The sequence below is a fragment of the Hyphomicrobium sp. LHD-15 genome (genome assembly GCF_031157355.1).
GTDB lineage: Bacteria > Pseudomonadota > Alphaproteobacteria > Rhizobiales > Hyphomicrobiaceae > Hyphomicrobium_C.
In genome coordinates, this window is sequence record NZ_JAVIFT010000006.1 from 1 (window position 1) to 113,523 (window position 113,523).

Annotated in this window: 107 protein-coding genes and 1 tRNA gene; 60 read left to right on the plus strand and 48 right to left on the minus strand. The window is 64.0% G+C overall.

What is annotated here, in order from left to right:
* The 3 genes from RCO24_RS16165 to RCO24_RS16175 all read left to right on the plus strand — a co-directional run.
* The coding region (locus RCO24_RS16165; RefSeq protein ID WP_308963567.1) for an autotransporter domain-containing protein at nt 1–2,256 on the plus strand (2,256 nt) is incomplete at its 5' end.
* 509 nt (nt 2,257–2,765) lie between these two features.
* Nucleotides 2,766–9,101: a S8 family serine peptidase gene (locus tag RCO24_RS16170; protein ID WP_308963568.1), complete on the plus strand. Its 6,336-nt coding sequence runs from the start codon at nt 2,766–2,768 to the stop codon at nt 9,099–9,101.
* A gap of 80 nt (nt 9,102–9,181) precedes the next feature.
* A complete protein-coding gene (locus RCO24_RS16175; protein ID WP_308963569.1) occupies nt 9,182–9,802 on the plus strand; it encodes a toxin-activating lysine-acyltransferase in 621 nt (206 codons plus the stop codon).
* A gap of 367 nt (nt 9,803–10,169) precedes the next feature.
* Here RCO24_RS16175 and RCO24_RS16180 read toward each other — a convergent pair.
* Nucleotides 10,170–10,245, minus strand: a tRNA-Ile gene (locus RCO24_RS16180).
* A 237-nt stretch (nt 10,246–10,482) separates the two neighbouring features.
* Here RCO24_RS16180 and RCO24_RS16185 point away from each other — a divergent pair.
* Together RCO24_RS16185 and RCO24_RS16190 are read left to right on the plus strand one after the other, a co-directional pair.
* Nucleotides 10,483–11,199 (plus strand): SIMPL domain-containing protein, encoded by a 717-nt coding sequence (locus tag RCO24_RS16185; protein WP_308963570.1) that lies wholly within the window; start codon nt 10,483–10,485, stop codon nt 11,197–11,199.
* Nucleotides 11,200–11,396: 197 nt separating this feature from the next.
* Entirely contained in the window at nt 11,397–12,191 is a 795-nt protein-coding gene (locus tag RCO24_RS16190) for a GGDEF domain-containing protein (protein ID WP_308963572.1), read from the plus strand.
* A gap of 30 nt (nt 12,192–12,221) precedes the next feature.
* Here the strand turns inward: RCO24_RS16190 and RCO24_RS16195 are convergent, their stop codons facing one another.
* The 5 genes from RCO24_RS16195 to RCO24_RS16215 all read right to left on the minus strand — a co-directional run bounded on the left by RCO24_RS16195 (nt 12,222) and on the right by RCO24_RS16215 (nt 15,228).
* Nucleotides 12,222–13,130 (minus strand): carbon-nitrogen hydrolase family protein, encoded by a 909-nt coding sequence (locus RCO24_RS16195; protein WP_308963574.1) that lies wholly within the window; start codon nt 13,128–13,130, stop codon nt 12,222–12,224.
* Nucleotides 13,130–13,720 carry a GNAT family N-acetyltransferase gene (locus RCO24_RS16200; RefSeq protein ID WP_308963575.1) on the minus strand — a complete coding sequence of 197 codons (591 nt, stop codon included), beginning with the start codon at nt 13,718–13,720 and terminating at the stop codon, nt 13,130–13,132. Before RCO24_RS16200 ends, RCO24_RS16195 begins: the two co-directional genes overlap by 1 nt.
* A 152-nt stretch (nt 13,721–13,872) precedes the next feature.
* Complete coding sequence (locus RCO24_RS16205) at nt 13,873–14,298, minus strand: ketosteroid isomerase-related protein (protein WP_308963576.1); 426 nt, start codon at nt 14,296–14,298, stop codon at nt 13,873–13,875.
* Between the two features lie 160 nt (nt 14,299–14,458).
* Entirely contained in the window at nt 14,459–14,758 is a 300-nt protein-coding gene (locus tag RCO24_RS16210) for a hypothetical protein (RefSeq protein WP_308963578.1), read from the minus strand.
* A gap of 50 nt (nt 14,759–14,808) precedes the next feature.
* Nucleotides 14,809–15,228 (minus strand): secondary thiamine-phosphate synthase enzyme YjbQ, encoded by a 420-nt coding sequence (locus RCO24_RS16215; protein WP_308963580.1) that lies wholly within the window; start codon nt 15,226–15,228, stop codon nt 14,809–14,811.
* 50 nt (nt 15,229–15,278) lie between these two features.
* Here RCO24_RS16215 and greA (RCO24_RS16220) point away from each other — a divergent pair, with 50 nt between their 5' ends.
* From greA (RCO24_RS16220) to RCO24_RS16235, 4 genes are all read left to right on the plus strand, one after another.
* Complete coding sequence (gene greA, locus RCO24_RS16220; protein ID WP_308963581.1) at nt 15,279–15,746, plus strand: transcription elongation factor GreA; 468 nt, start codon at nt 15,279–15,281, stop codon at nt 15,744–15,746.
* 136 nt (nt 15,747–15,882) lie between these two features.
* Complete coding sequence (locus tag RCO24_RS16225) at nt 15,883–16,188, plus strand: hypothetical protein (RefSeq protein WP_308963583.1); 306 nt, start codon at nt 15,883–15,885, stop codon at nt 16,186–16,188.
* A gap of 185 nt (nt 16,189–16,373) precedes the next feature.
* On the plus strand, nt 16,374–16,853 hold the full coding sequence (locus tag RCO24_RS16230) for a hypothetical protein (RefSeq protein ID WP_308963585.1): 480 nt from the start codon (nt 16,374–16,376) through the stop codon (nt 16,851–16,853).
* 150 nt (nt 16,854–17,003) lie between these two features.
* On the plus strand, nt 17,004–17,555 hold the full coding sequence (locus RCO24_RS16235; RefSeq protein WP_308963587.1) for a YSC84-related protein: 552 nt from the start codon (nt 17,004–17,006) through the stop codon (nt 17,553–17,555).
* 42 nt (nt 17,556–17,597) lie between these two features.
* Here the strand turns inward: RCO24_RS16235 and RCO24_RS16240 are convergent, their stop codons facing one another.
* Nucleotides 17,598–19,142 (minus strand): diguanylate cyclase domain-containing protein, encoded by a 1,545-nt coding sequence (locus tag RCO24_RS16240; RefSeq protein ID WP_308963588.1) that lies wholly within the window; start codon nt 19,140–19,142, stop codon nt 17,598–17,600.
* A gap of 196 nt (nt 19,143–19,338) precedes the next feature.
* Nucleotides 19,339–19,815 carry a YbhB/YbcL family Raf kinase inhibitor-like protein gene (locus RCO24_RS16245; RefSeq protein WP_308963589.1) on the minus strand — a complete coding sequence of 159 codons (477 nt, stop codon included), beginning with the start codon at nt 19,813–19,815 and terminating at the stop codon, nt 19,339–19,341.
* 185 nt (nt 19,816–20,000) lie between these two features.
* Here RCO24_RS16245 and RCO24_RS16250 point away from each other — a divergent pair, with 185 nt between their 5' ends.
* Complete coding sequence (locus tag RCO24_RS16250) at nt 20,001–20,984, plus strand: zinc-dependent alcohol dehydrogenase family protein (RefSeq protein WP_308963874.1); 984 nt, start codon at nt 20,001–20,003, stop codon at nt 20,982–20,984.
* Nucleotides 20,985–21,005: 21 nt separating this feature from the next.
* On the opposite strand, the gene RCO24_RS16255 is transcribed toward RCO24_RS16250, so the two are convergent.
* Nucleotides 21,006–21,605, minus strand: a complete 600-nt coding sequence (locus RCO24_RS16255) for a nucleoside 2-deoxyribosyltransferase (protein ID WP_308963591.1) — start codon at nt 21,603–21,605, stop codon at nt 21,006–21,008.
* Nucleotides 21,606–21,608: 3 nt separating this feature from the next.
* Nucleotides 21,609–22,031 (minus strand): hypothetical protein, encoded by a 423-nt coding sequence (locus tag RCO24_RS16260; RefSeq protein WP_308963592.1) that lies wholly within the window; start codon nt 22,029–22,031, stop codon nt 21,609–21,611.
* 134 nt (nt 22,032–22,165) lie between these two features.
* Between RCO24_RS16260 and RCO24_RS16265 the strand changes: the two genes are divergently transcribed.
* Both RCO24_RS16265 and RCO24_RS16270 read left to right on the plus strand, forming a co-directional pair.
* On the plus strand, nt 22,166–22,429 hold the full coding sequence (locus tag RCO24_RS16265) for a hypothetical protein (protein ID WP_308963594.1): 264 nt from the start codon (nt 22,166–22,168) through the stop codon (nt 22,427–22,429).
* Nucleotides 22,430–22,569: 140 nt separating this feature from the next.
* A complete protein-coding gene (locus RCO24_RS16270) occupies nt 22,570–22,764 on the plus strand; it encodes a hypothetical protein (protein ID WP_308963596.1) in 195 nt (64 codons plus the stop codon).
* A gap of 84 nt (nt 22,765–22,848) precedes the next feature.
* Here the strand turns inward: RCO24_RS16270 and RCO24_RS16275 are convergent, their stop codons facing one another.
* From RCO24_RS16275 to RCO24_RS16290, 4 genes are all read right to left on the minus strand, one after another.
* On the minus strand, nt 22,849–23,730 hold the full coding sequence (locus tag RCO24_RS16275) for an aldose 1-epimerase family protein (RefSeq protein ID WP_308963597.1): 882 nt from the start codon (nt 23,728–23,730) through the stop codon (nt 22,849–22,851).
* A 312-nt stretch (nt 23,731–24,042) separates the two neighbouring features.
* Nucleotides 24,043–26,025 (minus strand): RNA polymerase sigma factor RpoD, encoded by a 1,983-nt coding sequence (gene rpoD, locus RCO24_RS16280; protein ID WP_308963598.1) that lies wholly within the window; start codon nt 26,023–26,025, stop codon nt 24,043–24,045.
* Between the two features lie 271 nt (nt 26,026–26,296).
* Complete coding sequence (dnaG, locus tag RCO24_RS16285; protein WP_308963599.1) at nt 26,297–28,312, minus strand: DNA primase; 2,016 nt, start codon at nt 28,310–28,312, stop codon at nt 26,297–26,299.
* A 212-nt stretch (nt 28,313–28,524) separates the two neighbouring features.
* Nucleotides 28,525–28,974, minus strand: a complete 450-nt coding sequence (locus RCO24_RS16290) for a GatB/YqeY domain-containing protein (RefSeq protein WP_308963600.1) — start codon at nt 28,972–28,974, stop codon at nt 28,525–28,527.
* A gap of 268 nt (nt 28,975–29,242) precedes the next feature.
* Here RCO24_RS16290 and carA point away from each other — a divergent pair, with 268 nt between their 5' ends.
* The 6 genes from carA (at nt 29,243) to RCO24_RS16320 (ending at nt 37,428) form a co-directional block, all read left to right on the plus strand.
* Complete coding sequence (gene carA / locus RCO24_RS16295; protein WP_308963602.1) at nt 29,243–30,445, plus strand: glutamine-hydrolyzing carbamoyl-phosphate synthase small subunit; 1,203 nt, start codon at nt 29,243–29,245, stop codon at nt 30,443–30,445.
* Between the two features lie 167 nt (nt 30,446–30,612).
* On the plus strand, nt 30,613–31,239 hold the full coding sequence (locus tag RCO24_RS16300; RefSeq protein ID WP_308963603.1) for a hypothetical protein: 627 nt from the start codon (nt 30,613–30,615) through the stop codon (nt 31,237–31,239).
* A gap of 105 nt (nt 31,240–31,344) precedes the next feature.
* Nucleotides 31,345–31,995: a hypothetical protein gene (locus tag RCO24_RS16305; RefSeq protein ID WP_308963605.1), complete on the plus strand. Its 651-nt coding sequence runs from the start codon at nt 31,345–31,347 to the stop codon at nt 31,993–31,995.
* Between the two features lie 167 nt (nt 31,996–32,162).
* Nucleotides 32,163–35,516 carry a carbamoyl-phosphate synthase large subunit gene (gene carB / locus RCO24_RS16310; protein WP_308963606.1) on the plus strand — a complete coding sequence of 1,118 codons (3,354 nt, stop codon included), beginning with the start codon at nt 32,163–32,165 and terminating at the stop codon, nt 35,514–35,516.
* Nucleotides 35,517–35,633: 117 nt separating this feature from the next.
* A complete protein-coding gene (gene greA / locus RCO24_RS16315) occupies nt 35,634–36,107 on the plus strand; it encodes a transcription elongation factor GreA (RefSeq protein ID WP_308963877.1) in 474 nt (157 codons plus the stop codon).
* Nucleotides 36,108–36,174: 67 nt separating this feature from the next.
* The gene (locus RCO24_RS16320) at nt 36,175–37,428 is read left to right on the plus strand and encodes an MFS transporter (RefSeq protein ID WP_308963607.1); all 1,254 of its coding nucleotides are present in this window, start codon (nt 36,175–36,177) and stop codon (nt 37,426–37,428) included.
* A 37-nt stretch (nt 37,429–37,465) separates the two neighbouring features.
* Here RCO24_RS16320 and RCO24_RS16325 read toward each other — a convergent pair whose 3' ends face one another.
* Complete coding sequence (locus RCO24_RS16325; RefSeq protein ID WP_308963608.1) at nt 37,466–37,948, minus strand: Lrp/AsnC family transcriptional regulator; 483 nt, start codon at nt 37,946–37,948, stop codon at nt 37,466–37,468.
* 139 nt (nt 37,949–38,087) lie between these two features.
* On the opposite strand from RCO24_RS16325, the gene RCO24_RS16330 reads away from it, so the two are divergent.
* Both RCO24_RS16330 and RCO24_RS16335 read left to right on the plus strand, forming a co-directional pair.
* Nucleotides 38,088–39,128: a mitochondrial fission ELM1 family protein gene (locus RCO24_RS16330; RefSeq protein WP_308963609.1), complete on the plus strand. Its 1,041-nt coding sequence runs from the start codon at nt 38,088–38,090 to the stop codon at nt 39,126–39,128.
* Between the two features lie 13 nt (nt 39,129–39,141).
* A complete protein-coding gene (locus tag RCO24_RS16335) occupies nt 39,142–39,906 on the plus strand; it encodes a CPBP family intramembrane glutamic endopeptidase (protein WP_308963610.1) in 765 nt (254 codons plus the stop codon).
* A gap of 12 nt (nt 39,907–39,918) precedes the next feature.
* On the opposite strand, the gene RCO24_RS16340 is transcribed toward RCO24_RS16335, so the two are convergent.
* On the minus strand, nt 39,919–40,629 hold the full coding sequence (locus RCO24_RS16340; RefSeq protein WP_308963611.1) for a DUF1003 domain-containing protein: 711 nt from the start codon (nt 40,627–40,629) through the stop codon (nt 39,919–39,921).
* Nucleotides 40,630–40,801: 172 nt separating this feature from the next.
* On the opposite strand from RCO24_RS16340, the gene ettA reads away from it, so the two are divergent.
* The 3 genes from ettA to RCO24_RS16355 all read left to right on the plus strand — a co-directional run bounded on the left by ettA (nt 40,802) and on the right by RCO24_RS16355 (nt 43,228).
* A complete protein-coding gene (gene ettA / locus RCO24_RS16345; RefSeq protein ID WP_308963613.1) occupies nt 40,802–42,463 on the plus strand; it encodes an energy-dependent translational throttle protein EttA in 1,662 nt (553 codons plus the stop codon).
* Nucleotides 42,464–42,484: 21 nt separating this feature from the next.
* A complete protein-coding gene (locus RCO24_RS16350) occupies nt 42,485–42,874 on the plus strand; it encodes a hypothetical protein (protein ID WP_308963614.1) in 390 nt (129 codons plus the stop codon).
* A 105-nt stretch (nt 42,875–42,979) separates the two neighbouring features.
* On the plus strand, nt 42,980–43,228 hold the full coding sequence (locus RCO24_RS16355; protein WP_308963616.1) for a hypothetical protein: 249 nt from the start codon (nt 42,980–42,982) through the stop codon (nt 43,226–43,228).
* Nucleotides 43,229–43,246: 18 nt separating this feature from the next.
* Here RCO24_RS16355 and RCO24_RS16360 read toward each other — a convergent pair whose 3' ends face one another.
* Both RCO24_RS16360 and RCO24_RS16365 read right to left on the minus strand, forming a co-directional pair.
* Nucleotides 43,247–43,780, minus strand: a complete 534-nt coding sequence (locus RCO24_RS16360) for a hypothetical protein (protein ID WP_308963617.1) — start codon at nt 43,778–43,780, stop codon at nt 43,247–43,249.
* 308 nt (nt 43,781–44,088) lie between these two features.
* The gene (locus tag RCO24_RS16365) at nt 44,089–44,898 is read right to left on the minus strand and encodes a pentapeptide repeat-containing protein (RefSeq protein WP_308963619.1); all 810 of its coding nucleotides are present in this window, start codon (nt 44,896–44,898) and stop codon (nt 44,089–44,091) included.
* Nucleotides 44,899–45,019: 121 nt separating this feature from the next.
* On the opposite strand from RCO24_RS16365, the gene RCO24_RS16370 reads away from it, so the two are divergent.
* Nucleotides 45,020–45,679: a glutathione S-transferase family protein gene (locus tag RCO24_RS16370; protein ID WP_308963620.1), complete on the plus strand. Its 660-nt coding sequence runs from the start codon at nt 45,020–45,022 to the stop codon at nt 45,677–45,679.
* A 13-nt stretch (nt 45,680–45,692) separates the two neighbouring features.
* On the opposite strand, the gene RCO24_RS16375 is transcribed toward RCO24_RS16370, so the two are convergent.
* Nucleotides 45,693–46,205, minus strand: a complete 513-nt coding sequence (locus tag RCO24_RS16375; RefSeq protein ID WP_308963621.1) for a DUF1801 domain-containing protein — start codon at nt 46,203–46,205, stop codon at nt 45,693–45,695.
* A 22-nt stretch (nt 46,206–46,227) separates the two neighbouring features.
* Nucleotides 46,228–46,770 (minus strand): DUF1801 domain-containing protein, encoded by a 543-nt coding sequence (locus tag RCO24_RS16380; RefSeq protein ID WP_308963622.1) that lies wholly within the window; start codon nt 46,768–46,770, stop codon nt 46,228–46,230.
* A gap of 237 nt (nt 46,771–47,007) precedes the next feature.
* Between RCO24_RS16380 and RCO24_RS16385 the strand changes: the two genes are divergently transcribed.
* Nucleotides 47,008–47,436, plus strand: a complete 429-nt coding sequence (locus RCO24_RS16385; RefSeq protein WP_308963623.1) for a hypothetical protein — start codon at nt 47,008–47,010, stop codon at nt 47,434–47,436.
* Nucleotides 47,437–47,473: 37 nt separating this feature from the next.
* On the opposite strand, the gene RCO24_RS16390 is transcribed toward RCO24_RS16385, so the two are convergent.
* From RCO24_RS16390 to RCO24_RS16400, 3 genes are all read right to left on the minus strand, one after another.
* Nucleotides 47,474–48,292: a pentapeptide repeat-containing protein gene (locus RCO24_RS16390; RefSeq protein WP_308963625.1), complete on the minus strand. Its 819-nt coding sequence runs from the start codon at nt 48,290–48,292 to the stop codon at nt 47,474–47,476.
* 107 nt (nt 48,293–48,399) lie between these two features.
* Nucleotides 48,400–49,845: a hypothetical protein gene (locus RCO24_RS16395; protein ID WP_308963626.1), complete on the minus strand. Its 1,446-nt coding sequence runs from the start codon at nt 49,843–49,845 to the stop codon at nt 48,400–48,402.
* Nucleotides 49,846–50,031: 186 nt separating this feature from the next.
* Nucleotides 50,032–50,790 carry a Crp/Fnr family transcriptional regulator gene (locus RCO24_RS16400; RefSeq protein WP_308963627.1) on the minus strand — a complete coding sequence of 253 codons (759 nt, stop codon included), beginning with the start codon at nt 50,788–50,790 and terminating at the stop codon, nt 50,032–50,034.
* 195 nt (nt 50,791–50,985) lie between these two features.
* Between RCO24_RS16400 and RCO24_RS16405 the strand changes: the two genes are divergently transcribed.
* From RCO24_RS16405 to RCO24_RS16415, 3 genes are all read left to right on the plus strand, one after another.
* Nucleotides 50,986–51,432, plus strand: a complete 447-nt coding sequence (locus RCO24_RS16405; protein ID WP_308963628.1) for a response regulator — start codon at nt 50,986–50,988, stop codon at nt 51,430–51,432.
* A gap of 110 nt (nt 51,433–51,542) precedes the next feature.
* Nucleotides 51,543–53,300 carry a glucan ABC transporter ATP-binding protein/ permease gene (locus tag RCO24_RS16410; RefSeq protein WP_308963630.1) on the plus strand — a complete coding sequence of 586 codons (1,758 nt, stop codon included), beginning with the start codon at nt 51,543–51,545 and terminating at the stop codon, nt 53,298–53,300.
* A 75-nt stretch (nt 53,301–53,375) separates the two neighbouring features.
* Nucleotides 53,376–53,834 carry a DUF6790 family protein gene (locus RCO24_RS16415; RefSeq protein WP_308963632.1) on the plus strand — a complete coding sequence of 153 codons (459 nt, stop codon included), beginning with the start codon at nt 53,376–53,378 and terminating at the stop codon, nt 53,832–53,834.
* 13 nt (nt 53,835–53,847) lie between these two features.
* On the opposite strand, the gene RCO24_RS16420 is transcribed toward RCO24_RS16415, so the two are convergent.
* Together RCO24_RS16420 and RCO24_RS16425 are read right to left on the minus strand one after the other, a co-directional pair.
* Nucleotides 53,848–54,765, minus strand: a complete 918-nt coding sequence (locus tag RCO24_RS16420; protein WP_308963633.1) for an EamA family transporter — start codon at nt 54,763–54,765, stop codon at nt 53,848–53,850.
* Between the two features lie 51 nt (nt 54,766–54,816).
* On the minus strand, nt 54,817–55,224 hold the full coding sequence (locus RCO24_RS16425) for a DUF983 domain-containing protein (RefSeq protein WP_308963635.1): 408 nt from the start codon (nt 55,222–55,224) through the stop codon (nt 54,817–54,819).
* Nucleotides 55,225–55,318: 94 nt separating this feature from the next.
* Between RCO24_RS16425 and RCO24_RS16430 the strand changes: the two genes are divergently transcribed.
* Nucleotides 55,319–56,689 (plus strand): PLP-dependent aminotransferase family protein, encoded by a 1,371-nt coding sequence (locus tag RCO24_RS16430; RefSeq protein WP_308963636.1) that lies wholly within the window; start codon nt 55,319–55,321, stop codon nt 56,687–56,689.
* An 89-nt stretch (nt 56,690–56,778) separates the two neighbouring features.
* On the opposite strand, the gene RCO24_RS16435 is transcribed toward RCO24_RS16430, so the two are convergent.
* A complete protein-coding gene (locus RCO24_RS16435) occupies nt 56,779–58,719 on the minus strand; it encodes a malonate decarboxylase subunit alpha (RefSeq protein ID WP_308963637.1) in 1,941 nt (646 codons plus the stop codon).
* Between the two features lie 374 nt (nt 58,720–59,093).
* Here RCO24_RS16435 and RCO24_RS16440 point away from each other — a divergent pair, with 374 nt between their 5' ends.
* From RCO24_RS16440 to RCO24_RS16470, 7 genes are all read left to right on the plus strand, one after another.
* On the plus strand, nt 59,094–59,786 hold the full coding sequence (locus RCO24_RS16440) for a hypothetical protein (RefSeq protein WP_308963638.1): 693 nt from the start codon (nt 59,094–59,096) through the stop codon (nt 59,784–59,786).
* 73 nt (nt 59,787–59,859) lie between these two features.
* Nucleotides 59,860–61,056 (plus strand): D-alanyl-D-alanine carboxypeptidase family protein, encoded by a 1,197-nt coding sequence (locus RCO24_RS16445; protein ID WP_308963640.1) that lies wholly within the window; start codon nt 59,860–59,862, stop codon nt 61,054–61,056.
* 69 nt (nt 61,057–61,125) lie between these two features.
* Nucleotides 61,126–61,752, plus strand: a complete 627-nt coding sequence (gene tmk / locus RCO24_RS16450) for a dTMP kinase (protein WP_308963642.1) — start codon at nt 61,126–61,128, stop codon at nt 61,750–61,752.
* 2 nt (nt 61,753–61,754) lie between these two features.
* The gene (locus tag RCO24_RS16455; RefSeq protein WP_308963643.1) at nt 61,755–62,882 is read left to right on the plus strand and encodes a DNA polymerase III subunit delta'; all 1,128 of its coding nucleotides are present in this window, start codon (nt 61,755–61,757) and stop codon (nt 62,880–62,882) included.
* A gap of 169 nt (nt 62,883–63,051) precedes the next feature.
* Nucleotides 63,052–64,671, plus strand: a complete 1,620-nt coding sequence (gene metG, locus RCO24_RS16460) for a methionine--tRNA ligase (protein WP_308963645.1) — start codon at nt 63,052–63,054, stop codon at nt 64,669–64,671.
* Between the two features lie 139 nt (nt 64,672–64,810).
* Nucleotides 64,811–65,614 carry a TatD family hydrolase gene (locus tag RCO24_RS16465; RefSeq protein ID WP_308963647.1) on the plus strand — a complete coding sequence of 268 codons (804 nt, stop codon included), beginning with the start codon at nt 64,811–64,813 and terminating at the stop codon, nt 65,612–65,614.
* Entirely contained in the window at nt 65,611–66,411 is an 801-nt protein-coding gene (locus tag RCO24_RS16470) for an MBL fold metallo-hydrolase (RefSeq protein ID WP_308963648.1), read from the plus strand. Before RCO24_RS16465 ends, RCO24_RS16470 begins: the two co-directional genes overlap by 4 nt.
* An 81-nt stretch (nt 66,412–66,492) precedes the next feature.
* Here RCO24_RS16470 and RCO24_RS16475 read toward each other — a convergent pair whose 3' ends face one another.
* From RCO24_RS16475 to RCO24_RS16525, 11 genes are all read right to left on the minus strand, one after another.
* A complete protein-coding gene (locus RCO24_RS16475) occupies nt 66,493–67,251 on the minus strand; it encodes an SDR family NAD(P)-dependent oxidoreductase (protein ID WP_308963649.1) in 759 nt (252 codons plus the stop codon).
* Between the two features lie 268 nt (nt 67,252–67,519).
* Entirely contained in the window at nt 67,520–68,956 is a 1,437-nt protein-coding gene (gene purF, locus RCO24_RS16480) for an amidophosphoribosyltransferase (RefSeq protein WP_308963879.1), read from the minus strand.
* Between the two features lie 274 nt (nt 68,957–69,230).
* Nucleotides 69,231–69,782 carry a CvpA family protein gene (locus tag RCO24_RS16485; protein WP_308963650.1) on the minus strand — a complete coding sequence of 184 codons (552 nt, stop codon included), beginning with the start codon at nt 69,780–69,782 and terminating at the stop codon, nt 69,231–69,233.
* Between the two features lie 62 nt (nt 69,783–69,844).
* Nucleotides 69,845–71,221, minus strand: coding sequence for a DNA repair protein RadA (gene radA / locus RCO24_RS16490; RefSeq protein WP_308963651.1), 1,377 nt, complete (start codon nt 71,219–71,221; stop codon nt 69,845–69,847).
* Nucleotides 71,222–71,224: 3 nt separating this feature from the next.
* A complete protein-coding gene (gene alr, locus RCO24_RS16495) occupies nt 71,225–72,352 on the minus strand; it encodes an alanine racemase (RefSeq protein WP_308963653.1) in 1,128 nt (375 codons plus the stop codon).
* A gap of 124 nt (nt 72,353–72,476) precedes the next feature.
* On the minus strand, nt 72,477–73,991 hold the full coding sequence (locus RCO24_RS16500; RefSeq protein ID WP_308963655.1) for a replicative DNA helicase: 1,515 nt from the start codon (nt 73,989–73,991) through the stop codon (nt 72,477–72,479).
* Between the two features lie 335 nt (nt 73,992–74,326).
* Complete coding sequence (rplI, locus tag RCO24_RS16505) at nt 74,327–74,908, minus strand: 50S ribosomal protein L9 (RefSeq protein ID WP_308963656.1); 582 nt, start codon at nt 74,906–74,908, stop codon at nt 74,327–74,329.
* Between the two features lie 23 nt (nt 74,909–74,931).
* A complete protein-coding gene (locus RCO24_RS16510) occupies nt 74,932–75,975 on the minus strand; it encodes a DUF2232 domain-containing protein (protein WP_308963657.1) in 1,044 nt (347 codons plus the stop codon).
* A 115-nt stretch (nt 75,976–76,090) separates the two neighbouring features.
* Nucleotides 76,091–76,339 carry a 30S ribosomal protein S18 gene (gene rpsR, locus RCO24_RS16515; protein WP_020086627.1) on the minus strand — a complete coding sequence of 83 codons (249 nt, stop codon included), beginning with the start codon at nt 76,337–76,339 and terminating at the stop codon, nt 76,091–76,093.
* Nucleotides 76,340–76,341: 2 nt separating this feature from the next.
* Nucleotides 76,342–76,956, minus strand: a complete 615-nt coding sequence (rpsF, locus tag RCO24_RS16520; protein WP_308963659.1) for a 30S ribosomal protein S6 — start codon at nt 76,954–76,956, stop codon at nt 76,342–76,344.
* A gap of 285 nt (nt 76,957–77,241) precedes the next feature.
* Nucleotides 77,242–77,541, minus strand: coding sequence for a hypothetical protein (locus RCO24_RS16525; protein ID WP_308963661.1), 300 nt, complete (start codon nt 77,539–77,541; stop codon nt 77,242–77,244).
* A 190-nt stretch (nt 77,542–77,731) separates the two neighbouring features.
* Here RCO24_RS16525 and fabD point away from each other — a divergent pair, with 190 nt between their 5' ends.
* The 8 genes from fabD (at nt 77,732) to RCO24_RS16565 (ending at nt 85,356) form a co-directional block, all read left to right on the plus strand.
* Nucleotides 77,732–78,679, plus strand: coding sequence for an ACP S-malonyltransferase (fabD, locus tag RCO24_RS16530; RefSeq protein ID WP_308963663.1), 948 nt, complete (start codon nt 77,732–77,734; stop codon nt 78,677–78,679).
* A 24-nt stretch (nt 78,680–78,703) separates the two neighbouring features.
* Nucleotides 78,704–79,447: a 3-oxoacyl-[acyl-carrier-protein] reductase gene (gene fabG, locus RCO24_RS16535; protein WP_308963665.1), complete on the plus strand. Its 744-nt coding sequence runs from the start codon at nt 78,704–78,706 to the stop codon at nt 79,445–79,447.
* Between the two features lie 334 nt (nt 79,448–79,781).
* Nucleotides 79,782–80,024 (plus strand): acyl carrier protein, encoded by a 243-nt coding sequence (locus RCO24_RS16540; RefSeq protein WP_020086632.1) that lies wholly within the window; start codon nt 79,782–79,784, stop codon nt 80,022–80,024.
* A 298-nt stretch (nt 80,025–80,322) separates the two neighbouring features.
* Nucleotides 80,323–81,585, plus strand: a complete 1,263-nt coding sequence (gene fabF / locus RCO24_RS16545; RefSeq protein WP_308963881.1) for a beta-ketoacyl-ACP synthase II — start codon at nt 80,323–80,325, stop codon at nt 81,583–81,585.
* Between the two features lie 185 nt (nt 81,586–81,770).
* Complete coding sequence (gene mltG / locus RCO24_RS16550) at nt 81,771–83,120, plus strand: endolytic transglycosylase MltG (protein WP_308963668.1); 1,350 nt, start codon at nt 81,771–81,773, stop codon at nt 83,118–83,120.
* Nucleotides 83,121–83,235: 115 nt separating this feature from the next.
* Entirely contained in the window at nt 83,236–84,123 is an 888-nt protein-coding gene (locus tag RCO24_RS16555) for a YicC/YloC family endoribonuclease (protein WP_308963670.1), read from the plus strand.
* 89 nt (nt 84,124–84,212) lie between these two features.
* Nucleotides 84,213–84,860: a guanylate kinase gene (gene gmk, locus RCO24_RS16560; protein ID WP_308963671.1), complete on the plus strand. Its 648-nt coding sequence runs from the start codon at nt 84,213–84,215 to the stop codon at nt 84,858–84,860.
* 7 nt (nt 84,861–84,867) lie between these two features.
* Entirely contained in the window at nt 84,868–85,356 is a 489-nt protein-coding gene (locus RCO24_RS16565; protein WP_308963673.1) for an N-acetyltransferase, read from the plus strand.
* Between the two features lie 291 nt (nt 85,357–85,647).
* Here RCO24_RS16565 and RCO24_RS16570 read toward each other — a convergent pair whose 3' ends face one another.
* A complete protein-coding gene (locus RCO24_RS16570) occupies nt 85,648–86,409 on the minus strand; it encodes a helix-turn-helix domain-containing protein (RefSeq protein ID WP_374990974.1) in 762 nt (253 codons plus the stop codon).
* Nucleotides 86,410–87,101: 692 nt separating this feature from the next.
* Here RCO24_RS16570 and RCO24_RS16575 point away from each other — a divergent pair.
* From RCO24_RS16575 to lpxB, 12 genes are all read left to right on the plus strand, one after another.
* Nucleotides 87,102–87,395 (plus strand): hypothetical protein, encoded by a 294-nt coding sequence (locus RCO24_RS16575; protein ID WP_308963675.1) that lies wholly within the window; start codon nt 87,102–87,104, stop codon nt 87,393–87,395.
* Nucleotides 87,396–87,408: 13 nt separating this feature from the next.
* Entirely contained in the window at nt 87,409–87,819 is a 411-nt protein-coding gene (locus RCO24_RS16580; RefSeq protein WP_308963677.1) for a hypothetical protein, read from the plus strand.
* 13 nt (nt 87,820–87,832) lie between these two features.
* Nucleotides 87,833–88,018 (plus strand): hypothetical protein, encoded by a 186-nt coding sequence (locus RCO24_RS16585; protein WP_308963679.1) that lies wholly within the window; start codon nt 87,833–87,835, stop codon nt 88,016–88,018.
* Nucleotides 88,015–89,400 (plus strand): amino acid permease, encoded by a 1,386-nt coding sequence (locus RCO24_RS16590; RefSeq protein ID WP_308963681.1) that lies wholly within the window; start codon nt 88,015–88,017, stop codon nt 89,398–89,400. Before RCO24_RS16585 ends, RCO24_RS16590 begins: the two co-directional genes overlap by 4 nt.
* Before the next feature lie 130 nt (nt 89,401–89,530).
* Nucleotides 89,531–90,214 carry a hypothetical protein gene (locus RCO24_RS16595; protein ID WP_308963683.1) on the plus strand — a complete coding sequence of 228 codons (684 nt, stop codon included), beginning with the start codon at nt 89,531–89,533 and terminating at the stop codon, nt 90,212–90,214.
* The gene (locus RCO24_RS16600) at nt 90,211–90,510 is read left to right on the plus strand and encodes a hypothetical protein (protein WP_308963684.1); all 300 of its coding nucleotides are present in this window, start codon (nt 90,211–90,213) and stop codon (nt 90,508–90,510) included. Before RCO24_RS16595 ends, RCO24_RS16600 begins: the two co-directional genes overlap by 4 nt.
* A gap of 76 nt (nt 90,511–90,586) precedes the next feature.
* Nucleotides 90,587–91,483: a glutamine amidotransferase family protein gene (locus RCO24_RS16605; RefSeq protein ID WP_308963686.1), complete on the plus strand. Its 897-nt coding sequence runs from the start codon at nt 90,587–90,589 to the stop codon at nt 91,481–91,483.
* Between the two features lie 4 nt (nt 91,484–91,487).
* Entirely contained in the window at nt 91,488–92,174 is a 687-nt protein-coding gene (locus tag RCO24_RS16610) for a GXGXG domain-containing protein (protein ID WP_308963687.1), read from the plus strand.
* Nucleotides 92,174–93,502, plus strand: a complete 1,329-nt coding sequence (locus tag RCO24_RS16615) for an FMN-binding glutamate synthase family protein (protein ID WP_308963688.1) — start codon at nt 92,174–92,176, stop codon at nt 93,500–93,502. The genes RCO24_RS16610 and RCO24_RS16615 overlap by 1 nt, the downstream gene beginning before the upstream one ends.
* A 123-nt stretch (nt 93,503–93,625) precedes the next feature.
* Entirely contained in the window at nt 93,626–94,936 is a 1,311-nt protein-coding gene (gene glnT / locus RCO24_RS16620) for a type III glutamate--ammonia ligase (protein ID WP_308963690.1), read from the plus strand.
* Between the two features lie 140 nt (nt 94,937–95,076).
* A complete protein-coding gene (locus RCO24_RS16625; RefSeq protein WP_308963692.1) occupies nt 95,077–96,366 on the plus strand; it encodes a UDP-2,3-diacylglucosamine diphosphatase LpxI domain-containing protein in 1,290 nt (429 codons plus the stop codon).
* Complete coding sequence (lpxB, locus tag RCO24_RS16630) at nt 96,363–97,607, plus strand: lipid-A-disaccharide synthase (protein ID WP_308963694.1); 1,245 nt, start codon at nt 96,363–96,365, stop codon at nt 97,605–97,607. Before RCO24_RS16625 ends, lpxB begins: the two co-directional genes overlap by 4 nt.
* Here lpxB and gltA read toward each other — a convergent pair.
* Both gltA and gltX read right to left on the minus strand, forming a co-directional pair.
* Nucleotides 97,565–98,884, minus strand: a complete 1,320-nt coding sequence (gltA, locus tag RCO24_RS16635) for a citrate synthase (protein WP_308963696.1) — start codon at nt 98,882–98,884, stop codon at nt 97,565–97,567. The two genes, lpxB and gltA, sit on opposite strands and share 43 nt — an antisense overlap.
* Before the next feature lie 165 nt (nt 98,885–99,049).
* Nucleotides 99,050–100,591 (minus strand): glutamate--tRNA ligase, encoded by a 1,542-nt coding sequence (gene gltX, locus RCO24_RS16640; protein ID WP_308963698.1) that lies wholly within the window; start codon nt 100,589–100,591, stop codon nt 99,050–99,052.
* Between the two features lie 139 nt (nt 100,592–100,730).
* Between gltX and RCO24_RS16645 the strand changes: the two genes are divergently transcribed.
* Nucleotides 100,731–103,097, plus strand: coding sequence for a ComEC/Rec2 family competence protein (locus RCO24_RS16645; RefSeq protein WP_308963700.1), 2,367 nt, complete (start codon nt 100,731–100,733; stop codon nt 103,095–103,097).
* Here the strand turns inward: RCO24_RS16645 and lexA are convergent.
* A complete protein-coding gene (gene lexA / locus RCO24_RS16650; protein WP_308963701.1) occupies nt 103,091–103,813 on the minus strand; it encodes a transcriptional repressor LexA in 723 nt (240 codons plus the stop codon). The two genes, RCO24_RS16645 and lexA, sit on opposite strands and share 7 nt — an antisense overlap.
* A 462-nt stretch (nt 103,814–104,275) precedes the next feature.
* Here lexA and RCO24_RS16655 point away from each other — a divergent pair, with 462 nt between their 5' ends.
* Nucleotides 104,276–104,494 carry a hypothetical protein gene (locus tag RCO24_RS16655; RefSeq protein WP_308963703.1) on the plus strand — a complete coding sequence of 73 codons (219 nt, stop codon included), beginning with the start codon at nt 104,276–104,278 and terminating at the stop codon, nt 104,492–104,494.
* A gap of 30 nt (nt 104,495–104,524) precedes the next feature.
* On the opposite strand, the gene glp is transcribed toward RCO24_RS16655, so the two are convergent.
* The 5 genes from glp to RCO24_RS16680 all read right to left on the minus strand — a co-directional run bounded on the left by glp (nt 104,525) and on the right by RCO24_RS16680 (nt 108,840).
* Nucleotides 104,525–105,733: a gephyrin-like molybdotransferase Glp gene (gene glp / locus RCO24_RS16660; RefSeq protein WP_308963704.1), complete on the minus strand. Its 1,209-nt coding sequence runs from the start codon at nt 105,731–105,733 to the stop codon at nt 104,525–104,527.
* Between the two features lie 4 nt (nt 105,734–105,737).
* Nucleotides 105,738–106,235 (minus strand): cyclic pyranopterin monophosphate synthase MoaC, encoded by a 498-nt coding sequence (gene moaC, locus RCO24_RS16665; RefSeq protein ID WP_308963705.1) that lies wholly within the window; start codon nt 106,233–106,235, stop codon nt 105,738–105,740.
* A complete protein-coding gene (gene trpC, locus RCO24_RS16670; RefSeq protein WP_308963707.1) occupies nt 106,235–107,035 on the minus strand; it encodes an indole-3-glycerol phosphate synthase TrpC in 801 nt (266 codons plus the stop codon). The genes moaC and trpC overlap by 1 nt, the downstream gene beginning before the upstream one ends.
* A gap of 162 nt (nt 107,036–107,197) precedes the next feature.
* Nucleotides 107,198–108,220, minus strand: a complete 1,023-nt coding sequence (gene trpD / locus RCO24_RS16675; protein WP_308963708.1) for an anthranilate phosphoribosyltransferase — start codon at nt 108,218–108,220, stop codon at nt 107,198–107,200.
* A 5-nt stretch (nt 108,221–108,225) separates the two neighbouring features.
* Nucleotides 108,226–108,840, minus strand: a complete 615-nt coding sequence (locus RCO24_RS16680) for an aminodeoxychorismate/anthranilate synthase component II (protein WP_308963709.1) — start codon at nt 108,838–108,840, stop codon at nt 108,226–108,228.
* Between the two features lie 406 nt (nt 108,841–109,246).
* Between RCO24_RS16680 and kdsA the strand changes: the two genes are divergently transcribed.
* Nucleotides 109,247–110,104: a 3-deoxy-8-phosphooctulonate synthase gene (gene kdsA / locus RCO24_RS16685; protein ID WP_308963710.1), complete on the plus strand. Its 858-nt coding sequence runs from the start codon at nt 109,247–109,249 to the stop codon at nt 110,102–110,104.
* Between the two features lie 3 nt (nt 110,105–110,107).
* Here kdsA and RCO24_RS16690 read toward each other — a convergent pair whose 3' ends face one another.
* The gene (locus tag RCO24_RS16690; RefSeq protein WP_308963712.1) at nt 110,108–110,782 is read right to left on the minus strand and encodes a ChrR family anti-sigma-E factor; all 675 of its coding nucleotides are present in this window, start codon (nt 110,780–110,782) and stop codon (nt 110,108–110,110) included.
* Entirely contained in the window at nt 110,783–111,316 is a 534-nt protein-coding gene (locus RCO24_RS16695; RefSeq protein WP_308963714.1) for a sigma-70 family RNA polymerase sigma factor, read from the minus strand.
* A 241-nt stretch (nt 111,317–111,557) separates the two neighbouring features.
* Between RCO24_RS16695 and RCO24_RS16700 the strand changes: the two genes are divergently transcribed.
* Entirely contained in the window at nt 111,558–113,444 is a 1,887-nt protein-coding gene (locus RCO24_RS16700; protein ID WP_308963715.1) for a monovalent cation:proton antiporter-2 (CPA2) family protein, read from the plus strand.
* Nucleotides 113,445–113,523 lie beyond the last annotated feature (79 nt).

Here is a 113,523-nt window from a genome sequence, read left to right on the forward strand (position 1 = left end):
GATGGCGGCGCAGGGATCGTTGCCGGAGCGGGCGGCTTCGGCGGCGGCGGCGGCGGCGCTGGCGGCGGCAGGACAGGAGGCGCGGGCGGCTTCGGCGGTGGCGGCGGCTACGGTGGAAACAGCGGTGGAAACGGCGGCTTCGGCGGTGGCGGTGGCGCTGGCGGCAGCGGCGGATTTGGCGGCGGTGACGGCGGTGGCCCAGCTTCTATACGCGCGGGCGGCGGCGGCGGCATGGGCGGCGCCATCTTCGTGGTGGAAGGCGGCAACCTCATCCTGGAAGGCAACCTAACCCTTAACGGCGGCAGCGTGGCGGGCGGCGACGGCCTCAACGTAGGTTCCGCTTTCGGGTCGGGCATGTTCCTTCAAGGTGACGGTACGCTCAGCTTCGCGCCGGGCCTGGGTTCAGAGCAGGTCATTTCCGACGCCATCGCCGACCAGACCGGCTCCGGCGGCAGCGGCACCTACGCCAGCGGCGGTCCGAACTGCACGCCTGGCGCGGGTTGCGCCGGTTATTCCGGTACCGGCTCCTGGAGCCTGGAGAAGAACGGCGCTGGCACCACCATCCTCAGCGGCACCAACACTTTCACCGGCACGACGATGGTCAACGACGGCGTGCTGGCGGTCAACGGCTCGATCGCGACGTCGAGCCTGACCACCGTGGGCAACGGAGGCACGCTGAAGGGCACCGGCATGCTCGGCGCCGTCACCGTCAATGCCGGCGGCATACACGCGCCCGGCAACTCCATCGGCGCGCAGACGGTCAACGGCAATTACGCGCTCCTGCCGGGCGCCGTCCTCGAGATCGAGACAAACGCCGCCGGACAGAGCGACCTCATCGTGGTCGCCGGAACCGTGGGCCTGACCAACGCCATCCTCAATGTGATCGCCGACCCCGGCGCCTATGCGGCGATCACGAGCTATCTCATCATCAACAACGACGGAGCTGACGCGGTGGTCGGTGAGTTCGCCGGCGTAACGAGCAATCTCGCCTTCCTGACGCCGATCGTGAGCTACACCGCCGGCACCGGCAACGACGTGGCGCTGACGCTCATCCGCAACGACATAGCGTTGATCGATGTGGCCGTGACGCCCAACCAGCAAGCGGTGGCGGCGGCCCTCAACCAACTCCCGTTGTCCGATCCCCTGTTCCTCGCCGTGCTCGGCCAGAACGCGGCGGGCGCGCAGCAGGCCTTCGATGCACTGTCCGGCGAAATCCATGCTTCCGTCGCCGGGCTGCTTATCGACCAGAGTCGGCTCACGCGCGATGCCATCCTCGCCCGCCTGCTGCAGGCCTCCCACGGCGACGGGGGCGTCGGCACCGTTGCCGCGCTTGCCTCGGGTGGGCCAACCACGGTGGCCGCCGGTTCGGGCGATGCACCGATGATGGGCCTCGGCATGGCCTCAGAACACACAGCGGCACCGCTAGCCTCCGGCCTCGCCTTCTGGACGCAAGGCTTCGGCTCGTGGGGCAACTTCGACGGCGACGGCAAGGCCGCCAGCGCCGACCGCACGCTGAGCGGCTTCGTGTCCGGCGTCGATGCGGCCATCGGCGGCGGCTGGCGCACGGGCTTTGCGCTCGGCTACTCGCAGGCGAGCATCGGCGTTGATGGGCGCCTCTCGTCGGCCGAGGTCGATAGCTATCACCTGGGCGGCTACGCTGGCGGGCGCCTCGGCGCCCTGGCCGTGCGCGCCGGCGGTGTGTGGACGTGGCACGACATCGATACTGCCCGTACAGTGCTGTTCCCCGGCTTCCTCGACCGCACCAAGGCTTCGTACGACGGCGACACAGGGCAGATCTTCGGTGAGATCGCGCTCCCGATCATCGGCGGTAAATCGGCAATCGAGCCGTTCGCCGGCCTCGCTTATGTGCGTGTCGATACCGGCGGGTTCACCGAGAAGGGCGGCCTTGCTGCGCTAACCTCGGGAGGTAGCGACGCCAATACGAGCTACTCCACGCTCGGCGTGCGCGCGGCCACCGAAGTGCTGATCGGCGGGGTCGTCGTGATCCCACATGCCTCGGCGGCCTGGCAGCATGCCTTCGACGACGTGACGGCGGATGCAGCGCTGGCGTTCAACACCGGCAGCGCCGGCTTCACCGTCTCCGGCGTGCCCATCGCGCGCGATGCCGCGCTCATCGAAGCGGGTCTCTCGCTCAAAGTCGACGGCGACATGACGCTCGGGCTCTCGTATCAGGGCAAGATCGCCGACGACATTGGTGACCACGGGCTCAGTGGCCGCGTCGACTGGCGATTCTAGCCGCCGCGAACCTCGAAGGCACATCAGACTTTTGTGGTTCCGCCGAAGCGCGCGCTGAGCGCCAACAGCTCAGTTTCGGGTTGTGGACCGCCGCTGAAGTCGTCTTTGACAGGTTCGTCCCATTTGCGGACGTAACCTGTGATCGTGCTTGTGCTACTGCCCGTCCCGCGACGCATATCTGCTTTGGGCGAAAAAGCAGACTGACATTTCCGCAGTTTTCAAATGCGGAGGCTCGGGCAACTGGTTGCTTCATCACGGCGACGTCAGTTTCACCGGTGGTTTGATCATGCCAGGAAGATCTCACGGCATGTTTTTGAATTATTTCCTAAGTAATCTTGGGAAAAATCCCCGCTTCCCGAATGCTCCGGGAAAAAATCTTCATTGTGTGTGCAATCGCTGATTGTCTACTAATTGATTAGTGTCCTGCGGTAGGGAAAAACACCTGCGGCTGCTTAGCGGCCCGCAAGAGGCTGGACCAGCGAACGTTTTTTGTCCTGGGGAGGATCCTTATGAGTTCTGTTACGGCCAACAGCGCTTCGGCGCTGAACGATGACGCTTGGGCGATTACCAACCATATTGGCCCACTGTATCGGACGCTTCCAGATCCGCTTACCGGTCTTCTTCCCGATCCCAACTCCAGTTCGACCTACTTCCCGGGTGACCCGCTGTTTGCTGACCAATGGCACTTCGAGTGGCTCGGCGACATTCAAACAATCTGGGACGAGTACTCGGGCGCAGGGGTGAACGTCGGCATCTATGACAATGGCACCCAGGCAAACCACCCCGACTTGATCGACAATTACGATGCGAGCCTCGAGGTCGAGGTCGACGGCGTCACAATTCCGCAGGTGGCTGGTGATCACGGTACCGCGGTCGCAGGCCTCATCGCTGCGGCCAATAACGGCATTGGTACAACCGGCGTGGCCTGGAGCGCATCCATCACCGGCGTTGAAATGCTCAACTACGGACCCGCGGATATAAATATACACTTCGAAGGATTTCTTCAGGCCGTCCACCAGACCAAAAACTTCGACATCACGTCTAACAGCTGGGGCAAGTTCCCGAGCTATTCGCAAGCCTCTCAATCAGACGATAACGCGATCCTCGATGCCTATTTCGAAGCGGTGGTTGAGGGTCGCGATGGCCTGGGAACGATCATCGTCAAGGCCGCAGGCAACGACAACCGCGATTCGAATGGCGACATGCTCGATGTCACCCGCGCGACGATCATAGTCGGTGCCTACGCCGACGACGGTAACGCTTCATGGTATTCGAGCTGGGGCGCGAACTTGCTTGTTTCCGCGCCGTCGAGTGGGACGACTGGAGTCAATGCCCGTCTCGTCACGACCGATGTTACCGGTGGCTTCGGCTATGGCAGTGGTGACTACACCAGCATTGGTTCAGACGGTTTCGGCGGCACATCGGGCGCAACGCCGATCGTATCTGGCGTTGTAGCCTTGATGCTGAGCGCAAATCCCAACCTCGGCTGGCGGGACGTGCAAAACGTTCTTGCCTATTCAGCACGCGAGGTCGGGAGCGGGGTTGGCGGCGTCCCGACGGCGAACGAGGAACACGCCTGGTTCTACAATGGCGCTGACAACTGGAATGGCGGCGGCCTGCACTTTTCCGTCGACTACGGCTTCGGGTCCGTGGATGCATACAACGCGGTGCGCATGGCCGAGGTCTGGCACCTCTTCGACGGTCCGAAGGCCAGCGCAAACGAAACGACCCTGGAGCAATCGACCGGCGCAGCGATCGCGCTCGCAGACAAGAAGGTGACCGAGGTTAAGTTCGACTTCTCGAACACCGACTTCCTCGTCGAGTTTGTCGAACTCAAACTCAATCTGACCCATTCCTCACTTTATGACCTCGTAATCGAATTGGTTTCCCCCGACGGAACCGTGGTCTCCGCGCTTGATGTTCCGCCGGAGGTTTCCACGACGGCGGCGAACGGCGTGGAGTGGATCGCTCGGTTCGGCGCAAACGCCTTCCGCGGCGAGAATGGCGCGGGGAATTGGACCCTGCGCATTACTGACAACTGGGCTGAAGACAGCGGCACGCTGAACTCGGCAACCCTGTCGCTCAATGGCACGGATGGCGCGAGCGCTGACCTGACGCGTGACGTCTATCACTACACCAACGAAATATTCACGACGCTCGCGCGCGATTCCTCTCGCCTGACACTCTCCGACGCCGATGGGGGTACCGATTGGCTCGACATGTCGGCCATGACGGGGAACCTGAATGTGAAGCTCGCGGCTGGGGCAACTTCGACGACGGGAGGTGCTGCGTTCCTGAAGATCGCCACAGGCACCGACATTGAGAACGTCGTCACGGGCGACGGGGACGACCGCATCACCGGCAACGCACTCGACAACCGCCTTTACGGCATGCGCGGCAACGACATCATCGACGGTGGGGTCGGGGCAGACGTCCTTTCCGGCGGCGCAGGGAATGACAGGCTGACCGGCGGAACGGGTGCGGATGCATTCTTGTTTGATCGCGCACTCAATGCGCTGACAAACGTCGATATCATCGCCGACTTCTCCCACATCGACGATACGATCTGGCTCGACAGCTCGATCTTTTCGACGCTGTCCCTCGGCCCGCTCTCTGCGGACCTGTTTTATGTCATCGGCACCGGATCCGAGACCGCTCTCAGCCGCATCGTTTATGACGCCGAATCCGGTGCGTTGTTCTACGACATCGACGGCGGCGGATTGGGAGCAGCGATCCAGTTTGCGACGCTATCGAATCGCCCCGCGGACCTTTCGTATAACGACTTCCTAATTGTCGACACCTCCAATAGCGCTGTTACCAGCGTTACCGATCGCACCATTTCGCCGGCCATCGCGGTTGACACGCACGATCCGTCTGTCGTTTACGGCGACGGCCTCGTACCAATCTATGGGACGGAAAGAGACGATGCGATTGCCGGTAAGAGCTCGAATGACACCATTTTTGGTCGGGGCGGCAACGACCTGATCCGCGGCGGCGCCGGTAACGATTTTATCGACGGTGGCGCAGGGTTCGACAAGATCTGGGGCGGCACCGGTAATGATGAGATCTGGGGCGGAGGCTCGCCGTCACTGCTCGGCGACGAGATCCGCGGCGAGAATGGCGACGACATCCTCCACGGCAGCGATCAGGCCAACGGCGTGGCGTGGGTCATTCTGGGCGCTTTGGGGGATATTATTTCGGGCGGCAACGGTAACGACGTCATCTACGGCTACGGCGGCGACGATTTCCTGTACGGCGATAACAACAGCGATCAGCTGTTCGGCGGCGACGGCAACGACGAGCTCTATGGCGGGACAGGCAACGACAGGCTCGATGGCGGCCTGGGACACAACCTTATCGTCGGCAACGCCGGATATGACGTGGCGGCGTTCGCAGGCAATTTCAACGATTACCGCATAACCGGGTTCGCTGACGGCGATCGCGACAGCATTCTGATTGAGCGAATTTCAGGCTTGGCATCCGGCGAGTTCGAAACTCACGTCGTTCGTGCCGACATCGAGGTCTTGGAGTTCCAGGATCAGATCATTGAGCTGGATGTAAATCCGCTAGTGCTCGTCATCGAGAATGATTGGTTGATCAAAGATCCGGTAACGGTCGACATCAACGGCTACGAAATCGGCGTGGTGATCAATTCTGCGTCCGACGTGACCATAACGGATCACGGTTATGAATCTGCCACCGAAGATCGGCTCCAGTTTGTGTCGCTGGATGGCGTGACCGGCAATGTCCTGATCCAATCCGATGCGCTAACGAACATCGAGCTGGCCAACATGGTCAAGCGTCCGGATGATGAGATGCAATCGTTCGTCGGATCTGTGGCGATCGACGCCGCAGTCGGTGAACGCACTCTGCGCATCGACACTCTTGGCATCGAACTGGGCGAAGGTCAGCGCATCACCGACAATACCGCGACAAGCATCGTTCTCAGTCTTGGCGACCGAGACCATATGAACGGCGCGGCAGTGAATGATTACAATCTGTCGTTTGAATCAGCGACAAGCGTCCGCATCGTGCGCAGCTATGCGGCAGAGATAAAGTGGTTCATTCCGAACGTCACGACGATCGATGCCTCGGCGGTACTGGATGAGAACGGCGTCGTCATCAATGACGGCAACTGGGGTACCCTGTACCTCGACACTCCCTTGGACGATTCCGTCCTTGCGCCGGCGGGCGGCAGCGAAGAATTCCGCTTCATCGGCGGAGGAAAGGAAATCGTCAGTTTTGGAAATCTCGGCGCCGTCAATGCGTCGAATGATGGAACTGAGGGCTATGATCAGTTCCTCAATGCCGGCAGAGGACTGAAGGGCGTACTGACCCTGAACGACGGCGACGACGAGGTCCGCATTCTCGGAACGGATGCCTTCCAAGGGGGGACCGTCGATGCCGGCGAAACGCTCGGTTTTGAGAACGACCTCGACGTCATTCGGATGTCCTTCGGCGTGGCTGCGGCGATCGGTGACATCAGCGCGTACATCAGTCAGTTCGAGACCATCCAGCTCGACATGCCGGTACTTACTGGGCAGACGGTCGATGTTGCCCGCTTCGACAACATTCAGAGGGTCGTTGTTACCGGCGCTGATGCGGCAACAGGGGACAATACCATCATCGGCTTGGAAGATGGCGCCGAGGTCATCTTGCGGAGCATTAGCCTTGCCACGCCCACCAGCTACGAAGGGAATTTTTATTCTCTGTTCAGCAGCTTTGGTAACAACTTTGGCACGGTGCACCTCGACGTTGCGGAAGGAAGCACGCTTAAGCTCGGCTTTGTAGGCATTTACTCCGACGGCTCCGATGCCGGGACGATTCATGTCCGTGGAGCGACCTCGGTCAATATCGGCACTGACGCAATTGATCAGGAACTAATTACGCCGGATGGTTCATTCCCAGCGTCCGAGCCGACCGATCCCTTCAACCAGGTGCTCGTCTTCGACGACGCTACGACAATTACGCTTTCGGGTGACACCGGTTGGGATTTCACGATTGTCGGCACGGACATTGGCAACGTCGTGACGCTCGACGCTTCAGGCGTAACGACGACGGGCGCGGTCGGCGCGGTGAAGGCGTCGGCGCAGACGACGTCGGCCGTGACGTTCACCGGTGGCATGGGTGATGATGCACTCACTGGCAATGTCGGAGATGACACGCTCGCGGGCGGAGCCGGCGGCAATGATCTGCTCGACGGCGGCGGCGGGAGGGACACTGCCATCTTCTCGGGCCTTTCGAGCGATTACGCCATTAGCGACAACGGAGATGGGAGCTACACGGTCGCGGGTCCAGACGGGTCATCGGATACGCTTCGCAATATTGAGCTCCTGCGTTTCGATAACGGCCTCTACAACATCGACTTCGAACTTCTGGAAGCGCCGACCGATATCTTGCCGGATGATGCGTCGATTGCCGAGAACAGCGCTGCCGGCACATTGGTGGCGGAGCTATCGGCTGTCGATCCCAACAGCGGCGATACCTTCACGTTCGCGCTGCTTGACGATGCTGGCGGCCGGTTCGAGATCGTCGACGGTAACAAGCTGGTCGTGAAGGATCCGACAGGCCTCGATTACGAAGCCGCAACATCGCACACGGTTACGGTGCAGGTGACGGATAGCTCGGGTCTGTCGCTCGACCAGGTGCTGTCGATCGCCGTCACCGATTTCGATGAGAACACCGCGCCGACGGTGTCGCTCGCCAACACGCTCCTGTCAATTGCGGAGAACACCTCGACCGCCTCGCGCGTCAAGGTGGCGGACATCGTGCTGACCGACGACGGGTTGGGAACCAACCGCCTGTCGCTCGTCGGACGCGACCGGGCTCTCTTCGAGATCGTCGGGCTCGCTCTGTTCCTCAAGGCGGGCGCTGCGCTCAACGCGGCGCAGGCCGCAAGTCTCGAGGTGGCGGTCGCGGTGGATGACGACGCGCTGCCGGGCTCGCCCGACGCAACCAGCGCCACCTTTCGGCTCGCGGTTGCCGACGTGCAGGGTTTGAAGATGATCCACGGTACGGAGGCGAGCCAAACGCTCTCAGGCACGTCCGGCAACGACTGGATCGACGGCCACGGCGGCGCCGATACCATGAGGGGCGGCAAGGGCAACGACATCTACGTCGTCGACAGCATCGACGACAAGGTGATCGAATCCCGCAGCCAGGGCACGGACAAGGTGCTGAGCTCGGTCAACTACAGCCTTGGCAGCAACGTGGAGAATCTCACGTTGACGGGTGATGGCGCCATTAACGGCACCGGCAACTCCTACAACAACGTGATCAACGGCAACAATGCCGCCAACGTGCTCAAGGGCGGATCGGGCAATGACAAGCTCTACGGCCACGGTGGCAACGATACGCTCCTTGGCGAGAGCGGCAACGACACGCTCTATGGCGGCGACGGACTGGATTTCCTGTTCGGCGGCACCGGGAACGACACGCTCTATGGCGAGGTCGGCAACGACACCCTCTACGGCGACAGTGGCAACGACGTCCTGGCTGGCGGTCTCGGTACGGACCACCTCTACGGTGGTGCAGGCCGCGATCGCTTCGACTTCAACGACGCACTGGAATCGGCTGTCGGGTCGGCGCGGGACATCATCTTCGATTTCGTGCGCGGACAGGACAAGATCGACGTCGCATCGTTCGACACCAATCCGGCGAAGAAGGGCGATCAGGCCTTCAAGTGGATCGGGACCCAGGACTTCCACGGCGCGAGCGGAGAGCTGCGGTTCTCCGATCTCGGATCCGAGGTGATCGTGCAGGGTGACGTCAACGGCGACAAGCACGCCGATTTCGAGATCCTCGTCAAAGTCGGAACGCTGAGCTCGAGCGACTTCTATCTCTGAGACAAACCTACGCCGGCCGCGCAAAACGTGGCCGGCGTTTCTCCCCTTCAAAAAAACAAAGCTCTCAGGAGACGCCCCGCATGTTCTTCAAGAAGTCCCAGGACGAAGCAGAGAGCAAGCAGACGGAAACCGCCGTGCACAAGAACGGAGCAGCAGGCGCCGTCGAGATTTCGGCGCGAGACAAGACACCGGATAATGAGGATCTGGCCGCGCCCGTGACGCTCGACGCGGACGAAGCCAAAAAGCGCGCAGCCGCGTCGAAGCGGATGGCGGCATCGTTCGGCGAGATCGTGCTGCTGATGAGCCAGTCACCGGCTGAACAGCATTACGCGCTGCGCGATCTCGACTGGCTGGTCGCACCGGCCGTCCGGCTGGGTCAATTCGCACTCGCCGAGGCGCAGTCGAAAACCAACGGGCAGGTGCTTCCTGTTGGCGCCATCTTGTGGGCTGTGGTCTCGTCAGAGATCGATCAGCGCCTGTCGGGCCAGGAGACGGGACCGATCCGGCTTGCTCCCGGCGAATGGCGCTCGGGCGATATCCCGTGGATCATCCACACCGTGGGCGAGCCGAAGATCCTCGGCGGCCTCATGGAACAGCTGACCAAGACCGTGTTCAAGGAACGTGCGCCGAAGATGCGGGTTCGCGGTCAGGACGGCAAAGCCAAGGTCGGCGAGATTCACGTCAAGGAAAAGGCCGCGTGAGCGCGGTCGAGCTTAAAGTCGACCCTTCCAGAACAGGCGCGCGCGACCGGAGCGCGCGTCTGATGTCGGAGCTCCGCTCTCGAATTTGAAGCAGACGGCATTGGTCGAGCAAACTTGATCTTCTGGAGCCGTTCGGCCGACTTCCGCTTTCTCGGCATCGCGTCGATGGGTGGGACACTGGGAGTGTGGTAATGCTCTGCGCCCGAGGAGGAGCAAATGGCGGCAGATTGGAAGAGCTCGATGACGGCACTTCTCCCGCTAGCAGCTCCGCTCTGGCCATCGCCCAAAATTTGCCCGTATGAACGCAAATTGGGGACCACCAATGGACCGCCGACGCGGTCGGAAAAACACAAGTCATTGAAAACATTGGTGGGCCCGCCAGGACTCGAACCTGGAACCAGGCGGTTATGAGCCGCCAGCTCTAACCATTGAGCTACGGGCCCCGGGGCGGGCTCGTTGCGCACAAATCCTTCCCAAGGATCGAACCCGAGGAGGGGAGCGCACGGCATCACCCGGAGTTGAGGCGCAGCCAGCCGCCGGCAAGCGGGGAGCACCTCCGCAGCTCTATAGCAGAGTTCGCGGCCCGCACCAGCCGAATGAGGCGCCGCGATCTTGGCCTGCGCAAGCCTTCTTTCCTCCCCGAACGTGCACTATCTCAAGGCGCCTAACAGGAGGAATTTATGCGACCAATGACGATCATTCAGCCCGCGGCTGCCCTTCTCGCCGCTTCATTTCTTGTAGCAATTGCCGCCCCGCTCCGCGCCGAGGAAAAGCCGATGGACCGCCTGATCACCGTCTCCGCCACGGGCTACGCCTATGCCGAGCCCGATCAGGCGCGCCTGTCGTCCGGCGTGACCGCTGAGGCCGAGACCGCTCAGGCCGCGCTTGCTGCCAACACCGAGAAGATGAAGGCGGTCGTCGCCGGATTGAAGGAAAGCGGCATCGACGCCAAGGACATCCAGACCAGCAATTTCAACGTCAGCCCGCGCTATACGTCCCCGAAGGATGGCACGGCGCCCGTCATCGATGGCTATAGCGTGTCGAACCAGGTCGAGGTCCTGGTGCGCGATCTGAAGGCGCTTGGTGGGCTGCTCGACAAGCTTGTCAGCCTTGGTGCCAACCAAATCAACGGCCTGAGCTTCGTGGTCAGCAAGGCCGAGACGCTGAAGGACGACGCCCGCAAGGACGCCGTCGCCAACGCCCGCCGCCGCGCCGAGCTGCTGGCGACTGCCGCCGGCGCCGAGGTGGGTGACGTCGTCCAGATCTCCGAAGAGACAGGATACGGTGGCCCGCGTCCGATGATGGCGGCCCGCGCGGAAAAGGCCGATTTCGCGCCGGTCGAAGCGGGCACCGAAACGCTCGAAGCCCGCGTATCCGTTACCTGGAAGCTGAAATAGCCACGGATTGAAGCACGGGGAGAGGCCACGAGCCTCTCCCTATTCTTGAACAGAGTTCGAAAGATTTTTGCCCCGCCCCGAGCGCATTCCCTAGGGATTTGAAGGGGTAGTGCGCAATCAGTTGTCAAAACAATCTTATCTTTTCTCCGATAGATCTCCCATCTTGCGGCTCGGCTGCGGAGATGAGGATGAACACGATGGGTTCGCTAGCCTCGGCGGTCCGACAGAACCCTTGGACCAGCGCATTCGACGCGACGCTCCTCGGCATTGCGATGGTGGTCAGCCTTTTGCTGGCCCTCGAATATGAAATCGTCGTCTTCTGGGATCAGCTCACGGAGCGTCAGCGCCGCATCCGCATAGAGGAGATCTTTCTCCTGTCGGTGTTGCTTGCGATCGGTCTCGGGGTATTTGCGTCCCGTCGCATGAAGGAGGCGCAGAGCGACCGGGAGCGTGAGATGCGAGCGGCGTACGAGGCGGAAGCCGCCCGCGCACTCGCGATGCAAGATGCATTGACGGGCCTACCCAATCGGCGCGCACTCGAAGCTGCCGTCGAGCGGGCAATCGTTCAGCCGCCGGTAGAGGGCCGCATGCACGCCTTCTATCTTCTGGATCTCAACGGCTTCAAGCGTGTGAACGACGAACACGGACATGCCGTCGGCGACGCGGTTCTCCAGGGTGTCGCAAAGCGCTTTCGCGCCGCCGCGCGCCAGGAGGATCTGGTGGCGCGGCTCGGCGGGGACGAATTCGCGGTTCTCGCCTGCGATCTCGGCGATCGGGCGAGCGCTCTCGCGATAGGCGAGCGTTTCGTGTCCGCGCTCGGCAATGAAATCGCCGCCGGCGGGCGCACGCATCCGGTCGGCGTTTCGGTGGGCGTCGCCCTTTACCCGCAGGATGGCGGCACGGCCGAGGCGGTCATGCATCAGGCCGACCTCGCCATGTACAAGGTCAAGGCCGGGAAGCGGTCAGGCGTGCAGCTGTCCGAAGCCGCCTGAACGGCCCATTCGCAAGCGAACTGCTGCGCCTCAGATAAGCTTCACGCTCTCGACCGTATGCTTCAGCGGCTCGGCGCCGGGCTGGGCTGGCCAGTCGCCGAAGTTGCGCATCTCGCCACTGGTCCGCAGGCGGCGCAAGGCCGCGAGATCGACGGCCGCATAAACCCACATCGGATGATTGAGCGTGCCTTCCGCGATAACGCCGGTGTCGCTGACACCTTGTTCTGGCGGCACGTAGATGCCGGCCGCGCCGACGTTGAAATCGACGGCCGGAGACCACGGCGCATCGCCGACGGTCGGGCTTTGCACGGTGACGATGGTGTTTTCGAGCGCGCGCGCTTGCGAGCCGGTCCGCACGCGATGATAGCCCGAGACGCGCTCGGTGCACGACGGCACCAGGATCGCGTCGGCGCCAGCTTCGACGGCAGCGCGGGCAAGCAGCGGAAACTCGCTGTCGTAGCAGATCAGGATCGCAATTTTGCCGAGCGCGGTCTCGAACACGCGCAGCGGACTGCCGGCGGTCACGCCCCAGCCGTGCTCGAACGGCGTCATGATCAGCTTTTCCTGCACGCCGACGAGCCCCGAGGGCGTGACGAGCTGCGTCGCGTTGACGAAGCGGCCGTCCGCGTGCTTCGCGGGGCCGGAGCCGACAAGAATATGCACGCCATGCTTTTTCGCGAGCGCGGCATGGTGCGCGACGCGCGACGGCGCAAGCTCCGCGACGCGCTCGAGCGTCGTCGTGAGATCGTTGTAGACTTCGGGCCCAAAGCAGGCCGCTTGCTCGATCGCGGCGTATTCCGGAAACACCAGCAGCTCGGCGCCCGTTGCAGCGCCCTCGGCCACCCAGGACGCGATCTTGGCTTCCCACTCGGCGAGCGAGGCGGGCTGCCCGATCGGATACTGGGCCGAAGCGACTTTGAGAACCTGCGGAAGCGCCATCAGAGTGCTTTCATCCAGAACTGCATGGTGTGGGTGGTTTCGTCCGGCTGGTCGACATCCTTCCAGTCGTAGGTGGCGGTGAGGCCGGGCACAGGCGCATAGCCGCGCTTGGTCCAGAACGCATCAAGCGGGATGTAGTCGGCCGGTTTGAGCGGATGATTATCCGGGCGCACCACGCGACAGAACGTCGAATGCGTGAACCCGCCGAGCGCGTGTGCCTGCGCCTCTCGAAGCTCGAAGAACGTGTGCCCGAGCCGATGCCCGCGATGGCTTTTGAGCAGTACGCTCTCGCCGCAGTAGAAGATCTTCGAGAGATCGTAGCCGGCGTTGCGAAACGGTTCGCCGAACTCGTCCGCGTGCTCGACCATCGGCGCGCCGGTGGAGGCGCCGACCACGAGATCGCCGTCGCGCGCGACGACGCACACCGCGCCTTTCGCAGCCGCGAACTTGGCGAGGTACTCCTCCTCGTATTCGAGCGTGCCGTCATAGAGGTACGGCCAGTCGCGGAACACGGTGATGCGAAGCCGCGCGAGATCCGCCAGCACGGCCTTGATGTCGTCGCCGGTGAGGGCGCGCACGTCGATGCTCATCCCGAAGTCCTTTTTCTCAGCGAATTTGCCTCGCAGGGGCCGGGAGCGTCTTGGCGGAGCCAAGCTTCGCTTGGACGCGACCCGCGACTTGTGTCGCGCCCTCGCGGAGGCTGCCCGTTCGCGAAGCGAACGGAACAGCAGCCGTGAGCGGCTTATGCCACCTGCGCGATCCAGTCGGTGAGGTTGTAGTAGGTGGTGACGCGCGCGATCTTGCCGTCGCGGATGGCGAAGAAGGTGCCGGCGGGCAGCACGTAGGTCTGGCCCTTGGCAGCCGGCAGGTCGGAGTCGGAGTTGAGGTAGGTGCCGTTGACGTTGAATTCGGCAGCCGCGCGCGTGCCATCCTTGGAGACGAGCACGACGATCTCGGTCAGAAGCTCCTTGTAGTGGTGGGTCATACGCGCGTTGAAGGCGCGGAACTTCTCGATGCCGACGCGACGCTCGCCCTGGTTGACGTCGTGGATCACGTCGTCGGTGAGGAAGCCCAGCATGGCGTCGGTTTTGCCGGCGTTGAATGCTTCGTAATAGCTGCGGATCAGTTGGGCGGTTTCGATGCGCTTCTGGCTTTCGGCGTCGCTCATGAGAGCCTCCATGATGTGAATTTGGAGGCCCTATTAGCAGGTTGCGCCCGCCTACTCAAAGGGGCGGCGGAAAATCGCTGCGCGACAAAGAGCATCGCGAAGGATTATCCGCCGGCCTGCTGGTCTAATCGAGAAAAACGTTAACGATGCGGGCGCGTTATCAGCGCTTCTTGGCCGCCGTCTTGGCAGGCGCCTTCCGGACCACCCGCTTCACGACCTTCTTGGCGGGCTTCTTTGCGACGGCTTTTTTCGCCGCGGTCTTCTTGGCCGCAGGCTTAACGGCTGCCTTGACCTTCTTGCGCACGCCCTTGAACGGCTTCTTGTCGGCCTTCACGTCCAGGAACTTGCCGCTCTTGTCGTCCCGCTTCGTCCAGGTTCCCGTCAGCTTGTTTTTGATCTGCGAGCGCTTCTTCACCGCACCAACGCGGCGATCGTCGCCCGCTTCCTTGTTCTTCGCCATAAAGACCTCCTGTCGAAAAGCGAACACGAAATGAGAGATGAGTGCGAGCGTCACGCGCCAATCACATGCAACACGATCTTGCGTGCATGCGGTTGGTTGCGATGCTCGAAGAGATAGAGCCCCTGCCACGTCCCAAGTGCAAGTTTTTCTTCCATGATTGGAATCGTGATCGAGGTTTGCGTCAGCGCGCTTTTGACGTGTGCGGGCATGTCGTCGTCGCCTTCGAGCGTATGCACGAACAGCGGATCGCCATCGGGAACCAGGCGCTGGAAGAACGCGATGAGATCGCGCCGGACGTCCGGATCTGCATTTTCCTGAATGACGAGCGAAGCCGACGTGTGTCGGCAATAGGCCGTGAGCTGGCCCGTTCTGATGCCGGCATCCTTGGCAAAACGGCGGACCTCTTCGCTGATTTCGTAGAGACCTTGCCCGTCGGTCGTAACGATGATCTCCTTCTGAGCTTGCTGCATCCTCGAGCGCTCCCCATGTTTTTTATCGATACACGGACTATATTAGGCCCATGAGCAGAGCATTCGTCAAAGAACCTGATGGCCTCGAAGCTTTCGATGAGCTTCCCGAGCGCCTCGTGTCGGATCATCCGAACCTCGTGACCGAGCAGGGGCTCGCTCACATCGAGGCCGAGGTTTCGCGCCTGCAGCAGGCTTATGCGGAAGCGCAGAGCGCGGGTGATCGCGCTGCGCTGAACCATGCCGCGCGAGATCTACGGTATTGGTCCCAGCGGCGCGCGACCGCCGAGCTCGTCGAAATACCTAAGGATGGCGGCGAAGTCCGTTTTGGATCGCGCGTGACGCTGCTGCGCGCCGACGGGCGCCGCCAGACCTATCGCATCGTCGGCGAGGACGAGGCCGATCCGTCGAAAGGCACGGTTTCGTACGTGTCGCCGCTGGCACGTGCGCTGCTCGGAAAATCGCTCGGCGACACTGCGGTGGCCGGCGCTGGCGAGGTCGAAATCCTCGAAATCGTGTAAGCGCGGGGCGCGCAGCCTGTTCCCTGGGAAACAGCTCGTTTCGATCCTGAGCGGCATACACGCCCTCGCTCGGCGCCGCTAACGCGCGGGCAAACGGTTCGAAGTTTCGAGTTCAAAGTCCAGGAGATCCCCCCAAATGAGCAGCACGTTCCGCGCCGGCCTTGCCGCGCTTGCAGTCACCGGCCTCGCCCTCACGGTCGCCACGTCGGCTTTCGCCGGCCACCGCGCAGACCGCGAAGGCGGAGAAGCTGAAGTTGCGGGCATCGGCCCCGTGGCGCGCGATGCCGCCGTTTCGGCCGCGATTGCGGATTGGAAGCGCGAAGTGCGCGAAGAGACCGGACGCACGCCGCTGTGGCGCACCGCGACCGAGAAGCGGATCGCGTGCGAGACCGAGCGCGGCCGCAAGACCGAGTGCGAGGTTGAGGCCCGTCCCAACTTCTGAGATTCGAGCGTCCAATCCCGGCCCGATGCCGGTCAGGGTCGGCCCTCCACTCCGGAGGCCGGCCTTTTTTATGCTTGGATATCAATCCATTTTGCCCGCGCTGAGTGGCCGCGCGAGAGGCTTGCGAAATCGTCGCGCCCGGTCATAGTCTTCTGGCGAAAACGGACGAGGGTGTGGGAACGAGCATGCTGGGTCTCGGACAGGCGGGGATGAAGCGCGCGACGCTGGGGTTCGTCGTTGCGGCGCTGGTGGCGGCAGTCGGCCTGACACGTACGGCCGAAAGCGGCGAAGCGGGTCTCGTCGAGGTGAAGCTCGGCCTGAACAGCATCAGCAAGACCGAGCGCGAGACGCTTTGGCGCCGCGTCGACGAATACGCGACCGTCGATGCGCTGCTCGATTTCTGCGGCAAGAAGCTCAATCTTCAGAGACGCACGTGGGTCGCGGTGGCGCCGTGCGTCGAGGTTTCGTCGCTGCGCAAGGTCGCGGCGGTCTTCCGCGCGAAAAAATCGACCTACGTCAAAGCCTGGGAGGAGGCCTTCGCCGATCCCGAGAAGAAGAAGACGTTGTGCGAAGCGCAAAAGCCGAAACTCGCGGAATATACGCGGATTCTCGATGCCCATATCTCGGAAGCCGCCACCATGTGCAGCGCCTGCCTGTTCTGCTGAGCAGGCCCTGGGGAACGGACGGGTTTGCCAAAGCGCCACGCTGAGGTGCTGACGCCACATTCGCTCCATGGTTTTCGATGCATGGTTGCAGTAGATGATGCAGCTCCGATGAGTCGCGTCGCAACCTGCTGTCCTTGGGGGAATTTTCCGATGTCGCCGAAAGCAACCATCCTCAACGTGCTGCTCGCGATCGCCTTGCTGTTCGGCGCGGCGCGCGGCGCCAACGCCGCGTCTGCCTATGAAATCGACGCCGATGTCGACAACGCGCTGGGGCATTTCTATCGCACCGTGGGCGGCGCGCGCGAACTCGTGCGCGATGCCGCGGCTGTGCTGGTGTTTCCTTCCGTCGTGAAGGCCGGAATGGGCATCGGTGGCGAGTATGGCGAGGGCGCTCTGCGCCGGCGTGGCCATACCGAAGGCTATTACAATACCGTCTCGGCTTCGTTCGGCTTTCAGCTCGGCGTTCAGGCGCGCACGGTCATCATTCTATTCATGACCGAAGAGGCGCTGGGAAGCTTCCGCCGCAAGCACGGCTGGAAGGTCGGCGTCGATGGATCGGTTGCGCTCGTCACGGTCGGCGTGGGCGGTTCGGTCGACACCAATCAGATCAAAAAGCCGGTGATCGGCTTCATCCTCGACCAGAAAGGCCTGATGTACAACCTGACGCTCGAGGGCTCCAAGATCACCCGCATCGATCGCTGATCGATCCGGCGCGGGGCGAGCGAAGGCGCGCGCGGCCGAATGTTAGGCCGCGCGGTCCGTGACGTTGTCGGCCTTGAGTGCCGGAGTTGCGATATCGAGCAGGAGCTGGCGGATGTCGGGAAGCTCGGACAGCTGGCCGGTGTCGAGCGAGGCATCGTAGACGCGTGAGCAGCCGCGCCCGTCGCGCTTGGCTCGGTAAAGCGCCATGTCGGCCTTGGCGAGCCAAGCGTCGATCGACAGCGTGGAGGGCGTCTCGAACACCGCCGCGCCGATGCTGACGCTGACGTCGAGTTCGTGGCCCTGGAACATAACCGGCTGCATCAGCGTATTTTGCAGCAGGTTTGCGGCCTCCGCGGCTTCGGTCCGCGAGGCCAGCGGCGCGGTAACGGCCGCGAACTCGTCGCCACCGAGCCGCGCGGCGATGGTGAGACGGCCATCCAGTCCCTTGAGCCGCTGTGAGATCGCCCGCAGGATCGCATCGCCCGCGGCATGGCCAAGCGTGTCGTTGACGGTCTTGAAGAAATCGCAGTCGATCAGCAGCACCGCGAAGGTGCCGCCTTGCTTGCCCGTGCGCGCCAGAATTCCTTCAAACACGTGCATGAACCAGCCTCGGTTGGCGAGACCGGTTGCCGCGTCGTGGCGCGAGGCGTGAATGGCGGCCTGCTCGCTTTCGGCGAGCCGCCGCGTGAGGCGCCGCACGGTGATCGCCGCAACCAGCGTCATCAGCGCGATGAGGCCAAGCGAGACCGCGATGGCGGGCAGCGCTGCTCTCAGGATCGCGAGGCCCGGCGACGAGAAATCCCACGTGACGTAAGTCACGATGTTGCCCTGCGTGTCCCGGATCGGGTGCGAGTGCTCGCCGGTTACGGTGGTGTGGCTCGCGGCGACGTGCTCGAGACCGTCGATATGCGAAAGCGACTCGAGCTTGTCGAGCAGCGTCTCCGTCATCACCTGCACGCCGAGCAGCAAAGTCGGCTCTTGCGGTGTCTCATGATCCTCGACGTCGGGCGTGAACGGCGAGACCGTGACCATCGCCGATTGGCCGCCGATCTTGATGATGTCGTTGACGTAGATGCCATCGCTCATGGCGCCGGGTAGCCGCTCGTCGAAGCCGTCGCCGGAAGCGCGCGCGGTGCGGTAGAGCGCGCGGGCTCTGTCCATCGGACGCTGTGCCGCCGCCAGAATAGGTGCGACCGTCTCCGGCGGCGGAGCAGCTTCGATCTCGCTCGAGAATATCGCCTTGCCGCGTCCGTCGATGATGAAGAGCTGCTGCACGCCCTCCGAAGAGAGCGCCTGCTTTCCGAAGTTCTCGCGAATCCAGTCTTGCCGTTTCGACAGCACGACATTGCGGAACGCCGTATCCCACATCGTCTGGGACAAAACCTCGGAGGCGTGCAGGTCGCCGAGCATCCTGATGCCGCGTTCGAGCGCCGCCGTTTCGCGCTGTAACGCGCTCTCGTTGATCTTGTCGACCACCATCAAGGTGTCTTTGCCGAGCAGGATCACTGCGATGAAAGCAGGAAGGCCGATCGCCAGCCCGACCCATCGGACGAGCGCCGTACCATTCGCTGCTTGATTGTGAGACATGCCGGATCCCCCCGTCGTCCTGATCAAGACAACCAAACTACTGACGACGTCTTGAGGGAGGTACAACGCAAACCGTAAAACACGGTGCTTTCGGGAAAGCTTTCGTTGACCAAGTCTAGCCGGGTGACGTCGGAAACGCCGCAAATCCGCTCCTTACGGAAGCGGCCGACGGTGCATTGCGAGCCCCTGGCGTGCGTCAACTTTTAAGATACGTGCCGATCAGCGTCGCCTGGGCCAGAACGTGCCCGGCCATGGCCGCCTCGACCGCCTGCTTCGTCGGCGGTGCCTCGAAACCCGCGAGCCGGATGTCGAGCGCATAGAGCTTATGGAAATAGCGATGCCGGCCGATCGGCGGGCAGGCGCCGCCGAAATCGGCCCGCCCCCAGTCGTTGAGGCCCACCTGCGTTCCTGGCGGCAGCCGGTTGGGCGGCACGGCCTCCGCGAGAGCCGAGGCGTCCGGCGGCAGATTGTAGAGCACCCAATGCACCCAGGTTCGCTGCGGCTTGGCCGGGTCCGGCGCATCCGGATCGTCGACGATCAGCACCAGGCTCTGCGTGCCCGGGGGAACGCCGCTCCAGCCGAGCGGCGGCGAGACGTCCTCGCCCTGGCAGGTATAGAGGCTCGGAATCGGCCCCCCATCGGCGAATGCGGTCGAGGTGAGGGTGAGCGTCATGGAAGCCTCCCTTTTTAAGCGGATTGAAACGAGGCACGGACCCGGCGTGCGCGTCCTAGATTTGAAACAAGGCCAGCGGGCTGTTTTGAGTCTGTGATGTGGCACCTGTTGTGGCACGACAGGAAGGGAAACGCGCTAGGATTGCCTACGGGTTCCGCGAGCTGGAGGTTCGCTTGTCCGCAACGATGAAAGCGATGCTTTTGGATGCGCCTGGCGCGGCCTTGCGGCTTGCCGATATCGCAATCCCCGAGCCCGGACCTAAGCAGGTCCGCGTGAAGGTCGCCGCCTGCGGGGTGTGCCGCACCGATTTGCATGTGGCAGACGGCGATCTCACCGATCCGAAGCTGCCGATCGTACCTGGGCACGAAATCGTCGGCCGCGTCGACAAGACCGGCCCGGGCGTCATCCGCTTCGCGATCGGCCAGCGCGTCGGCATTCCATGGCTTGGCCACACCTGCGGTTCCTGCCGCTACTGTCGCGACGGCCGCGAGAACCTGTGCGACCATCCGGGTTTCACCGGCTATCAGATCGACGGCGGCTACGCCGAGTATGCCGTTGTCGACGCTGATTACTGCTTCCCGCTCCCCGAAGGCCTCGGCGACGTCGAGGCCGCGCCGCTTCTGTGCGCCGGCCTCATCGGCTACCGCACGCTGCGCATGGCGGGGCCGGTCAAAACGCTCGGCATCTATGGCTTCGGAGCCGCTGCCCACATCGTCGCGCAGGTCGCGCGTCACCAAGGTATGGAGGCTTATGCGTTCACGCGACCGGGCGACACCGCGGCGCAGGTTTTCGCGTGTGAGCTTGGCTGCGTCTGGGCGGGTGGCTCGGACGAACGCCCGCCCCAGCCGTTGGACGCCGCGCTGGTGTTCGCGCCGGTTGGTGGGCTGGTGCCACTCGCGCTCGAAGCGGTCCGCAAAGGCGGTGTCGTCGTGCTCGGCGGCATCCACATGAGCGAGATTCCCGCGATGCCGTATGCGTTACTGTGGGAGGAGCGCGTCATACGCTCTGTCGCGAACCTCACCCGCCGCGACGCCGAGGAGTTTCTGGCGCTCGCCCCACGCGTCCCCGTGCGCACCCACACGACGGCACTCCCGCTCGCGAAGGCCAACGAAGCCCTCGATCGCCTGCGTCGCGGCGAATTAACCGGCGCGCTCGTGCTGGTTCCGTAGCCGTCTCGGAGCTGGAGGGCGTCACACGGCAAGCGTTCGACGCGCAAGCGCGAGGCAATCGCGAAAGCCTTGGAGATCCGACAGAACGCGATCCGGCGCCACGTCGCGCACCACGAACTCGCTGCCGGTATCCAGCACGGCAATCGCGATCATCAGATTCTCGGCGAGACCGAAATCCTCGATGTCGGCGCGGCGCGTTTCGATATCCCACGACGCATGAACTTCCTGCGGCGTCGATCGCACGCGGCGCGCGTAGTCGGCGGCGACGTTGCTGTAGCCGAGCACGGGCTTGCCGAGCGCGCGCATGAATCCGATCTCGAACGCCGTGCCGCTGTCCATGCTGGCGCCGCGAAACGGCGTGCAGTTGGCGACGATGAGATCCGAGCTGCGCATCAGCGCCTCGTTGCCGTGGCTGATCGCACGCGCCAGCGCTTCCGGCGAGAGGTTCCGGCCGTTGATCTCGTTGTCGAGCGGAAACACGCCTTCGAATCCGAATTCCGCGCAGATGCGCTTTTTCTGGACGCCCTGCGCGACGGGATTGTCGAAGAAAACTTCCGGCCCGGCGAGATAGACGCGGAGCGGCTTGGCGCGCCCGCCCGTAATGTCGTGAGACCCAGCCACCCGTTACTGCTCCTTTCCGCTTTCGACATGAAAGCGGTGCAGCACCCGATGCGCGATCGGCGCCAGCACGAACCCCGCGCCGATGACGATGATGAGACCGGAGAGGATCGCGTAGGACCCGGCAAACACCTTGCCCGCTGTCGTATGCAACTCCGCGACCGGCCCCATGCCGGAGAGGATCATCGCCGCGTTGACGAAGGAATCGGCGAGCCCCATGCCTTCGGTCCACGCGTATCCGATCATGCCGATCGCAAGCCCGCCGAACGTGAGCAGCAGCCAGAGCCCGATCGCCCCGGCCATGCGCTTGGCAAACGCGGTCCGCGAGATCACCTTCTGGTGTCGCGGCTCGAAGCCAGTGAGCAAAGGGCGCTGGGTGCGTGGCATGCCGTGAGAATAGGACGAGGCGCGCCATGGCGCCAAGCTCAATGAGGGCTTCCGGCAGAGTTCCAGATTGGGACGTCGGATCTAGGCACACCTGGCGCTCGCGGACTGCCGGTGCCCCGCGAACTGAGATAGATTGGTGGCGAGAGACCTGACAAGCCACCTGCGAGAGGAGTGCCATGCGCCAGCGCAATCAAATACGAAACGTCCGGCCCATGCGCGCCGCCGGCTCTGTCTCTGCAATCCTGGCGCTGTGGGCGGCGCTGTATCCTGCGCTGGCAGAGGCCGCGTCGTCGGCCCGCACCCGCCAGCTCGCGGCCTCGCCGCCCAAGGACTGTACGCGTTTCAACGGTCGCTTCGGCTATTACGCCAACCCGTGGTGCTCGCCCGCCGAGCAGGAGCGCTGGGACCGCTGGGAGGCGGCGCGCGCGAAGCTGCGTTGAACTGGTCTGCGCGTGAAGTCTATTACAACCATTTGCAATGATTTGAATTTTTGTAAGCTTCTCGCCACACGGTCGCCGTTGCGTGGCCATTTCCGCTTCCTACATGTCCTCGCGTAGTTCAACAGTGCGGAGGACAATCCATGCAGCTGACAAGCGGGTTCCGGGCCGACGCCGCCCAGGTACGCGACGAGACCTACACGAGCATCATCGAGCACGCCAAGGCGCAGGCGCGCCGTTACGCGGCGCTGGACACGCGCGAAGGGCGCACCGCCGCCGTCGCGGTGTTGCGCTTCGCCCGCAGCCTCCGCGCCCGCCGCAATCGGCTCAGTGCGTAGCTCACTGCCGGTTCCCAACAACAAAGCCCCCGAGCATCCCTCGGGGGCTTTTGTTTGATCAGGCCGCCCGGCGCGCGCATCTGATCACACGCCGACCAACTCGATCCCCATGCGCCAGACGCGCCGCTCGCGGGGCGCGAGCCGCACGATGCCCGGCTTGTCCCAGATCTCTCCCGTGAACCCGGCAGGATCCGCATAGCCCTGCCACGGCTCGACACAGACGAACGGAGCGCCCGGCTTCGACCAGATGCCGAGATGCGGCGTGTCGGGATAAGAGATGCGAAGGCCGTGACCGTCGCCCGCGCCATAGGTGAGCCCTTGTCCTTTGAGTTCGGTCAGAACGAGGGCGCCATCCGCGAACAGCGTGTCGTCGAGCCACAAGGTGCGCCCATCGAGGTGATCCGGCCGGCCTGCCGCCACGAGCAATCCGTTTGCGTCGGGTCGAAAGACGGCCGCCGTCTCGGCTTCGTCGAACAGAATGAAATGGTCCGCGCGCGCCGCGCCAAACGGCAGCGGCCAGAGAAACGCCGGATGATAGCCGAAGCTCGCTGGCAACGGCGCATCGCCGGTGTTGGTGAGCGTCGCCGTCACGGCGAGCCGCGCACCCGCGATTTCGAACCCGAGATCGAGCGCGAAGTCGAACGGATAGACGGCGCGCGTCTCCGCGCAGTTTTCGAGACGCAGCGTCGCGTTGTGATGGCATGCCGCGATCGGCGTGAAGCGGCGGCGGCGGCCGAAACCGTGTTGCGGCAAGGCGTAGGTTGCTTCCCCGATGCGATAGCTGCCATTGGCGAGCGCGCCAACGATGGGAAAAAGGATCGGCGCTCGCCCGGTCCAGAAGGTGCCATCGCCGTTCCAGATGAGATCGCGTCCCGCGGCATCCCGCAGCGTCCATAGCTCCGCACCGAGCGTGTTGATCGAAGCGGAGAGAAGGGGGCTCGCGATCGAAATAATATCTACAGTCACGGTATGTCCAGGGACTCAAAACTTGCGGGCGTAATCCTTGCTCACGTGCTTCGTAATGTAGCTAGCCAATCCACGTCCCTGTTGTGCAAGACGCTTCATCGTCTCGACATGCTCGCGACCTGTGTGGCTATAGTTGTACTCGTACGCGACGTCCTTTTCGAACCATACGCAAACTAATGACGGACCAATCGCAAAAAAGCGGACGGGCGAATTCCCACTGACATTGCGGTATGTCTGACGCTGTAGTCCTTCCATGTGTCTGCCCCCAGAAAGCAAAAAAGCCCCCGAGTTTCCTCGGGGGCTTTTGTTTGATCAGTTATCCAGGAAGCTGCGCAGCTTCCGGCTCCGGCTCGGATGCTTCAGCTTCCGAAGCGCCTTGGCTTCGATCTGGCGAATACGTTCGCGCGTGACCGAGAACTGCTGGCCGACTTCTTCCAGCGTGTGGTCCGTGTTCATGCCGATGCCGAAGCGCATGCGCAGCACGCGCTCCTCGCGCGGGGTCAGCGAAGCCAGCACCCGCGTCGTCGTCTCGCGCAGGTTCGCTGCGATCGCCGCCTGATCCGGCAGCACCGCGTTGCGGTCTTCGATGAAGTCGCCGAGATGCGAATCCTCTTCGTCGCCGATCGGCGTTTCGAGCGAGATCGGCTCCTTGGCGATCTTCAGAACCTTGCGCACCTTCTCGAGCGGCATCGCGAGCTTTTCGGCCAGCTCTTCCGGCGTCGGCTCGCGGCCGATCTCGTGCAGCATCTGACGCGAAGTCCGCACGATCTTGTTGATCGTCTCGATCATGTGCACGGGGATGCGGATGGTGCGCGCCTGATCCGCGATCGAGCGCGTGATCGCCTGACGGATCCACCACGTCGCGTAGGTCGAGAACTTGTAGCCGCGGCGGTACTCGAACTTGTCGACGGCCTTCATCAGGCCGATGTTGCCCTCCTGGATGAGATCCAGGAACTGCAGGCCGCGGTTCGTGTACTTCTTGGCGATCGAGATCACGAGGCGAAGGTTGGCTTCCACCATTTCCTTCTTGGCCTGCCGCGCCTCGCGCTCGCCCTTCTGCACCGCCTTCACGATGCGGCGGTACTCTGTGATTTCGAGGCCGGTTTCGGTCGCGAGCTCGTGGATGTTGCCGCGGATCTGCGCAATGCCGGGGCGCTCATTCTTGATGAGGTTGCCCCACTTCTTGCCGTTCTCGGCCATCCGGTCGAGCCAGGTCTGGTCGAGCTCGTTGCCGAAGTATTCGTCGATGAACTGCTGGCGCGGAACGCCGTAGCTGTCAGCCAGCCGCATCAGGCGGCCTTCGAGGCCGACGAGGCGCCGGTTGATCGAGTAGAGCTGCTCGACGAGGCTTTCGATACGCGCGTTGTTGAGCGAGAGGCTCTTCACGTCGGTGATGATCTCTTCGCGCAGCTTGTCGTAAGCCTTCTGCTGCTGGCGCGAGCCGGATTCGCCCGCCACCTGCTGCTCGAGCTTCTTGTCCTGCTGCTTGCGCAGCTTCTTGTAGGTGCCCGCGATGTTGTCGAAGGTTTCGAGAACCTTCGGCTTCAGCTCGGCTTCCATCGCCGCGAGTGAGAGCGCGTTCTCGAACTCGTCCTCGTCTTCGCTCTCTCCCGGAGTAGGGGGCGCGCCTTCTTCGCCGGCGGCCGCTTCCTCTTCGCCTTCGCCCTCTCCGGCAATCGGCGGCGCCTTGGCCTCGGGGCCTTCGTAGGTGGCTTCGAGATCGATGATGTCGCGGAGCAAAATCTTGCCTTCGTTGAGCTCGTCGCGCCAGATGATGATGGCCTGGAACGTGAGCGGGCTTTCGCAGAGTCCGGCGATCATCGCCTCGCGGCCGGCTTCGATGCGCTTGGCGATGGCGATTTCGCCCTCGCGCGACAGAAGCTCGACCGAGCCCATCTCGCGCAGGTACATGCGGACGGGATCGTCGGTGCGTTCTGCGGGCTCCGCGCGCGTTTCAGAGCGCGCCGGCAAACCGCCCGCGGTGACCACGGCCCGGCTGTCGTCCTCGTCGGCGTCGGGAGCGGCCGCATCCGCACCCTCTTCGCCTTCTTCCGTCTCGACGACGTTGATGCCCATGTCGGACAGCATCGCCATCGTGTCTTCGATCTGGTCCGGAGAAACCTCCTCGGACGGCAGCACCGAGTTGAGCTCGTCGAGCGTGACATAGCCCCGGGCCTTGGCCGTCTTGAGCAGGCGTTTGACCGCCTGATCGGAAAGGTCCAGCAGCGGGCTATCGCGCTCTGCCGGTTCGGCTGTCGCGGTATCCTGCTCTTCGTTCTTTGCAGCGTTTGCCATGTGTCTCAACCGTCGCCAAAGAGTGAGGGGAGGGCGCGCTGTGTGGCGCCCGGTATCTCAGAGTGAAGCCCCGTCGGTCTCGAAACCGCGGAGCAAAAATCGATCGCAGATAGAAGGTCGGTCCATCGTGCCGGTAGGGACGCCCGACTTCGAATGCGAGACCCGGCGGCGCAAACAGTCACAAGCGGCGGCTCCGACCTCGAAGAGGTGGAAGCCCCGCCCAAAACTGGCCGAGCAGGTCGCGTTTCCGAACGTGGCGCTCCCCCTATCGTCAAGACGAGTGACCGAATTCGGCCGCTATGTCGAAAGCGTTCGTACTGCTCAACAGCTCGAGCTGCTGCTTGAGATCGCAGATGCGGGCAAAAGACACCTCACTCCGATCCTCAAGCCAAGCCTGCTCAGCCGCCTCCAGCGATCGCTGTAACCCTACGTGCCGCTCGTGCATCGCGAGGGCGTGGCGCCAGCCATCTTCCACCTCGGTGCGCCCGGCATCGGGCTCAGCAAATCGATCGCACTTATGCGATACCGCGCGTTCGACAAGGGTCAAGGTCTTGCCGTCGCTGGATTTGTTCAAGTGGGTTCGAAGAGTCTCTGTGTCAAGTGAATTGTCAAGGGCATGGGCAGAAAGGATCGCGTCGCGTAGCCGGGAAAGCGCACCGGACGTAAACGGCAGCTCGGCGATGGCCTCGGCCTGCTCGTCGATCAACCAGGGGTGGTTGAGGATCACCTTGATCAACAGCGCTTCCCGCTGCGGCGGCAGACTGGTTTCGGCCGCAACGAGCGAACTTTTCCTGAGGCTGGAACTAGCGTTAACGTGCTCGGAGCCGTGCCCGAGGCTTGGTGGAAACTTCTTCTGAGGAAGGCCGCGACGGGCACCCGAAGGCGCGCCGAACCGGCCGTTCTGAGAACTGCCCGCGCGCTGCCAAGCGCCGCTTGGACTGCCGCTCCGCCCATCTTTGCTCCCGGACCGCGACCCTTCGCCCCCGTTGCCGCTTTGGCCGCGCCAGCTGCTCTCGCTGAGGCCCCAGGCCGCATCGAGCCGCTGCTTGAGGGCATGCCGGTAGTGGGCGCGGACGCTTTCGTCCTCGATTCGGGCGATCAGGCCTTTGAGCGTCTTTTCGAGCCCAGCGCGCCGCTCGGGCGTGGACCAGTCGCCCTGGCTCCATTCCCGTTCGAACAAAACGTCGATCAGTGGACGCGAACGCCCGAGGCAGGCATCGAGTGCGGCAGGGCCCTGCTGGCGCACGAGATCGTCCGGGTCGAGTCCGTCGGGCAGGAAGGCGAACATCAGGCTCGCACCCGGTTTCAGGTGCGGTAGCGCCGTATCGACGGCCCGGAATGCAGCGCGCTTGCCGGCGCCGTCGCCGTCGAAGCAGAGGATCGGCTCGGCCGACATGCGCCAGAGCAGGTTGAGCTGATCTTCGGTCAGCGCGGTGCCGAGCGGCGCGACGGCTTCCGTGAAGCCGGCTTCCGCAAGTGAGATCACGTCCATGTAGCCTTCGACGGCGAGCACGCGCTCCTTGTCGTGGGCGGCTGGGCGGGCGCGATGGGCGTTGAACAGCAGATGCCCTTTATGGAAAAGCGGCGTTTCCGGCGAATTCAGGTATTTGGCGTTCTGCTCCGGGTCCAGCGCACGACCGCCGAACGCGACGATCCGGCCCTTCGCGTCGCCGATCGGAAACATCACCCGGTGACGGAATCGGTCGTAGGCCACGGGTATGTCGTCGCCCGAGATCAGCATGCCCGAGAGCGACATTTCTTCGAGGGTATAGCCGGCCTTTGCCAGGTGATCCTTCAAGGCGTGGCGGGAATTGGGGGAGTAACCGACGCGGAACGTCGCGAGGGTTTCGCGCTTGAGGCCGCGCTTCTCGATATAGCGGCGGGCCTCGGCGCCACTGGCGCCATGAAGGGCAGCTTCGAAGAACTTCGCCGACTCTTCCATCAGCGCCAGCAGCCGCGTGCGCTGATCCTCGCGCTCGCGGTCCTCCGCTTCGACCTTGGGCAGCGGCACGCCGGCTTCCTCGGCGAGCTTTTCGACGGCTTCCGGAAAGCTCAAACCCTCGGTGGTCATCAGGAACTTGAAGATGTCGCCGTGCTCGCCGGACGCGAAGCAATGGTAGAAGCCCTTCTGGTCGTTCACGAAGAACGAGGGCGTCTTTTCCATTTTGAAGGGCGAGAGGCCCGAGTACTCGCGACCCTTGCGCTTCAGCGAAACCTTGCGGCCCACGACCTGGCTCACCGGGAGCCGGGCTCGGATCTCGTCCAGGAGATGGGGCGAAAATCGCATGGGGCCTGAAAAGTCCGCAGCTGGCAGAAAATCGAGATGTCACGAGCCGTTATCGGCTCATGACGAGCGAACCTATTAGTTACGCGATTCGCAGATCACCCCGGCGTCAGCTCACCGGTTTCGCGTGCTTGTGAGCACAATCCACAGGGGGGATGGGCAACGGGCAGGCGCACGGAGACGGCGCTTCCTGCCTGTTGCCGGCTGCCCGTTGCCTACTTCAGCAACTCCTTCAGCACGCCACTGGCCTTGCCGAAATCCATCTGCCCGGCAAACCGCTCCTTGAGCGCGCCCATGACCCGGCCCATGTCCTTGGGGCCAGCCGCGCCAAGCTCGGTGACGAGGGCTGCCACTGCCGCCTTCACGCCCGCTTCGTCCATCTGCTTCGGCAGATAGTGTTCGATGACGACAACCTCGAATTTCTCCTGGTCCGCCAGGTCGGTACGCCCTGCCTTTTCGTAGGTGGCGATGCTCTCGCGGCGCTGCTTCACCATCTTCTGCAGGATCGCCACCACTTCCGTGTCGCCGACCTCGATGGGCGCTTGCCCGCCCACGCCGATCTCGCGATCTTTGATAGCGGCCGTGATCAGGCGCAGCGTGGAGAGGCGCGCCTTATCGCCGGCCTTCATGGCGTCTTTAACGTCTTGGGTGATGCGCGCGCGCATGGGGCAAAGTCCTTTGATCCGTAAATCTGTCCGCGCGGTATATAGGCGATGCGCGCGCCGAGCGCGAGTTTGGCGCTGAGCAGCGCATAATATTGACGCGCCTTCATTCCGTTGCGCCCGATTTCTTGACGCGGTGGGCGCCCTCGCATAGGTTCCGCCGCGATCCATGGACCCGGCCCTTGAGCGGACGCCCCTTGCTTAGCACGCGAACGGCTTTGTTGCGTGTGCGAGACGAGCCGCTTCGAGCCCAAAACGAGCCCGTCGCCCGATGAAAACCACGCCCGCGCCCTGGACCGAAACGCCTCAAACGGCCCGCCTCGTGCTGGACGACGGAACCGTGATTTCCGGTGTCGGCCTCGGTGCGGTCGGCTCGGCCGTCGGCGAGGTCTGCTTCAACACCGCGATGACCGGCTATCAGGAAATCCTGACAGACCCCTCCTACGCAGGGCAGATCATCACCTTCACGTTCCCGCACATCGGCAACATCGGCACCAATAGCGAGGACACTGAAACCTCGAATCTCGCGTCCCGTTCGGGCGTGCGCGGCTGCGTGCTGCGCGCCGAGATCACCGACCCCTCGAACTATCGCGCCGGCTCCCACTTCGACGCGTGGCTGAAAGCGCGCGGAATCATCGCCATTTCCGGTATCGACACACGCGCGCTCGCAGCCCTCATCCGCGAGAAGGGCATGCCGAACGCCGTGATCGCGCACGAGCCCTCGGGCAAGTTCGATCTCGACAAGCTCAAGGCCGAAGCCAAGGCTTGGCCGGGCCTCCTGGGCCTCGATCTGGTGCCCGACGTGACCAGCGGCCAGAGCTACACCTGGGACGAGACGCGCTGGGTTTGGGGCAAAGGCTATGGCCGCAACGAAAGTCCCGACTTCCACGTCGTCGCCGTCGACTATGGTTTGAAGCGCAACATTTTGCGCTGCCTGGCGTCGGCCGGATGCAAGGTGACGGTGGTGCCGGCCAAGACCTCGGCTGAGGAGATCCTTGAGCGCAAGCCGGACGGCGTGTTCCTTTCGAATGGCCCCGGCGACCCCGCTGCCACCGGTGAATACGCGGTGCCGGAGATCAAGAAGCTCGTCGCTTCGGGACTGCCGGTGTTTGGCATTTGCCTCGGCCACCAGATGCTCGGTCTCGCGCTCGGTGCCAAGACCAGGAAGATGCATCAGGGGCATCACGGCGCCAACCATCCAGTCAAGGATTCGAGCACCCAGAAGGTCGAAATCACATCGATGAATCATGGGTTTACGGTGGATCGCGAGACGCTGCCGAAGGGCGTCGTCGAAACCCACGTTTCGCTCTTCGACGGCACCAACTGCGGTTTGGAGCTCGAAGGCCGTCCGGTGTTCTCGGTCCAGTACCATCCGGAGGCTTCGCCAGGCCCTCAGGACAGCCACTATCTGTTCACGCGCTTCGTCAACAAGATGCGCGAGCAGAAGGCTCAGCCGCTGAAGCCGGAGCGGTGAGGCTGGAGGCGGGAACGGCGCTCATCATGACGCCGAATTAACCCGGCCGAACATCGACTTTTTCCCGACAGGGCGTATAGGATGCGCGCCGATCGGAAAGCTCCTTTGAATTTCGGAGCTTTCCGGCCAGGAAACGCCTAACGCTCAGCAACGGAAGAGACGCCGAGATGCGCCCCAGCCTGATCACAAAGAACAGCTTGATCACCAAAACGAGCCTGATCGCCTATTCGATGGCAGCCCTCGTCGTGGCTGCCCCGGCCGCGTTGGCCTGCGATGGCAAGACCGAGGTGGAAGCCGCCTTCACAGCCCAGCACAAGGGTCCGTGGCGCACCGAGACCGAATCCAAGAGCGACACCGGTGTGGTGCAGACCCAGACCTTCGATTACCAGCCCCCCGATCGCATTTATCGCAAGGTGGTCTCTGGAGAAGAGAGCGCCGAAACCATCGGCATCGGCAAGGTGGCGTGGAGCAACGAAGGGGCCGGCTGGCAGGAGTTGAAGGCGGGTCTCGCCGATATCATCGCCACCCACATGAAGGGCTCGTTCGCTCCGCCCAAGGTTTCCGTCGAGTTCAAGTGCCTCGACGCCGTAACCTACGAGGGCAAGAGCTATGTCGGCTACCAGACCACGCCTGAGACGGTCGAAGGCAAGACGCTCGCCCGCACGATCCTGGTCGATCCGGCGACCAAGCTGCCAACCTTCAACCTCGTCGCGGCGCCCGATCTCTCCGGCGAGCCGTTGATGAAGGAAGCCTACAGCTACCCGACCGACATCAACATCGAAAAGCCGCTCTGAGCGGCTAACGTCGGCCCGCCGTCTGGTGAGAAGCCGATCAATAAGAAAAACGGCCCCTCGCGGGACAGATCGCGGAGGGGAGTGGTTCAGGAAGGAAACGACACGATGTCTTTGAAGCACGGCAATGGCGCCATTGCCTCACTGGTTCTCGCCGCCAGCCTGTTCGCGACGGGCGCGGCGTTCGCGGATTGCTCCACCGAGGTCGCGCTGGCCGTGAACTCGCAGGGCAAGCAGAAATTCCTGCGCAAGGAAACCAACATGTTCACCGAAGCCGGTCCGGTGAAAATGGTCGTTGAATATCAGACGCCCGATCGCATGCGCCAGACCCTGACCCCGCTCACCGAGGGCAAGGGCGTCGAAAGCATCGTCGTCGGCGAAAAGGCCTGGACCAACAACGGCGAGGGCTGGAAGGTGGCCCCTTCGCAAGAGACCGATCAGCTCGTCCAGTACATGATCAAGAGCATCGCGCAGGTTTACCAGGAGGTCGGTAAATTCGAGTGCCTTGGCACCGAGCATGTCGAGGGCCGCGAGCTTCGTGCCTACCGTGGCCTCGACGAGGCGCCCAAGGACCCCAAAAAGGGGCCGGCAGCACCGAAGAACGAGGCCGTCCGGATCGTCTACCTGGACCCGGCCACTAATCTTCCCGCCCGCAGCATTTTTGCCCGTCCGGGCTTCATCGACAAACCGATTTTCAAGGAAATCTACACCTACCCTGACAAAATCGAGATCGAGCCGCCCAAGGATGTCGTGAAATAGCCAACCTGGATCGGTTACGAGTGAGCTTTTGGCGAGGGTGTCGTTTGACACCCTCGTTTGCTGTGGAGCGCCCCTGCGCTGGTCCAAGATGGCGCAGGTGAGGGGTGGTCAACGCAGCGTCTCTGCTATAGCCAAACCCGAACCCGTCGAATAGAACCGGCCTCGCCATGCCAAAACGCACAGATATCGACTCCATCCTCATCATCGGCGCCGGCCCGATCGTCATCGGCCAGGCGTGCGAGTTCGATTACTCCGGCACGCAGGCCTGTAAGGCGCTGAAGGCGGAGGGGTACCGGATCATTCTGGTCAACTCCAACCCCGCCACCATCATGACCGATCCGGAATTGGCCGATGCAACCTACATCGAGCCGATCACGCCCGAGATCGTCGCCAAGATCATTGCCGAGGAGCGCCGCCAGCGCCCGAACGAAAAGCTCGTCCTGCTGCCGACGATGGGCGGACAGACCGCGCTCAACACCGCCCTCGCCCTCGAGCGCCAGGGTGTTCTCGAACAATACGGCGTCGAGCTGATCGGCGCCCGCGCCGAAGCCATCGACAAGGCCGAAGACCGCAAGCTCTTCCGCGAGGCCATGGACCGCATCGGTCTCGAAAGCCCGCGTGCCGTGATTGCGTCGTCGCCGCCGATCAAGGACGCCGAAGGCCATATCGTCGGATACGACACGCAGGTTGGTATTGCCGAGGCGTTGCGCGCGCTCGATACCGTCGGATTGCCGGCCATCATCCGCCCCGCTTTCACGCTCGGCGGCACCGGCGGTGGCGTGGCCTACAATCGCGAGGAATTCGAGCAGATCGTGCGCTCGGGCATCGACGCATCGCCCGTCGGTCAGATCCTGATCGACGAGAGCCTGCTCGGCTGGAAGGAATACGAGATGGAGGTCGTCCGCGATAAGGCGGACAACTGCATCATCGTCTGCTCGATCGAGAACATCGATCCGATGGGCGTGCACACCGGCGACAGCATCACCGTCGCGCCGGCTCTTACGCTCACCGACAAGGAATACCAGATCATGCGCGACGCCTCGCTGGCGGTTCTGCGCGAGATCGGCGTCGAAACCGGCGGCTCCAACGTGCAGTTCGCGGTCAATCCCGAAGATGGCCGCCTTGTCGTCATCGAGATGAACCCGCGCGTCTCGCGCTCGTCGGCCCTTGCCTCGAAGGCCACCGGCTTCCCGATCGCCAAGGTCGCCGCGCGCCTGGCCGTCGGTTACACGCTGGATGAGCTGGACAACGACATCACCGGCGGCGCGACGCCAGCCTCGTTCGAGCCGACCATCGACTACGTCGTCACCAAGATTCCGCGCTTCGCGTTCGAGAAGTTCCAGGGCGCCGACACCACGCTGACCACCGCCATGCGTTCGGTCGGCGAAGCCATGGCCATCGGCCGCACGTTTGCCGAAAGCCTGCAGAAGGCGCTCCGCTCGATGGAGACCGGCCTCACCGGCCTCGACGACATCGAGCTCGAAGGCATCGGCCAAGGCGACGACAAGAATGTCATTCGCGCGGCTCTGGGCCGCCCGACACCCGATCGCCTGCTCAAGGTCGCACAGGCTCTCCGTCTCGGCCTCGACGCCGAGCAGGTGCATGCCTCCTGCAAGATTGATCCGTGGTTCATCGCCCGCATCCAGGAGATCCTGGAAGTCGAAGCGCGCGTGAAGGCGCATGGCCTGCCGACGTCTGTCGCGCACATCCGTTCGCTCAAGTCGATGGGCTTCTCGGACGCGCGTCTCGCCAAGCTCGCCGGCAAGACCGAAGGCGAAGTGCGTGAAGCCCGCCTCGCGGCCGGCGTGCGCCCTGTCTACAAGCGCATCGACACCTGCGCGGCCGAGTTCGCCTCTCCGACCGCGTATATGTACTCGACTTACGAAACCGGCCTCACCGGCGATCCGGTCTGCGAAGCCGATCCGTCTGATCGCGAGAAGATCATCATCCTCGGCGGCGGCCCGAACCGTATCGGCCAGGGCATCGAGTTCGACTATTGCTGCTGTCACGCCTGCTTCGCGCTCACGGCCGCGGGCTACGAGACCATCATGGTCAACTGCAACCCGGAAACGGTCTCCACCGACTACGACACCTCGGATCGCCTCTACTTCGAGCCGCTGACCGCCGAGGACGTGCTGTCGATCATCCGCCGCGAGCAGGAAAGCGGAACGCTGAAGGGCGTCATCGTGCAGTTCGGCGGCCAGACGCCGCTGAAGCTCGCGAGCGCGCTCGAGGAAGCGGGCGTGCCGATCCTCGGCACATCTCCCGACGCGATCGACCTCGCCGAGGACCGCGACCGCTTCAAGGCCCTGATCGAGAAGCTCGGCCTGCGCCAGCCCGAAAGCGGCATCGCTGCGACGCCGCAGGAAGCCGCTGCCATTGCCGAGCGCGTGACGTTCCCGGTCGTGATCCGTCCGTCCTACGTGCTGGGCGGCCGCGCCATGGAGATCGTCCACGATCGCTCCGAGGTGGATCGCTACATCACGCGCCTGTCGGCGACGCTCGACCGCCCGTCCGAGTTGGTCGTGTCGGCCAAGCGGCCGCTGCTGATCGACCGCTATCTCGCCGACGCCATCGAGGTGGACGTCGACTGCCTGTCCGACGGCAAGGATACGTTCGTCGCCGGCATCATGGAGCATATCGAGGAAGCGGGCATCCACTCGGGCGATTCCGCCTGCTCGCTGCCGCCGCACTCTCTGTCGCCGCAGATCATCGCCGAGCTCGAGCGCCAGACGCGCGAGCTCGCGCTTGCCCTCGGCGTCGTCGGCCTCATGAACGTTCAGTTCGCGATCAAGGACGATGCGGTCTACGTGCTCGAGGTTAATCCGCGTGCGTCGCGCACGGTGCCGTTCGTCGCCAAGGTCATCGGCAAGCCGGTTGCCGCCATCGCGTCCGAGATCATGGCCGGCCGCCCGCTCGCGAGCTTCGGCCTGAAGCCGGCCGAGATCAACCACGTCGCCGTTAAGGAAGCGGTGTTTCCGTTCGCGCGCTTCCCGGGCGTCGACCCGATCCTCGGCCCCGAGATGCGCTCGACCGGCGAGGTCATGGGCATCGATCGCGACTTCTCGATCGCCTTCGCCAAGAGCCAGCTTGGCGCTGGGCAGAAGCTGCCGACCGCCGGCACCGTGTTCGTGTCGGTCAAGGACGGCGACAAGGACCGCATCATTGCACCGCTCCGCGAGCTGACAGATCTCGGCTTCAAGGTGATCGCGACGCGCGGAACGCGCCGCCACCTCCAGGCCGCCGGCGTGCAATGCGAGGTTGTGAACAAGGTGTTGGAAGGCCGCCCGCATATCGTGGACGCCATTAAGAATGGCGACGTGGCGCTGGTCTTCAATACAACCGAAGGCGCCAAAGCTGTGTCCGACAGCAAGGACATCCGGCGCACGGCCTTGCTTCACCACGTTCCGTATTATACAACTTTGGCAGGCGCGGTGGCAGTGACGCGCGCGATAAAGGCCCTGAAGGCCGATATCCTCAAAGTGGCTCCGTTGCAGGCTTATGTAAGCCGCACCTCTTGAGACGTTTGAGCCACCACTGGCTTTATCTCACGACCAAGTCCCATTAGCGTATCGGGATATCACGAATTAGGGTGCTGGCTCACGGGCCGCGCCGAATGGGAGACTTTAGCGATGTCGATGGAACGTGTTCCGATGACGGTCGAGGGCTTCAAGTTCATCGAGGCGGAGCTCCATCGCCTGAAAGCGGAAGAACGCCCGCGCATCATCCAGGCGATTTCCGAAGCCCGTTCGCACGGCGACCTCAGCGAGAACGCGGAATATCATGCCGCCAAGGAAGCCCAGGGCATGAACGAGGCCAAGGTCGCCGAGCTCGAGGACAAGATCGGCCGCGCTGAAGTCGTCGATACGTCGAAGCTGTCGGGCGACACGATCAAGTTCGGCGCCACCGTCACCCTCGTCGACGAGGACACCGACGAGAAGGTCAAATACAAGATCGTGGGCGATCTCGAAGCCAACGTCCGCGAGGGCAAGATCTCGATCTCGAGCCCGATCGCGCGAGCCCTGATCGGAAAATCGAAAGGCGACACCGCCGAGGTGACGACGCCCAAGGGCGCGCGCTCGTATGAAGTGCTGAAAATCGAATGGAAGTAGCCTGAAGCCACAAGCGGCGCGAGGCAGGGTTCGAACGCACCATCGCCGCCGCTGTCGGAGTGATTAGTTGGACAAGGACGTAAGAGCCGGCGCAGGCACGGGACCGTCGCCATCGGCCTTTGCCTACGTCGCGTTTCGCCTCTATTGGACGGCGCGCTTTCTCAACGGCTTTGCGACGCAGATCGTGTCCGTGGCTGTCGGCTGGCAGATCTACGACGAAACGCGCGATCCCTTCCTGCTCGGCCTTGTGGGGCTCGTCCAGTTCGCACCCGCGCTCGTCTTCGTGCTCGTCACCGGGTCGGTGGCGGATCGCTACAACCGGCGCGCCGTCATGGCGCTCTGCATCGCCCTCGAAGCCCTCACTGTCGCTACCCTCGCGGCCTTCTGGATGCTGCACGACGCCAGCGGCCCCGGCCATCCGGTCTGGCCGGTCTTCGTCATCCTGACCTTCTTCGGCGTGGCGCGTGCCTTCCTGACGCCGGCGCTGCAGTCGCTCGTCGCGAACCTGGTTCCGCGCGAAGTCTTTGCCAACGCGGTGGCCTGGAACTCGTCGTCGATGCAGGCGTCGTTCACCGTGGGCCCCGCCGTCGGCGGCCTTCTCTACGGCCTCTCGCACCTGGCGGCTTACGGCGTGGCGTTCGTGCTGTTCGCGACCGCCGTGGTGCTCGTCGCGCTCATTCCCAAGCCCGAGCAGCACACCACGTCGGAACCGCGCACCATCGAGAGCATGCTTGCGGGCGTGCGCTACATCTTGAGCAACCCCGTCGTGCTCGGCGCCATTTCGCTAGATCTGTTCGCGGTGCTGCTTGGCGGCGCGACGGCGTTGCTGCCGGTGTTTGCGCGCGACATCCTCGAAGTGGGGCCGTGGGGCCTCGGCCTCTTGCGCTCGGCGGCGGGCGTCGGCGCGCTGGTGATGGTGTTCTGGCTGGTGCGCAATCCCATCCAAAATCATGCCGGCAAGATCATGTTCGCGGGCGTCGCGGTTTACGGATTAGCGATCATCGTGTTTGGGCTTTCGACCACGCTCTGGCTTTCGATCCCGGCGCTGTTCGTGATGGGCGCAGCCGACATGATCAGCGTGAACATCCGGTCCACCCTCATCCAGCTCGCGACCCCGGACGAGGTCCGCGGACGCGTCACGGCGGTGAATTCCGTTGCCATCGGCGCTTCGAACGAGGTCGGCGAATTCCGGGCGGGCACGATGGCGGGTTTCATCGGTGCCGTGCCGGCCGTCGTCATCGGCGGCGCGGGAACGCTCATCATCACCGGGCTCTGGACGCGCCTGTTCCCGCAGCTCTACGCGCGGCGCAAGCTGACGTAACGATGGATCTCTCCCGGCAAGCGGAGAGAAGGCGAAGCTAATCTCCATCGGCCTCCGTCAGCGTGACGCCGGGCGCGAGCTTGGCGCGGCGGATGGCGAGGCTGGTCTTGACGCTCGCCACGTTGGGCGCCGCCGTCAGCTCCTTCAGGATGAAGTCCTGGAACGCCGGCAGGTCGGGCGCGACGCACTTCAGAATGTAGTCGCTCTCACCCGAAAGCATGTAGGCTTCACGCACCACCGCCCAGCCGAGCACCCGGTTCTCGAAGGCGCGAAGATCCGGCTCCGACTGGCTGTGCAACCCGACCATCGCAAAAGCCGTCAGCTCGAAGCCCAGCGCGCGCTCGTCGACCAGCGCCGTATAGCCCTGGATCACGCCCGCATCCTCGAGGGCGCGCACACGCCGCAGACACGGCGGTGCAGAAAGTCCGACCCTTTGCGCCAGCGCCACATTGGTGAGCGCTCCGTCCGCCATAAGCTCGCGAAGAATCCGCCGGTCGGTCGCGTCGAGTCGAAGGGCCATGAAGGTCTCTTGGTTTTGGTACTGGGTAGGGGTTAAGCCAGGCGAGCAACAAATGCAAAGATTTACTCGGCAAAACAGTCGCACTCTTGCCAGGCGGACGGAGACTCGACAGACGAACCGACTGCGGGGAAGGTGAGGCATGCAGAACCCGACAGGGACGATGGGGCATACGCGCTCCGGCCACGCACACCCTCTTGCCGGCGCGCGCGGCTGGATCATCAGCGACGGCAAGGCTGGCCATGAAGCGCTTTGCCTCGGCGTTGCGGCCGCGCTCGGCCTTTCGGTCGAGATCAAGCGGATTGCGCCAAGCGGGATTTGGAAAGCGCTCGCTCCCTGGGGGCCGGTGTCACCAAGCGAGCGCTTCGGAGCCCCCCACACCACTTTTGCGCCGCCCTGGCCGCAGATCGCGCTGGCCGCCGGCCGCACCACAACGCCCTACATCCGCGCGCTGAAGAAGAAGGCAGGCCTCAAGACCTTCACCGTCGTGATGATGGACCCGAAAACCGGGCCGGCAACCGCTGATCTCTTCTGGGTGCCCGAGCATGATCGCCGCCGTGGCCCCAACGTGATCGCAACGCTCACCGCGCCACACCCCTTGTCGCCGCAACGCCTCGCAGATGTCCGCAAGACGCCCGATGCCGCCATCGATGCTTTGAAAGCCCCGCGCGTCGCCGTGCTCGTTGGCGGTCCCAACGAGCGTTACCGCTATCCGAAGCCGGTGATCGACAGATTAGCCGACACGGTGCGCTCCCTCGTCGATCTCGGCGCGGGGCTGATGATCACGGTCTCCCGCCGTACGCCACCCGAATTGGTCGCGGCCCTCGACGACGCCGTGCAGGGAACGAATGCGATCTTCTGGAAAGGCGAGGGACCCAATCCCTATTCGGCCTTCCTCGCCCACGCCGACACCTTCCTGGTGACGGCCGACAGCGTGAACATGGTCGGCGAAGCCGCCGCCACCGGCAAGCCCATCTATGTGTTCGAGCCGCAGGGCGGCGCCGACAAGTTCACCGCGTTCCATGCCGCGCTGCGCGCCAAGGGCGTGACACGGGAAGCCCCCGACCGCTTCGAAACGATCGGCGAGTGGACCTATACGCCCCTCTACGCGGCCGATACCATTGCCGCCGAAATCGCGCAGCGCTGGCAGCGCCGCAAAAGCCTTCTCTCCGGCCTGACCTGATACGATGACGATCTTGAGCGACACGGCAATTCCGAGAGAGAAGCGCACGATGCGCGCCGGCGGCACGGTTCCGCTGGCCCGTACGCTTTCGCTTCCGATGGGCCTCTGGCTCCTGATCGAGATGGCGCTGCTGTTCGGAGCCGCGCCCCTCGTCATGTCCTGGCTGGTGCACGGCGAGCGCATTCCCTTGCTCTCGGAGTACATCCCGCCCGGAACCAAGCTCCCGATCTTCGTCGCGCTGTTGCCGGTGCTTTTTATCGCCGCCTTCTTGCTGCTCATCGATCCGAGCTTCCGCCTCAGGGACGAGCTGCGGCGCGGCCTAGGCTGGCGCAATGCGCTGTCGATCGTGCTGATTTTTCTCATCATGGGCGGCGCCGCGACGTGGTGGATCAAGACCTATCACCCGTCGTGGTTCCTGGAGTTTCCGACCAACCGGCCGGACACCTACATGCGCATCATGATCGCCTATCCGATCTTCTCGGTGGCCGCGCAGGAGCTGCTCTACCGTTCGTTCTTCTTCCATCGCTACGGCCCCCTGTTTGGAAACCACGCGTGGCTGATCGTGATCGTCAACGGGCTGCTGTTCGGCTACGCGCACATCGTCATGAACTCGATGTTCGCCATCGCCGCGACCGCCATGGGCGGCATGATCCTCGCGGCCCGCTATGCGATGACGCGCTCGTTCTGGGCGGTATTTATCGAGCACACGCTGTGGGGCTGGCTGATCTTCACCATCGGCCTCGGCCGTTACTTCTTCACCGGCGTCTCGAACGTGTGAGGCTCGCCGCCATCACTTCCGCCTGTCCTGCATGCTCTCGAGCTGAAGCTGCTGGATTTCGGCGAGCCGCTGCCACTGCTTGCTGATCAGGTGATCGAGCTTTTCGTGCAGGTGGCGGATCTCGAGCTCGGCCTTGAGGTTCACCTGGTAATCGTTGAGCGAGCGGGCGCGGTCCTTCGCCTCCTGCCGCTTCTGGCTCATCATGATGATCGGCGCCTGCAGCGCGGCGATGCAGGAGAGAATGAGATTGAGCAGGATGAACGGGTAGGGGTCGAACGCCGTTTGATCCCCGCGAGCGAGATTGAAGGCGATCCAGATCCCGAGCAGCATCAGGAAGCTCAGAATGAACAGCCAGCTGCCGCCGAAGTTCGCGAGATGGTCCGACACGATCTCGCCGAACGTGCGCTTCTCGTCGAACTCCGCCTCGACGTTCTCCGACAGCATCTCGTTGGTGGCGAGGCTGTCCGCAACGCGCCGTTCGAGGGCGCTGATCTCGCCGGTTTCGTCGCGGAGCAATTCTTCCACATAGAGGGCCCGGTAGCGTGCCAGCTCCTCGCGGGCGATCAGCGCGTCATGGGCGAGGTCCGGATGCTCGCGCCGGATGCGGTCGACGAGGCTTGGGCGCACGGTCTCGAGGTTCACGAGCTGCCGGCGCGGCCACTCCCGCCCCGAGATCGCGCAGGCCGTCTTGTCGGGCTTCGGAGTGTGCGGCGGCTTCGACATGAGGGCACCTCGGCAGGATCTTGCGGCTCAGGTGGAGGGAAGGCGGAACAACCACAATAGGATCAGCGGCTTACATATCCGTAATTCTCCCGATCCCGGCGATTGAGATTGACCGGGCGATCGGCTAAAACCCGGCAACTCCCGAAACAGCGCAAACGCAAGAGGCGCCCGAATGGCTGCGGCCCACCAGTACGTCTATCACATGCACAAGCTCTCCAAGACCTACCCGGGGGGCAAGCAGGTTTTGAAGGACATTTCGCTGTCCTTCCTGCCGGGCGCCAAGATTGGCGTCGTGGGCCTGAACGGCGCCGGCAAGTCGACACTTCTCAAGATCATGTCCGGTACGGTGGACGACTTCCTCGGAGAAGCCCGTCCCGCCGACGGCATCAAGGTCGGCTACCTGCCCCAGGAGCCGGAGCTCGATCCCGACAAGGACGTCCTCGGCAACGCCATGGAGGGCGTCGCCGAGAAGAAGGCGATCCTCGACCGCTACAACGAGATCGCCGCCAACTACTCCGAAGAGACCGCCGACGAGATGACGGCGCTCCAGGATCAGATCGACGCGCTGAACCTGTGGGATCTCGACACCCAGGTCGAGCAGGCGCTGGATGCGCTGCGCTGTCCGCCGGGCGATGCCGAAGTCACCAAGCTCTCGGGCGGCGAAAAGCGCCGCGTGGCGCTGACCCGCCTTCTGCTGTCGAAGCCCGATATCCTGCTGCTCGACGAGCCGACCAACCACTTGGACGCCGAGAGCGTCGCCTGGCTCGAGCACTTCCTGAAGGAGTACACGGGCTGCGTCATCCTCGTGACCCATGACCGCTACTTCCTCGACAACCTCACCGACTGGACGCTGGAGCTGGATCGCGGCCAGGGCGTGCCGTGGAAGGGCAACTACTCGAGCTGGCTCGAGCAGAAGGCCAAGCGCGCGGAGAGCGAGAAGGCGGCCGAGGAGGGCCGGCAGAAGCAGTTGGCGCGCGAGCTCGAGTGGATCCGTTCGTCACCCAAGGCGCGTCAGGCGAAATCGAAGGCCCGTATCTCGGCCTATGACAAGCTCGTCGAGGAGGCCGGTCGCGAGGAGGTCGGCAAGGCCTCGTTCTCGATTGCCGCTGGTCCGCGTCTCGGCGACATGGTGATCGAAGCAGAAGGACTGACCAAGGCCTTCGGTGATCGCCTCCTGATCGACAATCTCTCCTTCAAGCTGCCGCCCGGCGGCATCGTCGGCGTGATCGGTCCCAACGGCGCCGGCAAGACGACGCTGTTCAAGATGCTGACCGGTGTCGAAACGCCGGATGGCGGAACCATCAAGCTCGGCCCGACCGTAAAGCTCTCCTACGTCGACCAGAGCCGCAGCCACCTCGACGACAAGAAGACCGTCTGGGAGGAAATCTCGGGCGGCCTCGACATCATGAAGTTCGGCGACAAGCGCGAGATGAGTTCGCGCGCCTATTGCGGCTGGTTCAACTTCAAGGGACCGGACCAGCAGAAGAAGGTCGGCCTGCTCTCAGGCGGTGAGCGCAATCGCGTCCACTTGGCCAAGATGCTGAAGGAGGGCGGCAACCTGCTGCTCCTCGACGAGCCGACCAACGACCTCGACACCGAAACGCTGGGCGCGCTCGAAGCAGCTCTCGAAGATTTCCCCGGCTGCGCCGTGGTCATCTCACACGATCGCTTCTTCCTCGATCGTCTCGCGACCCACATCCTGGCCTTCGAGGGCGACAGCCACGTCGAATGGTTCGAGGGCAACTTCGAAGCCTACGAGGAGGACAAGAAGCGCCGCCTCGGCGAAGCCGCCGTCGAGCCGCACCGCATCAAGTACAAGCGCTTCGAGCGGTAAGGCATCCGGGAAGGGGGCGATATGACGGGCAATTGGAACATCATCCTCGTCATATCGCTCGGAGCCGCGGTCGCGTCGGTGCTTGTGCTGAACCTCAAGTCTCGTTTCTACGACGAGAGCGACAGCAACCCGCCGACCCTGCGGCACGTCGCGGCTTATTTCCTCGCCTATGTCCTGGGCTTCTTGGCCGTCGAAACGTTTGATCGGCCGTGGTCGCTGTTGGCGGTCGCGGCGGTTGCCGCGATCGCCTTCGCTGTGACGCTGAACGGCCGCAAACCTCTGATGACGCGCGACTACGCCCGCACGGCGGCGCTGACGTTCGCCGTGTTTTTCGCGCTTTGGGGACTGCATCAAGCGCTGCTGTTGATCGGCATCGACCTGCTCGCGAAGGATTTTGTCGCTCGCTCCTGAGACGGCTCGGACGCCAATATCGTTAAAGGTACTTACGGATTTGTATGCGGCGAACCTCGGTGCGATCCCTATGATGGCGAAAGGGGGAAACCACAGGAGGATCCGATGAAGAGGTTCGCTGTTTCTTTCCTAATCCTCGCCAGCTTTGCCGGAAGCGCGGCGCTCGCCGACGACAGCTGCAAGATGCAGGCGGCGGCAAAAAGCCTGCATGGCGCCGCGGAAACCAGTTTCCTGAAGAAATGCGCATCTGACGCCAAGACCAAATGCGAGGCCGACGCCAAGGCCAAGAACCTGCACGGCGCCGCACAAACGAGTTTCGTGACCAAGTGCGCAAAGGACGCCTCGGGCGCGTAAAGGCGGGCCGCGCTCGCTTCAGCCAAGCCGGAACATGTTGCGTAACGCAAGGCCGATCAGAAACAGGAAGATCGCCGACAGCAGGCTTTCGAGCAGAGACAGCTTGCCCACCCACGTCGGAATTGCGCCGCTGCGCCCGTTGTCGACAAGGCCATAGAGGCACCCATAGGTCCGCCGCGACGTGTCCGAGCGGTCGAAGATCAGCGCGTTTCGGATCGAGAGGCTGAGCGCCTCAGTCAGTTTGTCGGTCGGCTGGAGTTCGAGTTCCGCTTTATCTACGCTTCCGTGGCACTCGCGGGCCCACGCAGCCTTCGGATCGGTCGACTGCGCACCCGCGTAAAACAGCGCCGAGAAGGTCGTGACCACGGCTAACAGCCCGATGAGTGGGCGCAGGATGGAGCGCCCGTAGTCGGACACGAGCTGATAGAGCCATCCGAGCCAGAAGCGGCTGGCATTGCGCCCGAACGGCTCATCCACCCAGAAGCGCCGGGCTGCGATTTCGTCGGCATTGAACTGAAGCGCACTGGTGTGATCGTTGCCTTGCTCGGCCATGCCGCGTAGCGCGCGAAACTTGGCGTGCTCGTCTTTGTTCGACGCGTGCTTCGCCCAGTCCAACGGCGGGCGACGGCGATCATCCTCGACTGCCCAGCGGGTGAAGCACGATGCGATTTCCGCGTCATCTAGTTGCGGGGCTTCGTGAAACGAAGCCTCACGAAAATCCGGTGTTGAACGGAACGTGGCGCCAAGTGAGAACGAGCGCTCGCTCTTGATCGAGCGGAAACTAGCCGTGTCAAACTTTGCTCCATAGAATGTTACGGATCCCAAAAAATTTGCGAGGGCGAAAGACGCGCGAGTGAATCTCACGCCTTTAAAAAAACGCGCTTCCGAAATATTGCGCCATCGAACGTGGAGGATTTGTTAAATCGGGCGCCGTCGAACCACACGTCGCAACTAAACACGGTGCCATCAAAGTCGGCATCATCATTAAAACGGGCAACTTCAAAAGATGCGTCGCCGTTGAACGTTGAATTGTCGAATTCGACGCCACTATTGAATTTGGTGCCGTCGAATTCGCCATTGCCGCCGAATGTTGCATCTTTAAAAGAAGAGAGGCCGATGATTTTTACATTAGTAAACCAAACCGAGTCGTGAAAAGCACAGCCCTGGAATGTGATGTCGCCCCCAAATGTTGAGTTGTGGAACGCGGTGGCGCCAGCGAAGTTTGCGTTGCTAAACCAAACGTCACCGCCAAAATAGGCGCTGCCAAATAGGGTCTCTCCTAGCGGGTGAATATCGTTTCCAAATTGTGTTCCATTAAAATAAGCTGAGTAGGGAAAAACGTACCGTCTAAAATCGACTCCGCTGAGAAAGCAAAGCTGCGAAAAGTCTGCCGTGGCTATTTCGTTGAAGATAGGCCGAAACTTCTTTTCCGGGCGCAGCTTTCGCATCGCCGCTCCCCAGGCGTTCCACATCTCAACGCCTTCGATCCAGCGATTGACGCACGCGTTCTGGCGCGCAACTTCAAAGGCGTCGCTCTCGATGTCGAGTCCTCTTGCCCACGGGTTCAGCGCGTAGAGGGCCTCCAGCCACTCTTGTTCCGCACGCGCCGCTTCGGCGTCCTGCTCCGCCGCGTCTCGGTCCCGATCCTCGCTCCCCCGCGCGCTGTCCATGCGTCCGCCCCGTCATTCCTCCCAATCCTAAAAAAGACCTAGCACGGACGGATTGCAGCTTCCACGCAGTCGAGTTCGTCGTCTGCTCCTGATAGACTCCACTATCCAAGGAGCCCGCTCTATGACCCTCACGCTCTACGCGCACCCGTTCTCGTCCTACTGCCAGAAGGTGTTGATCGCGCTCTACGAGAACGCGACGCCCTTCACCTATCGCGAGTTCGGCCCCAACGACCCAGCCGCCGCCGAAGAATGGGCGCAGCTCTGGCCGATGAAGCGCATGCCGGTGCTCGTCGAAGCGGGCCGAACCGTGCTCGAGTCCAGCACCATCATCGAGTATCTCGAACTCCATCATCCGGGACCGGCTCGGCTCATCCCGCCTGATCCCGACGCTGCGCTCGACGTGCGCATGATGGATCGCATCTTTGACAACTACGTCATGACACCGATGCAGCGCTTCACGTTCGACCTTCTGCGTCCCGAGGCGAACCGCGATCCCTATGGTGTCCAACAGGCAAGGGACATGCTCGACATCGCGTACGCGTGGCTCGATGGCGCGCTCGCCGGGAAGGAGTGGGCGGCGGGCGGGGCGTTCAGTCTCGCCGACTGCGCCGCGGCGCCATCGCTGTTCTATGCCGATTGGGTTCACGAGATCCCAGCCCAGCTGTCGAACCTCAAAGCGTACCGGGCCCGACTGCTTGCACGTCCGTCGGTCGCGCGCTGTGTCGACGAGGCCCGCCCGTTCCGCAAGTTCTTCCCGCCCGGCGCCCCCGACCGCGACTAGGACAATCCGAGCCTCACGCGCTCTTTGGTTTGTTCTGCGCGCGCGCAGGGCGAGAGGCCGCGCGCTTAGACGCACTCGATGCCGAAGAGGTGTTCATCGCCACCGCGGCACGGATGAGGGCCTTGAACGCTTTCTCGTTGATCTTGTCGCCCTCATGCAGATCGATGGCGCGTCGCGTGTTGCCCTCGAGGCTGGCGTTGAACAGCCGTGAAGGATCCGAGAGCGAGGCGCCCTTGGCGAAGGTCAGCTTCACGACGGCCTTGTAAGTCTCGCCGGTACAGATGAGCCCATCGTGCTCCCACACCGGAACACCGAGCATCCCGTTCGACGGCTTTCGCCATTTCACGTCCTCGACCGCGTCGGGATCGGCCTCTCTGATGAGAGCGCGCACCCGAGCGAGCATCTCGCCGCGCCAGCCACCAATCTCCTCGATCCGCGCATCGATCAGCCGAGCGGATGAGGCGTCGCCTTCTCCGGCCCTCTTGGCGGTCGCTCTCTTGTTCGACAGTGTCGTCGCTCTCTTCATGACATGCCCCCTCGGGAACCGCTCACATCTTCTCTCCGGGCAATTGGCTCGCCTGCTTCACCCAGGCGGCAAACTGCGCTTCGTCGAACCCATCGCCCTCGCGGATGTCGAGATAACGCACCTCCTTCTGCTTGGATGCGCCGGGTGGGACAGGACGCAGCGACCCGCCACGAAAGAACGCCACCTTGATGTACTTCGCGAAGACGTGAAGGCCGAGGAACCAGGTTCCTTCGTTTTCCGCGCCCTCGGCCCCGTACAGCGGCGAGTTCCATTTGACCGCCTTTCGCACGCCGGGAACGGTGCGCACGATGAGTGCGTCGAGGCGGCGCCCGACGTTGCTCTTCCAGCCCGGCATGGCCGCGATGTAGGCCTGCACCGGCGCATCGCCGTACCCCTTCGCGATTTGAGGGTTGCCGCCCGAAAGGAGCGCCGGCTTTTCCGCGCTGCGGGACTGCGACTTTGACTTCGGCTGCGCCTTGCGCGGCTTCGACCCCGAGCCCACGACCCGTTTGGGGGCGGCCTTCTTCGCGACCTTCGCCGTCTTCCTGGACGTCGTCTTGGCCATTGAACTCCCTCGCACCGATAGGCGAGCAATCAATCAACCGGATTGCGGCTTTCTGGAAGCCGGCAACGAACCTGCGTAGCGTTTCAGCATGCTGCTCGCGCGTTCTGCAAATGGCGCACAGGCGCATCCCCCAAGCAACCCGCTCCCCAGAAAAATGCGCGTTAAGCATGAGAGCCAGTTGACCGCTCCCGCGACGCGTTTTTGAATGTTTTACGACAGTCGATTGGGAGAGCGCCCATGACGAATCTCGTTGCCGTAGGCCACTTGAACGTCTGCGCCGTCGCCGCCCTTTGCATCGCGGCCCTTGGAGCGTCGCCGGCTTCCGCCCTCCATTCGGGCGCGAGCGACATGCTGTTCGACACCGGAGAGGTCCACGATCTCCCCGCGATCGATGGCAGCGGCGAGCTGGTTTATCTCGATTTCAACGCTCCGTTGGAGCGCATCGTTGCCTCCCTGCTGCGGACATCCTCGTACGCGTGGCCTTACGAGGCTTTCGAGACCTTGGTGAAAAAGCATGGGCGCAGCAAAGTGCGCGCCGCCATCGCAGCCCACCTGCGCACCATGTCCGACCGCGCGCTTCTGATGACCCACAAGGGCGCGGCCGCAGACACGACATCGCCGCTGTCCGAGCTGCATCTGCCGGGCGATACATGGCTTGGAAAATGAGCTGATCGCGGTGCCGACGATCGTCGGCCGGATCTGTCTATTTCGCGTAGGCGCGATCGAGATTGCGGGCCTTGTCGAAGTTCACGACGGCGTCGCGCCCGACGAGCTGCTCGATATGGGCGGAGGCGAGATCGGCGCCATTGAAATCCGCTTTCGTCACGTTGGTGCCGGTGAAGTCGGCGCCGGCAAGCGCCGCGCCGGCGAGAATGCTGCCTGACAGATCGGCGTCTTTGAGGGAGGCGAACTCGAGCACGGCGCCGATCAGTCCGGCGTTGGTGATCGTCGCTCGATCGAGTTTCGCCGAGCGCAGAATGAACGGATGGCGACGGCTATCGCGCGCGGGCTTGCCGCCGGTCATGTTGATGCCGTCGAGGTGCGCCCCGACGAGGCTCGCTTGCGTCAGGTCGCACGCGACGCGCGCATCGCTGAGATCGGCGCGGTCGAGCTTGGCGCGCAGGAGCTGAGCCGAGACCACGCTGGCGCCCTTGAGGTTGGCACCGGACAGGTCGATTTCGACACCCCAGGCCTGGTCGAGCTTTGCCCCGGCCAGGTTGGCGCCCTTGAGGCTGGTGCCGTTTAGGCGCGCTGCAAACAGGTTCGCACCGTGCAAATCCAATCCCGACAGATCGAGCCGGTTGAGCTGCTTGCCGCTGAAGTCGACGCCGCCAGCCGGGCCCGCATCGGTAATGGCCTTTTCGACGTCGGCGCGCGTGACTTCGGCTTTGGTGAAGGCCTCAGAGTTGAGGTCGATGTATTGCCAGAGATCCTGCGCGATGGCTGCGGAAGCGGAGATCAAAAAGCCGGCGGCGATGCAGGCGGCGAAGGGGACGGCAAGGCGGCGAGGCGGGAGGCGCATGGGAATTGTCCTTTTTCGCCATGCTAAGCATTCCCGCCTCGCGCGCGCCAGCCTGCTGCACCGCGCTCACGTAGCTGTGAGCGCGGCCGCTCACATCCGGGTAGGCCTTAAAGCTTGCCGTCTGTTGCCTTGGCGCCCACGATCGCGCCGACGATAAAGGCCGTCGCCTTGGCGCCGATCAGCGGAAAGATCTCGGCTGATGTTTCCTTCTTGCCGGCGAGACGCGCGGCGACGCCGGCCGCAAACCCTATCGCCGCCCAGCCGACTGGGGCGATCTCCGGGACTTTGTCGCGCACCGACGCCTCGGGCAGGAGATCGTCGCGACGCCCCAGACCGAGGCGATGACCGACAATTTCCAATTCCCATGGGGAAACCCCGTTGCTGCGTAGCGACGTGGCGATGTCGAGAAACGCGTCTCCTGACAGGCTTTCGCTGGAGCGCGCGATGGCCCACGGGAGCCTCGGCCCGATGATGGGCGGGAACGGAGGAAAGGGCGGCCGCCACGGGCCGTCGAAGGGCGGGATAACGGTTTGCGAGGTTGCTTCGCGTCCGTTCCCGAGATCCGCGACGAGCATTTCCATAAGGTCCGCCTGCGTGGCGAGGCGCGCGTTCAGCCTGTCGAGCACCGTCGGCAAGTGGCATGCGATCGCGTGCTCGGAGGCGGGAGAGGGATCGGTCTCGCCCGCGAAATGAAGACCGACGGCCTCGTTGTCGCTCGTGTACCAGATGCTGCCGCTGTCGCCGCCCCGGGAAATCTCCTCGTCCGATGGGTTTCCCTCGACCAGCGGAACGATCTCGAATCCATCGATTGTTCGCACGCCGACGTCGTAGTTGATGCTGTAGGAGCCGAACTTCTTCGCTTTGCCTGTTGTCGCTTCGGTCGTGCGTCCGACTTTGGAGAGGGTTTCGCCGAGCCGAACGCGCCGCGCACGCTGGAACGTGACGTTGGTGAGGAAAGTCGCGGGGATCCACCGCCGATCGCCGGTGAGGTGGGCGAGGGCCGCATCGCCGTCCTTGTCCAGGATCCACCGCTCGAGCGTCGCGATGTTGTCGCGGCCAGGGCGCCCGCCGTCCATGGAGCCCGGCTGCAGGATCTTGTCGCCGCCTCGCCCGGCGGCTCCCACGAGCACATGCCAGTTCGAAAGAACGGACGCCTTGTTCGACTGCTGGTCGACGACGAAACATCCGAGCGTGCCGGCCGTTATCGAGGGATGGCTGATGCTGATGCCGGCCTTCAGGATCTCGTGCCGGGCGGTGGATGAGGCAGCCTGCGTTGCGGCCGCACGCTGAGTAGCGGTACCTTGCGGCTTGAAATCGCGCGCAATGGTTTTTACCGGCAGGTTTTCGAATTTCTCCGGCAGCTTGTCCTTCTCGACCTCGGCTTCCGGCGCGGACGTGCTGTAGCTCACTTCGAGAAACGGCTTGTTCTTGTCGTCCAACGCGACCACGACCGCGGTCCGCGAATTGCTTTTCTTGAGCTGCTTCTTGAAGCGACTGAGCTTGCCTTCGAGCTCTGCCATCTCCTTGTCGCTGATGACCTCATCGCCACTCATGATTGCATCCTCCGGGGACAGAAAACATGCCATACAACCCTAAATAGCATCTGCACGGAGTAATATACAATCAAAAGTAGATGATATGGTTCATTTCGCGGGAAGCGAGCAATATTGAAGCTGAGCTACAGTCGGTTTCGGTTTGCCCGGCAAAGCCCCAGTCCCGCCAGTAGCGGCAGCGCGACCTCAGCTGCTCTCTTCGCCGTCCGGATAGACGCCGCGAAGCACGTCGTCGAAGTGGGCTTTCACGCTTTCATTGCAGAGGCACGAGCGCGCGAGGAGGGCGTCGCGGTCGCGCACCAGCAGCGCCCCGCGACGGGTTTCCAGAACGCCGTCCGCCTTGAAAACCTGAATGACGCGGCTGGTATAGCTGCGCCCCACGCCGAGCATGGAAGCGAGTTCGTCGTGCGTGAGCGGCACCAGATGGTCGCCGGTCCGATCCATTGCCGAAAGGATCCACTTGGCGGTGCGCTGTTCGATCGAATGGATGGCATTGCAGGCGGTCGATTGAAACACCTGCGCCAGCAGGCAATCGGCGTAGCGCGCGAACAGCGAGCGCAGGCTGGGCGATTGCCTTTTCGCGGCCTCGAGCTGGGTGACCGGCATGAGCCCAAACGGTCCGCCGAACTTGACCACGACCCGGCAATAGGCCGGCAGATGGCCGGAGCTCACGATGCCGCCGACGGCGCCTTCGCGCCCGATCAGGATGGTCTCGACATCGTTCCCGTCCGCGTTGGTGACGAGAAGCGACGCCAGGCTCGGCCCGCCGGGGAAATACACGGTCCCGACATTGTCGCCAGGCTTGTAGAGCAGTTCGCCAGCCTGCCTCTCCGTGAACTCCAGATGCGGAGAGAGCAACGCATAGTCGTTTGGGCGCAGCGCGCGGAGCAGATTGCTGGCGAACGGCGCGTCATCAATATGCGAGGACGCATCACTCGGGCTCACGCGGGATACTCCTAAGAAGGTTGAGAGAACCCCCTTGTGTGCACAAGTGCACAGACAGGGCAAGCGCAATTTGATTGAGTAATGCGGATGACGAAACGGCGCGCAATTGGCGGCCGCGACGCTGCTACCGAGCAACTCTGGCCGATCCGGCAGAGCCTCTTAGTGTGGTCCAGTCGCGTGCGGGAGTAAGCGTCCATGAATTTGCTTGCTTGGTCCGACAGTCCCCCTCGTCTCGTAACAGGTCGTTCGATGGACATTACGAATGCATCGAATGACCCGGTGCCGGCGCGTCGCCGAATGCCGGCTGACGTGCTCCTCGTCGAGGACAACTTCATCATCGCGCTCGATACCGAGGATATGCTGCGCAAGCTCGGCGTCGAGAGCGTCCGCGTGGCGGCGAGCGTCTCCGAGGCGTTGGAATTCATCGCTGCGAAGCGCCCGGATTTCGCGCTGCTCGACGTGAACCTCGGAGACAACAAGTGCTTCGAGATTGCGGGGCTCCTCCGCGGCCTTGGCGCGCCGTTCGCCTTCGCCACCGGCTACGACGACAACGACGCCCTGCTGCCGGAATTCGCGGACGTCACGATCGTCTCTAAACCCTACAATGCCGACGATCTCGAAAAGGTGCTGGCAATCTTCTGAAGCCCGCCCCGGCGGCGTGCCAAACGGCCCAATTTCAGGGAATGTGCCCTCCCGCTAGGATGCGCCATCGCGTACTATGCGCGGCCATCTCGCCGGACAACCACACGCCCATGGATCTCCTTCGCCTTTACCAGCGCGCGCTCGGCATGCTCGCCGCCGAACGAACGCTTGCCATCGTACTTGCGGTCGCCTCCGTCGCCATCGGCCTCGTGCAACTGTTGGAGCCGATCCTGTTCGGTCGCGTCGTCGACACGCTGTCGCGCGGGGAGGCGGCCTTTCCGACCATCGCGCTATGGGCGGCGCTCGGCCTGGCGGGCATTCTGGCGAGCGTTGTCGTTGCCGTGTTCGCCGACAGGCTCGCCCACCGCCGCCACCTTGCAGCCATGGCGGACGCCTTCGAGCGCGCGATGACGCTGCCGCAGGGCTACCACGCCGACCGCGGCTCGGGCGCCGTGGTCCGCTCGATCCTGCAGGGCACCGACGCACTGTTCTGGCTCTGGCTCGGCGCCATGCGCGAGCAACTGACCGCCATCGCCGGCATCGTGCTTCTGGTACCGGCGGCCCTCGGCATGGACATGCGCATGGCCGCCATCCTGGCGCTGCTCGCCGCCGCCTATGTCGTCATGAACACGTTCGTCATGCGCAAGACCAAGGAAGGCCAAGCCAATGTCGAGCGCTACAACTCGGCGGTCTACGGCCGCGTCGGCGACGTCATCGGCAACGTCACGGTGGTGCAGAGCTTCGCCCGTCTCAAGGCAGAGACCGACGCCATGCGTTCGGTTATGAGCGATCTGCTGGCGGCCCAGTATCCCGTGCTGACGTGGTGGGGAATTCTCACGGTGCTGCAGCGCGCCGCCGGCACCATCACCATGGTCGCGGTATTTGCCATGGGCGCGGTGCTGGCCGGGCGCGGCGAGCTCTCCGTCGGCCAGATCGTGTCGTTCGTCGGCTTTGCAAACCTTCTGATCGCGAAGCTGGATCAAGTTGCGAGCTTCATCACCGCGATCCATCGTCAGGCGCCGGTGCTGAAGGGCTACTTCGCGTTGATCGACGAGCCGGACGGAATCGTCGAAAAGCCGGGTGCGCCACCGCTGCCGTCGGTAAAGGGCCAAGTGCGTTACGAGGGCGTGAGCTTCCGCTTTCCGGGCACCGACCAGGGCGTCCACGACGTCACGCTCGCCGCCGCGCCGGGCCAGACCATCGCGCTCGTCGGGCCGACGGGATCGGGAAAATCGACGACGCTCTCGCTCCTGATGCGCCTTCGTGCGCCCGACAGCGGCCGCATTGTCGTCGATGGTCATGACATCGCCGACGTCACGCTCCACTCGCTGCGCCAGCAGATCGCCGTCGTGTTCCAGGATGCCGGCCTGTTCAACCGCTCGATCGGCGACAACATCGCCATCGGCCGCCCGGGCGCCACCTTGGCCGAGGTCGAAGCCGCCGCACGACTGGCCGAAGCCCATGACTTCATCGCGAGAAAGCCCGGCGGCTATGGCTTCGTCATCGGCGAGCGCGGCGTGGCGCTTTCGGGCGGCGAGCGCCAGCGTCTCGCCATCGCGCGCGCCATTTTGAAGGAGGCGCCGATCCTGGTGCTCGACGAAGCGACCAGCGCGCTCGACGCCGAGACCGAAGCCCGCATCAAGCGGGCGCTCGACCGGCTGCGCCGAGGCCGCACGACCTTCATCATCGCGCATCGTCTTTCGACCGTCGCCAACGCCGACGAGATCCTCGTGCTCGATCAGGGCCGCATCGTAGAACGCGGGCGCTTCCGCGAGCTGGCGGAGGGCAGGGGACTCTTCGCACGCATGGTCTCCGAGGGCGGGTTCACGGTGCCGACATCGCCGGAGGAAGAGCGTCAGCAGTCGTGAATTCGCCGCACGAAGTGACATTCGAGCGCAATTGATGCACCGTAGGCGGAACGAGTGCCAGCGGAGCTTGCCTGTATGTATCTCGCGATTGTCGTTCTCCTGATGGGCGTGCTGCCCATCGCATCCGTCGTGCTCGAGATGGCCCTCGCGCCGGGCGCGGACCTGTTCCTGCTCATCGGGAAGTGGTTTGTGTTCTGGGCTATCGGGATTCGGCTGCTGATTGCCGGCGTGAGCCAGGTCTCAAAGCCTCAGACGACGGCCAACATCCTCGGCATGAAGGATGAGGCGTCCTTTGTGATCGTGCGGGAGCTTGGCTTCGCCAACCTCTCGATCGGCTCGATTGCGGCCGCGGCGCTGCTGATCCCGGGTTGGACGAATGCGGCAGCGTTGGCCGGCGGCATCTTCCTGGGCCTCGCCGGCGTGAACCACCTGCTCAAGGGCGAACGCAATGCCAAGGAGAACATCGCGATGATCTCCGATTTCGCGATTGCCGGCGTGATGGCACTTTTCCTGATCGCAGTGGCAATGCGCTGACGCGCCAGGAGGATCAGGCGGTTTCCCTCGCAGCCTTGGCCGCGCGCGCAGCAGCGAACTTCGGCCACAGCAGATTGAACGCCAGCCCCGCCATGACGAGCGCTGCCGCCGTGAGCTTCCAGTCCTGTAAGGGCTCGCCGAGCCACAGTGCCGAAGAGGCGATCCCGAACACCGGCACCAGAAGCGCCATGGGCGCGACCGTCGCCACCGGATAGCGCGAAAGCAGCCAGGCCCACATGGCGTACCCGAACATCGTATTGCCGATCGCCTGCCACAGCACCGCGCCCCATGTCGCGGCATCCGCCTCGACGAGACCGGTCCGGATCGCGGGCCAGCCTTCGAACAGGAGCGAGAACAGCAGGAGCGGGGGCACCGTGAACAGGCTGGCCCACACCACGTAGGCCAACATGTCAACGCCCGGCGAGCTCCGCACCACGATGTTGCTGCCGGCCCAGGAAGCGGCAGCCACCAGCACCAAGCCGAGCCCCAGCGGCGTCGTGTTTCCATCGGTGTGGGTCAGGATGAGCGCGAGCCCTGAAGCAGCCACCAGCACCGCCACGATTTGAAATGGCCGCACCTTCTCGCCTGTCAGCACGCTCGCGAGTGCGATCGTGAAGAACACCTGCGTCTGAACCACCAGTGAGGCGAGTCCCGGCGTGATGTGGCCGTTCATGGCGATGTAGAGGATGCCGAACTGCCCGGCCCCGACCAAAATTCCATACGCCGCGAGCGAGCGCCAAGGCACATCGGGCCGCTTCAGGAACAGCACAGCCGGAAAAAACGAAAAGGTGAAGCGCAATGCCGCGAGCAGCAGCGGCGGCAGGTGCTCGAGCGCGTCGTGGATGACCACGAAGTTCGAACCCCAGACAGCCGTCACCGCGACGGCGAAAAGTGCATCCCGCAGGGACAGGCTGTCGGACGAGGCGCTCAACGTCGCGCCCTTTCAATTGAGCTTACGAAAATACTGGCTCAGAGAGCCGGATCAGGACGTGGACACGGGCGCTGGGGCGAGGGCTGCTTTTCGCGCGCCGAACCCGTGCATGCCGAGCTTCCACTGCAGCGCCACGATGAAGCCTTTTACCGGCTGCAGCAGCGCAAGCGTCAGGACGACGGTGAGCGGGAGCCAAAGCGACCAGTGCACCCAAACCGGCGGCGCATAGGTGAATTCGGCCCACAGGACGAGGCCCACCACGATGTGCCCGACGATCGACATCACGATGTAAGCGGGCATGTCGTCGGCGCGATGGTGATGAAGCTCCTCGCCGCAGGATTCGCAACTGTCGGCAACCTTGAGGAACTTGCGGAACAGACGTCCTTCGCCGCACTGCGGGCAAGAGCACAGGGCGCCCCGGCGCAACGCCGTCGACATGGATGGACCTGTTTCCGTCATCACGACCTCCCGATTTATTATTTGACGTCCAAGCTGATTTCGGATGTGTAATCCAGATTGTATGGAGTCGCAACGCGCTGAATGACACGCTTGTATGGATTGGACACCTACAATTTCCGACCGCCAGGGGCCGCTCTACCAGCGCATCTTGAACGCACTGGCGGATGACATCGCGGCTGGCCGTTTGCATCAGGGGCAGGGCCTGCCGACCCATCGCGCGCTTGCCCGCGCCCTCGGCGTCGATCTCACCACCGTCACCCGTGCTTACGCGGAGGCGCGGCGCCAGGGTTTGACCGAAGCCCGCGTCGGGCGCGGCACCTTCGTCAAGGCGCGATCGCAGCTTGCAGCCCACGCGGCAGCTTTGCCCGGCATCGACCTGACGATGAACCTGCCGCCCCAGCCCTTGGAGGCCGATCTCGACGGCCGCCTTGCCAAGGCCCTGTCGGAAGTGCGGGCCAGCTCCGGGCTCGCCGCCTATCTCACCTACCAGCAGCCCGGCGGCACCGGCGGCGAACGCCAGATCGCTGCGGACTGGCTGCAGCCGCATGTGCCGGGCCTGACCCCGGATCGTCTCGTCATTGCGCCGGGTACGCAGCCGGCGCTGTTCGGTCTGCTGACGGCACTGGCCGCGCCGGGAGATTGCATCCTGACCGAGCGGCTGACCTATCCGGGCTTGATTGCAGCGGCCGCCACGCGCGGCGTGAAGCTCGTCGGCGTCGACATGGATGCCGGGGGCATGAAGCCGACGGCGCTCGATCGCGCAGCGAAAACCCTGCCGGCCAAGATCGTCTATCTGATGCCGACCATCCACAATCCGACGACGGCGACCATGAGTGCGGAACGTCGCGCCGAAATCGCGCACGTCATCCGCAAGCGCGGCATGACCTTGATCGAAGACGACCCCTACATGTTCCTGGCGCCGGGTCTCACGCCGGTATCCGCTCTCATCCCCGAACGGTCTTACCTGGCCGCAAGCCTCTCGAAATGTCTCGCACCCGGATTCCGGACATCCCTCGTGGTCGTGCCCGACGCCAACGCCGCTGCACGTTTGACGGCGCTGCTGAGATCGACGCTGCAGATGCCGGTCCCTCTGATGGCCGCGGTGGTGACGCGCTGGATGCGCGACGGTAGTGCGGACGCGATCATCGACGCCGTGAGATCGGAAGCCGCCGCCCGCCAGGAACTCGCGCGCGGTGCGCTTCAGGGGCATACTTACTCGGCACATTCCAATGGGCATCACATCTGGCTACCGCTTCCCGAGCGCTGGCCGGCGGCGCATTTCGCGGCCCACCTGCACGGGCGCGGGTTGGCTGTGGTCACTGGGGAAGCGTTCGCGGCCGATACGCCACCGCCGAACGCGATCCGCCTTGCCCTCGGCGCGGCCCGCAATCGCGGTCAGCTCGGGAAAGCGCTCGAAATTCTGAGCGAAGCCCTGGCGGTGCGATCACCCGTCGGCGGGTACTGATAGAACGGCGGCGAACGTGCGCATGGCACGCATGAAAAAGGGGCGCACTGCGCCCCTTTTGTATTGCTATGCCGAAACTCCTCGGAGCCTCAGACCAGCTCTTCCTCGAGAACGGCGCGCGCCTGCTCGGCGGTTTCAAACACGCGGGTTTCGAGACCGCGGCGGCGCAGCGCATCCTGCAGCTTCGTCCGCGTGAGCACGCTCGTCGCGTAGCGCGCGGTCCGCGCATAGTGATGCTTCACCAGGTAGGCGACCATGTCCGCGTATTCGTCGTAGAGGTCTTCCGCGATGCGGCAGCCATCCTGGTTGACGAGCGAATAGACGCGCCGCCCCGCAGCCTTCGATGCCTCGACCAGCACCTTCTGGAGATCGACGATGTCGGACTTCTTGCGCACGCTCCAGGCTTCGAGATTGACCGACAGGATGTTGCGCGCCGGATCGTAGCTGACCCGATCCTTGAGTTTGAGGTTCAGGAGATCCGACAGCAGATCCATCGGCTCGTCGCGGAACAGCGCCGGGTTCATCGGGATCGGTTTGTGGATGTGCGGCTTGAACGCCATGTGAGGCAGGATATCGCGCTCGATGTCGATGCCGGGCGCCACCTCGATCAGCTCGAGCCCGTGATCGGTGAGCTGGAACACGCAACGTTCGGTGACGTAGATCACCGGCTGGCCCTTCTCGGCAGCATACTGTCCCGAGAACGTAACCTGCTCGACCTGCTTCACGAACTTCTTGGCGCGGCCTTCCTTGACGATCCGGAGATTGCCGTCCTCGATCGCGATTTCGAGACCGCCCGCCGTGAACGTGCCCGCGAACACCACCGCACGCGCGTTCTGCGAGATGTCGATGAAGCCGCCGCAGCCGTTGAGCTTGCCGCCGAACTTGCTGGTGTTGACGTTGCCGAGGCTGTCGCACTCCGCCATGCCGAGGCAGGTGAGGTCGAGACCGCCGCCATGGTAGAAGTCGAACATCTGGTTCTGGTCGAGGATCGAATGCGCGTTGGCCGACGAGCCGAAGCTCGATCCGCCCGCCAGCACGCCGCCGACAGCACCCGCTTCCGTCGTCATGACGAGCAGCGGCGTGACCTTCTCTTCGTTGGCGACGTTCGCAACGCCGTCCGGTGCGCCGACGCCGAGGTTGATGACGCCGTTCGGCGGTAGCTCGAACGCGGCACGACGCGCGATGATCTTGCGCTCGTCGAGTTCCATCTTGGGAAGGCTGTCGACGGTGACGCGAACTTCACCGGCAAGTGCCGGATCGTAGATCACGCCGTAGTTCATGCGGTGCATCTCGGGCGGATCGGCGACGACCACGCAATCGACGAGAATGCCCGGAACCTTGACGTCCTTCGGCTTGATCGAGCCGTCGGCGACAAGACGCTCGACCTGCGCGATCACGATGCCGCCGTTGTTGTGCGCGGCCATCGCCTGCGCCAGCACGTCGAGCGTGAGGGCTTCCTTTTCCATGCTGAGATTGCCGAGAGGATCGGCGCTCGTCGCACGGATCAGCGCGACGTTGATCGGCGTGGCCTTGTAGAACAGCCACTCCTTGCCGTCGACTTCGACCAGCTTGACGAGGTCTTCCTTGGTGACGGTGTTGACCTTGCCGCCGCCGAGGCGGGGATCGACGTAGGTGTGCAGGCCCACGCGGGTGAACAGGCCCGGGCTGCCCGAGGCGCAGCTGCGATAGAGTTTCGAGATCACGCCCTGGGGCAGGTTGTAGCCCTGGATCTTGTTGTCTTGCGCGGCCTGCGCGACCTTCGGCATGCGGCCGAAGTTGGCGGCGATCACGCGCTTCAACAGGCCTTCATGATGCAGGCGGCCAGTGCCGAGGCCTTTGCTGTCGCCGGCACCCGCGCACATGATGAGTGTAAGGTCGCGCGGCGCTGCCGTTTCGACGAAACGCTTTTCGAGGGCCGCATGCAGCATTTCGGGAATGCAGCTCTGCACGAAACCTGTCGTCGCGATGACGTCGTTGTCTTTGATGCGAGCGATGGCTTCGTCGGCCGAAATGACCTTGGTCTTGTGCATCTCAATCGTTTCCCCCAAAAGGCCCCCACACTTTTAATTCTCGGGTGTTTTCACAACGGAGAACAGTCGGTGGAGTGCTCGATTTGTGTGTGTCTGGGTATAGGGATAGGACCGTAACCCCGCAACGACCCGAAGACGCTGCCAATCGTCCTACTCAACGGGGTGTCATCCGACCTACCCACCCCCGTTAACGCTGCACCGCAACATTGAAAACGGCACGGCCACACCTTCGCCGGATTGGTGGGAGCAGCATCCCCGGACCACGGATGTATTCACGCGGTGGTTGCTTGTGGGGGAACGGCCGGAGCTGGTGAAAAGCAGCGGCGAGCACAATTTTGAACGGCAAGAGACGCGTACTTTTGGGGGGACTAAGAATGGTTTTGCGTAGCGCCACGAAGGGCATTCAGGACGGAAGCGATATCGCGGTCGAAAACGCGTCGCGATTTTCGGGCGGACTGGGGGCCACGCTGCTCTCGGCCGTGGCAGTTGTCTTCTCCGGCTACAGCCTCTGGGATACGTCCCTCAAGAGCGCGGAGCTGGAGGTGTTCGTGCCGCGCGTGATTTACTACGCCTCGCCGTACAGCAACTCGAACTTCGAAATGATCTCGGTGCCGGTCACGATCACCAACGAGGGCGCCCAGACCGGAACCGTGCTGCAGATGGATCTCGCCGTCACCGATCCGAGAACCAAACAGACGAAGCACTTCTACGCCGCGGAGTTGGGCGTGTGGTCCATGGAACGCACCCGCACGCGCAGCTACACCGGCTTCGCGCCGCTCTCGCTGGCCGGACGCACGAGCCGCACGGAATCCGTGCTGTTCTATACGCGCGGCGACGACGAGAAGCCGGAGCAACTCATCCGCGAGGTCGGCCCTTACGAATTCACCCTGACGTTGACGCAGGCCGAGAACAAGAGCGACTTGTTCGGCACGGGCGGGCGCCCCAAGCCGATCTCGGTCAGTTTTGAACGCGTGCTGCCGTTCTACGACGCCCGCTCGTTCGAAACCGGCACCATATTCATGCCCTCCAAGGACTGGCAGACTTCGTCGAGCACCACGACGGACTAGGCCGAGCGCCGGATTGACTCGGAGCCGCGCGGCGCCATAGTTAACGCCAACCTGCCCCGGCGAGGATCCACCGATGAGACGGTTGCTGACGGTTGCCGCCGCGCTGCTTGGCTTGCTGCCGGCCTGGCTCTCCGCAGCGAACGCCCAGCAGTCCGGCGGCTTCACCACCAAGGCCCCGAACGCGATCCTGATGGATTACGATTCGGGCTCGATCATCTATCAGAAGGCGGCCGACGAGCTTGTCCCGCCTGCCAGCATGAGCAAGCTCATGACGCTGGCCGTGCTGTTCCGCGCGCTCAAGGATGGCAAATACAAGCCTGAGGACGAGTTCCCGACCAGCGAGAACGCGTGGCGCACGGGCGGCGCGCCGTCCGGCACGTCCGCTATGTTCATCCCGATCAATTCGAAGACCCCGATCAGCGAGCTGATTCAAGGCATCGTCGTGCAGTCCGGCAACGACGCCTGCATCACCGTTGCCGAGGGCATGGCCGGCAACACGGCTGAATTCGCGAAGATGATGGAGGCGGAGGCGCGCCGCATCGGCATGCCCAAGTCGACGTTCCGCAACCCGACCGGCCTCCACGATCCCGAGCACCTGATGACCGCGCGCGAACTCGGCACGCTCGCCCGCTATATCATCAAGAAGTACCCGGATTTCTATCCGGTTTTCGGACAGCGGGAATTCGCCTACCGGAAGCACAAGTTCTACAATCGCAATCCCTTGCTCTCGGCCGATATCGGCGTCGATGGCATGAAGACTGGCCACACCAAGGAAGCCGGTTACGGAATGGTCGTCTCGTCGGTGAGGGACGGGCGGCGTCTGATCGGCGTGCTCATGGGACTTGCCGACGAGAAGGAGCGCCGCGAGGAAACCCGTCGCATGCTCGAATGGGGCGCCAAGAGCGTCTCCAGCGCCAAGCTGTTCGGCGCCGGCGAGCAGGTCGGCTACGCGCGCGTCTGGGGCGGCACCGATTTCTACGTGCCGTTGACCGGCGAGGGCGATCTTGAGGTCATCCTGCCGAAATTTCCGGTCAACCAGAAGATCCGCGGCGAGATCGTCTATCAAGGCCCCCTGAAGCCGCCGGTGAGGAAGGGCGACCAGATCGCCATGTTCCGCGTGACAAGCACGGTGCCGGGCAGCCCCGAGCCGATTGCCGTCAGCGAAACCCCGCTGTACGCGGATAACGATGTCGACGAGGCGAGCTTCTACTGGCGCGGCGTCGATTCTCTGCTGTATCTCGCCCTCCGCCTGGTCCCGTCTCATCGGTAAGATGCGCTTCGATAACGCGCGGGAGAGGTCGCTTCCCTCCCGCAGCAACTCCCTCTAGTCTCCGGCGCCATGACGCGCGGACAGTTCATTACCTTCGAAGGCGGCGAGGGCGCCGGAAAGTCGACCCAGGTGGCGCGGCTTGCCGAACGCCTGCGCGCCGGCGGCATCCCGACCGTCGTGGCGCGCGAGCCGGGTGGAACGCCGCTCGGCGAAAACATCCGCGATCTGGTGCTCCAGGCGTCTCCGGAACCGGTAACGGAGCTGCTGCTGTTCGCCGCCGCCCGCGCGGAGCATGTGGCGAAGGTCATTCGCCCGGCGCTCGAGCACGGCACCTGGGTCGTCTGCGATCGCTTCATCGACTCGACGCGGGTTTATCAGGGCCGGCTCGGCGGCGTGCCAGGTGACCTTATCGGCGCGGTCGAAACCCACTCCGTCGCACCGATCTTCCCGGATCTCACCCTCGTGCTCGATCTCTCAGTCGAGGAAGGCTTGAAACGTACCGAAGCGCGCGGAGAGCTTTCCCGCTTCGATGCCAAGGGCACCGAGTACCATCAGCGGCTGCGCAACGGCTTCCTCGATATCGCGCGCGCCGAACCGGACCGCTGCGTCGTCATCGACGGCAGCCGCACGCCCGACGAGATCGCCGACGACATCTGGCGGTCGGTCGAGGATCGCCTGTTGGCGAAGGCGCGCTAGCGATGGCCCGTGCACCCGCCGTGCAGGAGATCGAGGAACTGCCCGAGGCCGACCGTCTCGACGGCTTTCCTCATCCGCGCGCAGTCGAACGTTTGTACGGCCACGAAGCGGCCGAGCAGACGCTGCAGGCCGCGTTCGCGTCGGGACGGATGCATCACGGCTGGCTGATCGCGGGCGCCGAGGGTATCGGCAAGGCGACGCTCGCCTACCGCTTTGCGCGCCACGTACTGGCAGACCCCGCCGAGCGCGCACATGAAACGCTCGACATCGCACCTGGAACGCGCGCTACGCGCCAGGTGCTGGCGCTTTCGCATCCGGGACTTCTGGTAATCCGCCGCGCCTACGACACCAAGGGCAAGCGCTTCCCCGCGACCATTCCCGTCGACGAGGTCCGCCGCCTCAAGACCTTCCTCGGCCGCACGACGGAAGAGAACGCCTGGCGCGTCGTCATCGTGGACCGCGCCGACGAGCTGAACGTCAGCGCCGCCAACGCGCTCCTGAAGTCTCTGGAGGAGCCGCCGCCGCGCACGGTGTTCCTGCTGATCTCGTCGGCGCCTGGCCGCCTCTTGGTGACGATCCGTTCCCGGGTCCGCACCCTCGATCTTGCTCCCCTGGCTGACGAGCCGCTGAAACGCGCCGTCTCGCAGGCCTTTGCCGGCAGTGGCGAGGAGGTTGGGGGCGGGGCGCCGCAGCCGTCGGAATGGGACCGGCTCGCGCGCCTGTCCGGGGGCAGCGTGCGCCGGCTGCTGTCGCTCCACGCCGCCAAGGGCCTCGTGCTGCACGACCGGATTTCCGCGATATTGGGCAGCCTGCCGGCCGTCGATTGGGGCACGGTTCACACCCTTGCGGACGAGCTGTCGGGGCAGGCCGCCGACCAGCGCTACGAGCTGTTCTTCGAGCTACTGATGGACGCCATCGCCAGGCTGGTAAACGCCGAGGCGCGTGGGGAGGGGCCTCCCGCTGAGATCTCCCTGGCGCGCCGCCTGATTGGGCCGGCTCGGCTTGCCACCTGGGCCGGCTTGTGGGAAAGAGTGGCCGCGGACAAGGCCGAAACGGCCGCCTTGAACCTCGACCGGCGCGCCTTGATTTTAGACGTCTTTGCGCGCCTCGAGGCTGCCGCGCGCGGCTGAGTGCCGTAACCTGAGTGCCGCCCGACAACGGAAAGCCTGCTCGACCATGCCCCGGCTGCCCAGAATGCCAAAGCGCCCGATCCGAATGTGACGGATATCCCCGCACCTTCGGCATCCTGAACCATTGGCCATTCACAACCGGACGACGGAAAGTCCCCAACGAGGTCTCATGAGCGGGCGAGAGAAATTCTACATCACGACGGCGATCTCCTATCCGAACGGCGTGCCCCACATCGGCCACGCCTACGAGGCCATCGCCTCCGACGCCATCGCGCGCTTCGAGCGCCTCGACGGCAAGGACGTGTTTTTCCTGACGGGCACCGACGAGCACGGCCTCAAGATGAAGCAGACGGCGGTGAAGGAGGGTCTTGAGCCGCTCGCGCTGGCCGACCGCAACGCGGCCCGCTTCATCGAGATGGCGGCGACGCTTGGTCTCTCCAACGACGATTTCATCCGCACCACGGAGCCGCGGCACTACGAGGCCTGCGCCGAGATCTGGCGGCGCATGGAAAAGGCCGGCGATATCTTCAAGAAGAAGTACGGCGGTTGGTACTCGGTGCGCGACGAGACCTACTACAAGGAAAGCGAAACCGAGGTGCGGGACGGCGTGCGTTACGCGACGCCGACCGGAACGCCGGTCGAGTGGACCGAGGAGGAGACCTACTTCTTCCGCCTCTCGGCCTACGAGGAGCGCCTGCTCGCACACTACGAGGCGAACCCGGATTTCATTCTGCCGATCGAGCGCCGCAACGAGGTGGTGAGCTTCGTCAAGAGTGGCCTCGAAGACCTTTCGATTTCGCGCTCGACGCTCGATTGGGGCATTCCGGTTCCCGATGCGCCGGGTCACGTCATGTACGTTTGGGTCGATGCGCTGACCAACTACGTGACCGCAACCGGCCTCTTGAACACGCCGAAAGGCAACCGCGCCGATTTCTGGCCGGCGGATGTGCACGTCATCGGCAAGGACATCGTGCGCTTCCACGCAGTCTACTGGCCGGCGTTCCTGCTGTCGGCCGGCATTGAGCTGCCGAAGCGGATCTTCTCGCACGGGTTCGTGCTGAACAAGGGCGAGAAGATGTCGAAGTCGGTCGGCAACGTCGTCGATCCGTTCGATCTCGTGCGGGCATATGGCCGCGACCAGCTGCGCTATTTCTTCCTGCGCGAAGTGATGTTCGGCCAGGACGGAAACTATTCGTCCGAAGCCATCGCCAATCGCATCAACGCCGATCTGGCCAACAACCTCGGCAATCTCGCGCAGCGTTCGCTGTCGATGATCTACAAGAACTGCGACGGCAAAATTCCTGAGCCGGGCGAGCTGAGCGACGCCGACAAGGCCATCCTCGCTGCCGCCGATGCGCTTTACGGCGAAACACGCAGCGCGATGGATAAGCAGGCTGTCACCCGCTATCTCGACGCGGTGTGGAGCGTGATCGCGGATGCGAACCGCTACTTCGCGGCGGAGGAGCCGTGGGCGAAAAAGAAAACCGATCCGAAACGCATGGAGACTATCCTCTATGTGACGGCCGAGATCGTGCGTCAGTTCGGAATTCTCGCCCAGCCGGCCATGCCGGAGCTGGCGGGCAAGCTGCTCGATCTTCTGCTCCCGGCGGATGGCGAGAGCCGCGCGTTCGCCAAGCTGGGTGAAGCCGGCCGTTTGGTGCCGGGCACGCCGATCCCCGAGCCGCAGGGCGTCTTCCCGCGCTACGTCGATCCCGACGAAGCCGCAAAGGCGTCTCCGGCGCCGAAGCAGCCGAAACCGAAAAAGGGCGACAAGCCCGAGCCGGCCTGAGCCTGTGCACGAGCCCTCTCTCCACTGGAAGAGGGTCAGTGTGAAGGGACTTGGGTGCGCACCGACGATTGTAATGACCTTGAGGGCGAGGCCGCGCCGACCTCTCCGCAAGGGGAGAGGTGAAGTAGGGCGGAGTTCAATGCTGGTCGATCACCACTGCCACCTGGATTTTCCCGAGTTCGCACCCGACCTCGATGGCGTCGTCTCGCGCGCGAAAGCTGCGGGCGTCGCCACGATGGTGACGATCTCGACGCGCATCCGCAAGTTCGATCAGATCCTGGCCGTCGCCGAACGCTTCGATGACGTCTATTGCTCGGTCGGCACCCATCCCCACAATGCCGACGAGGAACGCGGGATCCCCACGAGCGAGATCATCGCACTCTCGCGGCACCCAAAGGTCGTCGCTATCGGCGAGGCGGGCCTCGACTATTACTACAAAAACGGCAGCCCCGAAGCGCAGGCTGAAGGCTTCCGCGCACATATCGCGGCCGCGCGCGAGACCGGATTGCCGCTCGAAATCCACACCCGCGATGCCGACGCCGATACGCTCGCGCTGCTCGAAGACGAGCACAAGAACGGCGCGTTTCCTGCCGTGCTTCATTGCTACACCGGCGGGCGCGACTTGGCGCTGCGCGCCGTCGAGCTTGGGCTCTATGTGTCGTTCTCGGGCGTGATCAGCTTCAAGAAGACGGAAGCCCTGCAGGACATCGCCCGCGAAGTTCCGCTCGATCGCATTCTGGTCGAGACCGACGCGCCGTTCCTCGCCCCCGTTCCCTATCGCGGAAAAACCAACGAGCCGGCCTATGTCGTGCACACGGCAGCCGCGCTCGCTCGCATTCGCGGCGTGTCCGAAGCCGAGATCGCGCGCGCGACGACTGACAACTTCTTCCGCCTCTACACCAAGGCGAAGCGCCCGCAAGAGAACGGGGCCGTCGCTTCATGAGCTACCGTTTCACCATTCTCGGTTGCGGGTCTTCCGGAGGTGTGCCGCGCATCGGCGCCATGTGGGGGAAGTGCGATCCGACCAACCCCAAGAACCGCCGCCGCCGCTGCGCCATGCTTGTCGAGCGGCGCGGGCCAGGCGGGGTCACGAGCGTGCTGATCGACACGCCGCCGGATCTGCGCGAGCAGCTTTTGAGCGTGCGCGCCGACGCGTTGGATGCGGTGCTGTTCACCCACGATCACGCCGACCACACCCACGGCATCGACGATCTGCGCATGGTCGCCTACGCCATGAAAAGCCGCGTGCCGTGCTATTTCGATCCGGTGACGCGCCATAGCCTCGTCACCCGTTTTTCCTATTGCTTCGAGACGCCGGCAGGCTCCACCTATCCGCCGATCCTGGTCCCGAAAACATTGACGGCCGGCGAGCCGGTCACGATCGAAGGCGCAGGCGGCCCGATCGAGGCGTTGCCGATCCGCCAGTTCCACGGCGACATCGAAAGCCTCGGTTTCCGCTTCGGAGACGTGGCTTATTCGCCGGACGTTTCGGCGTTGCCGCTCGATTCAATCCCTCTGCTGGAGGATCTCGATCTCTGGATCATCGATGCGCTGCGCTACACGCCGCATCCGAGCCACTTCTCGCTTAAGGAAGCGTTGGAGCACATCGGGAGGCTGCGCGCGAAACGCGCCGTGCTGACCCACATGACGGGCGATCTCGATTACGACGCGCTACGTCGTGAGCTGCCCGATCACATCGAGCCCGCCTACGACAACATGGTCATTGAAATTAGACCATGATCGCTTCAGACCTTATCAGTCCGAAGCGTGAATCATCGGTCTCATCAGAGACCTAGCTAGCGAACGTCCAAAGCTGAGGCGTCAGGCGTCGTTGCTGGCGGCGAGCTGGGCAGCCGATTCCGCCGGCGGCTCGAAATGCACGAGCGTGCCGTTGTCCGTAGCCGCAGCCGAAAGCAGCGGAAGCGCGAACGCCGCGACCGCGCTCGGATCGGAAAGCTTCGCCTTGTCCTCGCCCGGAAAAGCCTTCGCGCGCAGCCCCGTCCGCATCGGGCCGGGATCGAGCAGGTTGACGTGCACACCCGTGTTGGCGACTTCGTGCGCATAGGTTTTTGCCAGCGCCTCGAGCCCGGCCTTCGAGACCGCGTAAGGTCCCCAGTAGGCGAGATCGCCGGAAGCTTCGGCCGCCGTCACGAACAGCGCGCGCCCCGCGTCCGAGCGCTTGAGCAGCGGATCGAGCGTCCGGATCAGACGCCAGTTCGCCGAGAGATTGATGTCGAGAACTTGCTGCCAGGCGTCAGCGGTGACGTGGGGCAGCGGCGAGAGCGAGCCCAGGATTCCCCCCGCAGCCACCAGAATGTCGAGCTTGCCCCAGCGCTGGAACAGAACCGGTCCCAGTTGGTCGATGCGATCGGCGGCCTTGAGATCCAGCTTCAGAATGGTGGCCTTGCCGCCGATGGCCCGGATCTCGTCGTCGAGGTCTTCGAGGGCTCCGGCGCTGCGCGCGCAGACGACCACATGCGCGCCTTCGCGGGCGAGCGCGAGGGCAAACGCCCGGCCGAGGCCGCGCGACGCTCCGGTGACGAGGGCGATACGATCCTTGAAGCGCGGGCGGGAGGACATGGTTTGGTGTCTTTGATGTCTTGTTGCGAGCCGAGGCACGACTGTAGGCGCAGAGGCCGGGAGGAGAGTAGTGCAGTCTCGGCGATTAGTTTCCAAGAGAAAAGGATATTGGTCGGATACTGCAGGCGCGAAAGGAGAAATCAAAAGGCTGATGCAAGTCAGGCCGGGAGCAGCGGCCCTTCTGAACACTGAGCAAAGGCCTCGAAAGCAAAACGGGCACCCGTTTCCAGGTGCCCGTCGAAAACGAGGCTTATCAAGCCTGATCGCGTTAACCCACTTCCGCCAGAAGCGAGAGCTGGCGCGTCCCGGCCAAGCCGTTCTGGTCGGTGAGCTCCGTCGGGTATTCGCCGGTGAAGCAATGATCGGTGAACTGCGGCGCCCGTGAATCGCGACCCTCGTAGCCGACGGCGCGATAGATACCGTCAACCGACAGGAACGACAGGCTGTCCGCGCCCATGAACGCGCGCATGCCTTCGAGGTCGTAATTGGCGGCCAGCAGCGCCTTCTTGCTCGGCGTGTCGATGCCGTAATAGTCCGAGTGCGTGATCGGTGGCGACGAGATGCGCATATGCACCTCCTTCGCGCCCGCTTCGTACATCAGCTGAACGATCTTCTTCGAGGTGGTGCCGCGCACGACGCTGTCGTCGATCAGCACGATGCGCTTGCCGCGGATGACGCCCGCGTTCGCCGAGTGCTTGAGCTTGACGCCGAGCGCGCGGATCTGCTGCTCGGGCTCGATGAAGGTGCGGCCCACGTAGTGGTTGCGGATGATGCCGAGCTCGAACGGGATGCCGGATTCACGCGCGAAACCGATCGCCGCCGGAACGCCCGAGTCAGGGATCGGCACGATGACGTCGGCATCGACCGGCGTCTCGCGGGCAAGCTGCACGCCCATCTGCTGGCGAACGTCGTAGACCGAGCGGCCGCCGATGATGCTGTCGGGGCGGGCGAAGTAGATGTATTCGAAGATGCAGGGCCGGGCCGGGCGGCGCGGATAGGGGCGATGGCTTTCGAGGCCGGCTTCGGTGATGACGACGACCTCGCCGTTCTCCACTTCGCGCAGGAACTCGGCGCCGACGATATCGAGCGCGCAGGTCTCTGAGGCGAGCACGTAAGCGTCACCCAGACGGCCGATGACGAGCGGGCGGATACCGACCGGATCGCGTGCGCCGATCAGCATGTCGTTGGTGAGCGCTACGAGAGCCCAGGCGCCTTCGATCTGCCGCGTCGCCTCGACGAAGCGCTCGACCATGCGCCGCTTCTTGGACCGGGAGAGGAGGTGGAGGATGACCTCGGTGTCGGAGGTCGACGGGAAGATCGCGCCGGAACTGATCAGCTCCTGGCGGAGCGTGAGGGCGTTGGTGAGGTTGCCGTTGTGGGCGACGGCGAAGCCGCCGGTGTCGATGTCCGCATAAAGCGGCTGGACGTTCTTGAGGGCCGGCTCGCCGGTCGTGGAGTAGCGGTTGTGCCCGACCGCCATGCTGCCCTTGAGGCGGTGGATGACGCCGGCTTCGTTGAAGTTGTCGCCGACGAGGCCGAGGCGGCGCTCCGAATGGAACTGCTTGCCGTCGTAGCTGACGATGCCGGCTGCTTCCTGGCCGCGATGCTGCAGCGCGTGCAAGCCGAGCGCCGTGATAGCGGCTGCCTCGGGGTGCCCAAAAACGCCAAAGACCCCGCACTCTTCGCGGAGTCTATCGTCGCCCATCCGAGACAGGCCGAAATCTGGAAATTTGTCGCCCTCGCTATCGAGAGCCTGCTCACTTTCATGAGCATGATCGTGCGCCATGGCTGCCTCCCGCTAAAGCATCCGCCGCAACTGCTACGCGATACAAAGCGCAACGGGTGCTAGTCGCACGCTACCGGGGGGAAAGCCCCGCCGTTGCATGCGCGGAATATATGATAATCGCGCGACCGTTAAAGAGCTTTGTTGCAGACTGGTTGTGAATGTCGCGGATCTGTCACCAGCTGGCGCATCGAGGTTACTGCGCAGGCGGCTCGGCCGGGGCCGCCGGCTGCGACAGACTGGTCGGCATATAGGTTTCGAGCACACCCCGGATCACGTTGCCGGTAGAGCGGATATAGGGCGTGGACAGACCGTCGCGAACCCACGGCAGGTGGTTCTGCTCGTCCGGAACGAACGAGGCGTAGAACATATAGGGAATAACGACCAGCAGGAACCCGCGGGCAAGCCCGAACAGGAAGCCCAGGATGCGGTCGATCATGCCGACGCTGCTATCCAGGATCGCATCCGAGATTCGGGCCGTGATCAGGTGCACAATAATGAGCACGATCAAGAAGATGACAGCTCCGATCGCGATCTGCGCGACCGCCACCTGTGTGTTGAGCTGGGCGGCCATGTCCTCGGCCACCTTCTTGTGATTGAGCACGAAATAGAGGGTGGCGCCGGCAGCCGCGATCCACGACAGGATCGACATCAGCTCACGCGTCAACCCCCGGTACATCGCGAGGAGCGCGGAAATAAAGCAGACCGCGAGCACGGCGGCGTCGAGATAGGTCAGCGGCCCGATCATGGTCTAGGCTCCTCCGGATATGGGAAGCGTTGGTGGCACGGTTTGTAAGTATCCCTGGCCGTTCAGTCGCATGGCAGAAGCCCCTCCGCAAGCTCCTTGAGATGGCTGATCCGCTGAAGCCCGATCTTGGCGCCGTCGGCGGAAAGGTCTCCGGCGGCCGGAATGACGGCGTCTGTGAACCCGAGCTTGGCGGCTTCCTTGAGGCGAAGACCCATGTGGGGGGAGGCCCGCACGGCACCGGACAGCGAAATTTCACCGAAATGGATCTGCTGGGGATCGAGCGCGTGGTTGGCGAGCGAGGAGAGCAGCGCCGCAGCCGCCGCGAGGTCTGCCGCCGGCTCCACGATCCGAAGCCCGCCGGCCACATTGAGGTAAACGTCGTGCTGTGCGAACGAGACGCCGCAGCGCGCCTCCAGCACCGCGATCAGCATCGAGAGCCGGCTCTGCTCCCAGCCGACCACGGCGCGTCGCGGTGTGCCGAGGCCCGACTGCGCGACCAGCGCCTGGATCTCGACCAGGATCGGCCGCGTGCCTTCCATGCCGGCGAACACCGCGGTGCCGGGAGTTGTGGCATCGCGCTCGCCGAGGAACAATTCGGACGGGTTGGCGACCTCGCGCAAGCCGGCGCCCGCCATCTCGAACACCCCGATCTCGTCGGTTGCGCCGAAGCGGTTCTTGGTCGCGCGCAGAATGCGATACGTGTGGCCGCGGTCGCCTTCGAACGACAGCACCGTATCGACGACGTGCTCGACGGCCTTGGGGCCTGCGATCTGTCCGTCCTTGGTGACATGCCCGACGAGCAGCAACGCGCATCCCGCCTGCTTGGCGTAGCGCACCAGCGATTGCGTCGCCGCTCGCACCTGGCTGACCGAGCCCGGCGCGGCTTCGAGCGCATCGGTCCACAGCGTCTGGATGGAATCGACGACGACGAGATCAATCTTCTTCTCTTCGCCGAGCGTCGCCAGGATGTTGGTCAGGCTGGTTTCCGACGCGAGCGCCACCGGCGCATCCGCGAGCCCGAGCCGGCTGGCGCGAAGGCGCACCTGCGCGGCGGCCTCTTCGCCCGAGAAATAGATCGCGCGGCGCCCCTTGCGGGCGAGCGCGGCTGCGAGCTGCAAGAGCAATGTCGATTTGCCGATGCCGGGCTCCCCCGAAATCAGCAGGACCGACCCCGGCACGAGGCCGCCGCCGGTCACGCGATCGAGTTCGGGCATACCAATCAGCAGGCGCGGCGCTTCCTCTGGTGCCCCCGCCAGGGATTCGAGCGACAGCGCCCGCCCTTTGCTCGCCTTTGCGAGGCCGGAACCGGGCGGAGGAGGGGCGCTGACCTCCTCGACGATGGTGTTCCACTCGCCGCACGAGCCGCACTTGCCCGCCCAGCGCGACGAGATCGCTCCGCAACTCTGGCAGACGAAGCTCGATTTCGCGGCCTTGGCCATATCTCAGGCCCCGCCGCCGGTATAGCTGCGCACGAAGCGCGGGCCGAGCCGGGTCAGCACTTCGTAGCCGATGGTTCCGGCCGCGCGACCCAAGGTTTCGATCGAAAGCCCAGGTCCGATCAGCGTGACGAGATCGCCTCGCGTGACGTTACCCGCAACATCGGTGATGTCGATCGTGATGAGATCCATCGAAACGCGCCCGACAATCGGCGCGAGCTGCCCGGCGACCAGCACGCTTCCGCCCGGTTCGCCCGAAGCCGCGCTGAGTGCGCGGGCAAGACCGTCCGCATAGCCGGCCGCCACCACAGCTAAGCGTGTTGGGCGCGAAGCCTGCCACGTCGCCGAATAGCCGACGCTATCGCCGGCCGAGAGCGTACGCACCTGCAGCACGCGGGCCTGTAGCGTGACGACGGGATTGACCGGCGTCGCGCCTCCCCCGAACGCCTGCCCGCCGTAGAGCGCATAGCCGGGTCGTACCAGGTCGTAGTGAAAGGGCTTGCCGAGCATCAGGCCATCGGACGCAGCAAGGCTTGCAGGTGCTGGCGGCAACAAGGCGCGCCTGCGATCGAACTCAGCGCGTTGCGCGTCGTTGTGAGGATCGGCCGGATCGTCGGCACACGCGAGGTGGCTCATGATCAGGCGGATGTCGAGAGCGGCTAGGAGATCCGGCCGGGCGACGAGCGCCTTGATGTCGGCTTCGCTGAGGCCGAGGCGGTTCAAGCCGGAATCGATCTGCAGCGCCGCCGGAGCAGGCCGCCCCGCTTGCGACGCCTCTGCAACCCATTCCTCGATCTCGGGCAGGCTCGAGAGCACCGGCGTCACGTTGGCTGCGCGCAGCAGCGATGCCGAGCCGCCGAGCAGCCCGTCGAGCGCGAACAGCCGCGCGTCGGGCGCAAGCTGGCGGGCCGCGCGCCCTTCCTCGGGCGTCGCGATGAAGAAGGTGCGGCATCCGGCAAGATTGAGCGCCGGGATGATTTCGGAGGCCCCGAGCCCATAGGCGTCGGCTTTGACCACACCCGCGCATTCGGAAGGGGCGACGAGCTTTGCCAGCGTCCGCCAGTTGTCCTGCAGCGCATCGAGATCGATGGTGATGAGGCCCGTCGCCTCGGGCGGGAGCGCGAGACCGGTCATGCCTCGCAAACTCCCGTTCTTGCGATCGCTCTCCGCATTTGCAGCGTCATTCCGGTGAAGGTCGGAATCCAGACACGTGAGAAGCGAGCAATCGAAATACCTCCGCAAGCTTTCGTGCGCGGCGTCACTCGTAGCGCTCGGGGAGCTGGAACTCCTTGGCCAGGTTGCCGAAGCGCGTGTACTGGCTTTCGAACGCGAGCTGCACGGTGCCCACCGGACCGTGACGCTGCTTGCCGACGATCACTTCGGCCTTGCCTGACACCGCCATCATTTGCGTCTGCCAATCGTTGAACTCCGGCGTCCCTTCGCGCGGCTTCTGCCGCTCGACGTAGTATTCCTCGCGGAACACGAACATGACAACGTCGGCGTCCTGCTCGATCGAGCCAGATTCACGAAGGTCGGACAGCTGTGGCCGTTTATCCTCGCGCTGCTCGACCTGACGCGAGAGCTGCGACAGCGCGATGATCGGCACCGCGAGTTCTTTCGCCAAGGCCTTGAGACCCGTGGTGATTTCGGTAATTTCCTGAACGCGGTTATCGCCCTTCTTCGAGGAGCCGGAGAGCAGCTGAAGATAGTCGACGATCAGCAGTTCCAAGCCCTTCTGGCGCTTGAGCTTGCGGGCGCGCGCTGCGAGCTGCGCAATGGAAATGCCGCCGGTCTGGTCGATGTAGAGCGGTGCGCGGCTCATTTCCTGCGACACGGCGACGAGCTTGCGGAACTCGTCCTCGTTGATCATGCCGCGGCGGATGCGCTCGGAGGCAATCTCGGCCTGCTCGGAGAGAATACGTGTCGCGAGCTGCTCGGCGCTCATTTCGAGCGAGAAGAAGCCGACGCGTCCGCCCTCGAGCGTCTTGTCCGTGCCGTCCGACTGCCTCTCCGAGCGATAGGCCTTGGCGACATTGTAGGCGATGTTGGTGACGAGCGCCGTCTTGCCCATCGACGGACGACCGGCGAGGATGATGAGGTCCGACGACTGCAGGCCGCCCATCCTGTTGTCGAGATCGGTAAGACCGGACGAGAGGCCCGAGAGGTGCCCGTCGCGCTCGTAGGCCGCGTTCGCCATGTCGATGGCGTGGGTGAGGGCCGAGCCGAACGACATGAAGCCTTGGCCATACTTGCCCTTTTCGGCAAGACCGTAGAGACGGCTCTCGGCTTCCTGGATCTGGCTTTCGGGCGGGAAATCGATCGGCGCATCGTACGCCGAGTTGACGATGTCCTCGCCGAGCACGATCAGCGAGCGGCGCACCGCGAGATCGTAGACCGTGCGTCCGTAGTCCTCGACGTTGATGATCGAGGTTGCGTTGGCAGCCAGGCGCCCGAGATACTGCGGCACGGTCAGATGCTGATCGATCGGCTCGGCCGCATCGAAGAAGGTCTTGAGCGTGATCGGCGTGGCCTGCTTGCCGGCCTGGATCATCTTGCCCGCGGTCTCGTAGATCTGCCCGTGCAGGGGATCGAAGAAATGCACCGGTTCGAGAAACGCCGAGACCCGGTCCATGGCCTCGTTGTTGATCAGGATCGCACCGAGCAGACCCTGTTCCGCCTCGATGTTGTGCGGAGCTTCACGGAATTGCACGGGCTCGGCCGCAGTCGCGGCTTCGCGCAGTTTTTCGGGGAGGAGGAGTGCTTGGTTTGCCATGCGGGGAACCTAGCTCAGCGCCCGAGTCGCCGCGAGCTGCAAGCCAGCCCGTCCCCGATACCCACACCCCCAAAATTTCGCGCTTGTGTGAGGCGAATCAAACGCAAAAAACAACGTGAACAGACTAACCCGGCGACCGCTGCGCAGCCATGTTGCGGGGGTGCCCGGAATTCACATCGGGGCGGACCGGCAAAGCTTTTTCCGCGTCCGTTATGCAACTCCGCGCAATCGGCAGCGCATGACCCGTCGCGGGCGGATCTGCGAGGGAAAAAGAAAAAGGCGGGCCGAGCGTTGCTCGACCCGCCGAAACTGCAGCGCGGAAAGCGCCAGGCCGATTAGGCCTGCTCTTCGCCTTCGCCCTCGGGAGCAGCGCCCTCTTCGAACACGGCGTCGGGATTGAACGTCTCGAGTTCGAGCGCTTCGTCCTTGATCACCGTGACGTCCTCGCCGCGAGCCTGCTTCTCGGCTTCTTCATCCGAGCGGGCGACGTTGAGCACGACCTTGACGACGACTTCAGGATGCAGCGCGACCTTGGTGTCGTGCAGGCCGAGCGTCTTGATCGGACGGTCGAGCACCACCTGGCGGCGCTCGATCGTGAAGCCACCGGCCGTGACGGCGTCGGCGATGTCGCGGGTCGAAACCGAGCCGTAGAGCTGGCCGGTGTCACCGGCCGAGCGGATCGCGGTGAAGATCTTGCCTTCGAGCTTGGTGGCGACCGCCTCGGCTTCCTTCTTGAGTTCGAGGTTGTTGGCTTCGAGCTGCGAGCGCTGGGTCTCGAAGTGCGCGATGTTTTCCTTGGTTGCGCGCAGAGCCTTGTTCTGCGGCAGGAGGAAGTTGCGGGCGTAGCCGTTCTTGACGTTGACGACGTCGCCCATCTGGCCAAGCCGGCCGATACGCTCGAGAAGAATGACTTGCATGGGGTTAGCTCCTTTGAAGATGTTCAAGAGTTGCGATTGAGTGGCGGCGCACCGGGGGGAGCCCCAGGCGAACTGTGCGAGCGGGCCCTGAGATGCAGGACCGTTTCGGCGAGGCCGAGCAGGGCGACGAAAAAGCCGATCCAGATATTGACGACGAGCAGGAGGCCGTAGAGCGCCCACAGCGCGAACGGACGCCAGGGTCTGCCGCGCGTCGTATAATGAAGAATGCCGAGGCCGAGCAGCAGATAGGCGGTGAAAAGCCCGCCCGCGAAGGCCGAGGCGGCAAGGCCCGGATAGCCCGCAAGCGTCGTTGCGAGAAGCATGGCGCCGAAAGCGAGCGGCGTACCGGCGGGATAGGTGATGGCGGCGAGATCCGGCCACGGCCGTCCGAGCTGGCCGGACGCAAGCGTGATGCGTCCCGCGAGCCACAGATTGAACAGCAGGCTCGCCATCCACGACATGGCGGATGCGCCCGGTAGCACCGAAAGCGCGATTTCCGAAAGCGAGGCGATCTCGGCTTCGCTGAGCTGGACCTGCCCGTTGGTTTGCGGAAGTTCGGCCACGACCGTGGTCTTGATGAATTCGCCCAGCGCCTTGCGCAGAAGCTCGAGGTCGCCGCCGAGCAGCAGCAGCGACGCAATCGCCATGACGCCCGCCATCACAGCCGACCAGATCACGAGGCGGCCGACCGGATACCATTCGAGAAGCGGAGCGGCGTCTTCCGAGGTATCGTCGTGGGCCGGCACATTTCTCTGAACCTCGCCGGAATTCTCAGCGAGCGGCCGTCCGAGCAGCGCGAGGTAGGTAAGCAGGATCATCGGCGCGGCCTGCGTCAGCGCGAAAATCGACGCGACGGTCGGGCCTGCGAAAAGCAGCACGATTCCGCTGCCGACAGCGCCGGCAAAAGCCGCCGCACGCCAGCCCCAGCCGAGGCCGGCGAGCGCGATCGCGAGCGGCGTGATGAAGAACAGGAAGAAGCGGACAAACAGCGGTCCCGTGGTCGCAGAGGCGAAAACCACCGCCGCGACCAGCCCAAGGCCAGCACCTGCCAGATAAGTTGTTCTCATAACCCCAGCTGTCCCGCATTCGATGCGGTTAGGGTGAGGGGGCAAACAAGAGAGCCCCGCTCATCCAACCCAGAAAAACCTACGGCCGAACTCACTTCGGCACGTAGGTCGAAACTTACTTCAAGACGTAGGGAAGCAGGCCGAGGAAGCGCGCGCGCTTGATGGCACGAGCGAGCTCTCTCTGCTTCTTGGCCGAAACGGCCGTGATGCGCGACGGCACGATCTTGCCGCGCTCGGAAATGTAGCGGCCGAGCGTACGCACATCCTTGTAGTCGATCTTCGGCGCCTGATCGCCCGAGAACGGGCAGGTCTTGCGGCGACGGTGGAACGGCCGGCGTGCGGCGATTTCTTGAATCTCAGCCATGATCAGCCCTCCGATCCGGTGCTGCCGCCCGGCTTGTTGTCTCTAAATGGCGGACGCGGACCGCGATCGCCACCCTCACGCGGGGGACGCGGACCACGGTCGCCTTCACGCGGCGGGCGCGAATCGCCGCCCTCGCGCGGAGGACGGGCACGGAACGTGGAGCCACCTTCGCCGCCGCCGAAGCCGCCGCGATCGCCACCACGGAACCCACCGCGGTCGCCGCCACGGAAGCCGCCGCGATCACCGCCACGGAACCCGCCGCCTGCGCCACGATCGCCACCGCGTTCGTCGCGATCCTGCTTACGCATCATGACGGAAGGCTCGGTCTCGAGCTCTTCGACGCGCAGCGTGATGAAGCGGATGACGTCGGTCGAAAGACCCATGCGACGCTCCATCTCGGCGACAGCCGCTGCGGGCGCGTCGATGTTGAAGAGCGAATAGTGGGCCTTGCGGCTCTTCTTGATCTTGAATGCGAGGCCCTTGAGGCCCCAGTACTCGGTCTTGGTGATCTTGCCGCCGCCTTCGGTGATGACGTCGGTATATTCTTTCTGAAGCGCCTCGACCTGCTGTTGCGAGACGTCCTGGCGTGCCAGGAAGACATGCTCGTAAAGGGGCATGTTTGGCCTTTCGTTTCGAGTTGACCGCCGGCTCAAAGAGCCGTGGATCACGATCCCGCTTCGGCGCAAAGCCCCTCATGGGCCCTAGAAAGGCCCAAAGGCACCCAAAGAGCGAAGACACCGGGGGACAGGAAAACCTGGGTCAAGCCCAGATTCTATTGGGCATACCCAATAGACCTTGCCGCCGAGCTGAGAATAGCTCCGCGGCCCCGTTCAGCCTCCAACCGAAGCGCGTGACGGCGCGACTTATACGGGATTTGCCGCCGTCGGCAAGGGGGAAGAGGGTTAACCTGCCGATCCGGCCGACTTCTCGTAAGCCGCCAGGCAATCCGCGCCATCGCAGTCGATCCAGCGGCCGCTCGGCAATTGCACCTCCCACACAGCCTCCCGCTTGAGCGGGCCCGGCGCCGGAGACTTATAGGCGTCCTCCCGGGTCGATCTGTAAAATTGGCGCGTTTTCAGCGTCTTGCCGTCCCGCGTCTGGATCGTGCCGGTGGCGATGACGTCCCGCGGCAGCAAATCCCACTGCCAGGCGAGAATGTAGGCTGCGGCCACCGCGACGAAAACCACCAGCGCCCAAACCATGCGTCTGCTCCTCATGGGCCTCAATTTCCGAGCGAATCCCCGATCCAATTCACGCACCCTCGTGGCCCCTGTTCCCCCGGGTCTTGACAATCACGGGGCCAACATGTCGAAAGCGCGGGAGAACGTTGAGATCCCGACGTGCGCCTTTGGCCGCCGGATACGGGACGAACAAATCACAAAAGGAGCGAGCGTGGCACGCGCATTCGTATTTCCCGGACAGGGCAGCCAGGATGTGGGCATGGGCCGCGAGCTGGCCGAAACCTTCCCCGTCGCTCGCGCGGTGTTCGACGAGGTCGACGAAGCCCTCGGCCAGAAGCTCTCCGCCATCATGTGGGAAGGGCCCAAGGAAACGCTGACGCTGACCGAGAACGCTCAGCCCGCGCTGATGGCCGTTTCGATCGCGGTCCTGCGCGTGCTCGAACGCGAGCGCGGCCTGAAGCTCGCCGATACCGTGAAGTTCGTCGCCGGCCATTCGCTCGGCGAATATTCGGCCCTCGCAGCTGCCGGCGCCTTCTCGCTGTCGGATACTGCTCGCCTCCTGAAGCTGCGCGGCAAGGCCATGCAGGCCGCGGTGCCGGTCGGCCAGGGCGCGATGGTGGCGCTGCTCGGCGTCGGTCTCGACGTAGCCGAAAAAGTGGCCGCCGAAGCGGCCCAGGGCGACGTCTGCCAGGTCGCCAACGACAACGAGCCGACACAGGTCGTGCTCTCGGGTTCGAAGGCCGCGATCGATCGCGTCGCCGAGATCGGCAAGGCGCATGGCGTGCGCCGCGCGGTTCCGCTCCCTGTCTCCGCGCCGTTCCATTGCGCGCTAATGCAGCCCGCCGCCGACGCGATGGCGGATGCGCTTTCGAAGGTTGCCATCAACAAGCCGGTCGTCCCCGTCGTGGCCAACGTCGTCGCCAGCGCGGTCAGCGATCCGGACGAGATCCGCCGCCTGCTCGTGCAGCAGGTGACTGGCACCGTGCGCTGGCGCGAGTGCGTGGGGTATCTCGCCGCGAACGGCGTCACCGACATTTTCGAGATCGGCTCCGGCAAGGTGCTGGCCGGTCTTGCCAAGCGCATCGAGAAGTCGCTCGAAGCGGCGAGCCTCGGCACGCCCGCCGACATCGAGGCCGCTTGGCCCAAGCTCAGCTCATAACGTGATCGAAAAGGACCCCACACAATGTTCGATTTGACCGGCAAGAAGGCGCTGGTGACCGGCGCGACCGGCGGCATCGGCGAAGGCATCGCGCGCGCCTTCCACAAAGCCGGTGCGGAGGTCGCGATCTCCGGCCGTCAGGTTGCCAAGCTCGAGGCGCTGGCCGCCGAACTCGGCGAGCGCGTGCACGTCGTGCCCTGCGATCTCGCCGACAAGGAAGCCGTCTCCAAGCTGATCGATGCCGCATCCGCCAAGCTCGGCCGCGTCGACATCCTGGTCAACAACGCCGGCCTCACCAAGGACAACCTGTTCATGGTGATGAAGGACGAGCAGTGGGACGACGTGATCGCCGTCAACCTGACCTCGACCTTCATGCTGATGCGCGCCGCCACTCGCCACATGCTGCGCTCGAAGACGGGCTATGGCCGCATCATCAACATCTCGTCGGTCTCGGGCATCATCGGCAACCCCGGCCAGGGCAACTATGCAGCCTCGAAGGCCGGCATGATCGGCATGACCAAATCGCTGGCTCGCGAGGTCGCCAACCGCGGCATCACCGCCAACTCGATCGCGCCGGGCTTCATCCAGACCGCGATGACCGATGTTTTGAACGACAAGCAGAAAGGGGAGATCTCGCAGCACATCCCCGCCCAGCGCTTCGGATCGCCCGATGACATCGCCGCCGCGGCCGTCTACCTTGCCAGCGTCGAAGCCGGTTACGTGACCGGACAAACGCTTCACGTAAACGGCGGCATGGCGATGATTTGACGACGGTTTTGGTTAACTCCCTCGGCTGCGCGGGCCGCAATCTGCAACCGGGGGCAATGTGTCGCTCTCGATGCGGGCTATTCGCAGCCCGTTGCATTGGGGGCAGTGCTGGCCAAGCCTAGGGAGATATGTTAACGAGCCTCGTTTTTTTGCTGCGCAGCTTTGGGAAAGGCCCTAACGATCAACGCTCACGCGCTGTCGTCCGGGACACACCCCTTGAATGGCGCCGCCAGAAGCTGGACGAGACACGACTTCATCTTGTGCGTTCCGCTCCGACGGGACCCGAGAAGACGATAGCAACCAGAAGATTAGAGCAGGGACACGAGGGAAGACGATGAGCGATGTCGCAGAGCGCGTGAAGAAGATCGTTGTAGAGCATCTTGGCGTCGAGGCCGACAAGGTCACTGAGAACGCAAGCTTCATCGACGATCTGGGCGCTGACAGCCTTGATACGGTCGAGCTGGTCATGGCGTTCGAGGAAGAGTTCGGATGCGAGATTCCGGACGATGCCGCCGAGCACATTCTGACGGTCGGCGATGCTGTGAAGTTCCTCGAGAAGAACGCAACCGCCGCTTAAGGCCGGTTTGCTCTCGAACACGCGCATTCGAGGTGCCAGCGGGTGCCTCGAATGGGCGAGCCGCCGACGGCCGAGGAAGCAAGCGGAGATCGAGGCGACGTCACGTCGGTCGAGATGTCCGCGAGACCTTGAAGCCAAGGCGGCTTGAGCGGGTTCGAAAGTCGCGTGTTCAGGAACTGGGAAACGGGGCGTAGCGGGGGCGCGTCTCGTGGCAACAGAGACCACCACAAGGCCTGGCAAGTTGATCGCCCGGCGTTGAAGGTCAGAGCTCCTTATCCATGGAACGCACATGAGAGAATTGCGCCGCGTCGTCGTCACTGGCCTAGGCCTGGTTTCCCCGGTTGGCTGCGGGGTCGAAGCGTCCTGGAATAATCTTCTGGCGGGCAAGAGCGGCGCACGGCGCATCGAGGAATTCGAGGTTTCCGACCTCTCGTGCCAGATCGCCAACTTCATCCCGCGCGGCGACAAATCCGAAGGCAAGTTCAATCCCGACGATTGGATGGAGCCCAAGGAGCAGCGCAAGGTCGATGATTTCATCATCTACGCCGTCGCAGCCGCAGATCAGGCGCTCGCCGATGCCGGCTGGAAGGCAGACACGCCCGAAAAGCAGGAGTCGACCGGCGTTCTCATCGGCTCCGGTATCGGCGGCCTTTCGGGCATCGCCGACACCTCGCTGCTGCTCAAGGAAAAAGGCGCACGCCGCGTCTCGCCGTTCTTCATTCCCGGTCGCCTGATCAATCTTGCGGGCGGCTATGTCTCGATCAAGCATCAGCTCAAAGGCCCCAACCACGCCGTCGTGACGGCGTGCTCCACCGGCACGCATGCCATCGGCGATGCCGCGCGCATCGTGGCGTTGGGTGACGCCGAGGTCATGGTCGCGGGCGGAACCGAAAGCTCCATCTGCCGCATCGGCATGGTTGGCTTCGTCGCTTGCCGCGCGCTTTCGAGTGGTTTCAACGACCGCCCGACCGAGGGCTCGCGACCCTACGACAAGGATCGCGACGGGTTCGTCATGGGCGAGGGCGCCGGCGTCGTCGTCCTCGAAAGCTACGAGCATGCCAAGGCGCGCGGCGCCAAGATCTACGCCGAGGTCGTCGGCTACGGCATGTCGGGCGATGCCTATCACATCACCGCCCCGTCCGAGACCGGCGATGGCGCGTTCCGCTGCATGCGCGCCGCGCTGAAGAGCGCCGGCCTCGCGCCGAGCGACATCGACTACATCAACGCACACGGCACCTCGACTCCGCTGGGCGACGAGATCGAGCTCGGCGCCGTCGAGCGCCTGTTCGGCAACACGCAGGCCAAGCTTTCGATGTCGTCGACCAAGTCGTCGATCGGACATCTGCTCGGGGCAGCCGGCGCGGTCGAAGCCATCTTCTCGATCCTGGCCATTCGCGATCAGGTCGCACCCGCGACGCTGAACCTCGACAATCCGTCGGTCGAGACCGCCATCGATCTCGTTCCGAAGACGCCGAGGAAGCGCGAGATCAACACGGTGCTCTCGAATTCCTTCGGGTTTGGAGGCACCAACGCCTCCCTCGTGATGCGCAAGGTGGCCTGACCAACCCGGTGAGGTCCCTGGAGAGCTGCCGGTTAAGGCCGTTCTGACCGGGGTTTTGCCACAATCCCGCGATCACGTCGTGGCGTGACGAGGCGCGCGGATATAAAGCCCGCCTCAAAGGGATTGCCTGCTCGCCGTCGGGGACGCGGCGCGACAGGGAGCGGACGCGAGACGGGAGCTGGTTGATGAGTAGAGGTCGCCGGGATGTGCCGCCCACGCTGTCGCGGCGGGACGGGGTTCGCCCGAGAAGCCCGGCCGAGGCCCTGGAGCCGGGACGCGCGCCGCCACGTCCGCGCGGCATGCGCCAGCGCAAGGAATCCCGGGTGCTTTCAGGGTTCGCCCGCGTCGTCAGCGGCGTGATGACGATCCTACTCGTGCTGATGCTGACCGCAGGCGGTTTGACGCTGCTGATGGGCCATCTCTACAGCCGCCCTGGCCCCCTAACGCTCTCGCAGACCGTCGTCATTCCCAAGGGCGCAAGCAGCAACGAAATCGCCGACGACCTCGAACGCGAAGGGGTCGTTTCGAGCCGCTTGGCCTTCATGGCCAACTACTACGTGCAGAGCCGCATGCGTCCGAAAGATGTGATGCTCAAGCACGGCGAATACCTGTTCAAGCCGAACGTCAGCATTCGTGAGGTCATCGAGATCCTCTCCGAAGGCAAGTCGGTGATGTACAAGGTCACGATCCCCGAGGGCCTGACCAGCCAGCAGATCGTCGAGCGCCTCAAGGGCGAGGAGAACCTGTCGGGAGAGGTAACGCAGATCCCGGCCGAAGGCTCGATCCTGCCCGAGACCTACAGCATCGAGAAAGGCATGCAGCGCCAAGAGCTTCTGGAGCGCATGCAGCTGAAGCAGAAGCAGGTGCTCGAAGCAGCCTGGCAGCGCCGGCAAGGCGAGCTGCCGTTCGCGACGCCCGACCAGGCCGTCGTGATGGCCTCGATCATCGAGAAGGAAACCGGCCGCGCCGACGAGCGCGAGCGCATCGCCGGTGTCTTCGTCAACCGGCTGAAGAAGGGCATGCCGCTGCAGTCGGATCCGACGATCCTCTACGGCATCTATGGCGGTGGCGTGCAGTGGGGGAAGCCCATCCTGCAGTCAGAGAAAGACACGAAGAACGCGCACAACACGTATCAGATCAAAGGCTTGCCGCCGACGCCGATCTGCAACCCAGGTCGCCCCGCGCTCGAGGCCGCGCTGAATCCGTCCCAGCACGGCGACATCTTCTTCGTAGCCGACGGCACCGGCGGCCATATTTTCTCGGCCACCCTGAAAGATCACAATGCCGCTGTAAGCAATTGGCGCAAGGTCGAGAAGGACATGCGCGCGCGCCAGGCCGCCGCCAAGGATGCGCCGGAAGGAGCTGCCGCCGCTGCTGCGCCGGTCGCCAATCCGGTAACGGAAATTCCGAGTCCGCCGGCTGAAGACACCGGCGGCGAGGCGGCTCCCGCCGCTGGCGCTGAGCAAGCAGGCGCTGCCCCCAATCCGGCAACGGCCTCGACCATGCCGCTCCCGGTCCGCAAACCGAAGCGCTAACCGCACCCGCACGCGACGCTTGCGAGCGCTCCTGCCGCCGCGTACCTCTGTCGCGCGGGCGCTGATCGGCGCGCGTTTGAAGCAATCCCGCAAGCGAACCACTCCGGATAGTCACATGACCCTGCAAAGCATGACCGGGTTCGCCCGCAGCGACGGTGCCATCGATGGCGCGACGTGGCATTGGGAAATAAAGAGCGTCAACAATCGCGGCCTCGATATTCGTCTGCGCTTGCCGACCGGCTATGAGGCCGTCGAGCCCAAGATCCGCGACCGCATTGCCAAGCTCATGTCGCGCGGCAGCATCAACGCCAACCTCAGCGTGGCCCGCCGTGCGCAGGTGAGTGACGTGCGCATCAACCAAGCAGTGCTCGACCGCGTGCTCGAGCTTGCGACGCGCCTGAGCCACAACACCGGCGCGGAGAAGCCACGCGTTGAAACCCTGCTCGGGCTGAAGGGCGTGCTCGACGTCGTCGAGGAAGCCGACGACGAGGAAACCCTCGCGCGCGAGCAGGCGTCCGTAATTCAGGGGTTCGAAAGCGCGATTACCGGCCTGGTGACGGCGCGCCGCGAGGAAGGCGCCCGGTTGAAGCAGGTTGTGAGCCGCCAGATCGACGAGATTGCGCGCCTCGCGAACGTCGTCGAGGCCTCGCCCTCGCGCAGCGTCGAGGCGATCCGCCGCCGGCTTGCGGAGCAGGTTGCCCGACTGGTCGAGACTGGCCAGGGCCTCGATCCTGTCCGCCTCCACCAGGAAGCCGTGCTGATTGCCACCCGCGCCGACGTGGAGGAGGAGTTGAAGCGCCTCGCCGCCCACGTGGAGGCCGCCCGCGCGCTGCTGCGCGAGGAGGGGGCCATCGGCCGCAAGCTCGATTTTCTGGCGCAGGAGTTCAATCGGGAGGCGAACACGCTGACCTCGAAGGCAGGCGATCAGGAAATCGCGCACGCCGGGCTGGCGCTGAAGGTCGTCATCGATCAGCTGCGCGAGCAGGTTCAGAACATCGAATAAGGGGCCGCGCTTATCTCTCGCGCCATCCCGGTTTTCCATTTTCGGAAAACATGGTCTAAACCCTGCGGACAGAACGCGGGGAGGCGACTATGACGAGCGAAAATCCGACGATCGAGCGGCGCGGCCTACTCCTCGTGCTGTCGTCGCCGTCGGGCGCCGGAAAGACCTCGCTCGCCCGTGCTTTGCTCGAGGCCGATCCGAACATCGCGCTGTCCGTCTCCGTGACGACCCGCACGCCGCGCCCCGGCGAGGTCGATGGGCGCGACTACTGGTTTCTCGACGAAGCCAAGTTCAAGGCGATGATCGCGGCTGGCGAGCTTCTCGAATGGGCCGTAGTCTTCGGCAACTACTACGGAACGCCGCGCGCACCAATCGAACGGGCCGTCGCGGAAGGCCGCGATGTGCTGTTCGACATCGATTGGCAGGGCACGCAGCAACTGTCCGAGCGAATGGCCAACGATCTCGTGCGCGTCTTCGTGCTGCCGCCGTCGGCTGACGCGCTCGAGCGGCGCTTGACGCAGCGCGCCCAGGATCCGCCCGATGTGGTGGCCAAGCGCATGGCCAAGGCCTCCGACGAAATCAGCCATTGGGCCGAGTACGACTATGTGATCGTCAACGCCAATCTTGAGGAAAGCAGCGCCGGGCTTCGCGCGATCCTCGCCGCGGAGCGCCTACGGCGTGACCGCATGACCGGTCTCTCGACGTTCGTGCGCTCCCTGCAAAGCGCGCTGACATAGTCGCGGGATGCTGATCCGCCCCGAGACGCCGGATCTCGTCGGCGCCATCCGGGCGCTTCATCTCGCGGCGTTCCCGACGTCTGCAGAGGCCGACCTTGTCGATCGGCTGCGCCGTGACGGCGACGCGACGCTCTCACTCGTTGCGCTGGATGCCGGCACGATCGCCGGCCACCTCATGCTCTCTCCGATGCATGCGCCCATGAAAGCGCTGGGCCTCGGGCCGCTCGCGGTTCGAGCTGACCGCCGCAGGCAAGGGATCGGCGGTCAATTGATCCGCAACGGACTGGCGGAGGCAAAGGCTGCGGGGTGGGAGGCGATCTTCGTGCTCGGGGAGCCGGCCTTTTACGGCCGCTTTGGATTCGACGTCGGGAGAGCAGTCGGCTTCGAGACGCCGTACGCTGGGCCTTACTTTATGATCCTTGCGCTCGACGGCAGCGAGCTTTCCGCGCGGTCAGGGCGTGTCGATTACGCGCCCGCATTCGCGGATCTCGAATAGGAAGATCAAAAAGCCGTCAGACCATGATCGCTTCGGACCCTATCAGTCCGAAGCGTGAATCATCGGTCTCACTAAGGTGACCATGATCGCTTCAGGCCCTATCAGCCTGAAGCGTGAATCATCGGTCCCACTAAGGTGGCCATGATCGCTTCGGACCCAAGCGCTCCGATCGTCGCGTCCCCTAGCGGGCGCGGCGTGAATCGGCAGCGCAGGAAAAGCCCGAAGCGTGAATCATAGGTCTCATCAAAAACCTAGAGCGTGATTGCGTTTCAAAGAAAAGCAATCATGGTCTTAGGGCAGCTCGCGTCCGTAGCTGATGACGGACAGAAAGCGGATCGGCAACTTCACCAGCTCCTCGGGGCCGTGCGGCGCATCCGCATCGAAGAACAGGCTGTCGCCCGGCTTCATCGGATAAAGCTTGTCGGCGTGCCGATAGACCACCTCACCTTCGAGAACGTAGATGAGCTCGAGCCCCGCATGCTGGAACAGCGGGAACACATCCGACTCTTCCGTCAGCGTGATCAGATACGGCTCGACCACGACGCCGCCCGCCTGGCCGCCCGAGTGCCCGAGCAACTGATACTGGTGTCCCGCGCGTGTTCCCCGCCGCTCGATCAGCAGTCCCTGGCCCGCCGAAACGAACACCGCATTGCGCCGCTCCTCGAACCGGCGGAACAGCGCCGTGACCGGAACGCCCAGCGCTTTCGACAGCCGTTGCAGCGTCGTGAGCGAAGCGCTCGTGACGCCGTTCTCGATCTTCGACAGCATTCCGAGCGAGAGCCCGGCCGCGCGTGCAAGATCGGAAGCCGTGATGCCGAGCTTGTTTCGGAAGGCGCGCACTTCGCGGCCGATTGCGACTTCGAGCATGCTGTCGCGTGAGCCCTGGAGCGCATGAGGATCCTGCTCCTCCTTGGGCTCCACCACCTGCAGCACCTCGGCGAGTTCCTCCTGTGACAGCGCCTTGCGGCCCTTGACGTCACCGCGAGGCGGTTCGGCGGTCGTTGCCTCGGTATTGCTGTCCTTTTTCAAGGGGCCTCCCGATCTCTGGTTCATGCGCGGCAGCCCATAAAAATTTTTCAAACCCTGCCGTATTCAATCGACAAATCGAACAGGAAGGGGAAATTCGAAAATGCGGGGCGAAAGTCTCGTCGGCAAGAGCATCAACACTGAAACACTCGTCACCCTATCGAACCACGAGTGCCGACGTCTTGGCAACTAACGAGTGAGCAAAGAAAAATACCGAGGACATCTGTTTGCACTCCGAAGTTACGTAAATCTTCGCGAGCAAATCACGCCCCGCTAGATATTTTCCCGCCAACGCAACCGGCCGGACTTTTTCGAGACGTCATCACGCGCTTTTTGAGAGCGCTGATCGCTGCGCCCAATTCGAGGGTTCGAAGCAGTTTGGCCGAGGTCAGACATCTCGACCGCACGCCAGGCGATAACCGATGACGGAACCGGTCCTTCATGCTGACCAGAGCGAGCCGCCGCACCGCTGCCCGCGCGCGGCTGCCTACGAAACCGGCATTCCCCCCGTGCAAGTTTATTTCCAACCACTCAAGGGTTGGGAGTCAAGCCAGAATTGCCCACTGAACAGGCATTCTGGTGCCAAATCTGCTCGTTATGGAATCAAACGCCTTGACAAACTGCGGCAGCACGACGCAGTGTTTTTCCGCACATAAAAAAAGGTTGCCTCACAGGCAACACCAGGAGGAACCCTCAAAACCCATCCAAGGGGGAGTTTAATGCAACAAAAAGCATCGGATCCACGCGTCCATTCTATGTTCGCCGGCGACCGCATATGGGCGTTCGGCGCAGTTCTTGTTCTCTGGGCGGTCTACGGCTTCGTCTACTGGCGATTGTCGGAAAGCGCTCCGACCGACGGCGTCCTGGAGGCCCTCGGCGTCGCCGGCGGTCTCGTTCTCTTGTTCAATTCCGCATCGATCCTCGCGATGATCAGCCACTACGCGGAAGACAAGGAGCACATCTACGGGCTCGACATCCACTACCTCGACGAAATGAAAAAGTCGAAGGCGTAGGGGAGAAAGAGCCATGGCCAAGACGCCGTATAAGCCGCCGACGCAGTCTGCGATCGGCCAGACTTTCGATACCTTTTTTCTCCTCGCCCTCGTGCTCGCTGCCCTTTTCGTGCCGCTTTATCTCGGCCTTGCGGGCGGCGGCAAAACCATGCTCGAGCTGAAGGACACCTCGTGGACCGGTATGGGTCAAAACGCGACCATGCAGGCCCAGTGGGAGAAGCTTGGCTTCACCCCAGGACCCAAAACGGAAGAGAACGCGACATCGGCCGCTGAGCTGATCGCCGCGCGCTTCGACTACGCGTTCGACCCTGTCGAACTCGCGGTCACCGCCCTGGTGGTGCTCGGCTACTTCTTCATCGTCTTTCACTGGTCCCGGAAGGAATACCGGGACGTGATCGACGAACGGTTCAACGGCAAAAAGTGAGGGAGGGGATCCCGTGAATAATTTCCAACTGCTCGAATACGCGGCCTGGGGCCTCTCCGCGCTCCTCGGCCTATGGATGCTGATCGATCTCATTCGCACGGACCGGACTTACAGCGAAGAGCTGCTGACCTCGTCCCAGGAGGGTGAAATCGAAGATGCGCTCGTCATCGATCCGACCCACCAGGGAGGTCACCGGTGACTCAGACAACAGCAATTCACGGCGAGAAGATCTCGCTGTTGCGCGTGCTTGGTCCGGGTCACGTGTGGGCGCTTGGCGTCGGCATCGTGCTCGTGGGCGAGTACATGGGCTGGAACTTCGCAGTCGGCAAAGGCGGCGCCATCGCCGCGCTGATCGCCTGCTGGGTGGCCGGTCTTCTCTACACCTGCGTGGCGATGATCGATTCCGAAGTGACCTCCACGGTCGCTGCGGCCGGCGGTCAGTATGCCCAGGCCAAGCACATCGTTGGGCCATTGATGGCCTTCAACGTGGGCCTGTTCCTGGTCTTCGCCTACACCATGCTCGAAGCGGCCAACGCCATCACGCTCGGCTACCTCGTGCAGACGGTCGGCTCGATGGCAGGGTTTCCCGAAACCCACGATAAGCCGTTCATCGTTTTGACGATCATGTTCCTCGCGTGGCTCAACTATCGCGGTGTCTACGCGACGCTCACGTTCAACCTCGTCATCACGGCGATCGCGTTCGTTGCGATCTGGGTGCTGTTCTTTGCAGTTCAGCCCTGGAGCAGCGTCTACATGAAGCACGGCGAACTGCTGACCGGCTTGCCTTATGGCTGGCTCGGCGTGCTCGCCGCCCTTCACTTCGGCATGTGGTACTACCTCGGCATCGAGGGCACGACGCAGGCCGCCGAAGAGGTCCGCTCGCCAGCGCGCGCCCTCCCTCTCGGCACCATGACCGGCATCATCACGCTGCTGATCGCAGCAACGATGACCTGGTACATCTGCGCGGGCATCATGCCGTGGGAATATCTGGGTCAGGCCGTGACGCCTCTGTTCGATGCGGCCCGTCTCACGGATTCCAACGTCCTGATGGTCTTGCTGTTCATCGGCACGATCTTCTCGACGCTGGCCTCCGCCAACGGCTGCATCAACGACGCATCCCGCGCCTGGTTCTCGATGGGCCGCGATCGTTATCTGCCGCAGGTGTTCGGCGCGGTGCATCCGAAGTACCGCACGCCCTATCGGTCGATCGTGTTCCTGGTGCCGGTGGCTCTGGTGTTCGCGTACTTCGCTCCGCTCGATCAGGTGATCACGTTCTCGATCCTGTCGGGCTTGCTCGAGTACACGTACATGGCGATCGGCGTCATGATGTTCCGGCAGAAGTGGCCGCTCGGCACGATCAAGCGGGGCTACGTGCACCCGTTCCATCCGCTGCCGGCCATCGTGCTGCTGCTCCTGTGCTCCGCCACCTACTTCGCGGTGTTCCTGGGCTACGGCACGCAGCTCATCGCGATGATGGTGTTCTACATCGTTGCTTCGCTGTGGTTCGCGCTGCACCGCTACAAGTTCGTGCGTCGCGGAGCGCAGTTCACGATGCCTTGGCCTAAGCCGGTCGGATACTGATCCGATCCAAGACGGCATGGCGCGGTTCGGCAGGCCCGGATCGCGCCATGCGCAACACCCAATCATAAGGCCCCGACGGGCCACGGTCCCGCCTGGGTCTCCGATCAAGTTCGAGCGGAGTGAGAGACCTGTGTCCAACGCCTCGGCAGCACTGTTGTTGCTGGTTTTCGCCAGCCCCCTCGTTTGGCTCGCGTTGCGCGATCACAAGGCCTTGCGGCTGAGCCGCATAGGTCTGCTCGATGGTTGTGCAGACGTGTTCGATCGCTATGCACTCACCCACGACGGAGACAGCTTTCCGCGTATCAGCGGGCGCTGCGGCCGTCGCAATGTCGACGTCCGGCTGATCAGCGACACAATGACCATCCGGAGACTTCCCCAGCTCTGGCTGCAGGTGACGATGCTCGACCGCATTGACGTTACGAGCGGCCTCGCCGTGCTCGTTCGCCCGTCCGGATACGAGTTCTACAGCCTGACGACGGGCTACCTTCACGTCCTCGATACGCCGCCGTCGTTTCCGAGCGAGGTGATCGTGCGGAGCGAGCATGCCGGCGCCGCGAAACTCCTGGAAAAACTAACGCCGTCAATGGCTAGGATCCTTGAGGATCCGCGCGTCAAGGAGATTGACATCACGCCTCAGGGACTGCGGATCATCCGCCAGGCCGACGAGGGGAGGCGTGGCGAATACCTGCTGTTGCGCCAGGCCGTCTTTGATCAGGCTGTCGTCACGGCCGATGAGCTTGGAGCGGCGCTTGCGGAACTCGAAACCCTCCGCGCCCCGATCGAAAAAACCGAGAGAGAGGCCCTCTACGCATGACCCAGACCCGCCGCCCGCTCAATCCTTACATGGTTCTTGCATTGGCGATTGTACTGCCCGGAATGGGGCACGTCGCAGTGGGACAGCCGCAACGGGGTTTCGGCTTCGCATTCTTCGCGCTTCTTCTGGCTTTGGTCTCCTGGCACACGACCACGCCGGAGCACTCGTTCATCGGCCGCTCGGCCGCAGGGCTTTTTGTTTGGGCCCTCTCAATCCCGGATGCCTACCGGCTGGCCCGCCTCAATTACGAAAAGTGGCGCCGAAACCCTTCCAGATTATCCCTACAGGAAAATTAGTTGCATACCAGTGGAATTGGTGGTTTGTTGCTGCTTAGTCAACTTTTAGGAAACAAACGAAATCGGGGGGTGACCGATGTGCGGGATTGTCGGCCTTTTCATCAAGAACAAGGCGCTTGAGCCTCGGCTCGGAGAGCTGACGGCCGGAATGCTGGCGACGATGTGCGAGCGAGGCCCGGATTCTGCGGGCTTCGCGGTCTACGGGGCGCCGAAGTCCGGCAAGGCCAAGATCACCCTGCAGTCTCCCGATCCCGACACGGATTTCGACGGTCTAGCAAAGGCGGTTGAGAAGGCGATCGACGCCAAAGCCAAGCTTGAGATCAAATCGACCCACGCCGTTCTGACCTGCCCTGCCGACAAGGCCGACTTGGCGCGCGAGGCCATCCGCGCCGGCCATCCGAGCATCCGCATCATGGGCAGCGGCGACTCCATCGAGATCTACAAGGAGGTCGGCTACCCGACCGACGTCGCCGAGCGCTTCGCTCTTGCGAAAATGACCGGCACGCACGCCATCGGCCACACGCGCATGGCGACCGAGAGCGCCGTCACCACGATGGGCGCGCATCCATTCTCGACCGGCCCCGACCAGTGCCTCGTCCACAACGGCTCGCTCTCGAACCACAACAACCTGCGCCGCGAGCTCAAGCACGACGGCATGACCTTCGAGACCCAGAACGACAGCGAGGTCGCCGCGGCCTATCTTACCTGGCGCATGAACCAGGGCCTCAATCTGGGCGAGGCACTCGAAAAGAGCCTTGAGGATCTCGACGGCTTTTTCACCTTCGTCGTCGGAACCAAGAACGGCTTCGGCGTGCTCCGCGATCCCATCGCCTGCAAGCCCGCGGTGCTGGCCGAAACCGACGATTATGTCGCGTTCGGTTCCGAGTATCGCGCGCTGGCCGGACTGCCCGGCATCGAGGACGCAAAGGTCTGGGAGCCCGAGCCTGCAACCGTCTACTTCTGGGAGCGCTGACAACATGCGGTCGATCGATCTTGAGAAAACGTCGCTCCGCGAGCTCAACAGCAGTCTCCACCAGTTGAAGGATGGAACCAACGAAACCGAGTGGGAGGTGTTGAATCCTCGCGGCCAGCATTCGGTCGCGGTCGGCGTCGACGCGCCGATCACGGTCACCATTCGCGGCTCCGTCGGCTACTACTGCGCCGGCATGAACAAGCACGCGACCATCGTCGTGCACGGCTCCGCGGGGCCCGGCACGGCCGAGAACATGATGTCCGGAAAGGTCGTCGTGAAGGGAGATGCGAGCCAGTACGCCGGCGCGACAGGCCGCGGCGGCCTGCTGCTGATCGAAGGCAACGCCTCCTCGCGCTGCGGCATCTCGATGAAGGGCATCGACATCGTCGTCAAAGGCAACATCGGCCACATGTCGGCGTTCATGGCGCAGAGCGGGCATCTGGTCGTGCTCGGCGATGCGGGCGATGCGCTCGGTGACAGCATCTACGAAGCCAAGCTGTTCGTGCGCGGCAAAGTGAAGAGCCTCGGCGCCGATTGCATCGAGAAAGAGATGCGCCCCGAGCATCACGAGGCCCTGTCTGCACTGCTTGAGAAGGCGGGCGTGACCGACGTCAAGACTTCGGAATTCAAGCGCTACGGCTCTGCACGCAAGCTCTACACCTTCAACATCGACAACGCGGACGCTTACTGATGAGCTATCAAAATCCGCCGACCACGCCCCGCAAATCCGCAACCTTCGACGACTACACGCTTTCGGAAATCCGTCGCGCCGCGCAAACCGGCATCTATGACATTCGCGGCGGCGGCGCGAAGCGCAAGGTCCCGCACTTCGACGATCTCCTGTTCCTCGGCGCCTCCATGTCGCGCTACCCGCTCGAGGGCTATCGCGAGAAATGCTCGACGGCAGTGACGCTCGGCACCCGTTTCGCGAAGAAGCCGATCGAGCTCAAGATCCCGATCACCATCGCCGGCATGAGCTTCGGTTCGCTCTCCGCCAACGCCAAGGAAGCACTCGGACGCGGCGCAACCCTCGCCGGCACATCGACCACCACCGGCGACGGCGGCATGACGCCCGAGGAGCGCGGGCAATCCGAAAAGCTCGTCTATCAGTATCTCCCGTCGCGCTACGGCATGAACCCCGACGATCTGCGCAAAGCGGATGCCATCGAGGTCGTCGTCGGGCAGGGCGCAAAGCCCGGCGGCGGTGGCATGCTGCTCGGCCAGAAGATCTCCGATCGCGTCGCCGAGATGCGCACGCTGCCCAAGGGCATCGACCAGCGATCGGCCTGCCGCCATCCGGATTGGACCGGTCCCGACGATCTCGAAATCAAGATCCTCGAGCTGCGTGAGATCACCGATTGGGAGAAGCCGATCTACATCAAGGTCGGCGGCGCACGGCCCTACTACGACGTCGCGCTTGCCGTGAAAGCCGGCGCTGACGTGGTCGTCGTCGACGGTATGCAGGGCGGCACCGCTGCCACCCAGGAAGTCTTCATCGAACATGTCGGCCAGCCGACGCTCGCTTGCATTCGGCCTGCTGTTCAGGCGCTTCAGGATCTCGGCATGCACCGCAAGGTGCAGCTGATCGTTTCCGGCGGCATCCGCAACGGCGCCGATGCCGCGAAGGCGCTGGCGCTGGGCGCGGATGCGGTCTCGATCGGCACCGCCGCGCTGGTCGCCCTCGGCGACAACGATCCCGACCTCGAAGCCGAATATGCCAAGCTGAACACGACGGCCGGCGCCTACGACGATTGGCATGAGGGACGCGATCCGGCCGGCATCACCACGCAGGATGCGGAGCTTGCGAAGCGCCTCGATCCGGTTCGCGCAGGCCGCCGCCTCGCCAACTATCTCAAGGTCATGACGCTCGAGCTGCAGACCATCGCACGCGCCGCCGGGCACAATCACGTCCACAATCTCGAGCCCGAGGATCTCTGCGCTCTCACCATCGAGGCGGCCGCCATGGCGCGCGTTCCGCTTTCGGGAACGAGCTGGATCCCAGGGCAGGGGAATCTCTAGCAGCGAAGCTCCGGCTCTCGGGTCGGAGCATCTTCATTCAGTCCGAGACGATCGATGTTTTGGAAATTCTGGAAGCAAAAATCGATCGCCAACTCACATGTAACCGTGTCCGGGGAAAAGCATATGTCACAGGATCTGGCTCAAGTCGCAAAAGAGCGCGGCATCCGCTACTTCATGATCTCGTTCACCGATCTGTTCGGCTTCCAGCGCGCCAAGCTGGTACCGGCCGCCGCGATCGCGGAAATCCAGAAAGACGGCGCCGGCTTCGCGGGCTTTGCGACGTGGCTCGACATGACGCCCGCCCATCCCGACATGTTCGGCATGCCGGATCCGGCAGGGCTCATCCAGCTTCCCTGGAAGCCCGAGGTGGCTTGGGTCGCGGCCGATTGCGTCATGGAGGACAAGAACGTCGCGCAGTCGCCGCGCGTTGTCTTGAAGAACCAGGTCGCCAAGGCCGCCGCCAAGGGTCTGCGCGTCAAGACCGGCGTCGAGTGCGAATACTTCCTGATCAACGCCGACGGTACCGGCATTTCCGATCCCAAGGACCAGGCCGCAAAGCCCTGCTACGATCAGCAGGCGCTGATGCGCCGCTACGACGTTATTTCCGAAATCTGCGACTACATGCTCGAACTCGGCTGGGGCCCATACCAGAACGATCACGAGGACGCCAACGGCCAGTTCGAGATGAACTGGAACTTCGATGACGCGCTGATCACCGCCGATCGGCACTCGTTCTTCAAGTACATGGTGAAGTCCGTCGCCGAAAAGCACGGCCTCCGCGCGACGTTCATGCCGAAGCCGTTTCCGACGCTGACCGGCAACGGCTGCCACGCCCACATCTCGGTGTGGGACGCTGCGACCGGCAAGACCAACATGTTCTTCGACAACAGCGACGAGATGGGGCTCTCGAAGCAGGGCTACAATTTCCTCGGCGGCATCATGCAGCACGCCGAAGCGCTCGCCGCCATCACCAACCCGACGGTCAACTCCTACAAGCGCATCAACGCGCCGCGCACGCTCTCCGGCGCCACCTGGTCGCCGAACAGCGTCACCTGGACCGGCAACAACCGCACGCACATGGTGCGCGTGCCGGGCAAGGGCCGCTTCGAGCTGCGCCTGCCTGACGGCGCTGCCAACCCCTACCTTCTGCAGGCCGTCATCATCGCGGCCGGCCTCGAAGGCATCGAGCGCAACGCCCACCCCGGCAAGCGCCTCGACATCGACATGTACCAGGAAGGGCACACCGTTAAGGACGCGCCCAAGCTGCCGCTCAACCTGCTCGATGCGATCCGTAACTTCGACAAGGACACCGGCCTCAAGGAAGCGCTCGGCAGCGAGTTCTCGTCCGCCTACATCAAGCTCAAGACCAACGAGTGGAACAGCTTCTCGACCCACTTCACGCAGTGGGAACGCGACAACACCCTCGACATCTAAAAAATCGGCAGCGGGCAATAGGCAGCCGGCAGGGACAATCGGTCCGCTGCCGGCTGTTTTCTTTTATGATCCTGCCGGTTGCCTGCTGCCTGCTGCCCGTCCTATAGCCTTCCGGGGATCAGCGGCAGGCGCGGGCACAAATGAACGGCACACGGCGGGTCGGAATATTGGCCGGAGGCGGCGAGTTGCCCCGCGAGATCGCGGATGAGCTCGCGCGCGAGGGGCGCCTTGTGGCCGTCGTCGCGATCGAGGGTGAGGCCGATGCCGACTTCGGCACCCACCCCGTAACCCGGGTCAACTGGGGCCAGATCGGCGCCATGATCCGCACGCTCAAACAAGCGCGCGCGACTGAGCTGGTCATCGTCGGCCGTGTCCATCGCCCCGAGATCGGCATTCTGAAACCCGACCTCGGCTTTTTCCGCTACCTTCCGCAGATCGTGAAGATCGTCGCATCCGGCGGCGACGACAGCGTGCTCCGCCGCGTCGTGCGGTTCTTCGAGCAGCACGGGATCACCATCATCGGTCCGGGCGATGCCGCACCAAATCTCGTCATCGCCGCCGGCCCCATCGGCAAGACCGCATCGTCTGCTCGCGATCAGGCCGACATCCGCAAAGGGTTCGAGCTCGTGCGTGCGCTCGGCGCCTATGACATCGGCCAGAGCGTGATCGTGTCCGAAGACGAAATCGAAGCCATCGAAGGCGCCGAGGGGACCGACCGCATGATCGCCCGCAGGGCGGCCAAGCGTACAGCCGGGGTGGGTCGCGCCGGTGTGCTGGTCAAGCGTTCGAAGCCCGGTCAGGATCTGCGCGTCGACATGCCCGCCATCGGCCCCGCGACGGTCAAGGGAGCCCTCGAGGCGGGGCTCGACGGCATCGCCGTGGAAGCCGGCAAGGTAGTCGTTGCCGAACGCGCGCTGACGCTCGAGCGGGCCGATGCCGCGGGCGTCTTCGTCGAGGGTGTGGAGGATCGCCAGGAAGAAGCACCGCCGCGCCGTTTCAACCCGCGCAATGTCGTCGTGAAGTTCCGCTGCTTGGGCCGTATCGCGCCCGAGAAGCACGCGACCCACGATGCCGTAAAAGGCCTCGCGGTGCTCGATGCGCTGACCCCCTTTAACGTGGGACGCGCCGCCGTCGTCGTGCGCAATCACGTGCTGGCGGTTGAAGTCGACGAAGGTCCGGAGGCCACGATCGCACGCGCAGCCGGACTGCGTCAGTGGGCGAGCATCACGCGCAGGCGGCGTGGCGTGGCCGCTTTGCGGGAGACGTCGGATCTGACCCGCCCGGTTATGGAAGCGGTTGCGAAATCCGGCTATGCCGGACTTGCGATCGCACGAGAGGCGGCCGCGGTGCCGGCCGCAATCGTCGCCGAGGCAGAAGCAAGCGGCCTTTTCATCGTCATCCGCGATCATCAGAACGGAGCCGCATCATGAGCGACGCCGCAAGCCGCGCACAGCCGAACGCATCCGGCGCCAGCAACGAGAAGCTGCGCATTTTTCTCATCGCGGGCGAGCACTCCGGAGATGCGCTCGGCGCCAAGCTGATCGCCGCCCTGCGCCAGCGTGTCGGCGACCGCCTGACGCTTGCGGGTGTGGGCGGCGACGAGATGGAAGCGGAAGGCTTCGTCTCAGATTTCCCGATGTCGGATGTCGCGGTCATGGGGCCGCTGTCGATCCTGAGGCATTTGCCGCGCATCCTGAAGAGCGTCTACGGTACGGTCGATCGTGCAATTCGCTTCGAGCCCGACGCTGTCGTCATCATCGACAGCCCCGAATTCACCCATCCGATCGCCAAGCGTATCCGCAAGCGCCGGCCCGACATCCCGATCGTCGATTACGTGAGCCCGAGCGTCTGGGCCTGGCGGCCGGGGCGCGCCCGCAAGATGCGCCACTATGTGGATCATGTCCTGGGCCTGCTGCCGTTCGAGCCTGCTGCCCACGAACGTCTCGGCGGCCCGCCGTGCACCTACGTCGGCCACGCGCTGATCGAACGCCTCGATTGGTTGAGCAATCTCGATACCGAGCCGTTACGGGCACGCTTGGGGCTCGACCCCGCCCGCCCGATTATCGTGGCACTTCCTGGCAGTCGCTCCTCGGAGGTTGGACGCCTGATGGAGCCGTTTGGCGATACGCTGCGGCTGCTGTGTGAGCGAGGTCCCGCGCCCCAGGTGCTCCTGCCGTGCGTGCCGCATGTGCGCGCGCTGATCGAGCAGAAGCGCAAGGGCTGGCCCGTGACCGCGCATCTCCTGGAAGACCCGGACGACAAGTTCCGCGCGTTCAAGCTGGCCCATGCCGCCTTGGCCGCTTCCGGCACCGTCACCCTCGAACTCGCGCTCGCCGGCACACCGATGGTCGTCGCCTATCGCGTCGATCCGGTTGCCGCGCCATTCCTGCGCCGCATGATCAAAGCCCCGACCACCGTGCTCGCGAACCTCGTGCTCGGCGAGAACGTGTTCCCCGAGTTTCATCAGGAAAAAAGCTCGCCCGAAAATCTCGCAGCCGCACTGATGCCGCTCCTGAGCGACACCCCGGAAAGACGCGCGCAGCTTGCGGGCCTTGCGCGTATTCCGGGTCTGATCAGGATCGAAGGCGGCAAGGAGCCGAGTGGGATCGCCGCCGAGATCGTGCTGAGTTACGCGCGTGCCGGGAAGGAGCGGCGCGCCGGGCCGATGTAGAGCTGACGCGGGCGGCCGATACGCTGCTCCGGATCCTCGATCATCTCCTTCCACTGCGCGATCCAGCCGACGGTGCGCGCAACCGCGAACAGCACCGTGAACATGTCGACGGGGAAGCCCATCGCACGCAGCGTGATGCCCGAATAGAAGTCGATGTTCGGATAGAGCTTCTTCGAAACGAAGTACTCGTCCTGCAGCGCGATCCGCTCGAGCTCCATCGCAACCTTCAACAGCGGGTCGTTGCGCTTGTCGAGCTCGTCGAGCACCTGATGGCAGGTCTTCTGCATCACCTTGGCGCGTGGATCGTAGTTCTTGTAGACGCGATGCCCGAAGCCCATCAGACGGAAGCCCGACGACTTGTCCTTAGCCTTGGCGATGAACTCGGGGATGCGTTCGACGGAGCCGATCTCCTGCAGCATGTTGAGCGCGGCTTCGTTGGCGCCGCCATGGGCAGGCCCCCAGAGACAGGCGATCCCGGCCGCGATGCACGCGAACGGATTAGCGCCCGACGATCCGGCGAGACGCACCGTAGAGGTCGAGGCGTTCTGCTCGTGATCGGCATGCAGGATGAAGATGCGGTCGAGCGCGCGCGCGACGACCGGATTGACGATGTACGGCTCGCACGGAACCGAGAAACACATCTGCAGAAAGTTCGACGTGTAATCGAGATCGTTGCGCGGATAGATGAACGGCTGGCCGATCGAATACTTGTAGGCCATGGCTGCGATCGTCGGCATCTTCGCGATCATGCGATGGCTCGCCGTTTCGCGCTGCCTCGGATCGTTGATGTCGGTTGAGTCGTGATAAAACGCGGAAAGCGCGCCGACCACCGCAACCATGATCGACATCGGATGCGCGTCACGCCGGAACCCGGTGAAGAACCGCGTCATCTGCTCGTGCACCATCGTGTGGCGCGTGATCGTGTGGCGGAACGCCTTGAATTCGTCGTTGGTCGGCAGCTCGCCGTGCAGCAGCAGGTAGCAGGTCGCGAGGAAGTTCGAGTTCTCGGCCAGTTCGTCGATCGAATAGCCGCGATAGAGCAGCTCGCCCTTGTCGCCGTCGATGTAGGTGATCTGCGACGAACAGTTCGCGGTCGACGTGAACCCCGGATCGTAGGTGAAGCACCCGGTTTCCCGGTAGACCTTCGCGATATCGATCACGTCTGGGCCGATCGTCCCGCTCCGGATATCGAGCGAAACCGGCTTGCCGTTGAGCGAGAGCTCGGCCTGGCGGGTCGCGTCCTCCGCTTTGGGGGTTGAGCTTTCCTGGATGCCCATTCCGCTTCTCCTTGGATCAAGGACCGTAGTTGGTTTCGGATCAGTCGAGCCCGACGGGCTGGACGCGCGTTGAGTCCTGATGCTGCACTGCAGTATAGTCACTTCGGAAGCAAGCCGGAAAGCCGATTTGCAGGACGTTCGATTGGGCAAACGCCCGAAAACCGGTCAGCTTGATTGGTCGGCGATGCGTGCGAGCGATTCCTCTTTGCCGAGCACACTCATCACATCGAAAACGGGCGGAGAGACCGTGCGCCCCGTCAACGCGGAGCGAAGTGGTTGCGCAACCTTACCGAGTTTGGCTCCCGTCTCTTCGGCATAGGTGCGGACGAGCGCTTCGAGCGCAGGAGCGGTCCATTCTGCCGATGCTTCGAGACGCGGCGCAAGTGCGGAAAGAACCGACTTGGCATCGGCGTCGATCAGCTTCTGCGCTTTGTCGTCGAGCGACAAGGGGCGGGTCGCAACAATGAACAGCGCTTGTCCGATCAGCTCAGTGAGGGTCTTGGCGCGCTCCCGAAGAGAGGGAAGCGCGGCCGCGAGCTTGTCCCAGCCCTTGGCTTCGAACAGGCGCGCGAGGTCGGCGCCGCTTGCAACGCCCGGCACCTGCGCCTCGACCTCACGGGCGAGCGCGATGTCTGAGCGAGCCGGAGCCTTCGGATCGACCGGAATGGCCCGGAGCGACGCAAAATCCAGATGCGGCAGCACACTCTGGATGCCGGCGAGAAGCTCGGCGTCGGGTGCATTGCGCAGATAGTGGCCGTTGAGATCGTCGAGCTTCTTGAAGTCGAAGCGCGCCGCGCTCTTGTTGATGCCGTCGATGTCGAACCAGCGGATCAGATCCTCGGTCGAGATGATCTCGTCGTCGCCGTGGCTCCAGCCGAGCCGCACGAGGTAGTTTCGGAGCGCCGCAGGCAGATAGCCCATGGCGCGATACTCCTCGACGCCCTGCGCGCCGTGTCGCTTCGACAACTTGGCCCCGTCCGCACCGTGGATCAGCGGAACGTGCGCCCATTCGGGGATGTCCCACCCCATGCCAAGATAGATCTGCGATTGACGGGCAGCGTTGGTGAGGTGGTCGACGCCGCGAACGACGTGCGTCACGCCCATGTCATGGTCGTCGAGGACCACCGCAAGATTGTAGGTCGGGTTGCCGTCGCTGCGCAGGATGATGAGATCGTCGAGCTCTTTGTTCTGGAACACGACGCGGCCCTGCACATGATCGTCGACCACCGTCTCGCCTTCGCGTGGGGCTTTGAGACGGATGGTGTACGTCGCGCCGGCGGGGGCTTCGCTCGGGTCGCGATCGCGCCACGGCGAACGGATCGTCAGCGGGCGCTTCTCGGCCTCGGCGTCCTTGCGCATCTGGTCGATCTCGGCCGCCGTCAGGTAGCAGCGGTAGGCGCCACCTCGTTCCAGAAGGGCCTGAGCCACCTCCCGGTGGCGATCGGCGCGCGAAAACTGCGACACCGGCTCGCCATCCCAGTCGAGGCCGAGCCAGGTCAGCCCGTCGAGAATTGCCGCAACAGCTTCGGGATTGTTCCGCTCGCGGTCGGTATCCTCGATGCGCAGCAGGTACTTGCCGCCACGCCCGCGAGCGTAGAGCCAATTGAACAGCGCCGTCCTGGCGCCACCGATATGCAGATAGCCGGTGGGCGAAGGGGCAAAGCGCACGACGGGAACGCCGTTTGGCGTTCGTTTGGTCTCGGTCATCAGGGATCGGCTCGGGTTTCGGAGGTTTGGCCCGCCATGTAGCATGGCGCGAGGAGGGGAGACTAGGGTTCGAAAGTCGATCATTCGACAAGCCGAGCCCTGGAAGCCCTTCCGGCCGGCACGGCGGCAAGGGGGCTCAGTGGACGCAACGCCCGGAAACGAACGGCGCACGGGTTCGGTTCCGGCCCTCTGGCGGCTTGCGGGCCGCCTCTCGATAGGGCGCGCGCTGAGGGAAAATCTGGAACGCGAGCGGGCCCGCTGGTTCGCGTGGTTGCCTGTTGCCCTCGGCATCGGCATCGCGGTCTACTTCTCGTGCACCGCCGAGCCGACGCTCTGGGTGGCCCTGGCTTTGCCTGTCATGGCAATCGGTCTCGCCGCCGCCAGCCGCAAGGGTGGGCTGCTTTATGGGGCGGCGCTCGCCCTGCTCGCCGGCACGATAGGGTTCTCGGTCGCCAAGCTCCGAACCGAATGGACGCGCGCGCCCGTTCTGCCATTCGAAATGCATCGCGCGAGCGTCGAAGGCATCGTCGAGCTGATCGAACCCCGCCCAGGACGCGGCGAACGCATCACGCTGCGGGTGACCGAGTTCAAGGGGCTCGCGCCCGAGCAGCGTCCGGAACGAATCCGCGTGCGCGTGATGATCAAGCGGGAGGGGCTGAAGCCGGGCGACACCGTTCGACTGCGCGCTTCGTTACGTCCCCCGTCGATCCCGACGCTCCCCGGCGACTACGATTTCGCGCGCACCGCCTGGTTCCAGAAGCTCGGCGCAACCGGCTACTCGATCGCCCCGGTCGAGATCGTCGAGACTGCCGCCGCGCGGGAGCAGAGCGTCGTGCCGAAGGCGCGCGAACACTTACTGCCGAAGGCGCGCGAACAAGTGCTGCAGCAGGCTCGCGATGGGCTCGAACGACTGCGGCAATGGATCGGAGAGCGCATTCGCGCCGCCGTTCCAGGGGAAGCCGGCGCCATCGCCGTTTCGCTGATCACCGGTGAGCGCGGCGGCATCACGGAAGAAACCAACGAGGCCTACCGCGACTCCGGCCTCGTCCACATCCTCTCGATTTCGGGCCTGCACATGGTGATCATGGCGGGCGCGGTGTTCGCGTCGATCCGCCTTCTGCTGGCGGCTTTCCCCGGCATTGCCTTGCGCTTCGCGACCAAGAAATGGGCCGCTTTTGGAGCTTTGATCGCGGCCGGCGCGTACCTCTTGATCTCGAGCCCCTCGACGGCGACTCTACGCGCGTTCCTGATGACCGCGATCATGTTCGTCGCCGTCATGGCCGACCGCCAGGCGCTGGCCATGCGCAACGTCGCCATCGCCGCGCTGTTCATCCTGCTGCTGATGCCGGAAAGCCTGCTCGATGCCGGGTTTCAAATGTCGTTTGCGGCCGTCGTTTCGTTGATTGCGGCCTATGAAGCCGCGCGCGCCCGCACCGAGCAACAGGGCCGGGAAGGCTGGCTGCGTCCCATCGCGTTCTTCTTCGGCGGAATTCTGCTGTCGACGGTGATCGCGAGCCTCGCCGTCGCGCCGTTCGGCGCTTATCACTTTCACCGCAGCCAGCAATACGCGCTGCTCGCGAACCTGATCGCGGTTCCGATCTGCAACCTCATCGTGATGCCTGCTGCGCTGCTGACGCTCGTCATGCTGCCATTCGGCCTAGAAGCCATTCCGCTCGGCCTGATGGCCAAAGGTATCGAGATGATGTCGGCGACCGCCTATTGGGTCGCGAGCCTGCCAGGCGCCGTGGCGCACATCCCGAAGATTTCCGAGGCGAGTTTTGCACTGATGATCGCGGGCGGACTGTGGCTGACGTTGTGGCAGACCCGCTGGCGTGCGCTGGGCCTGATCGCCATCGGCGGCGGCGTACTGATTGCGGGAGGCGGAGCAAAGCCGGACATCCTGGTCGGCCGCGGTGGCGATCTCGTCGCGGTACGTGGCAGCAACGGCAGCCTCGCGGCGAACGGCCCACGCGCCGGATCCTTCGAGCTGCAGCGCTGGCTCGACAGCGACGGCGACGCCCGCCGCCCGGCCGACGTGCTGCGCGCGCCGGGCTTCGACTGCGATGGCGCAGGCTGCACCGCAACGACGCGAGATCTGCGTGTTGCAGTATCTCGTCATCCGTCGGCCCTGATCGAAGACTGCGTGAAGGCGGACATCGTGATCTCCGGTCCACCTCGACCGGCGGGCTGCACGCGGCCATTGCTGGTTCTCGACCGCGCGGCCCTCAAGCGTGACGGCACCCACGCGATCTATCTGGAGGAACCGACGAAAGGCGCGGCCGCGCGCATCGCGAAGGTGGAAACCGTCGCAAACCTGCGCGGAGAGCGGCCCTGGACAGCCCACAGCGAGCGTGCGCGCGCCAAGCGCGTTCGCACACACCCTCCACCGACATCCAAGAGCAACGGCGCTAACCCACGCGAAGACGCACAACCCGCCACCGAGCCTTCAGGCTCGGTGCTTCCTCAAGCGGGCAACAACCCCTTGCCGGACGACGACGATCAATAGCGCCGGATCAGCCCGACCAGCCGGCCCTGGATGTCCACCTGATCCGGTCCGAAAATGCGCGTCTTGAATTCGGGGTTGGCCGCTTCGAGCGCGATCGTCGAGCCCTTCTTGCGAAGGCGCTTCAAGGTCGCCTCTTCCTGCTCGACGAGGGCTACGACGATATCGCCGTTCTCGGCCGTGTCGCAGCGGCGGATGATGACCGTATCGCCGTCGTGAATGCCGGCCTCGATCATCGAATCTCCCTTCACTTCCAGCGCAAAGTGTTCGCCGTTGGTCAGAAGATCGGGCGGGCAGGCAATGTCGTGGCTGTGGTTCTGGATCGCCGAGATCGGCACGCCGGCCGCAATCCGGCCCATGACCGGCACCGACACGGTACGGCTGTCGAGCATGTGGGACGGCGGCGCGGTGATGTTGCGGGCCTTGTTGCCTTCGATGACGCTTGGCTGGAAGCCGATGCGCCGCTGCGGCTCCTGGGTCGTTGCGACCGCCGCGACCGTCGAGCTTTCCGGCAGCTTGAGCACCTCGATGGCGCGTGCCCGGTGCGGAAGGCGGCGGATGAAGCCGCGTTCTACGAGCGCTGTGATCAGCCGATGGATGCCCGACTTCGACTTGAGATCGAGCGCGTCCTTCATCTCGTCGAACGAAGGCGGCACACCGTCGGCCTGCATGCGGTCATGGATGAAGAGCAGAAGCTCTTTTTGTTTCGACGTCAGCATTATGCCTCCCCGTGCCTGGCCGCGCGTTCCTGATGGAAGCGAGGACCGAGAGCTCCGTTGCTGTTCACGACGACGTTCCGCGCGAACGCCTCTTACGCGACTGTCGAACGCGTGGCACACACGCGCCGGCCGATCTATCGTCGGCATTGCTTCGGAGTCAGAGAGCAAAAGCCCTCCAGCTCCGTGCCAGGAACCCGATCATCGAGATCCTGAGCTGACCTAACGGATACATCGCGAGACTCACATAAACAAATCGTGAATGTACGCTAATCGTTCTCTCCACGTTCCGCAAGCCCCACTTGAGCGCCGGTTAACATCCGTTCTCTGAAGGCTGTCTTGGCCCGGAAAACGGAAGCCCGGCTGGTTCCTGACGGCCGTTATTTACGGTAGCGAGCGAATGCCATGGTGCACCGCGCAATCCTATGCGCAAATACTCCGCAGACTGCAGGACCGAGGGCGCAGATGAAGAATTCGATTGCGGGTTGGCGGATCCAGGTAACGCCTCAGTATGCCTACTCCGATCTCACGGCGTCGATTTTCATGAACGTCGAGATCGCGGATGAAGCACGCGCCGTCGCGTTCGTGCGCAATCGCACGGAAGCCGTGGCGGGCGAGCGCGTCTATGCCGTGCGCCCGCTCAGCGCCGAAGACCTCCGCAAGCCCGTCGCAACCGGCCTGTAAACACCGCCTGCGACGTCGGCTGTCAAAACTTCAACGAAAAGCCAGCCGCTCGATCTCGACCGAAGCACCTGGCGCAAGCGCATCTGCGTCCGGTCCCCGCCAGATCAGGCAATCGGCTTCGCTGAGCGCGCTGAGCAGCGAGCTGTCCTGCGACGGCATCGGCGAAACCGAGAGCGTGCCGTCCGCCCCCCGGCCGAGCTTGGCGCGCATCAAATGCAGACGCGGCCCGTTGGCATCGAGCGGCGCGGTGAGGGTCGCGACCTCGCGCGTTTGTGTTGCGCGCGGCGCCCCGAGCAACGCACCGATCAGCGGCAGCAGGAACACCCGCGCCGTGATCAGCGCCGAAACCGGATTTCCCGGGAGCCCGAGCACGCGCTGCTGGCCGAGCTTGCCGAACATCAACGGCTTGCCAGGGCGGATCGCGACTTTCCAGAAATCGAGCGCGATGCCTTCCCGTTCGAGCGCAGGCCCCACGAGATCGAGATCGCCGACGGACGCTCCGCCGATGGTGATCAGCACGTCCGCGTCGCGCGCGTCGCGAATGCGCGCGGTGATCGCGTCGATCTTGTCGGGTGCGATGCCGAGCAGGCGCGCCGTGCCGCCCGCGCGTGTGACGAGCGCGGCGAGGCCGATCGGGTTCGATGAGATGATTTGATCCGGCCCAGGCGGCGTTCCTGGTGGCACCAATTCGTCGCCTGTTGCCAGGATCGCAACTACCGGCCGCCGTATCACCGGCAGCGACGCCTGCCCCATGGCAGCGGCGAGGGTCAACGCGTGCGGATCGAGACGGCGCCCGCGCCGAAGCGCGATTTCGCCGGCCCGGAAATCGACACCCGCAACCCGGATGTTGGCCCCGGCCGTAGTGGCGTCGGTCGCGACGATGACATCGCCCTCGCGCGTGACGTTCTCCTGGATCACCACCGTGCCGCAGCCATCGGGGACCGGCGCGCCGGTGAAGATGCGTACCGCTTGACCTTGGGAAACCGCGCCGGAGAACCCGCGCCCCGCAGCCGATTGGCCGACCACCTCCCAGCGATCACCGGGCGACGCGGCGGCCGATCCGAACACCGCGTAGCCGTCCATCGCGGAGGAGTTGAAGGGAGGCTGCGTCAGCGCCGCCGCGAGGTCACGTGCGAGAACGCGGCCGTCGGCTTCGCCAACGGCAACCGTCTCCTCGCCGAGGGGCGAGACGCCATCGAGAATGCGGGCAAGTGCCGCGTCGGCCGAAAGCAGTGACATCGGATCAGCCCGCCTGCGCGGGTTGCGCGGGAGCGGTATACGTCCCCGAGCGCCCGCCGGTCTTGGAGGCCAAGTGAATGCTGCCGATCTCCATCTCGCGGTCTGCCGCCTTCAGCATGTCGTAGATGGTGAGCGCTGCGACCGATACGGCCGTCAACGCTTCCATCTCGACACCCGTCTGCCCGGTGACGCTGACGGTCGCGCGGATGAAAAGTCCGTGCGGCTTGTCGGACGGCGAGAACTCGATCGAGGCCTTGCTGAGCTGAAGCGGGTGGCAAAGCGGGATCAACTCGCTGGTTTTCTTTGCGGCCATGATGCCGGCAACGCGCGCAACCGCGATCACGTCGCCTTTGGGGGCCGCCTCGGCAACGATGAGCGCGAGCGTTTCCGCCTTCATCCTGATGAAGCCTTCGGCAACGGCAGTGCGCTGCGTCACCTCCTTGGTGCCGACATCCACCATATGCGCGCGGCCCTTGTCGTCGACGTGGGTAAGCTTGCTCATCACGCGGCCTCCGGGGTGAGCAGCGTACGCGTCGCGGCGGTCACATCTGCTTGACGCATCAGGCTTTCTCCGACCAGGAACGTTTCGACGCCGACGCGTTTCAGCCGCGAGATATCCGCCGGCGTGAAGATGCCGCTCTCGCCGATCACGATGCGATCCTTCGGCACGCGCGGCGCAAGTGTTTCCGTCGTCGAGAGCGTAGTTTCGAAGGTTTTCAGGTTGCGATTGTTGATGCCGATCAAGCGGCAATCGAGCTTCAGCGCACGATCGAGTTCGGCGGCGTCGTGCACTTCCACGATCGAGTCCATCCCCCAATCCTTGGCCGCCGCGGCGAGGTCGGCCGCCAGCGCGTCGTCCACCTCCGCCATGATGATCAGGATGCAGTCAGCGCCCCACGCGCGCGCCTCGACCACCTGGTAGGTGTCGATCATGAAGTCCTTGCGCAGCACCGGTAGTGAGACCGTCTCGCGGGCTTTCGTCAGGAACTCCGGCGCGCCCTGGAACGAGGGACCGTCTGTGAGGATCGAGAGGCAGGCTGCGCCGCCGTCCTCATAGGCGCGGGCGAGGAGAGGCGGGTCGAAATCGGCGCGGATCAACCCCTTGGAGGGCGACGCCTTCTTGATCTCGGCGATGAGCGCCGGCTTGCCGGCCTTATGCTTGGCTTCAAGGGCGCCCACGAACGAGCGGACACGCGGCGCGCTGCGGGCGTATTCGGCAACCACCTGAAGCGGCAGTGCGGCCTGCGCGGCAGCAACCTCTTCACGCTTGTAGCGGGTAATCTTTTCGAGAATATCGGCCATGACCCAGAGCTTACGACAGGTGAGAGGGAAGGGCTATCGGCGCGTCCGCGCCATCGGTTTCGGGCAGGCAGGCGGATCTGCGCCCGCCCCGCAATTTGGCGATTTCCTTTTCCAGGATTGTCCGGCCCGAGTCGAGGCATTCGGCCGGATTGGTTAGCGGTATCATGCCGCCTGGCTGATAGAGACGAGCTTGTCGAGCGCGGCAGCAGCCCGGCCGGACTGAATTGCGTCGGCGGCGAGGGCCACGCCCTCCTTGAGCGACCCGGCGCGCCCCGCCACGATCAGCGCGGCCGCCGTGTTGAGCAGCACGATATCGCGATAAGGCCCCTGTGCGCCTGCGAGCAGCGCGCGCAAAGCTGCAGCGTTGTGCGCGCCATCGCCGCCCTTGAGGTCGGCGAGTGAAACCCGCGGCAACCCGGCCTCCTCCGGCGTCACCTCGAAGGTGGTGATCTTTCCGTCCGCGAGAGAAGCGACCATCGATGATCCGGTCGTCGACAGCTCGTCGAGGCCGTCGTGGCCGTGCACCACCCAGGCCCGTTCGGATCCGAGCGAACGCAGCGCTTCCGCGATCGGTAGCACCCACTCCGGTGCGAAGACGCCGAGCACGTGATGGCGGACGCGCGCGGGATTGCAGATCGGCCCGAGCAGGTTGAACAGCGTGCGAACGCCAAGTTCGGCCCGTGCTCCAGCCCAGGCTTTCATCGCCGGATGATGCATCGGCGCCCACAGGAAGCCGACACCGGCTTCATCAACGGCACGCGCACTCGCCTCCGGCCCGCCGTCGAGCTTCACGCCCAGCGCTTGCAGCACGTCGGAGGCGCCCGAAAGCGAAGAAACCGAGCGGTTGCCGTGTTTCGCAACCTTGAGCCCCGCGCCGGCCGCGACGATCGCGGCCCCGGTCGAGACGTTGAAGGTGCCATGTCCGTCGCCGCCTGTGCCGACGATATCGATCGCGCCGGGTGCCACCGAAACGGCCGTCATCCTCTCACGCAGCGCCCGCGCCGCGCCGGTGATCTCGTCGACGGTTTCGCCGCGAACGCGGAGCCCCATCAGGAAGGCGGCCATCTGTGCCGGCGTCGCGTCCGCCGTCAGTGTTTCGACGGCAACCGCCATTGCGTCCGGCGAGAATCTCTCTCCGCCGGCGACCGCCTGCAAAATCGCTTTGACCCCCGTCGCACCGCTCATGAGCGTCAGGCCGCGTCGCGCGGGCGCGTCGCGTTGCGGCGGCGCGGATTGAGACCTGCGATGTCGAGGAAATTCGCGAGCAGCGCATGACCCTGCTCGGAGGCGATGCTCTCGGGGTGGAACTGCACGCCGTGCACGGGGTGGGTCTTGTGCTGAAGCCCCATGATGATCCCGTCGTCGGTTTCTGCCGTCACCTCGAGGCAATCGGGCAGGCTCTTCCGCTCGACGATCAGCGAATGGTAGCGCGTGACCTCGATCTTGGGTGGCAGCCCCTTGAACAGGCCCTTGTCGGTGTGGGTGATGGTCGAGAGCTTGCCGTGCATCGGGGCCGGCGCGCGGATGACCTTGCCGCCGTAGGCCTGCCCGATCGACTGGTGGCCGAGGCAGACGCCGAGCAGGGGAATTTTCGAGCCCGCCTTGGCGATGAGATCGAGGCAGACGCCCGCTTCGTTCGGCGTGCAGGGTCCCGGCGACAGCACGATCGCCTTCGGCTTCATCTTGAGGACTTCCTCGGCCGTGACCTTGTCGTTGCGGATCACCTCGGACGTGGTGCCGAGCTCGCCCAGGAAATGCACGAGATTGTAGGTGAAGCTGTCGTAGTTATCGATCAGGACGAGCATGGGGCAGGGGCCTCGCAGCAGCCGGGCTTTTCGGTCAAGAAAATGACACGGTGTCATTCCGAATGACCTCATGTGGGTGTAGAAACCCACGGAGCAAGCGTCAAGCTTGCGACAAATCCAAAGAGTGCAAGCGTCAAGCACGCGCGAACTGTCATCCTCGGGCTTGTCCCGAGGAACCAGGCTTCAACTCGGATGCGACTGGGATTGAAGCGCTGCGAATCCACTCGGAAACATGGATTCTAGGCACAAGGCCTGGGATGACAGGACGATGAGCGCCCGGCATCCGGGGTCGCTCCACCCGGAATGACGGGTTTCGAGGCCAAACGCCGACCTATGGTCTCATAATCCGTGGACCCGCGCTGTCAGGCCGCTCGCCCCCGGCGCCCGAATTCACTATAACCGCGCCATGACCCAGATTGACCCTGTAAAACCGAACCCCGAGGTTGGCATCGGCGCGCTGGCCGTCTCGAACGCGTCGCCGATCGTCGTTTTTGCCGGCCCCTGCCAGATGGAAAGCCGTGCCCACGCCCTCGAAATGGCCGGCGCCCTCAAGGAAGCCGCCGGCCGCCTCGGTCTCGGCCTTATCTACAAGTCGTCGTTCGACAAGGCCAACCGCACGTCGCTCGGCGGCAAGCGCGGTATCGGCCTCGACGCCGCCATCGAGGTGTTCGCCGAGATCCGCGAGAAGCTGGGGCTGCCGGTCGTCACCGACATCCACGAGAAGGAGCAGTGCGCCATCGTGGCTCCGGTCGCGGACGTGCTGCAGATCCCGGCCTTTCTGTGCCGCCAGACCGACCTCCTGGTCGCCGCCGCCCAGACGGGGCGCGTCATCAAGGTGAAGAAGGGCCAGTTCCTCGCACCCTGGGACATGAAGAACGTGGTCGCGAAGATCGTCGGCTCCGGCAATCCCAACGTGCTCGTGACGGAGCGCGGCTCTTCGTTCGGCTACAACACGCTCGTCGTCGATATGCGTGCGCTACCGCAGATGGCGGAAACAGGCGCTCCGGTGATCTTCGACGCCACCCACGCCGTGCAGCAGCCGGGCGGCCTCGGCGGCAGCTCGGGCGGCGACCGCCGCTACGTGCCGGTTCTGGCGCGGGCCGCCGTCGCCGTTGGCGTTGCGGGCCTCTTCATCGAGACGCACGAGGCGCCGGATACCGCCCCGTCCGATGGGCCGAACATGCTGCCGCTCAAGGATTTCGAGCCGCTGATGCGCGAGCTGATGGCAATCGACGCGCTGGCCAAAGCGCGCCCGCAGAGCTGACTGCTATCTGTTGAGAAGCGGTTGAAGGATCCGGGCCAGCGTGCCGGTGAACTCGAGCTTGCCTTCGTTCGCCATCAGGCAGATGCAACCCATCTTCGAGCACGCGACCGGGCTGTGCACGGCCGCTTCGTCGAGATCCGCGACATCGCCCTGCCGGTAGGTGCCGAGCGCGTCGGTGTAGCTTCCGCGGAGGATCAAGGTCAGTTCCTGACCTTCGTGGGTGTGCTCGGGAATCTTCTTGCCGGGCGCAACTTTGATCAGTCGAAGCTCGCCGCAGCACCCCTTCGACAGTGGGACCGTATGCACCCAAACACCCGGCGCAAGCCAGTGCCAGTCGACAGTGTCGAGGCTTTCGCCGACCAGCGGCACCAGCGGGCCCGGTACGCCGCCTGCGGTCATGCCGCAGCACGGGTGATGGGCTGGAGTGGTCTCGTCCTTCTGGGGCGCGGTCTCGGCTTCACCGGCGCGCATCGCGACGACCGGCGCCGGCCCCGCCATCTTGGCAGGCTCGAGCTTGTCGAACAGGGCGACACCGATCTGCTGCATCCGGCGAACCTCGCAGCAGCAGCTCTTGCACAGCGACAGATGTGAGGCGATGACGGCCGCGAAGGCCTCCGGCTGGCTGCCCGCAGCACAGCACATCAGGTTCGCGATATCCGGGTGGTGCGTGATCGTCATCTATCTCAAATCCTCGAGCGCATCGCGAATCTTGTGGTAGGCGAGACGCATGCGCGACTTGACCGTGCCAAGTGGCAAGGAGAGCCGCGACGCGATCTCCGCGTGCGACAGTCCTTCTACATACGCGAGCGAAACGACTTCGGATTGGTCGGGTGGCAACTCGGCCAGTATTTTGCGGACGCGGTCACCGCGTTCCTTCTCGCTCATCACCTCGTCGGGGGCCGGATCGGGCGAGGGCTGCTCGTCGTTGTCCTCGGGCAGCGGCTGCCAAGCCACTTCCTTGCGAAGCCTGTCGATGCGCAGGTTGCGTGCGATCGTGAAGATCCACGTTGTCGCACTTCCCTTCTCGTCTGAGTAGAGCGCAGCCTTCCGCCACACGGTGAGCAAGGTTTCTTGCGCAAGCTCTTCCGCGGTGCGCGGATCCGCGCCCTGCCGCATCATGTAGGATTTGACGCGGGGCGCGTAGTCTTGAAAAAGCGCTCTGAAAGCCTCGACATCACCATTCGCGGCGACGCGTTGTAAGAGATCGGCCATAGTCCTCGTAGCGGTCACCGCGGGGCGCGCAAGGCGCGCGCCCTCCTCAATCGGGAAGCATAGCGGAACCGCGCCGTCCCGCCCAGGGCCCGTGCCCAACGCGCGGGCAATCTGCCCACGACAGCGCTGGGGTCGCGGCCGCAACGGGGGAGGGAATTGCACGCGAAACCGGGAGCTGACACTAGACGAAGAGCTTTCAACATAGTGAAATAAGTTTCACCGCATCAATTTTCGGGGACAGATGCCGCTCGTCACGCTGACTGAAATCGCCGTCCTGCTCGCCGCGATGACGATCGCCCCGGCGCTCGCACGCTGGCTCGGCATCGGCTCGGTACTCGGCTACCTGATCGCCGGCATCGCGCTCGGCCCCCACGGTTTTCGGCATGTGTTTTCGAGCAGCGATGCCCACGAAATCCTCGAGCTCTCCGAGTTCGGCATCGTCTTTCTGTTGTTCCTGATCGGTCTCGAGCTGAGGCCCCGCCGGCTCTGGTCCATGCGCTCGGCGATTTTCAAGCTCGGCGGCGCCCAGGTTGCGCTCACGGCGCTCGTCCTTGCCCTGTTCGCGATGTGGGTCGGCCAGGCATGGTCCGCGGCCGTGTTCATCGGTTTCGCGCTGGCATTGTCGTCGACGGCGTTTGCCCTCCAGGTGTTGGAAGAGCAGGGGGATTTGACGGCACGCCATGGGCGGCTCGCCTTCGCCGTGCTGCTGTTCCAGGATCTTGCGGCCATCCCGTTGATCGCGCTGGTTCCTCTGTTCGCCACCAAGGCGGTAGAGGTCGGCCACGCCATGGACCTCACGTCGGCGCTTCGCGGCCTTGGCACCATCGCCGCCATCGTGGTCGTCGGTTATTTCGGCCTGGACTCGTTCCTACGTCTGGTCGCTCGCACCAAGGTCAAGGAGGCGATGACCGCGGCCGCCCTGCTGACGGTCGTGGGCGTCGCGATTCTGATGCTGAAGGCGGGCCTGTCGCCCGCGCTGGGCGCCTTCATCGCCGGTGCGCTTCTCTCCGAGAGCGCCTATCGCCATCAGATCGAAGCCGACATCCAGCCCTTCCAGGGCATCCTGCTGGGATTGTTCTTCACCGCCGTCGGCATGTCGCTCAACGTCAATCTCGTGATTACCCAGCCCGTGACCGTGATCGGCCTTGCGATCGCGCTCGTCGCGGTCAAAACCGGCATTCTCTACACGCTCGGCCGCCTCGTCGGATTGGACAACGGGCCCGCGCGCCGGCTCGGATTGTCGCTGAGCCAGGGCGGCGAGTTCGGCTTTGTGCTGTTTTCGGCAGGGCTCGCGGCGGGTGTGCTGTCGCGCAGCATGAGCGATCTCCTGGTGGCGGTCGTCACCGTTTCGATGGCGGCGACGCCGTTGCTGCTCGTGCTGGATCGGCTGGGAAGCCGTATCCGCAAGCGCCCGGCGCCGGCCTATGACGACGACCTCCCGGCCAAGAACGAGCACGTCGTAATCGCAGGCTTCGGCCGCTTCGGGCAGATCGTCGCCCGCGTTTTGCGCGGCAAGAAGATCCCGTTCATCGCACTGGATATTTCCGCTGAGCAGGTGGACCTCGTGAAGAAGTTCGGCTCGCAGGCCTTCTTCGGGGACGCGAGCCGCGCCGAGATCCTGGAAGCGGCACAGGTCGAGAAGGCCCGCGCCTTCGTTCTGGCCATCGACGACGTGGAGGCCTCGTTGCGCACGGCGGCCCTGGTGCGCAACCGCTATCCGGATGTGCCGATCATCGCGCGCGCACGCAATCGCAATCACGCCCACCGCCTGCTCGATCTCGGCATCACCAGCATCCAGCGCGAGACGTTCCTGTCGGCGCTCGAAGCCACACGGCTCCTGTTGATCGACCTCGGCTACTCCGAGCGCGAGAGCGAGCGCATTACCCGCACCTTCCGCGCCCATGACGAACAGCGCCTGATCGAGGACTACGCTGATTACAGCAATATGGAGCAAATGCAGGCCAAGGCCCGCAGCGACGCCTCCGTCCTAGAGCGTTTATTTGCCGAGGACGCCGCTGCAAGTGCCAAGGACAGCAAGGATGCAAAGCCCGCCAAGGCGCTGAAACTGACCGCCGCCGAGAAGCCGGCAGCTCCGATACCGGACCCGATCCCAGAGCAAGCACCTTGAACTTAGGGCGTTTTCGCAGATGCGAACAGGTGGGGGCCCACGCAGATCCTCATCGGACTGTCGAATTTGCGAGACCGCC

Excerpts from the sequence above, each read along its gene's own strand:
- RCO24_RS16170 (WP_308963568.1), top strand. The coding sequence starts at position 2,766 with ATGAGTTCTGTTACGGCCAACAGCGCTTCGGCGCTGAACGATGACGCT.
- RCO24_RS16175 (WP_308963569.1), top strand. The coding sequence starts at position 9,182 with ATGTTCTTCAAGAAGTCCCAGGACGAAGCAGAGAGCAAGCAGACGGAA.
- RCO24_RS16185 (WP_308963570.1), top strand. The coding sequence starts at position 10,483 with ATGCGACCAATGACGATCATTCAGCCCGCGGCTGCCCTTCTCGCCGCT.
- RCO24_RS16190 (WP_308963572.1), top strand. The coding sequence starts at position 11,397 with ATGGGTTCGCTAGCCTCGGCGGTCCGACAGAACCCTTGGACCAGCGCA.
- RCO24_RS16195 (WP_308963574.1), bottom strand. The coding sequence starts at position 13,130 with ATGGCGCTTCCGCAGGTTCTCAAAGTCGCTTCGGCCCAGTATCCGATC.
- RCO24_RS16200 (WP_308963575.1), bottom strand. The coding sequence starts at position 13,720 with ATGAGCATCGACGTGCGCGCCCTCACCGGCGACGACATCAAGGCCGTG.
- RCO24_RS16205 (WP_308963576.1), bottom strand. The coding sequence starts at position 14,298 with ATGAGCGACGCCGAAAGCCAGAAGCGCATCGAAACCGCCCAACTGATC.
- RCO24_RS16210 (WP_308963578.1), bottom strand. The coding sequence starts at position 14,758 with ATGGCGAAGAACAAGGAAGCGGGCGACGATCGCCGCGTTGGTGCGGTG.
- RCO24_RS16215 (WP_308963580.1), bottom strand. The coding sequence starts at position 15,228 with ATGCAGCAAGCTCAGAAGGAGATCATCGTTACGACCGACGGGCAAGGT.
- greA (WP_308963581.1), top strand. The coding sequence starts at position 15,279 with ATGAGCAGAGCATTCGTCAAAGAACCTGATGGCCTCGAAGCTTTCGAT.
- RCO24_RS16225 (WP_308963583.1), top strand. The coding sequence starts at position 15,883 with ATGAGCAGCACGTTCCGCGCCGGCCTTGCCGCGCTTGCAGTCACCGGC.
- RCO24_RS16230 (WP_308963585.1), top strand. The coding sequence starts at position 16,374 with ATGCTGGGTCTCGGACAGGCGGGGATGAAGCGCGCGACGCTGGGGTTC.
- RCO24_RS16235 (WP_308963587.1), top strand. The coding sequence starts at position 17,004 with ATGTCGCCGAAAGCAACCATCCTCAACGTGCTGCTCGCGATCGCCTTG.
- RCO24_RS16240 (WP_308963588.1), bottom strand. The coding sequence starts at position 19,142 with ATGTCTCACAATCAAGCAGCGAATGGTACGGCGCTCGTCCGATGGGTC.
- RCO24_RS16245 (WP_308963589.1), bottom strand. The coding sequence starts at position 19,815 with ATGACGCTCACCCTCACCTCGACCGCATTCGCCGATGGGGGGCCGATT.
- RCO24_RS16250 (WP_308963874.1), top strand. The coding sequence starts at position 20,001 with ATGAAAGCGATGCTTTTGGATGCGCCTGGCGCGGCCTTGCGGCTTGCC.
- RCO24_RS16265 (WP_308963594.1), top strand. The coding sequence starts at position 22,166 with ATGCGCCAGCGCAATCAAATACGAAACGTCCGGCCCATGCGCGCCGCC.
- RCO24_RS16270 (WP_308963596.1), top strand. The coding sequence starts at position 22,570 with ATGCAGCTGACAAGCGGGTTCCGGGCCGACGCCGCCCAGGTACGCGAC.
- rpoD (WP_308963598.1), bottom strand. The coding sequence starts at position 26,025 with ATGGCAAACGCTGCAAAGAACGAAGAGCAGGATACCGCGACAGCCGAA.
- dnaG (WP_308963599.1), bottom strand. The coding sequence starts at position 28,312 with ATGCGATTTTCGCCCCATCTCCTGGACGAGATCCGAGCCCGGCTCCCG.
- RCO24_RS16290 (WP_308963600.1), bottom strand. The coding sequence starts at position 28,974 with ATGCGCGCGCGCATCACCCAAGACGTTAAAGACGCCATGAAGGCCGGC.
- carA (WP_308963602.1), top strand. The coding sequence starts at position 29,243 with ATGAAAACCACGCCCGCGCCCTGGACCGAAACGCCTCAAACGGCCCGC.
- RCO24_RS16300 (WP_308963603.1), top strand. The coding sequence starts at position 30,613 with ATGCGCCCCAGCCTGATCACAAAGAACAGCTTGATCACCAAAACGAGC.
- RCO24_RS16305 (WP_308963605.1), top strand. The coding sequence starts at position 31,345 with ATGTCTTTGAAGCACGGCAATGGCGCCATTGCCTCACTGGTTCTCGCC.
- carB (WP_308963606.1), top strand. The coding sequence starts at position 32,163 with ATGCCAAAACGCACAGATATCGACTCCATCCTCATCATCGGCGCCGGC.
- greA (WP_308963877.1), top strand. The coding sequence starts at position 35,634 with ATGGAACGTGTTCCGATGACGGTCGAGGGCTTCAAGTTCATCGAGGCG.
- RCO24_RS16325 (WP_308963608.1), bottom strand. The coding sequence starts at position 37,948 with ATGGCCCTTCGACTCGACGCGACCGACCGGCGGATTCTTCGCGAGCTT.
- RCO24_RS16330 (WP_308963609.1), top strand. The coding sequence starts at position 38,088 with ATGCAGAACCCGACAGGGACGATGGGGCATACGCGCTCCGGCCACGCA.
- RCO24_RS16340 (WP_308963611.1), bottom strand. The coding sequence starts at position 40,629 with ATGTCGAAGCCGCCGCACACTCCGAAGCCCGACAAGACGGCCTGCGCG.
- ettA (WP_308963613.1), top strand. The coding sequence starts at position 40,802 with ATGGCTGCGGCCCACCAGTACGTCTATCACATGCACAAGCTCTCCAAG.
- RCO24_RS16350 (WP_308963614.1), top strand. The coding sequence starts at position 42,485 with ATGACGGGCAATTGGAACATCATCCTCGTCATATCGCTCGGAGCCGCG.
- RCO24_RS16355 (WP_308963616.1), top strand. The coding sequence starts at position 42,980 with ATGAAGAGGTTCGCTGTTTCTTTCCTAATCCTCGCCAGCTTTGCCGGA.
- RCO24_RS16360 (WP_308963617.1), bottom strand. The coding sequence starts at position 43,780 with ATGGCCGAGCAAGGCAACGATCACACCAGTGCGCTTCAGTTCAATGCC.
- RCO24_RS16365 (WP_308963619.1), bottom strand. The coding sequence starts at position 44,898 with ATGGACAGCGCGCGGGGGAGCGAGGATCGGGACCGAGACGCGGCGGAG.
- RCO24_RS16370 (WP_308963620.1), top strand. The coding sequence starts at position 45,020 with ATGACCCTCACGCTCTACGCGCACCCGTTCTCGTCCTACTGCCAGAAG.
- RCO24_RS16375 (WP_308963621.1), bottom strand. The coding sequence starts at position 46,205 with ATGAAGAGAGCGACGACACTGTCGAACAAGAGAGCGACCGCCAAGAGG.
- RCO24_RS16380 (WP_308963622.1), bottom strand. The coding sequence starts at position 46,770 with ATGGCCAAGACGACGTCCAGGAAGACGGCGAAGGTCGCGAAGAAGGCC.
- RCO24_RS16385 (WP_308963623.1), top strand. The coding sequence starts at position 47,008 with ATGACGAATCTCGTTGCCGTAGGCCACTTGAACGTCTGCGCCGTCGCC.
- RCO24_RS16390 (WP_308963625.1), bottom strand. The coding sequence starts at position 48,292 with ATGCGCCTCCCGCCTCGCCGCCTTGCCGTCCCCTTCGCCGCCTGCATC.
- RCO24_RS16395 (WP_308963626.1), bottom strand. The coding sequence starts at position 49,845 with ATGAGTGGCGATGAGGTCATCAGCGACAAGGAGATGGCAGAGCTCGAA.
- RCO24_RS16405 (WP_308963628.1), top strand. The coding sequence starts at position 50,986 with ATGAATTTGCTTGCTTGGTCCGACAGTCCCCCTCGTCTCGTAACAGGT.
- RCO24_RS16410 (WP_308963630.1), top strand. The coding sequence starts at position 51,543 with ATGGATCTCCTTCGCCTTTACCAGCGCGCGCTCGGCATGCTCGCCGCC.
- RCO24_RS16415 (WP_308963632.1), top strand. The coding sequence starts at position 53,376 with ATGTATCTCGCGATTGTCGTTCTCCTGATGGGCGTGCTGCCCATCGCA.
- RCO24_RS16425 (WP_308963635.1), bottom strand. The coding sequence starts at position 55,224 with ATGACGGAAACAGGTCCATCCATGTCGACGGCGTTGCGCCGGGGCGCC.
- RCO24_RS16430 (WP_308963636.1), top strand. The coding sequence starts at position 55,319 with ATGGATTGGACACCTACAATTTCCGACCGCCAGGGGCCGCTCTACCAG.
- RCO24_RS16435 (WP_308963637.1), bottom strand. The coding sequence starts at position 58,719 with ATGCACAAGACCAAGGTCATTTCGGCCGACGAAGCCATCGCTCGCATC.
- RCO24_RS16440 (WP_308963638.1), top strand. The coding sequence starts at position 59,094 with ATGGTTTTGCGTAGCGCCACGAAGGGCATTCAGGACGGAAGCGATATC.
- RCO24_RS16445 (WP_308963640.1), top strand. The coding sequence starts at position 59,860 with ATGAGACGGTTGCTGACGGTTGCCGCCGCGCTGCTTGGCTTGCTGCCG.
- tmk (WP_308963642.1), top strand. The coding sequence starts at position 61,126 with ATGACGCGCGGACAGTTCATTACCTTCGAAGGCGGCGAGGGCGCCGGA.
- RCO24_RS16455 (WP_308963643.1), top strand. The coding sequence starts at position 61,755 with ATGGCCCGTGCACCCGCCGTGCAGGAGATCGAGGAACTGCCCGAGGCC.
- metG (WP_308963645.1), top strand. The coding sequence starts at position 63,052 with ATGAGCGGGCGAGAGAAATTCTACATCACGACGGCGATCTCCTATCCG.
- RCO24_RS16465 (WP_308963647.1), top strand. The coding sequence starts at position 64,811 with ATGCTGGTCGATCACCACTGCCACCTGGATTTTCCCGAGTTCGCACCC.
- RCO24_RS16470 (WP_308963648.1), top strand. The coding sequence starts at position 65,611 with ATGAGCTACCGTTTCACCATTCTCGGTTGCGGGTCTTCCGGAGGTGTG.
- RCO24_RS16475 (WP_308963649.1), bottom strand. The coding sequence starts at position 67,251 with ATGTCCTCCCGCCCGCGCTTCAAGGATCGTATCGCCCTCGTCACCGGA.
- purF (WP_308963879.1), bottom strand. The coding sequence starts at position 68,956 with ATGGGCGACGATAGACTCCGCGAAGAGTGCGGGGTCTTTGGCGTTTTT.
- RCO24_RS16485 (WP_308963650.1), bottom strand. The coding sequence starts at position 69,782 with ATGATCGGGCCGCTGACCTATCTCGACGCCGCCGTGCTCGCGGTCTGC.
- radA (WP_308963651.1), bottom strand. The coding sequence starts at position 71,221 with ATGGCCAAGGCCGCGAAATCGAGCTTCGTCTGCCAGAGTTGCGGAGCG.
- alr (WP_308963653.1), bottom strand. The coding sequence starts at position 72,352 with ATGACCGGTCTCGCGCTCCCGCCCGAGGCGACGGGCCTCATCACCATC.
- RCO24_RS16500 (WP_308963655.1), bottom strand. The coding sequence starts at position 73,991 with ATGGCAAACCAAGCACTCCTCCTCCCCGAAAAACTGCGCGAAGCCGCG.
- rplI (WP_308963656.1), bottom strand. The coding sequence starts at position 74,908 with ATGCAAGTCATTCTTCTCGAGCGTATCGGCCGGCTTGGCCAGATGGGC.
- RCO24_RS16510 (WP_308963657.1), bottom strand. The coding sequence starts at position 75,975 with ATGAGAACAACTTATCTGGCAGGTGCTGGCCTTGGGCTGGTCGCGGCG.
- rpsR (WP_020086627.1), bottom strand. The coding sequence starts at position 76,339 with ATGGCTGAGATTCAAGAAATCGCCGCACGCCGGCCGTTCCACCGTCGC.
- rpsF (WP_308963659.1), bottom strand. The coding sequence starts at position 76,956 with ATGCCCCTTTACGAGCATGTCTTCCTGGCACGCCAGGACGTCTCGCAA.
- RCO24_RS16525 (WP_308963661.1), bottom strand. The coding sequence starts at position 77,541 with ATGGTTTGGGCGCTGGTGGTTTTCGTCGCGGTGGCCGCAGCCTACATT.
- fabG (WP_308963665.1), top strand. The coding sequence starts at position 78,704 with ATGTTCGATTTGACCGGCAAGAAGGCGCTGGTGACCGGCGCGACCGGC.
- RCO24_RS16540 (WP_020086632.1), top strand. The coding sequence starts at position 79,782 with ATGAGCGATGTCGCAGAGCGCGTGAAGAAGATCGTTGTAGAGCATCTT.
- mltG (WP_308963668.1), top strand. The coding sequence starts at position 81,771 with ATGAGTAGAGGTCGCCGGGATGTGCCGCCCACGCTGTCGCGGCGGGAC.
- RCO24_RS16555 (WP_308963670.1), top strand. The coding sequence starts at position 83,236 with ATGACCCTGCAAAGCATGACCGGGTTCGCCCGCAGCGACGGTGCCATC.
- gmk (WP_308963671.1), top strand. The coding sequence starts at position 84,213 with ATGACGAGCGAAAATCCGACGATCGAGCGGCGCGGCCTACTCCTCGTG.
- RCO24_RS16565 (WP_308963673.1), top strand. The coding sequence starts at position 84,868 with ATGCTGATCCGCCCCGAGACGCCGGATCTCGTCGGCGCCATCCGGGCG.
- RCO24_RS16570 (WP_374990974.1), bottom strand. The coding sequence starts at position 86,409 with ATGAACCAGAGATCGGGAGGCCCCTTGAAAAAGGACAGCAATACCGAG.
- RCO24_RS16575 (WP_308963675.1), top strand. The coding sequence starts at position 87,102 with ATGCAACAAAAAGCATCGGATCCACGCGTCCATTCTATGTTCGCCGGC.
- RCO24_RS16580 (WP_308963677.1), top strand. The coding sequence starts at position 87,409 with ATGGCCAAGACGCCGTATAAGCCGCCGACGCAGTCTGCGATCGGCCAG.
- RCO24_RS16600 (WP_308963684.1), top strand. The coding sequence starts at position 90,211 with ATGACCCAGACCCGCCGCCCGCTCAATCCTTACATGGTTCTTGCATTG.
- RCO24_RS16605 (WP_308963686.1), top strand. The coding sequence starts at position 90,587 with ATGTGCGGGATTGTCGGCCTTTTCATCAAGAACAAGGCGCTTGAGCCT.
- RCO24_RS16610 (WP_308963687.1), top strand. The coding sequence starts at position 91,488 with ATGCGGTCGATCGATCTTGAGAAAACGTCGCTCCGCGAGCTCAACAGC.
- RCO24_RS16615 (WP_308963688.1), top strand. The coding sequence starts at position 92,174 with ATGAGCTATCAAAATCCGCCGACCACGCCCCGCAAATCCGCAACCTTC.
- glnT (WP_308963690.1), top strand. The coding sequence starts at position 93,626 with ATGTCACAGGATCTGGCTCAAGTCGCAAAAGAGCGCGGCATCCGCTAC.
- RCO24_RS16625 (WP_308963692.1), top strand. The coding sequence starts at position 95,077 with ATGAACGGCACACGGCGGGTCGGAATATTGGCCGGAGGCGGCGAGTTG.
- lpxB (WP_308963694.1), top strand. The coding sequence starts at position 96,363 with ATGAGCGACGCCGCAAGCCGCGCACAGCCGAACGCATCCGGCGCCAGC.
- gltA (WP_308963696.1), bottom strand. The coding sequence starts at position 98,884 with ATGGGCATCCAGGAAAGCTCAACCCCCAAAGCGGAGGACGCGACCCGC.
- gltX (WP_308963698.1), bottom strand. The coding sequence starts at position 100,591 with ATGACCGAGACCAAACGAACGCCAAACGGCGTTCCCGTCGTGCGCTTT.
- lexA (WP_308963701.1), bottom strand. The coding sequence starts at position 103,813 with ATGCTGACGTCGAAACAAAAAGAGCTTCTGCTCTTCATCCATGACCGC.
- RCO24_RS16655 (WP_308963703.1), top strand. The coding sequence starts at position 104,276 with ATGAAGAATTCGATTGCGGGTTGGCGGATCCAGGTAACGCCTCAGTAT.
- glp (WP_308963704.1), bottom strand. The coding sequence starts at position 105,733 with ATGTCACTGCTTTCGGCCGACGCGGCACTTGCCCGCATTCTCGATGGC.
- moaC (WP_308963705.1), bottom strand. The coding sequence starts at position 106,235 with ATGAGCAAGCTTACCCACGTCGACGACAAGGGCCGCGCGCATATGGTG.
- trpC (WP_308963707.1), bottom strand. The coding sequence starts at position 107,035 with ATGGCCGATATTCTCGAAAAGATTACCCGCTACAAGCGTGAAGAGGTT.
- trpD (WP_308963708.1), bottom strand. The coding sequence starts at position 108,220 with ATGAGCGGTGCGACGGGGGTCAAAGCGATTTTGCAGGCGGTCGCCGGC.
- RCO24_RS16680 (WP_308963709.1), bottom strand. The coding sequence starts at position 108,840 with ATGCTCGTCCTGATCGATAACTACGACAGCTTCACCTACAATCTCGTG.
- kdsA (WP_308963710.1), top strand. The coding sequence starts at position 109,247 with ATGACCCAGATTGACCCTGTAAAACCGAACCCCGAGGTTGGCATCGGC.
- RCO24_RS16690 (WP_308963712.1), bottom strand. The coding sequence starts at position 110,782 with ATGACGATCACGCACCACCCGGATATCGCGAACCTGATGTGCTGTGCT.
- RCO24_RS16695 (WP_308963714.1), bottom strand. The coding sequence starts at position 111,316 with ATGGCCGATCTCTTACAACGCGTCGCCGCGAATGGTGATGTCGAGGCT.
- RCO24_RS16700 (WP_308963715.1), top strand. The coding sequence starts at position 111,558 with ATGCCGCTCGTCACGCTGACTGAAATCGCCGTCCTGCTCGCCGCGATG.